Annotated in this window: 78 protein-coding genes, 2 rRNA genes and 1 pseudogene (1 of these 81 cut by a window edge); 33 read left to right on the forward strand and 48 right to left on the reverse strand. The window is 70.5% G+C overall.

The genetic code is table 11. The features are described from left to right. The 5 genes in view from drmD to drmC are tightly spaced (each overlapping or abutting the next) and all read left to right on the forward strand, a layout consistent with a single transcriptional unit that may run on beyond the window. Window positions 1–1,032 carry the end of a DISARM system SNF2-like helicase DrmD gene (gene drmD, locus QWI33_RS27170; protein WP_435367608.1) on the forward strand. Its footprint begins 2,079 nt before the window's first position, so 1,032 of the gene's 3,111 nt are visible here — the last part of the coding sequence; the start codon falls outside the window, past its left edge; it ends in the stop codon at window positions 1,030–1,032. Continuing rightward, window positions 1,029–5,057: an Eco57I restriction-modification methylase domain-containing protein gene (locus tag QWI33_RS27175; protein WP_289959828.1), complete on the forward strand. Its 4,029-nt coding sequence runs from the start codon at window positions 1,029–1,031 to the stop codon at window positions 5,055–5,057. Before drmD ends, QWI33_RS27175 begins: the two co-directional genes overlap by 4 nt. Then, entirely contained in the window at window positions 5,054–8,812 is a 3,759-nt protein-coding gene (gene drmA, locus QWI33_RS27180) for a DISARM system helicase DrmA (RefSeq protein ID WP_289959829.1), read from the forward strand. Before QWI33_RS27175 ends, drmA begins: the two co-directional genes overlap by 4 nt. Next, window positions 8,809–10,836 (forward strand): DUF1998 domain-containing protein, encoded by a 2,028-nt coding sequence (gene drmB, locus QWI33_RS27185; RefSeq protein WP_289959830.1) that lies wholly within the window; start codon window positions 8,809–8,811, stop codon window positions 10,834–10,836. The genes drmA and drmB overlap by 4 nt, the downstream gene beginning before the upstream one ends. Beyond that, complete coding sequence (gene drmC, locus QWI33_RS27190) at window positions 10,820–11,641, forward strand: DISARM system phospholipase D-like protein DrmC (protein WP_289959831.1); 822 nt, start codon at window positions 10,820–10,822, stop codon at window positions 11,639–11,641. The genes drmB and drmC overlap by 17 nt, the downstream gene beginning before the upstream one ends. Window positions 11,642–11,990: 349 nt before the next feature. Here drmC and QWI33_RS27195 read toward each other — a convergent pair whose 3' ends face one another. Both QWI33_RS27195 and QWI33_RS27200 read right to left on the reverse strand, forming a co-directional pair. Next, entirely contained in the window at window positions 11,991–15,254 is a 3,264-nt protein-coding gene (locus tag QWI33_RS27195) for a DEAD/DEAH box helicase (protein ID WP_289959832.1), read from the reverse strand. Between the two features lie 779 nt (window positions 15,255–16,033). Continuing rightward, entirely contained in the window at window positions 16,034–16,549 is a 516-nt protein-coding gene (locus tag QWI33_RS27200; protein ID WP_289959833.1) for a MarR family winged helix-turn-helix transcriptional regulator, read from the reverse strand. Window positions 16,550–16,632: 83 nt separating this feature from the next. On the opposite strand from QWI33_RS27200, the gene QWI33_RS27205 reads away from it, so the two are divergent. Next, a complete protein-coding gene (locus tag QWI33_RS27205) occupies window positions 16,633–17,838 on the forward strand; it encodes an amidohydrolase family protein (protein WP_289959834.1) in 1,206 nt (401 codons plus the stop codon). Between the two features lie 594 nt (window positions 17,839–18,432). On the opposite strand, the gene QWI33_RS27210 is transcribed toward QWI33_RS27205, so the two are convergent. The 6 genes from QWI33_RS27210 to QWI33_RS27235 all read right to left on the reverse strand — a co-directional run bounded on the left by QWI33_RS27210 (window position 18,433) and on the right by QWI33_RS27235 (window position 26,251). After that, window positions 18,433–19,539, reverse strand: coding sequence for an epoxide hydrolase family protein (locus tag QWI33_RS27210; RefSeq protein WP_289959835.1), 1,107 nt, complete (start codon window positions 19,537–19,539; stop codon window positions 18,433–18,435). A gap of 194 nt (window positions 19,540–19,733) precedes the next feature. Beyond that, window positions 19,734–21,842 (reverse strand): catalase, encoded by a 2,109-nt coding sequence (locus QWI33_RS27215; RefSeq protein ID WP_289959836.1) that lies wholly within the window; start codon window positions 21,840–21,842, stop codon window positions 19,734–19,736. A 170-nt stretch (window positions 21,843–22,012) separates the two neighbouring features. After that, entirely contained in the window at window positions 22,013–22,312 is a 300-nt protein-coding gene (locus tag QWI33_RS27220) for a hypothetical protein (protein ID WP_289959837.1), read from the reverse strand. A gap of 73 nt (window positions 22,313–22,385) precedes the next feature. Then, window positions 22,386–23,504 (reverse strand): ARPP-2 domain-containing protein, encoded by a 1,119-nt coding sequence (locus QWI33_RS27225; RefSeq protein WP_289959838.1) that lies wholly within the window; start codon window positions 23,502–23,504, stop codon window positions 22,386–22,388. Then, window positions 23,492–24,946 carry a hypothetical protein gene (locus QWI33_RS27230; protein WP_289959839.1) on the reverse strand — a complete coding sequence of 485 codons (1,455 nt, stop codon included), beginning with the start codon at window positions 24,944–24,946 and terminating at the stop codon, window positions 23,492–23,494. The genes QWI33_RS27225 and QWI33_RS27230 overlap by 13 nt, the downstream gene beginning before the upstream one ends. Before the next feature lie 168 nt (window positions 24,947–25,114). After that, complete coding sequence (locus tag QWI33_RS27235; protein ID WP_289959840.1) at window positions 25,115–26,251, reverse strand: epoxide hydrolase family protein; 1,137 nt, start codon at window positions 26,249–26,251, stop codon at window positions 25,115–25,117. A gap of 204 nt (window positions 26,252–26,455) precedes the next feature. Here QWI33_RS27235 and QWI33_RS27240 point away from each other — a divergent pair, with 204 nt between their 5' ends. The 4 genes from QWI33_RS27240 to QWI33_RS27255 all read left to right on the forward strand — a co-directional run bounded on the left by QWI33_RS27240 (window position 26,456) and on the right by QWI33_RS27255 (window position 30,045). Further along, window positions 26,456–27,292 (forward strand): CPBP family glutamic-type intramembrane protease, encoded by an 837-nt coding sequence (locus QWI33_RS27240; RefSeq protein ID WP_289959841.1) that lies wholly within the window; start codon window positions 26,456–26,458, stop codon window positions 27,290–27,292. Then, window positions 27,289–28,437: a sensor histidine kinase gene (locus tag QWI33_RS27245; RefSeq protein WP_353895564.1), complete on the forward strand. Its 1,149-nt coding sequence runs from the start codon at window positions 27,289–27,291 to the stop codon at window positions 28,435–28,437. Before QWI33_RS27240 ends, QWI33_RS27245 begins: the two co-directional genes overlap by 4 nt. After that, window positions 28,434–29,093 (forward strand): response regulator, encoded by a 660-nt coding sequence (locus tag QWI33_RS27250; protein ID WP_289959842.1) that lies wholly within the window; start codon window positions 28,434–28,436, stop codon window positions 29,091–29,093. Before QWI33_RS27245 ends, QWI33_RS27250 begins: the two co-directional genes overlap by 4 nt. Before the next feature lie 94 nt (window positions 29,094–29,187). Further along, window positions 29,188–30,045 (forward strand): arylamine N-acetyltransferase family protein, encoded by an 858-nt coding sequence (locus QWI33_RS27255; protein WP_289959843.1) that lies wholly within the window; start codon window positions 29,188–29,190, stop codon window positions 30,043–30,045. Between the two features lie 60 nt (window positions 30,046–30,105). Here QWI33_RS27255 and QWI33_RS27260 read toward each other — a convergent pair whose 3' ends face one another. Beyond that, entirely contained in the window at window positions 30,106–30,570 is a 465-nt protein-coding gene (locus QWI33_RS27260; protein ID WP_289959844.1) for an SRPBCC family protein, read from the reverse strand. A gap of 139 nt (window positions 30,571–30,709) precedes the next feature. After that, window positions 30,710–32,092 carry a cellulase family glycosylhydrolase gene (locus tag QWI33_RS27265; protein WP_289959845.1) on the reverse strand — a complete coding sequence of 461 codons (1,383 nt, stop codon included), beginning with the start codon at window positions 32,090–32,092 and terminating at the stop codon, window positions 30,710–30,712. A 121-nt stretch (window positions 32,093–32,213) separates the two neighbouring features. Here QWI33_RS27265 and QWI33_RS27270 point away from each other — a divergent pair, with 121 nt between their 5' ends. Together QWI33_RS27270 and QWI33_RS27275 are read left to right on the forward strand one after the other, a co-directional pair. Then, a complete protein-coding gene (locus tag QWI33_RS27270; protein WP_289959846.1) occupies window positions 32,214–32,612 on the forward strand; it encodes a hypothetical protein in 399 nt (132 codons plus the stop codon). Between the two features lie 99 nt (window positions 32,613–32,711). Then, window positions 32,712–33,386 (forward strand): DUF6766 family protein, encoded by a 675-nt coding sequence (locus QWI33_RS27275; RefSeq protein WP_289959847.1) that lies wholly within the window; start codon window positions 32,712–32,714, stop codon window positions 33,384–33,386. 2 nt (window positions 33,387–33,388) lie between these two features. Here QWI33_RS27275 and QWI33_RS27280 read toward each other — a convergent pair whose 3' ends face one another. After that, window positions 33,389–33,889 carry a DUF4395 domain-containing protein gene (locus QWI33_RS27280; protein WP_289959848.1) on the reverse strand — a complete coding sequence of 167 codons (501 nt, stop codon included), beginning with the start codon at window positions 33,887–33,889 and terminating at the stop codon, window positions 33,389–33,391. A gap of 139 nt (window positions 33,890–34,028) precedes the next feature. Between QWI33_RS27280 and idi the strand changes: the two genes are divergently transcribed. Next, window positions 34,029–34,577: an isopentenyl-diphosphate Delta-isomerase gene (idi, locus tag QWI33_RS27285; protein ID WP_289959849.1), complete on the forward strand. Its 549-nt coding sequence runs from the start codon at window positions 34,029–34,031 to the stop codon at window positions 34,575–34,577. Window positions 34,578–34,609: 32 nt separating this feature from the next. Here idi and QWI33_RS27290 read toward each other — a convergent pair whose 3' ends face one another. From QWI33_RS27290 to QWI33_RS27315, 6 genes are all read right to left on the reverse strand, one after another. Further along, on the reverse strand, window positions 34,610–35,374 hold the full coding sequence (locus QWI33_RS27290) for an enoyl-CoA hydratase-related protein (protein ID WP_289959850.1): 765 nt from the start codon (window positions 35,372–35,374) through the stop codon (window positions 34,610–34,612). Window positions 35,375–35,388: 14 nt separating this feature from the next. Beyond that, window positions 35,389–36,681 (reverse strand): ferredoxin reductase domain-containing protein, encoded by a 1,293-nt coding sequence (locus QWI33_RS27295; protein ID WP_289959851.1) that lies wholly within the window; start codon window positions 36,679–36,681, stop codon window positions 35,389–35,391. Next, window positions 36,678–38,219 (reverse strand): amino acid adenylation domain-containing protein, encoded by a 1,542-nt coding sequence (locus QWI33_RS27300; protein ID WP_289959852.1) that lies wholly within the window; start codon window positions 38,217–38,219, stop codon window positions 36,678–36,680. Before QWI33_RS27300 ends, QWI33_RS27295 begins: the two co-directional genes overlap by 4 nt. A gap of 199 nt (window positions 38,220–38,418) precedes the next feature. After that, window positions 38,419–39,858, reverse strand: a complete 1,440-nt coding sequence (locus QWI33_RS27305; RefSeq protein WP_289959853.1) for an alpha/beta hydrolase family protein — start codon at window positions 39,856–39,858, stop codon at window positions 38,419–38,421. Window positions 39,859–40,098: 240 nt separating this feature from the next. After that, on the reverse strand, window positions 40,099–40,776 hold the full coding sequence (locus QWI33_RS27310; protein WP_289959854.1) for a response regulator: 678 nt from the start codon (window positions 40,774–40,776) through the stop codon (window positions 40,099–40,101). Then, the gene (locus QWI33_RS27315) at window positions 40,773–41,969 is read right to left on the reverse strand and encodes a sensor histidine kinase (protein ID WP_289959855.1); all 1,197 of its coding nucleotides are present in this window, start codon (window positions 41,967–41,969) and stop codon (window positions 40,773–40,775) included. Before QWI33_RS27315 ends, QWI33_RS27310 begins: the two co-directional genes overlap by 4 nt. A gap of 143 nt (window positions 41,970–42,112) precedes the next feature. Here QWI33_RS27315 and QWI33_RS27320 point away from each other — a divergent pair, with 143 nt between their 5' ends. Together QWI33_RS27320 and QWI33_RS27325 are read left to right on the forward strand one after the other, a co-directional pair. Further along, window positions 42,113–43,033, forward strand: a complete 921-nt coding sequence (locus QWI33_RS27320) for an ATP-binding cassette domain-containing protein (RefSeq protein ID WP_289959856.1) — start codon at window positions 42,113–42,115, stop codon at window positions 43,031–43,033. Further along, window positions 43,030–43,833, forward strand: coding sequence for a hypothetical protein (locus QWI33_RS27325; RefSeq protein WP_289959857.1), 804 nt, complete (start codon window positions 43,030–43,032; stop codon window positions 43,831–43,833). The genes QWI33_RS27320 and QWI33_RS27325 overlap by 4 nt, the downstream gene beginning before the upstream one ends. Before the next feature lie 128 nt (window positions 43,834–43,961). Here the strand turns inward: QWI33_RS27325 and QWI33_RS27330 are convergent, their stop codons facing one another. Together QWI33_RS27330 and QWI33_RS27335 are read right to left on the reverse strand one after the other, a co-directional pair. Continuing rightward, the gene (locus tag QWI33_RS27330; RefSeq protein ID WP_289959858.1) at window positions 43,962–45,287 is read right to left on the reverse strand and encodes a PQQ-binding-like beta-propeller repeat protein; all 1,326 of its coding nucleotides are present in this window, start codon (window positions 45,285–45,287) and stop codon (window positions 43,962–43,964) included. A 99-nt stretch (window positions 45,288–45,386) separates the two neighbouring features. Beyond that, window positions 45,387–46,265, reverse strand: coding sequence for an NmrA family NAD(P)-binding protein (locus QWI33_RS27335; RefSeq protein WP_289959859.1), 879 nt, complete (start codon window positions 46,263–46,265; stop codon window positions 45,387–45,389). 80 nt (window positions 46,266–46,345) lie between these two features. Between QWI33_RS27335 and QWI33_RS27340 the strand changes: the two genes are divergently transcribed. Next, window positions 46,346–46,768 (forward strand): winged helix-turn-helix transcriptional regulator, encoded by a 423-nt coding sequence (locus QWI33_RS27340; RefSeq protein WP_435367607.1) that lies wholly within the window; start codon window positions 46,346–46,348, stop codon window positions 46,766–46,768. A gap of 148 nt (window positions 46,769–46,916) precedes the next feature. On the opposite strand, the gene QWI33_RS27345 is transcribed toward QWI33_RS27340, so the two are convergent. The 5 genes from QWI33_RS27345 to QWI33_RS27365 all read right to left on the reverse strand — a co-directional run bounded on the left by QWI33_RS27345 (window position 46,917) and on the right by QWI33_RS27365 (window position 53,052). Then, on the reverse strand, window positions 46,917–48,815 hold the full coding sequence (locus QWI33_RS27345; RefSeq protein ID WP_289959861.1) for a glycoside hydrolase family 127 protein: 1,899 nt from the start codon (window positions 48,813–48,815) through the stop codon (window positions 46,917–46,919). 4 nt (window positions 48,816–48,819) lie between these two features. Then, entirely contained in the window at window positions 48,820–49,632 is an 813-nt protein-coding gene (locus tag QWI33_RS27350; RefSeq protein WP_289959862.1) for a carbohydrate ABC transporter permease, read from the reverse strand. Further along, on the reverse strand, window positions 49,629–50,450 hold the full coding sequence (locus QWI33_RS27355; protein WP_289959863.1) for a carbohydrate ABC transporter permease: 822 nt from the start codon (window positions 50,448–50,450) through the stop codon (window positions 49,629–49,631). The genes QWI33_RS27350 and QWI33_RS27355 overlap by 4 nt, the downstream gene beginning before the upstream one ends. Window positions 50,451–50,729: 279 nt before the next feature. Further along, a complete protein-coding gene (locus QWI33_RS27360; protein ID WP_289959864.1) occupies window positions 50,730–51,977 on the reverse strand; it encodes a sugar ABC transporter substrate-binding protein in 1,248 nt (415 codons plus the stop codon). A 43-nt stretch (window positions 51,978–52,020) separates the two neighbouring features. Further along, window positions 52,021–53,052, reverse strand: coding sequence for a LacI family DNA-binding transcriptional regulator (locus QWI33_RS27365; protein WP_289959865.1), 1,032 nt, complete (start codon window positions 53,050–53,052; stop codon window positions 52,021–52,023). 204 nt (window positions 53,053–53,256) lie between these two features. On the opposite strand from QWI33_RS27365, the gene QWI33_RS27370 reads away from it, so the two are divergent. Next, complete coding sequence (locus tag QWI33_RS27370; RefSeq protein ID WP_289959866.1) at window positions 53,257–54,987, forward strand: carbohydrate-binding protein; 1,731 nt, start codon at window positions 53,257–53,259, stop codon at window positions 54,985–54,987. A gap of 900 nt (window positions 54,988–55,887) precedes the next feature. Here QWI33_RS27370 and QWI33_RS29530 read toward each other — a convergent pair. The 3 genes and pseudogenes from QWI33_RS29530 to QWI33_RS27390 all read right to left on the reverse strand — a co-directional run. After that, window positions 55,888–57,852 (reverse strand): annotated as a pseudogene (locus QWI33_RS29530) (Hsp70 family protein); the annotation flags it as partial. Between the two features lie 197 nt (window positions 57,853–58,049). After that, a complete protein-coding gene (locus QWI33_RS27385) occupies window positions 58,050–58,838 on the reverse strand; it encodes a hypothetical protein (RefSeq protein WP_289959869.1) in 789 nt (262 codons plus the stop codon). 69 nt (window positions 58,839–58,907) lie between these two features. Then, window positions 58,908–60,167 carry a PA2928 family protein gene (locus QWI33_RS27390; protein ID WP_289959870.1) on the reverse strand — a complete coding sequence of 420 codons (1,260 nt, stop codon included), beginning with the start codon at window positions 60,165–60,167 and terminating at the stop codon, window positions 58,908–58,910. 109 nt (window positions 60,168–60,276) lie between these two features. On the opposite strand from QWI33_RS27390, the gene QWI33_RS27395 reads away from it, so the two are divergent. From QWI33_RS27395 to QWI33_RS27410, 4 genes are read left to right on the forward strand one after another with little or no spacing between them, the layout of a single operon-like run. Continuing rightward, window positions 60,277–61,554 (forward strand): hypothetical protein, encoded by a 1,278-nt coding sequence (locus tag QWI33_RS27395; RefSeq protein ID WP_289959871.1) that lies wholly within the window; start codon window positions 60,277–60,279, stop codon window positions 61,552–61,554. Next, window positions 61,551–62,585: a hypothetical protein gene (locus QWI33_RS27400; protein WP_289959872.1), complete on the forward strand. Its 1,035-nt coding sequence runs from the start codon at window positions 61,551–61,553 to the stop codon at window positions 62,583–62,585. The genes QWI33_RS27395 and QWI33_RS27400 overlap by 4 nt, the downstream gene beginning before the upstream one ends. Further along, complete coding sequence (locus QWI33_RS27405; RefSeq protein WP_289959873.1) at window positions 62,582–64,204, forward strand: hypothetical protein; 1,623 nt, start codon at window positions 62,582–62,584, stop codon at window positions 64,202–64,204. Before QWI33_RS27400 ends, QWI33_RS27405 begins: the two co-directional genes overlap by 4 nt. Next, complete coding sequence (locus QWI33_RS27410; RefSeq protein ID WP_289959874.1) at window positions 64,198–65,376, forward strand: CHAT domain-containing protein; 1,179 nt, start codon at window positions 64,198–64,200, stop codon at window positions 65,374–65,376. Before QWI33_RS27405 ends, QWI33_RS27410 begins: the two co-directional genes overlap by 7 nt. 17 nt (window positions 65,377–65,393) lie before the next feature. On the opposite strand, the gene QWI33_RS27415 is transcribed toward QWI33_RS27410, so the two are convergent. The 4 genes from QWI33_RS27415 to QWI33_RS27430 form a co-directional block, all read right to left on the reverse strand. Further along, window positions 65,394–66,083, reverse strand: a complete 690-nt coding sequence (locus tag QWI33_RS27415; RefSeq protein WP_289959875.1) for a hypothetical protein — start codon at window positions 66,081–66,083, stop codon at window positions 65,394–65,396. Beyond that, complete coding sequence (locus tag QWI33_RS27420) at window positions 66,083–66,907, reverse strand: ATP-binding cassette domain-containing protein (protein ID WP_289959876.1); 825 nt, start codon at window positions 66,905–66,907, stop codon at window positions 66,083–66,085. Before QWI33_RS27420 ends, QWI33_RS27415 begins: the two co-directional genes overlap by 1 nt. Further along, window positions 66,904–67,257, reverse strand: coding sequence for a PadR family transcriptional regulator (locus tag QWI33_RS27425; RefSeq protein WP_289959877.1), 354 nt, complete (start codon window positions 67,255–67,257; stop codon window positions 66,904–66,906). The genes QWI33_RS27420 and QWI33_RS27425 overlap by 4 nt, the downstream gene beginning before the upstream one ends. A gap of 139 nt (window positions 67,258–67,396) precedes the next feature. Next, window positions 67,397–67,885, reverse strand: coding sequence for a hemerythrin domain-containing protein (locus QWI33_RS27430; RefSeq protein ID WP_289959878.1), 489 nt, complete (start codon window positions 67,883–67,885; stop codon window positions 67,397–67,399). Window positions 67,886–67,965: 80 nt separating this feature from the next. Here QWI33_RS27430 and QWI33_RS27435 point away from each other — a divergent pair, with 80 nt between their 5' ends. After that, on the forward strand, window positions 67,966–68,577 hold the full coding sequence (locus QWI33_RS27435) for a TIGR03086 family metal-binding protein (RefSeq protein WP_289959879.1): 612 nt from the start codon (window positions 67,966–67,968) through the stop codon (window positions 68,575–68,577). Window positions 68,578–69,016: 439 nt separating this feature from the next. Here the strand turns inward: QWI33_RS27435 and QWI33_RS27440 are convergent, their stop codons facing one another. Genes QWI33_RS27440 through QWI33_RS27475 form a run of 8 tightly spaced genes read right to left on the reverse strand, consistent with a single transcriptional unit; the run spans window position 69,017 to window position 78,384 of the window. Beyond that, window positions 69,017–70,609, reverse strand: coding sequence for a long-chain-fatty-acid--CoA ligase (locus tag QWI33_RS27440; RefSeq protein ID WP_289959880.1), 1,593 nt, complete (start codon window positions 70,607–70,609; stop codon window positions 69,017–69,019). A gap of 51 nt (window positions 70,610–70,660) precedes the next feature. Continuing rightward, window positions 70,661–71,854 (reverse strand): ROK family transcriptional regulator, encoded by a 1,194-nt coding sequence (locus QWI33_RS27445; RefSeq protein ID WP_289959881.1) that lies wholly within the window; start codon window positions 71,852–71,854, stop codon window positions 70,661–70,663. After that, entirely contained in the window at window positions 71,851–72,741 is an 891-nt protein-coding gene (locus QWI33_RS27450; RefSeq protein WP_289959882.1) for a DUF6807 domain-containing protein, read from the reverse strand. Before QWI33_RS27450 ends, QWI33_RS27445 begins: the two co-directional genes overlap by 4 nt. Window positions 72,742–72,756: 15 nt before the next feature. Then, window positions 72,757–73,638 (reverse strand): DUF6807 domain-containing protein, encoded by an 882-nt coding sequence (locus tag QWI33_RS27455; protein WP_289959883.1) that lies wholly within the window; start codon window positions 73,636–73,638, stop codon window positions 72,757–72,759. Next, window positions 73,631–75,151, reverse strand: a complete 1,521-nt coding sequence (locus QWI33_RS27460; RefSeq protein WP_289959884.1) for a glycoside hydrolase family 43 protein — start codon at window positions 75,149–75,151, stop codon at window positions 73,631–73,633. Before QWI33_RS27460 ends, QWI33_RS27455 begins: the two co-directional genes overlap by 8 nt. A 26-nt stretch (window positions 75,152–75,177) precedes the next feature. After that, window positions 75,178–76,095: a carbohydrate ABC transporter permease gene (locus tag QWI33_RS27465; protein ID WP_289959885.1), complete on the reverse strand. Its 918-nt coding sequence runs from the start codon at window positions 76,093–76,095 to the stop codon at window positions 75,178–75,180. A gap of 10 nt (window positions 76,096–76,105) precedes the next feature. Beyond that, complete coding sequence (locus tag QWI33_RS27470) at window positions 76,106–77,020, reverse strand: carbohydrate ABC transporter permease (protein ID WP_353895568.1); 915 nt, start codon at window positions 77,018–77,020, stop codon at window positions 76,106–76,108. Window positions 77,021–77,046: 26 nt separating this feature from the next. After that, complete coding sequence (locus QWI33_RS27475; protein ID WP_289959887.1) at window positions 77,047–78,384, reverse strand: ABC transporter substrate-binding protein; 1,338 nt, start codon at window positions 78,382–78,384, stop codon at window positions 77,047–77,049. Between the two features lie 201 nt (window positions 78,385–78,585). Here QWI33_RS27475 and QWI33_RS27480 point away from each other — a divergent pair, with 201 nt between their 5' ends. Next, complete coding sequence (locus tag QWI33_RS27480; protein WP_289959888.1) at window positions 78,586–79,647, forward strand: pectate lyase family protein; 1,062 nt, start codon at window positions 78,586–78,588, stop codon at window positions 79,645–79,647. Between the two features lie 119 nt (window positions 79,648–79,766). Here the strand turns inward: QWI33_RS27480 and QWI33_RS27485 are convergent, their stop codons facing one another. Continuing rightward, on the reverse strand, window positions 79,767–82,397 hold the full coding sequence (locus tag QWI33_RS27485) for a GNAT family N-acetyltransferase (protein ID WP_289959889.1): 2,631 nt from the start codon (window positions 82,395–82,397) through the stop codon (window positions 79,767–79,769). A gap of 66 nt (window positions 82,398–82,463) precedes the next feature. Here QWI33_RS27485 and QWI33_RS27490 point away from each other — a divergent pair, with 66 nt between their 5' ends. The 3 genes from QWI33_RS27490 to QWI33_RS27500 all read left to right on the forward strand — a co-directional run bounded on the left by QWI33_RS27490 (window position 82,464) and on the right by QWI33_RS27500 (window position 84,360). Continuing rightward, the gene (locus QWI33_RS27490; RefSeq protein WP_289959890.1) at window positions 82,464–83,177 is read left to right on the forward strand and encodes a siderophore-interacting protein; all 714 of its coding nucleotides are present in this window, start codon (window positions 82,464–82,466) and stop codon (window positions 83,175–83,177) included. Window positions 83,178–83,238: 61 nt separating this feature from the next. Further along, window positions 83,239–83,838 carry a hypothetical protein gene (locus QWI33_RS27495; RefSeq protein ID WP_289959891.1) on the forward strand — a complete coding sequence of 200 codons (600 nt, stop codon included), beginning with the start codon at window positions 83,239–83,241 and terminating at the stop codon, window positions 83,836–83,838. Between the two features lie 261 nt (window positions 83,839–84,099). Beyond that, the gene (locus QWI33_RS27500) at window positions 84,100–84,360 is read left to right on the forward strand and encodes a hypothetical protein (protein ID WP_289959892.1); all 261 of its coding nucleotides are present in this window, start codon (window positions 84,100–84,102) and stop codon (window positions 84,358–84,360) included. Here QWI33_RS27500 and QWI33_RS27505 read toward each other — a convergent pair. Then, the gene (locus QWI33_RS27505; protein ID WP_289959893.1) at window positions 84,357–84,713 is read right to left on the reverse strand and encodes a MerR family transcriptional regulator; all 357 of its coding nucleotides are present in this window, start codon (window positions 84,711–84,713) and stop codon (window positions 84,357–84,359) included. The genes QWI33_RS27500 and QWI33_RS27505 overlap by 4 nt on opposite strands. Before the next feature lie 78 nt (window positions 84,714–84,791). Between QWI33_RS27505 and QWI33_RS27510 the strand changes: the two genes are divergently transcribed. Next, window positions 84,792–85,511, forward strand: a complete 720-nt coding sequence (locus tag QWI33_RS27510; RefSeq protein WP_289959894.1) for an SDR family oxidoreductase — start codon at window positions 84,792–84,794, stop codon at window positions 85,509–85,511. A 240-nt stretch (window positions 85,512–85,751) separates the two neighbouring features. On the opposite strand, the gene QWI33_RS27515 is transcribed toward QWI33_RS27510, so the two are convergent. Next, complete coding sequence (locus QWI33_RS27515; RefSeq protein WP_289959895.1) at window positions 85,752–86,528, reverse strand: DUF998 domain-containing protein; 777 nt, start codon at window positions 86,526–86,528, stop codon at window positions 85,752–85,754. Between the two features lie 142 nt (window positions 86,529–86,670). Here QWI33_RS27515 and QWI33_RS27520 point away from each other — a divergent pair, with 142 nt between their 5' ends. The 5 genes from QWI33_RS27520 to QWI33_RS27540 all read left to right on the forward strand — a co-directional run bounded on the left by QWI33_RS27520 (window position 86,671) and on the right by QWI33_RS27540 (window position 93,485). Beyond that, window positions 86,671–88,017 (forward strand): sensor histidine kinase, encoded by a 1,347-nt coding sequence (locus tag QWI33_RS27520; RefSeq protein ID WP_289959896.1) that lies wholly within the window; start codon window positions 86,671–86,673, stop codon window positions 88,015–88,017. Continuing rightward, entirely contained in the window at window positions 88,014–88,688 is a 675-nt protein-coding gene (locus QWI33_RS27525) for a response regulator (RefSeq protein WP_289959897.1), read from the forward strand. The genes QWI33_RS27520 and QWI33_RS27525 overlap by 4 nt, the downstream gene beginning before the upstream one ends. A 189-nt stretch (window positions 88,689–88,877) precedes the next feature. Next, window positions 88,878–91,070 (forward strand): MMPL family transporter, encoded by a 2,193-nt coding sequence (locus QWI33_RS27530; protein WP_289959898.1) that lies wholly within the window; start codon window positions 88,878–88,880, stop codon window positions 91,068–91,070. 147 nt (window positions 91,071–91,217) lie between these two features. Continuing rightward, a complete protein-coding gene (locus QWI33_RS27535) occupies window positions 91,218–92,042 on the forward strand; it encodes an NmrA family NAD(P)-binding protein (RefSeq protein ID WP_289959899.1) in 825 nt (274 codons plus the stop codon). 285 nt (window positions 92,043–92,327) lie between these two features. Beyond that, window positions 92,328–93,485: a S1 family peptidase gene (locus QWI33_RS27540; protein ID WP_289959900.1), complete on the forward strand. Its 1,158-nt coding sequence runs from the start codon at window positions 92,328–92,330 to the stop codon at window positions 93,483–93,485. Here the strand turns inward: QWI33_RS27540 and QWI33_RS27545 are convergent. The 4 genes from QWI33_RS27545 to QWI33_RS27560 all read right to left on the reverse strand — a co-directional run bounded on the left by QWI33_RS27545 (window position 93,482) and on the right by QWI33_RS27560 (window position 98,987). Continuing rightward, on the reverse strand, window positions 93,482–94,402 hold the full coding sequence (locus QWI33_RS27545) for a DMT family transporter (protein ID WP_289959901.1): 921 nt from the start codon (window positions 94,400–94,402) through the stop codon (window positions 93,482–93,484). The two genes, QWI33_RS27540 and QWI33_RS27545, sit on opposite strands and share 4 nt — an antisense overlap. A 123-nt stretch (window positions 94,403–94,525) precedes the next feature. After that, window positions 94,526–95,653 carry a DNA glycosylase AlkZ-like family protein gene (locus QWI33_RS27550; RefSeq protein WP_289959902.1) on the reverse strand — a complete coding sequence of 376 codons (1,128 nt, stop codon included), beginning with the start codon at window positions 95,651–95,653 and terminating at the stop codon, window positions 94,526–94,528. A gap of 468 nt (window positions 95,654–96,121) precedes the next feature. Further along, window positions 96,122–97,666: a gamma-glutamyltransferase family protein gene (locus QWI33_RS27555; RefSeq protein ID WP_289959903.1), complete on the reverse strand. Its 1,545-nt coding sequence runs from the start codon at window positions 97,664–97,666 to the stop codon at window positions 96,122–96,124. Window positions 97,667–97,805: 139 nt separating this feature from the next. Further along, entirely contained in the window at window positions 97,806–98,987 is a 1,182-nt protein-coding gene (locus QWI33_RS27560; RefSeq protein WP_289959904.1) for a tetratricopeptide repeat protein, read from the reverse strand. A gap of 225 nt (window positions 98,988–99,212) precedes the next feature. On the opposite strand from QWI33_RS27560, the gene QWI33_RS27565 reads away from it, so the two are divergent. Then, window positions 99,213–100,349, forward strand: coding sequence for a hypothetical protein (locus QWI33_RS27565; protein ID WP_289959905.1), 1,137 nt, complete (start codon window positions 99,213–99,215; stop codon window positions 100,347–100,349). A gap of 124 nt (window positions 100,350–100,473) precedes the next feature. On the opposite strand, the gene rrf is transcribed toward QWI33_RS27565, so the two are convergent. Together rrf and QWI33_RS27575 are read right to left on the reverse strand one after the other, a co-directional pair. After that, window positions 100,474–100,590: ribosomal RNA gene (gene rrf, locus QWI33_RS27570) — 5S ribosomal RNA — on the reverse strand. Window positions 100,591–100,736: 146 nt separating this feature from the next. After that, window positions 100,737–101,089: ribosomal RNA gene (locus QWI33_RS27575) — 23S ribosomal RNA — on the reverse strand; the annotation flags it as partial.

Here is a 101,089-nt window from a genome sequence, read left to right on the forward strand (position 1 = left end):
AAGACCCAGGCGGCGATGCACTGGACCCCCGCGAATGCCCGCCGCGTCGTCGACACCGCACTCGAACTGAGCGGGCAGCCCGCGCTGCTCCCGGTCGAGGACACCTCACGCGACGAGGCCACCGACGCGGACGGCCTGTTCCGGATTCCGAAGCTCGACGCCTCCTGGCAGCCGGCCCTCGCCGGGCTCGCCACCCGCCTCGCCCCGGACTCTCCCAGGCCGGTCACCTTCGACGCGAAGGCCGCCGCCGGGCGCCCCGACCTCGTCTACCTGCATCTCGGGCACGCCCTCATGCAGCGCACCACCCGCTTCCTGCGCGCCGAGCTCTTCGGCGGCGACTCGCTCCTGCACCGCGCCACCGCTACAGTCGTCGACGACCTCGACGAATCCTGTGTCGCCGCGATGGGCCGCCTGGTGCTGGTCGGACGCGGCGGCCTGCGCCTGCACGAAGAGGTGTTCCTCACCGGCCTGCGCCTCAACGGGCGGCCCCTGGCTGCCGCGAAGACCGAGCAGGCGGTCGACCAAGCGCTGGACCGCGAACAGATGAGCCTGGCCGACCCCGAGGTCCTGGCAGCACTGGCCGCGAACTGGAACGCGGACGGCTCACTGCTCTACACCCGGCTCATCGAGGCGATGAACGCCAAGGCCGACAAGCGCAAAGAACTGGTCCAAGCCGACCTCGACCGACGCCAGAGCGCCGACCTCGACCGCTCCGAGGAGATCTTCAAGGCGTTCCGGGCCAACCTGCGCGAATCGGTCGACCGGCTCCGCAAGGCCCTGATTGAGCAATCCGAAAGCCTGTTCGGTATCAACTACCGCGGTGAAGCCGACCTCGCCAAGGAGCAGGAGAAGCAGCTCCGCGATGACCTGCGCGCCATGGAAGACCGCCTGCTGGACCTCGACCGGCAGAAAGACCTCGAACGCGCCGCGATCGAAGCCCGCTACACCGATGTCCGACCGCACCTGACCGGGGCCGCCGTGATCTTCGCGCTCACCCCCGCCGACGCTGAGCAATGGAAGGCCCGCCGGTGAAGCACCTGAAGCCGATCAAACCCGAGGACCTGCACCGCGCCTGGCTCGACCTGGTCGAGACCGACGGACCGTTCCTGTCCCTGCCCGTCCTCAAGCGCGTCTGGCCCGCCGGCATGGCCGCGCTGGAACCCGAACCGCGCGCGGTGCTGCGGGCGGCGCTCCCCGCTTTCGAGAAGGCCTGGGACGAGCTGGACCGCGTTCGCGACGAGACTGCTCTCGACCGCTATCGCGAAGCCCGGGACACCTGGGTCGAGACGGTCTTGCGCGACGTCTTCGGTTGGGGCGCTTCCTATGTCACCGGCGACGCGCCCGCACTGGCCGGGATTTCGGTCCAGGCCCCGAACCGGTCCGTGACCGTGACCCCGAGCGGCGCGCTCGTGCGCGGCGAGAAGATCGGCGCGCTCACGCTCGTATGCGAGAACGCCGCGTCCCTCCACGACGCACTCGCCGACGGCTGGAACTCCAGCCCGATCGACCGGATGAGCGAGCTCCTGCGCGCCTCGGGCGTGCCCGTCGGCGTCGTCACGGACGGGCGCTGGTGGGCCATCGTCAGCGCCCAGCCCGAACTCAGCACCGCCTCCGGCGTCACCGACGCTCACCTGTGGATCGAGGAGCCCGGGGCGCTCTTCGCCTTCGCGCAGCTGCTGAGCCGCAAGCACCTCATCGGCGGCAAGGAATCCGACCGGCTCGGCAAGCTCTTCGTCGACTCAGTCGCCGACGCCGCCGACATCACCGACGCCCTCGGCGTCCAAGTCCGCCGCGCCGTCGAACTCCTCGTGCAGTCATTCTCCGAATCAGCGCTGCGCGCTGCCGCGAACGGCGAGCCAGATCCCTTGCCGGAGAACCGAGACGAGGTCTACCAGGCCGCCGTAACCGTCATGATGCGCGTGGTCTTCCTGCTCTTCGCCGAAGAACGCGGCCTCCTGCCCGAGAACGAACTCTTCGCGGCCGGTTACGGACTCGCCGACCGGTACGACCTGCTCGACCAGCGCTCCCGAGACGAAGGCATCGGCGCACTCGGCGGCACGTACATCAGCTGGTACCGGCTCCTGGCCGCTTCGCGGGCGCTGTACGAGGGCGCGATCTTCGACGGCAAGGCGCTCCCCGCCTACGGCGGCTCCCTCTTCGACCCGGACCGGACCCGGTTCCTCACCGAAGCGGGAGCGGACGGCCTGGCGGTTAAGGTCTCCGACCGGGTCATGCTCGAAGTCCTCCGGGCCGTCCAGGTCCCCGAGATTAAGGGCGAAGCCCTGCGGATCTCCTTCCGCGAGATCGACGTCGAGCAGATCGGCTACATCTACGAGGGGCTGCTCGGCTACTCCGCCGCCGATGTCGAAGAGGTCATGGTCGGCCTCATCGGCAAAGCCGGGGCCGAACCGGAAATCCCGCTCAGTGTCCTCGAAGGGCTCGCCGCAAAACACTTGGACGTGGGCAAACTCGCCGCTGCGATCATCAAGTGGTCCAAGGAGCACCAGAAGGCTGCCGAGCCCCCGTCCGCGAGTGCCCTCGCGAAGGCCTTTCAGACCGGGGCCGAGGATGTTGAGACTGCGATCCGGGCCGTCACGATGGACCCGGAGCTTCAGGAGCGGTTGCGGCCCTTCATCGGCATCATCCGCCGCGACCTGCGCGGCTGGCCGCTGGCGGTCATGCCTGGCGGTGTGATGGTGGTCGAGACCCCTTCGCGGGCCAACGCTGGGGCGCACTACACCCCGAAGGACCTCGCCGAAGAGGTCGTCACCCACGCGCTGGAACCCTTGGTGTACAAACCGGGTCCGCACCAGACCGACGACCGGAAGCAGTGGGTCCTGCTGCACCCGGACGAGATCCTGGAACTGAAGGTTGCCGACATCGCTTGCGGCTCAGGCGCATTCTTGGTCGCGGCCGCCCGGTATCTGGCCGGGAAGCTGGTCGAGGCCTGGCAGGAAAACGGCATGGCCTACGGATCGGGTCGCGAGGTCGAGACCCGAGCAATCCGCATGGTCGTCGCGCGGTGCCTGTACGGGGCCGACATCAACGAGCTGGCCGTGGAGATGTGCAAGCTCTCGCTGTGGCTGGTCTCGCTCGACCCGGACCTCCCGTTCTCGTTCGTCGACGACAAGATCTTCTGCGGCAACTCCCTGCTGGGCATCATCGACCGCAGGCAGATCGAGTCCTTCAACATCAACCCCGAGACCGCCGCGCCCACGACGCTCTTCGACCTTGATGCAGGCACGAACCTGGTGCAGCGCATCGACATCAGGGACACCTTGAACAAGGTCATCGCCTTGCGCCGAAACCTTGCCAGCGAAGTCGACAACACCGACCCGCAACGCTCGGTCGCTGCCAAGCGCCAACAGGTGGAGCGGCAGCAGGAGCTGACCCAGAAGGCGACCGACATCGCAGACGGCGTGATCGCCGCCGGGCTGCGCCTCGGCGGGAAACCGGGCAAGAAGCTCAAGGAAGCGTACGAAGACCTCCGCGTCGCGATCGGGCTGGCTTACCCGAACAAGGGCGAACCGAACCGCGAAATGCTCGACGGGATCCTCAAGGCGGGTTTGACACCAACTGTCAGAACGGACTACGAGCGTTGGAAGCCGCTCCATTGGGTACTCGCCGCTCCGGATGTGATCGTTGACCACGGCGGCTTCGATGCCGTTGTCGGGAATCCGCCATTCCTTGGCGGCAAGAAAGTCACTGGCGCGACAGGCACGAATATTCGAGACTGGTTCGTGAACAGGCTGGCAGGAGCTCAAAAGGGCAACGCCGACCTTGTCGCCTACTTCTTCTTGCGCGCCAAGGAGCTCCTGACCCCAACCGGCAACCTCGGGCTGATCGCCACCAACACCATCGCCCAGGGCGACACGCGGGAGGTCGGCCTCGACCGTCTCGAAGCTGGCGGCTTCACCATTACTCAGTCGATTCAGAGTCAACCGTGGCCGGTCAAGACCGCGAACCTTGAGTACGCAGCGGTTTGGGGCTCATTCGGACCAGTTTCGGACGACGTCAATCGCATTGCAGACGGTGAGAACGCCAAGTGGATCATTACAATGCTAGACCCTGCGAGAGGCCCGGAGAGGATGCCTGCCCGACTGGCAGAAAACACCAACACAGCGTTCATTGGACTGAATGTTAACTGTGTCGATGAGTTTTCCATGACACCGTCGCACGCAAACGAAATCCTAGCGGACAATCCGAACCTGAAATCGGTCATCAAACCTTACCTCGACGGAGAGAATCTTAATCAGACCCCAGGTTCCAAAGCGACCCGTCGAATCGTGGACTTCACTGGGAAATCCGAATCTGAAATTGCCGCGTTTGGCGCCGCGTATGACTGGGTCAACGATCGAGTCAAACCGGCCCGCGCCCGTCTAACAAACAAGCCAAAACTCCAGAAATACTGGTGGCTATACGAGCGAGAGGCTATTTCACTTCGCAAGGCGGTCAAGAACCTCGACGAGGTCTTGGCTATCGCTCTGGTAAGCAAGACCGTCATGCCGCTGCGGGTTCCTACAGGACAGGTCTTCAGCCACATGCTCGGTGTTTTTGCCACCGACTCGTACTCCGACCAGGCCGTGCTCTCGTCCAGCCTGCACCAGCTCTGGGCCATCAAGTACGCCTCATCCATGCGCACAGATGTCCGCTACACCCCCTCGGATGTCTTCCTGCCCTTCCCTCTGCCACCGCACAGCGAAGCGCTCGATGAGGTCGGCAGAATCCTCGACACCGAGCGCCGTGAGATCATGCTCCGCCGCGATCTCGGCCTCACGAAGCTCTACAACCTCGTCAACGACCCAACCGCCACCACCGATCCCGACATCACTCGCCTTCGGGAAATCCACGTCGAGCTCGACCTGGCCGTGCTCGCGGCCTACGGCTGGGACATCCCCCCTGACCACGGCTTCCACGAATACCGGCGCATGACCCGGTTCACACTCTCGCGCGAAGCCCGGGTCGAAGTTTTTGACAGACTCCTCAAGGAGAATCACCGCAGGGCCGCCTTGCAGGGCGAAGCTCCTGAGGTCGAGGCCGAGGAGGATGACGAGTGAGCGACATCGAACGTGTACCGGTGGACCCGGTGGGCGACGGCCGTTCTACGTACCTGGTCAAGCACTCCCCCGACGGCACTTCCTGGACCGCGCGGGAGAACCTGTCCGACGTCATCGAACGTGAACTGCTCGGCCCGGCAGGCGGCCCGGAGGAAGTCCTCGAAGGCAGCCCTGACGCGGCCTATCTTGTGGGCCGGATCGCCCCGGCGAAGATCAAGTCCGGCACTGAGCCGCTGACCAGTGCCGACGAGGACGAACCCGTCCTCGATCTCGGCGAAGCGGCGGACACCGAGATCAGCCGCGGCGTGCCGATGTCGAGTGTGGACGAAACCTCCGCCGAGTCCGACGAAGACAACGTCGACGACATCCCGCAGCAGCGCGGCCTGATGATCCCCGCCTCGATGGGCTTGCGTTTCCAGGTGCCGAACGACTTGGAGCGCTTCGAGGTCCGCGCAACCTGGGGCGTCTATAACGTCTACAAAGGCGAAGACGGGGAGGAAGGCACCAAGTCGAAGCGCCGCCGCTACAAGCGCGAGGACTTCAACATTCCAAAGGAGGTCCGCCTCGCCGACCTCACCCCCGGCGAGACCAGGGAATACCACCTGCGTGATACCACCGTGGTCCGCGTCGACCGCTACGACGATCCCACCCACGGCCGCGTGCTGATCGAACTCGCGCTCTGCAACGACCGCGAGACCCCGCGGCAGATCCCGGTCAATGCCTGGATGTACCAGACGAAACTGGAGGTCTCTGCGGACGGCGAAGCGGTGTTCCTGCCGGTCCGCGACCTGGTGGCCGACGGCGGATGGTCGCCGGACGAGGACGAGGAGATCCGCCGGCTCGACCTCCAGTACCGCAACCGGCTCGAGTTCGCCCAGGGCCGCACGTGTTCGGCGGACTGGGAGACCGACTGGGACAAGGCTCCCGAGGACGATCCCGCGAAGCGCCGCGCCAAGCGCGTGTGGACGACTTGGTTGCCCGTCAGCGAGACTCCGCAGACCGCCGCGCAGGAGGTCCCCGGCGTGCTGCTGGACATGACGAAACTCGCCGGGGCGGAGTCGGCCGTGCTGGAGTCCGGGTTGCGCCCGATCGTCGCCGGATACGACGCCTGGCTTAAGAAACGCGTCACCCAGGCCGAAGAGCTGCCCGCGCATCTGCGCGATGAGGCCCTGCGGGCCGTCGAGGACGCCCGCATGGTCTATGACCGGCTCGCGGACGGCCTGGACTTCCTGCTCGCAGACGCCGACGCGCAGCGCTGCTTCAAGTTCATGAACGAGGTCATGTCCGCCCAGCGCATCCAGACCCAGGTCGCTGCGATCCGCACCGCCGACACCTCGGTGTCGATGGAGGAGGCGCGCGAACGTGTCCTCGCCGGGAACCACCCCCACCACTGGCGCACGTTCCAGCTGGCGTTCATCCTGACGCAGATCCGCATGATGACCGACCCGGCCTGGAAGTACCGGTCGGGGAGCCTCGCGCGGGCGCAACTGCTGTTCTTCCCCACCGGCGGTGGCAAGACCGAGGCCTATCTCGGTCTGGCGGCGTTCACGTTCGCGATCCGGCGGCTGCAAGGCAAGGTCGAAAGCGAGTCCGGTCCTCTCGACGGGAACGCCGGGGTCGCCGTGATCATGCGGTACACGCTGCGGCTGCTCACCTCGCAGCAGTTCCAGCGCGCGACCGCGCTCATGTGCGCGGCCGAGACCGTGCGCATCGCCGACACAGCCACTTGGGGTGACGAGCCGTTCCGGATCGGCCTGTGGGTCGGTACCAGCGTGAGCCCCAAGCGGTTCGACGAGGCCAACGACGAGATCAAGAAGGCCCACAAGAACAAGAGCGCCGCGCACCGGCTGACGGTGCTCCAGATCCAGCGCTGCCCGTGGTGCGGCGAGGCGATCAACCTGCGCGACATCAAACCTGACCCGGTCGAGCGGCGGGTGCGGGTCTACTGCGGCGACGAGCTCGCCGAGTGCCCGTTCGCTGAAGGCGGCGACGCCGCCGAGGGCCTACCGGTGCTCACTGTGGACGAGGAGATCTACCGGCTGGCGCCGGCGTTCGTGATCGCCACGGTCGACAAGTTCGCCCGCCTGGCCCGCGAGGGCGAGGCCGCGTCTTTGTTCGGGTACGTCTCGAAGTACTGCGACCGGCACGGCTACGTGCACCCGGACTACGCGAATTGCGACATTGTGGATGGCGGGCAGCATCCGCGCAAGGACGGTCGTCCCGCCGCGCGGGTGCGGCCGGTCGGGCGGCTGCGCCCGCCGGATCTGATCATCCAGGACGAACTGCACCTGATCACCGGTTCGCTCGGGACCACCGTGGGGCTCTTCGAGACCGTAGTGGACACGGCCGCATCCTGGACGACTGCGGACGGCTCGCCGGTGCGGCCGATGCTGGTGGCCTCGACCGCGACCGCCCGGAATGCCACGGACCAGGTGAAGGCGCTCTACGGGCGGGACACGATGATCTTCCCGCCGCAGGTGATCGACGCCGGGGACACGTACTTCTCCGAGGAGCTGCCCGTCACCAAGGCCACGCCGGGCCGCCGGTACGTCGGAGTGTCGGCGACCGGGGTCCGGCTCACCAGCGCGGAGATCCGAGTCGCCGAAATCCTCATGGCCTCCGGGCAGTTGCTGATCAACACGGGGAAGGCGAACGAGGCCGACCCGTACATGACGCTCGTCGGATATTTCAGCGCCACAAGGGAACTCGCCGGCATGGCGCGGTTCCTCGGGGACGACATCCAGACGCTGCTCCAGAAAGGCCGGGAGTGGTCGAAGCTGCCGCGCCGCGGCGGCAGCGCGTTCGGGCACCTGAACACTGCCGAGCTCACCTCGCGCATCTCCAGCGCCGAGATCGGGGCCTCGCTGGACCAGATGGCGGTGCCGTTCGATCCCGCCTTCGACTCCACGGCGGCGAAACGGGCACTGGCTGAGGCTGCTGAGCACGGCGAGGCGGCGTCCAAGCGCGACCGGCTGCCGCTCGACACGGTGCTTGCTACGTCGATGCTGCAGGTCGGTGTGGACGTGACGCGGCTCGGACTCATGATGGTGGTGGGCCAGCCGAAGAACACTGCGGAGTACATCCAGGCGTCCTCGCGCGTCGGCCGTGACGCCAAGCGACCCGGTCTCGTTGTGGCACTGGGCAACTGGGCCCGACCGCGGGACTTGACGCATTTCGAGACGTTCCGGCACTACCACGAGACGTTCTACGCGCAGGTCGAGGCGCTGTCGGTGACGCCGTTCTCGCAGACCTCGCTCGACCGCGGACTCGACGGAGTTCTCGTCAGTGCTGCTCGTGTGCTCCAGGCCGACCGGGCCCAAGGGCTCTCGCCGGAGCGGGAGGCACGGCGCATCGAGCAGGAGTACGCGTTCGCGCAGGGTCTCATCGGCCTCGTGTGCGAGCGGGTGGCCCGGGCCAGCGACAACGAGACCGCCAAGCGGGCGCGCACCCGCTTGGAGAACCGTCTCGACCAGTGGGTGCGGCGCAACAAACAGGTGGGGAAGCAGCGCCAGACGCTGGTGTACGACCGGGTGACGGACGATTCCCGGTTCGGCGCGTTGATGATCAGCCCCGAGAACGCCCGCTCGATGGCCAGTCGGAGCGACATCGGGCCGTTCAAGGTGCCGAACTCGATGCGCGAGGTCCAGCCTGAGATCAACCTGCTCGTGAGCCCGATCGCGGCGAACCTGTTCGATCACGGCGAGGACGAACCGGAGTGGGAGACCCAGCGCGCCAAGAAAGGTGCCTCGTCATGACCGACACGCAACCGAGGTTCGCCAAGGCGCCGAAGGTGCTCGATCCGCTCGGCGATGCCGACACCGAGCGGGAGGCCGGCCGGAAGCGGAACTACGCGAAGGTCGGGTCCGGGCGGCCCTCGTCCCTGATCTACACGTACGGGCCGGGCGCGGTGATGGACCTGCCGCAGTTCACGATCATGCCCTCGGGACTCGACGACTGGGACCGCATCTGGGCCAGGCGCGACGGCGCGCCTCCGGTCATCGAAGCGCCGCAGCTCCGTCAGGTGGTCGCGAAGCTGTTGAACTCCAAGCACATCGAGCTGCGGCCGTTCCCGTGGCAGGCGGTCGCGTTCACCGGGTCGGAAGACGGCCGGGACCTTGGCGTGCCCTCCCGGGTGTTCCCGCAGTGGCTGCGCTGCACCGGATGCGACAACCTGGGCCTGATCAGCCAGTTCTCGTACGCCAACGTCAAGCGCTACCGGCCCGACCAGGCCCGGTTCACGCACGAGAAGTGCTACGGCCGCCCCGACCGACCCCGCAGCAAGCCCAGCGCGCAGACGGCAGTGCCCGCGCGCTACCTGCTCGCCTGCCCGGACGGGCACCTCGACGAGTTCCCGTACGACTGGTGGGTGCACGGCGGCGCCGCGTGCGCTTCGGGGATCGACCACCCGCAACTGCGGATGACCGACCGAACCGCGGGCAAGGGCGCGGCGGCCACGATCACCTGCACGCAGTGCGACAAGAAGCGGCCGATGAACGAGGCGCAGGGCGAGGCCGGCGCCGCGAAACTGCCGTACTGCCGGGGCAGGCACCCGCACCTGGGAACGTTCGAGAGCGGCGGCTGCGGCAATCCGGCCAAGCTGATGCTGATCGGCGCCTCGAACCTGTGGTTCGGCTCCACGCAGTCGGTGATCGTCATGCCCCAGTCCGAGGCGGACCGGACCGACAGCCTGGCCGTGCGGCTGCGGGGCACCCACGGCGAGGACCTCGCCGAGGTGCGCGGCAACGCGAAGCTGATCCGGATGATCCTCAAGTCCCAGGTCGAACTCGAAGGGGTCGATGACGCGACGCTGCTGGCCGCTGTCGAGGAGGCGCTGGCGCCTGAGGCCCCCGAGGAGGACCAGGAGGAGCGCATCCGCACCTGGGACCCGGTGGACCTGCTCGTCCCCGAATGGGTCTACCTCCAAAAGGACCCGCTCGGTCCCCGCCAAGAGGACCCCGCGAGCGGGCTCACACTCTCCAAGCGGGACTGGGAGAGCACGTGGCGCGGAGGAAGCGTCAGTCGGGTGCTGGCCGTCGAGAGCCTGCGGAAGGTCAACGCGCTGCTCGGCTTCACCCGGATCGACGACATGGACCGGGTCGGCGACCTGCCGCGGCGGCTCGTGCCGCTCACCCGAGACCGTCCGGAATGGACTGTCGCGACCGAGGATCGCGGCGAAGGGATCTTCCTCCAGTTCGACGAGGCCCGCATCGCCGCATGGGAGAGCGTCGTCGAAGACAGCCCGCTGTGGCAGGCGCACGTCGAGGCCCACGACAGGAACTTCACGAACCGCTTCTCGGAGACCGCCGAGCGGGTCAAGCCGAGCACCCGCATGCGGCCGCCCCGCTACTGGCTGCTGCACACCTTCGCGCACGTGCTCATCCGGCAGTTCGCGCTTACGTGCGGATATTCGGCGGCGAGCCTGAGCGAGCGTCTGTACGCATGGAAGGAGAGCGAGGAGCGGCCCGCCGCGGCCGGACTCGCCATCCTCACCACCGCCTCCGACTCAGACGGCACCCTCGGCGGTCTGGTCCAGCTGAGTGAACCGGAACGGCTGCGGCAGATCATCGAGCGTGCCCTCTACCGGGCCCGGCGCTGCTCCTCCGACCCGATGTGCGCGACGCGCACGCCGAGCGGAAACGAGGACTTCCTCCACGGCGCGGCCTGCCACTGCTGCGTCATGGCCTCGGAGACCTCCTGTGAACGGGCGAACCGCTTCCTGGACCGGCGGTTCCTCGTCGAGCTGCCCGGAGGGCATGGGCCCCTTGCTTTCTTCACATGACGACCGGGACGCCGCCGCCGCACTGGGCGCCACCCTAAGCGGCGGCGAGGCGGGGGCGATCGCCGAGCGGCTGGCCGACGGCCAGCCCCTCCACGCCGCGCTCAGGGTTCTGTCGGTGCAGCGGCGCGCGCTCGTCGGCCCGCTCGCGGAGCGCATAGGCACCGACCGGCTGGTTCCGCTGCTGCACGCGGTCAGCTCCGCCCGCGCACAGGCAGGGCGACTCGAAGCGGTGTGGACCATGCCGGGACCGCTCGCGCAGACTGGTCCGCTGACCGCTTCGATCGTCCACCACGTCCAGGGAGCGCGGCAGTCGGTCACCTGCTCCACGTTCAACTTCCAGCGCTCCTCGGGGCTGTGGGCGGCGCTGCGCGCGGCGGCCCAGCGGCCCGGCGTCAACGTGCGCGTCTACCTCGACGCCGCGGCCGCCCAGGGAGGCCGGGGCACGCCGACCGCGGAGGAGGTCGCCGCGCACCTAGATCCCGAGATCGTGCTGCGCACCAAGGACTTCGACGGGGCAAAGGTCCGCAACCACGCCAAGTTCGTGATCGTCGACCACCGGTTCGTCCTGGTCACCAGTGCGAACCTGTCCTGGAGCGCCGAGTTCGCGAACATCGAACTCGGCATCCGCGCTGACGACGCCTCGCTGGCAGAGTCGATCGAACGCGAACTCCTCAACGTCGAAGACCGGCTCTACGAACGAGTTGCCGCCCGCTTATCGCGCTTCGCCCTGCGCTCGTGGTGTCTTCGGTGGGCAGCGGGCGCGGCGCCGGACACCTCGGCAAGGACCCCGCCTTGGTCCACATAGAAGACGTTCGGGTTGCGGTTGTGCGGGCCCCACCCGGAGCCACCTCGTACGAGCACGAACACGCCGACGCGCTGGTGCCGACCTTTGAACCAGGTGTCCTGATCCCAGGTGACGCCGTCCCAGACGATCAACGCCTTCGACCCGGTCCTCGCCCGCTGGTATATGACTCGTACGAACGCCAGGTAACCTCGCCTACGGGAGTCTTCCGACTTGATCCATTCCCACTGGGCAGCAAGGTCTTCGTCACACTTGCGACTGCTCGCCTTGGTGAGCAGCACGATGAGCAGCACGATCCCGGCAATGACGGCGAGGCAGACGAGGAGGGGCAGGAGACCCACGACGGTGTCGGTCATTTAGGGTCTCCGAGGGCGGCGGCGAGTTCGGCGAAGTTGGGGAGTTTCGACCAGGTCTCGTGGTTGCCGATGACGTAGAGCCGCCGCTTCGCGCGGCTGACGGCCACGTTGACGAAGTTCGGCTTCTCGGCAGCGAAGCTGCCTGCGCGGGGCTTCGCAGGGTCACCGCCGAGCACCAGGACCACGATGTCGGCCTGCTTACCTTGTGCGGTGTGGACGGTGCCCGCACCGGCGAGGTCGCGGTAGCGGTTCCCCTTCAACTGGGCTGCGACTTCGCGGAACGGGGTGATGACCATGACCTCACTCATGTCGAACCCGTTGGTGCGCAAGTGGGTGAGGAGCCCGTCGAGTCGGCGGCCTTCGGCGGGGATCCAGTGGCCCTGGTTGCCGTCGGGCCGCACGTCGAGCCACATGCTGCGGGTCAGGATCGTGCCGGTCCCCTTGAACATCAGGGCGTCACGATCGGGGGTGTCGTTGATCATCAGGCCGTCGTATGCGATCCGGTTCGAGACCGAGAACATCGGTTCGTCGCAGCGGCGGTGCACGGTGAGCGGGGACCCGACCCACAGCGGTTCGCCGTCAGGGCCCGGCAGGGCGGTCCCGAACCTGGTGTGAGCGTCGGCGAGACTCTGCACCGAGGTCCAACCAGGGAGCCAGTGGTCGCTCAGACCGTAATGTTCGCGCAGCGACTGCTGGATCGTGTGCGGCAGGGTGAACACCGGTTCGAGCTGGAGCGGGTCGCCCACGGCCATCACATGCTTGGAACGCCAGATCGCTCCGACGGCCGCTTGCGGGGTCGCCTGCCCGGCCTCGTCGATAAACAGCCAGCCCAGGTCGCCCTCGGCCAGACCGGGGAACTGCCGAGCGACCGAGGCGAAGGTCGTCGACACGACCGGGACCGCCATGAACAGCAGCTGCCATGCAGCCAAACGGGTCTCGTGGGCCAAGCCAGCGGGCACGGAGCCGTTCACGACATCGACGGCGATGCCGAGTCCGCGCCGGAAGCGGGCAGCGTTGTGCTCGATGAACGCCCGGTGCAGCCGCAGGGCTTCGAGGAACAGTTCGGATCGCGCGGAGTTGAACTCCTCGTCGCACCACGGCGCGCACAACTCGCGAGCGCGCCGGTCCTCCCCCAGGTCCGGAAACGCCGGGCCGAAACGCTTCTTCGCCCTCCGCATTGAAGCCTCATGCTTTTCCAGGGCAGCACTGGCCCTGCGCTGACCCACCTCTGCAACGGACAGGTCCGTGGAGGCGGCGGCCACAGCTTGCTCGGCGGCCTTGACCTCGGCCTCGATCTCCTGAGAACGGTCCCAGGCGTCGTTCGCCGCGGCGACGTACTGCCGCGCGCGTCGCCGCCACTGGCGAAGTTCCCCGCCGCCCCTGAGCAGGGCGAGCAAGAATCCAGGGCGCTGGCGGCCCCATTCGTCGCGGGTCGCACGCGCCTGCTCGAGGTCGGTGGACGCCTCTTCGAGCCGATCGCGTGCCGCTTGGAGCTCGGCCTGCTCCCGTTTGTGCGCGTGCTCGGCCCTGGCGACCGCCGCATCGGCCACGGCGGCGGCTTCGTATTCTGCACGGTTCCGCCAAGCGCGGTAGGTCTTCTCCCGGTCGGCCGCCATCGCAAGAACCTTGCCCTCGGCGGCTTTGAACCGCTTCCGGGCTTCGGCCCAGGTGCGTTCGGGCCGGCAGTCCTTGAGGTGTGCGAGCATGCCGGGGCGAGGTTCGTCCCGGCCATCGCCTTCCTTGAGCCCGAACCAGAACGCGGAAGCGAACCGGTATCGGTTCGTCGAGTTGCCCAGGACGGCGGCCATGAGCGACCAGGCCGGTTCCCACTCCCTTTCGCTCTTGTCAAGTCGGGAGGCGTTGAGGACGGTCCGGCCGATCTCGGTGAAGTAGTCAATGTCCCCGCGCCAGCGCTCGTCAATCTCATCCCGGTGCGGGGTCTCGGCGGTGACATTCTGGACTGCTCCGTTGTTGGACGAGGCGACGACGACCTCGTACCCGCATAGCTCCGGTCGCAGCTGCGGGACCCGGAATCGCCTCTCGCCGTTAGTGAACTGGAGTTCGGCGGTGAAGCCGTCCTCGGGACGGGCGAGGTCGGCGAGGTGGCGGGCGCGCTCGGTGACGAGCGCGGCGAACATGTCGCGCAGGAGCGTGGTCTTGCCGGTGCCAGGCGGGCCGTTAACGCCGGTGATCTCGCCGCGGGCGGTCGCTTCGCCGACGGCGTTGTTCACCGCGAGCTGCTGTCCGAGCGCAAGTGAATGTGCGGGCGGCGACGGCCAGCGCCCGAGCGGGATCCGGGAAGGGCGCGTCGCCTCGTACACGGTGTGGAGGTCGTCGCGCACATCAATGCGGCCGCTCGCTGTCGCCTCGCGGAGGTAGGTGTCGAGCGCTTCCTGGAGGTGTCCAGTGCTCACCTGCCCACTGATTCTGGACAGGTCCTCTGCGATGAAGCTGTTGAGGAAGTCAGAACTTGACGCCTCCTCTTCGCGAGGACGGACGACTCTGCAGGCGATCCGAATTGCGGGGTCTTCTTGCGGCAGTACCCCAGCGATGCCGGTGAGGGCGAGGAGGACGGCCCTGACCTCGTCGAGCAGGGCATGGTCCATCGGTGGGGTGCGCGATGCCGCCCCGGATGCCTCCTCCGGTTCTGAGCGGCCGAGTATCACTTCGACTTGATCCTTGACGGTCTTGAACACTTCGACGCCGTCGATCCCCAGCAGCAGCCCGGAGCACTGGCTCAGCAGATCGGTGAGCAATTGATCGCGGCGTCGGCGGCGTTCGAAGATGAGGTCGAAAAGCTCGCTGAAATTCGACTGTGCGAAAGAGAGCCCATCGCTCCACCCCGGTCGCAGCCCCTGCAGCTGGTGTACCCGCCCGAGCCCCCAAGCGCTGGAGGACAGCACCGCCGTGTCCGGCCGGAGCCGTCCGTTCGCATCGAGCTCGAATCCGGCGAGCGCAGCCTGCCCGCGGCCCCGCTCATCGTAGGCATCGTCCGTCCGGCCGCAGTAGCGGCTGAGCACGTCGAAGGTCGCGTCGAGCGAGAAGACCCCGCAGTAGACCGTGTACCGCCACTGTTCGCCCTTGCCGAGGCGCTCGCGGCGTCCGGCCGGCTGATTCCCCTCCCACGGCAGCGACTCCCCCTCGACCACGTCGTAGACCCACTGCCGCGGATCCCGCCGAGGGATGCGCTGCGGTTCGAAGATCTCGACATCGCGCCAGTAGTGGACGATGTCGGCACGGGAGTCACGAGAGCGGCGCACGGGAGGCATCACCTGTAAGAGGAGAGGGGGGCGAATCGTGACAATGAGTGTACCGAACGCGAGCGCATGCTGCCCTCGCGTGAACACGGGCCGGCACCATCCCGTGTTTACTTCAGCACGGACCGCCTGACACCAGCGGAAGCCACCGATTCAGCAGCTCGAGAACCGATCAGGTTCGCATCCTGCGACTGACAGTCACAACCATGGTGGCCTCATGTCTCATTGAGACCTATTCGCGCGGAAGGGCCCCTCAGCCCCAAGGCCGAGAACGAATCCCATCGCTCCCTGCAGCGGTCATCGCGCAGGAACAGCGCGTTGTCAGCCAGGCGTACGACTACTTCGAGAGCGCCGCGCAACTGGCAGGTCGCACCACGTTCGCCGCAGCAGTTCCAGTTCGCTCAAGGTCCGAACTTCAGCCTTCAAGGCCGGCTGTCTGGATTCGGTCCCGTCTTCGAGACTGGCGATGAACTGCCGAACGGGGGACAGTTCATGCTGACCGCCGTCCACTTCTACGGAAGTTTCGGCACGGTACTCCCCCATGACTTCGATTGGGCCGACAATCCCGACCTACCCGTGTTCGGCCGCGTGTGAAGTCGTTTTCGTGGGCGCTACCGCCAATAGGCGACCATGCACGGCAATAAACTGGGGAAACAAGTTCCCATAGGCCTCGATGATCCCTGCAGATTCATAGAGAAGGCCCGGACCGAATGGTCCGGGCCTTCTTCGTTGCTTTGCCGACCTGGCTGCGAGTCGAGCATCGCGGCGATGCCGGCATTCGCTCACTTGTCCCGGGTGCCGATGGCCAGCATGGACCGCAGCGCATGGTCCAGTTGCGCAAGTTCGTGCTCGGGCATCTTCGCGGTGAGCTGACCGATGCGGTGGGCGACGGCGGTCGCGGCCGCGTCGGCCGCTTCCCTGCCGGCCTCGGTGAGCGTGACGAGGAAGCTGCGGCGGTCGCCTGGGACGGGGGTGCGCTCGACGAGTCCGGCGGCTTCGAGGCGGTCGAGGCGCTTGGTCATGCCGGCGCGGGACATCAGCAGTTCCGCCGACAGCGCGGAGGGAGTGAGGGCGTACGGCTCTCCGCTGCGCCGCAAGGTGGTCAAGACGTCGTACTCGGGCTGCTGGAGACCGTGTTCGGCCATCGCCGCCTCGCCCACCGGCATGACGACGTGCTGGAAGACGAAGGCCATCCGCATCATCGGGCCCATGTGCTCCAGGTCGAGGTCGGGTCGCTCGCTCTTCCAAGCCGTCAAGATCCCGTCGATGTGGTCCTCGCCCGTGTTCGCTTCGTTCATCCTCTCATTCTATTCGCCCGAAGATAGTTTGCTAGCGTACTATCAACAAGCGAAATAGTCTCATAGAATTTAAGGGGCAGTTCATGCGCACGCTGATTCAGAACGCACGGATTTTCAACGGCCGCAACGTTTCACCCTCGTCCGAGATCCTCATCGACGGCGACCGCATCGCCGAACCCGATGGGAGGAGCGTCGACGAGACGATCGACGCCACCGGCAAGACACTCCTTCCCGGGCTCATCGACGCCCACACCCACGCCGTGGGCGATGACCTCGCACTGGCGCTGGCGTTCGGCGTCACCACCGAACTCGACATGTTCAGCCTCCCCGTCACGCACGCCCGGCTGCGTGCACTCGCGGCCCAGCGCGACGACGTCGCCGACCTGCGCAGCGCAGGGCTCCTGGCCACCCCGCCCGGAGGGCATCCCCTCCAGATCGCCACGCCGGAGGCCATGGCCTTCTACGGGGAGAGCGCCGACGCGTTCAAGCCGATCCGATCCGCCGACGAAGCCGAGGCATTCGTCAAGGCGCGCTTGGATGAAGGCGCCGACTACATCAAGATCGTCATCGACGACGGCACTCATTCAGGCCTGGACCTGCCCGTCCTCTCCCCCCGAATCGCCTCGGCGCTCGCCCGCGAGGCCCACGCCGCCAATCTGATCGCCATCGCGCACGTGTGGACGAGCGCCGACACGCGGATGGCGCTCGATGCCGGGGTCGACGGGCTGGCACATGTCTTCACCGACCTCGCCGCCGACGACCCGGCCATGGCCGACCTCACCGCGCGCATCGCCGACAGCGGCGTGTTCGTCGTGAGCACCTTGGCGTACATCGAAGGTGTCACCGGGGGCGGCACCGGGCGCGAGCTAGTCGAGGACGATCGTGTCGAGCCGCGCCTGCCCGAGCACCTCCGCACCGCGCTCGCCGGAGGCGACGGCAAGGTGCAGAGCGAAGCCTCGGCGAACGCCGCCGCCGCGATCGCGAGCCTCCACCGCGCACGGGTGCCGATCCTGGCCGGTACCGACGCGACTCCGTTCGGACCCGCACACGGGGCGAGCATGCTTCGCGAACTGCTGCTGTTGTGCGAGGCGGGGCTGACCCCTGCCGAGTCACTGGCGGCGGCCACGAGCACGCCGGCTCGGCACTTCGGCCTCGAGGACCGGGGCCGGATCGAACCGGGACTGCGCGCCGACCTGGTCCTGGTCGAAGGCGATCCGACCAGGGACGTGCGGGACGCGCGTTCCATCGAGCGGGTCTGGCGCAGGGGCGTGGAGAAGCGCATCGCCTGAACGCCTCACCGGACGGGCCCTCGGGTCGGTGGCTGGGTGTAACACTCGCTGCGTGGTTCGCAGAGCCGACTCGTACTGGCCGCGCTCGAACTCGAACGGGCCGAGGCTGCCCAGGTCCCAGGCGGGTCGATGTCCGTTCCGGAACGCGCGCCAGGTCACTGTCGCGGCGGAGACGAGAACCTCCGCGTACAAGGGCCAGCACCCCCAATCACCGCAATCGCATCCGAGCAGCACCGTGTCGCGGTCCCCGGCCCCGGGCAGCGCCGGTGCTCCGAGGAAGTGCCGACTCGGCCAACGGACGGCGTCGAGGTGTGTGAGGCCGCCGTAGGCCCCGGCGAGGTGCTCCTGTCCATCGGCCCTGGCCGACCGGAGTTCGGCTCGCCGGGCGTGCTCTTCAAGGGCCACGCCATCGACCATGATCAGACACGGCCCATCGCTGTGAGCAATGGTGAATTCGACGCGATTCATACCGGCATCGTATGGAACACGCGGGGAGCCCTCAATGAGGCCTGCTAACGGGGATAGGCCCGGATCCGAGGATCCGGGCCTATCCCTTTGTTCGCGAGGACCTTCGACGAACCGCGGATCCGCTGTTCAGCCCAGTTCGGTGAAGAAGTCGCGGAGGTCGCCGGCGAGCACGTCCGGTACCTGGTGGGCGGCGTAGTGACCACCGGTGTCGTGCGTCCGCCATTGCGTGATGTTGGTGTAGTCGCGTTCGGCGAAGCGGCGAATGGACTGGAAGTCTCCGGCGAAACTGGAGTTGGCGACCGGGAAGTCCGCCGGCGTGCTGTCGATCGGGTGGTGCTTGTTCTCGAAGTAGAAGCGCATCGACGAGGCGATGGTGTCGTTGAGCCAGTGCACGATGACGTTGTCGATGACGAACCGGTCGTCGATCTCGTCTCCGAACAGCTGGTCCATCCAGGCGAGGAGGCCTCGGGGCGAGTCGGCCAAGGCGTGGGCGAGCGTCTGCGGCTGCTGGGAATGAAGCTGGTCGTAGGAGCTCTTGTTCTCGTAGAACCACTGCAGCACCTGCAGCGCACCCATCTCCTCCTCGGTCATGCCCTCCATCTCGGACGGGTCGCCGGAGGGGAACGAGAAGATCTGGTCGACATGGACGCCGATGACGTGCTCGCCGTCGATCCTGCCCAGCTCCGGGGCGATGAACGCGCCAGCGTCGTTGCCGTGTGCGCCGTACCGCTCGTAGCCGAGCCGCGCCATGAGCGTCGCGAACGCCTTCGCCGTGCGGGCGGCGCCCCAGCCGGCCTCCGTGGTCGGGCCGGAGAAGCCGAACCCCGGGAGCGAGGGGATGACCAGATGGAACGAGGGGCCTTCGCCCGGCCGAGTGAGCGGCTCGATCAGGTCGACGAACTCCATGATCGTTCCGGGCCAGCCGTGGATCAGCAGCAGCGGCACCGCGGCGGGGTCGGGTGACTCGATGTGGAGGAAGTGCAGGCGCTGGCCGTCGATCTCGGTGACGAACTGCGGGTACCCGTTGAGTCGCGATTCGGTTTCGCGCCAGTCGTACCGCTGGAGCCAGTAGTCGGTCAGGTGGTCGACGCGGTCGACGCTCACGCCGTATGCGTCGCCGGCGCCGGGGATCTCCTGGGCCCGGCGGGCTCGCGACAGGCGAGTGTGGAGGTAGTCGAGTTCGGACTGCGGAATCTCGATCGTGAAGGGCTGGATCGCCTCGTGCTGGGCCACTGCCGTCTTCCTCTCGCTTGTTCGGGAGCCGGTGCTCCTGCGCTGACTTCAGCATATCAGAACGGAATGATCTATTCCAGTAGTGGGGTGGAGAATTTTCGTGGCCCGGAGGTGCCGCGGTGAGTTCGTCCACCTGGTCGACTCGACGATCGAGGCCCCCTCACACAGTGGCGGGCCTCGATCGTCGGTCCCGGTCAGGCGGCGACGTCGTCGGTCTTGCGTGCCCAGGCGCGGTGCTTGCCGATCGCGTCCGCGAAGGCGTCGAGGAAGCCCGAGGGCAGGTCGCCGCCATGCGCGGCCGTGGTCACGACGCCCTTGTCCTCCATCGGATCGGCGCCCTCGGCGTAGTCCGCGTCGATGCGGGCGGCGCGCAGCACGTCGAGTCCCGCGCCGAATCCGGCGACGGCTTTGCCGTGTTTGAAAGCCTCGGTCACGAAGTGAAGGGCCCGGCCGTCCCGCGCGAGCGCGGCGGCGCTGTCGGGCCCGCTGGGGACGGCGACCGCGTCGTACAGGACCGAGGCGACCGTCGGCAGCGCCTTGTCGACCTCCACGGATCCGCCGTCGGCGCCGCGGAGCGTCCCGTCTGTGAGGCCCACGACCTCCGGGATCGCGCCGCGAGCGCGCAGGTCCTCCACGAGGCGGGCGACGCCCGCCGCGTCGACGCCGTCGGCGGCGAGGACCGCGACCTTGCGGGTGGCGACACCGGTGACCGGGTCGGTCAGCTGCGAGAGCGCCGGTGAGGTGCGGCCGTGGTTGGGACGCCCGGCCTCGGTCGGCGCGGGCACGCCGATGCCCGCGGCCACCCGCGTCGCCAGGTCCAGGTCGACGTGGCGCAGGTGGTCGACGACGCGGGCGCGGATGTCGCGGTCGTGGACCTTGCCGAGCTCGAAGCGGAATGCGGCCACGATGTGCTCGGCCTCGACCTCGGTCATGGAGTTCCAGAACAGCGTCGCCTGGCTGTAGAAGTCCTTGAAGCTCTCCGAGCGCTTGCGGATCTTGGCCCCCTCGACCTTCTCGGTGTAGTGCGTGAACGCGCCGGGGCAGCCGGGCATCGGGGCGTTCACGCTGATCGAGTTCTTGTTGTACGAGGTCGCCGAGGTGTGGATCCGGTGCTGGCCGTAGCCGTCGCGCTGGTCGTTGTGGACCTCGGCCACGGGCCGGTTGACCGGGATCTGCGAGAAGTTCGGGCCGCCCAACCGGATGAGCTGGGTGTCCAGGTAGGAGAAGTTGCGGGCCTGGAGCAGCGGGTCGTTCGTGAAGTCGATGCCGGGCACCACGTTCGCGGTGTGGAAGGCGACCTGCTCGGTCTCGGCGAAGAAGTTGTCCGGGTTGCGGTTGAGGGTCATCTTCCCGACCGGGCGCACCGGCACCTGCTCCTCGGGGATGAGCTTGGTGGCGTCGAGGAGGTCGAAGTCGAACGCGTGCTCGTCCTCCTCGGGCACGAGCTGCACGCCCAGCTCCCACTCGGGGAAGTTCCCGGACTCGATGGCGTCCCACAGGTCGCGGCGGTTGAAGTCGGGGTCGGCCCCGGCGACCTTCTGCACCTCGTCCCATACCAGCGAGTGCGTGCCGAGCGTGGGCTTCCAGTGGAATTTGACGAAGGTGCCGCGCCCGTTCGCGTCGACGAGGCGGAACGTGTGGACGCCGAAGCCCTGCATCATCCGGTAGGAGCGCGGCAGGGCCCGGTCGGACATGAGCCACATGATCGCGTGGAGCGTCTCAGGCTGGAGCGACACGAAGTCCCACAGGGTGTCGTGCGCGGAGGCGGCCTGCGGGATCTCGTTCCTCGGCTCGGGCTTGACCGCGTGGACGAAGTCGGGGAACTTCGCCCCGTCCTGGATGAAGAAGACCGGGAAGTTGTTGCCCACCAGGTCGTAGTTGCCCTCGCCGGTGTAGAACTTGACGGCGAACCCGCGCACGTCGCGGACGGTGTCGGACGAGCCGCGGGAGCCGGCGACCGTGGAGAAGCGCAGGAACACCGGCGTGGTCTCGGCCGGGTCGGTCAGGAACCGGGCAGTCGTGTACTCGGCCAGCCAGTCGTCGTAGGCCTGGAAGAGGCCGTAGGCGCCGGCCCCGCGGGCGTGGACGACGCGTTCGGGGATGCGCTCGTGGTCGAAGTGGGTGATCTTCTCCCTGACGTGGAAGTCCTCCATCAGGGTGGGGCCGCGCTCTCCTGCGGTGAGCGAGTCGTCGGTGTGGTCGACGCGGACGCCCTGCTGTGTGGTCAGCGCCTGGTCGTCGTCGACGACCCGATCACGGTCGAGCTGCTCGTCCTTGCGGTCGCGTGCGGCATCGTGCCCCATGGCGGGCCTCCCTCGTTGTGGTCCGAAATGGGGCAATACCCCCCTGCCATAGTCGGCCAAACGAAGTCCGCCCGGGCGGTTTCGCCGAGGCTGCCGGGAACGGATCGGACGGCCGTACATCGGCCCCCGAGCGGTTCCGGTGGCTGCCCCGGCGCGTTGCCGCCGGTGCGTCAATCCAAGTCGGGGTAGCCCCACTCCAGGTCGATGCGGGCATGGGGAGCGATGGCGTGGAGCGAGGTTTCGATGTCGCTCTCGAATTGCGTGCTCCACGTGCCGAAACCGCGGACGATGATCGGGTGGGGCGCGCTGCGCGCGCCGACGGAGGGCGGTTCGTGGCGGACGCGGACCACCATCCACGAATCGATCCCGTGGTCCTTCAAAACGAGGTTCACCGCCGCTCCGATGCGGTCGGCTTCGTCTGGGGACTCCAGGTTGTCCACGTTGAGCTGCAGATGAATGTTCACTGACATGGGCGTCATCCTAAGAGCCCCTTGCACGTGAGCACTTGGAGCCGGGGTGCCGGCTCCGCTGTGTGCGCGGCGCTCAGGGGGTGCGCTTCTTGGCTCGGAAGTGGTCGATCACGTCCTGGCGGAGGAGAGTGCCGTAGCCGGCTGCGTCGATGCGGGCTATCAGGGCGGGGAGTACGAGGCCCATGGCGGCGGCGGTGGCTTCCAGGTTCCAGTCGTGGTCCGAGAGGGTTCGCAGGAGGCGGCCTCGGCGGGACTGGGTCTCGGAGAGGCGGAAGGTGCGCAGGTAGGCGAGTCGGCCTTCGTCGTCGGTGATGGCCTCGCCCACGTGGGTCTCGCGGCCGGGTATGAAGTGCGGGCGGAACCTGCGGAGCGTGTACCGGTCCATCTGGTAGTCCGCGGTGAAGACGTACTCGGCGTCGAGGAGGCCGGCGGCCATGACGTGCTGGTGGAAGTCGGCCCACTCCTGGAGCGCGGCGTCCATGGCGGTGCGCAGGTCGGCGATGGTGTCGATGGTGCTCGCATCGAGGTGGGGGCGGAAGTCCGGGCTTGCGTCGTAGAGGTGGGCGTATCGCCAGATGAGCTCGCCGAACCCGTCTTCGATGAGGGTGGGGTGCAGGGCCCGGTAGTCGTCCGGGTGCGGGGTCACGATGGCCGAGGCGAGCGCGTCGGCGACGTAGACGAGCACGCCGCACTGTCCAGGGTGGAGTTCGAAGATGCGGAGGGCGTCGGCGAGCCCTTCGACGTCGAAGCCGCTGTACCGGGGGTCGTCTTGGCGCGGCAGGCCGCGGCGGAAGGCGCGGGTCGACCATTCCTGCCAGGCGATCGAAGGGACCCGGAACGTGAGCGGCAGGAACGCTTCCAGCGCAGTCTGGTGCGGGACGAAGTGCACTCGGGTGCGGCGCTCGAGTTTCGTCGCAGGTCGCCGGGACTTGCGCACTGTCCTGGCGGGCATGCGCAGTGCGGTGCCGAGTGCGGGCACGGCGGTGCCGTCGTCGGTCCACTCGGCGGTCAGGCCGTGCGGCGTATAGCAGCAGTACGGCTCGTACGCATCGAACGAGTCGTCGACCGGGAACCCGCTGGGGTGCAGTCGCAGCGACGTGATCGGCTCGTCGCGGACGAGCGGCACGAGCCGAATGCCGCCCCACACTTGGTCGGGGCGGATCTGGAGGCCGTCGAAGGTCAAGCGGTGCAAGGCGTCTCCTCGGCGAGCCAGTGTTCCACCCGCGCATCGATGTAGGCCCGCAGTGCAGCGATCCCGGTGCGGCCGGTGGCGAAGTGGGCGAAGGCGACGAGCTCGGGCAGGTCCTCGGCGTCGCGGATGCCGACGGTGGGGGTGGTCGGCGAGAGGCGGCGCACTTGCAATCCGGCGGCGTCGAACACCGGGTTCAGATGGGCCACAGCGGTCTTCCCCGCGGGATCGAGCCGCTCCTGCCAGACGCGCAGCACTTCGGCCGCCATGCCGACCGGTGCGTTGTCCCACCCGTCCGAGACCACGACCAGCAGGTCCGGTCGGGTTTCGAGCCCGTCGAGGAGGCGCTCGCCGAGCGCGGTGACGCCGCGGGCGCGGACCATGAGCGGGTCCTCGCCGCCTGACAACCACAAGGGACGGTAATCGGCGGCGAGTTCGCGGAGCAGGAAGTGCGCGGCCAGCGCGACGACGAGGGGTCGGCGCCGCTTCTCGCTCGAGCCGCTCGCCGAGTAGCTGTCGTCGAGCACGGCCGAGACCCGCCCCCAGGTGCCGGCCCGCAGTCCGGCCACGCGCAAGGCCGCCGCGCGGAGTGCGTCGGTCAGTTCCAGGCGCCGCTGCTCGCGCTCCTCCACCGGCAGTGCCAACACGTAAGCGGCGAGGCGGGTCAGCGGCATTCGCGACAGGTCCGCGACGTCGGCGGCCACGCCGAGCGCGCCCGCCCGGGTGGCCGAGCGCTGCAGCCGCAGCCGCTCGTTGCGGGTGAGCTGCGGGGCGATCTTCTCGAGGAATTCGGCGCGGGTGATGCGGTGGCCGGCGGCGAAGCCTTCGGCCACGGTGTAGGGAAGGTCGAACACGGCCCGCCGGTCGAAGTGGGCCCGCCGCCAGGTCTCGAACAGCGGGGTGCGGAAGCGTCCCGCCGCATGCCAGTTGAAGAGGAACGCGTCCAGTTCTTCGCCCGGCAGGTCATCGGTCTTCAGGTGCGCGTGGCGCACTGCGCCGAGGAATGCGGACCGGTACTTGACGGCCTCGAACGCCGGGTCGGGTCGCGCGGTGAGCCATTCGCGCATGATCGCGCGGGTCCGGCGGTTGTTGACGCGGGCCTTTCGCAGGGCCGTGAACAGGTGGTAGACCCGGTGGGTCGGGAGCCCGGTGAGGGCCTTGGCGATCAGGCGGCCTTCGACGGACCGCTGCGCGGGGCTCGCGTCGCGGCCGGTCTGCAGGAGCCGCAGGATGATCGCGGCGGCGTTGCGGTCGTTGACGCCGAGCGTGAGCGTGGCCGCGTACAGGTCCCGGTAGTTGACGAGCATGTACTCGTGCAGGAACTCCATGGACCACTGCTGCGCGTCGGCGTCGGAGTGGAACTCGCGCTGGCCGGTGGAGGCGATCGCGGCGTTGACGAACAGGAGCACGTCCTCCGCGGCGGCGCGGTCGGCGAGGAGTTCCATGGGGGTGTCCGGGGGTTCGAGGGGTGGGGGCGCCGACCGGGGAATGAGAGGCACGAAGGCGAAATGACGCTTAAGAAACGGATCCGGGAGTCGCACCCGAGTCCCGCGGTCGGCAATGCTCACCTTACTGGCGGCTCCCCATGCGTCGCCATCGAATAGGAGCCCGTCTCAGTGGTTTCGCAAGGGGCCGAAGCACTTTCTGAGGTCGTTGACGAGGAGGTCGGGGGCTTCCATCGCCGCGAAGTGGCCGCCTCGGTCGAACTCGGACCAGTGCACGATGCGGTGGCGGCGTTCCAGGAGGCGCCGGATCGCCGGGTCGTTGGGGAACACGGCCACGCCGGTCGGAACGCCGGAGGGGCCGCCTTCGTCCGGTTCGTCGCGCACGGCCCGGTACTGGTGGGCCGAGCTCGCGCCGGTTCCGGTGAGCCAGTAGAGGGTCACGTTGGTGAGGAGCTGGTCGACGTCGACGGCCTGTTCCGGGAGTTCGGCCGCCGGGTCCGTCCAGTCCTTGAACTTGTCCGCGATCCAGGCGAGCTGGCCGACGGGAGAGTCGTTGAGCGCGTAGGCGAGCGTCTGCGGTTTGGTCGACTGGAGGTCGGCGTAGCCGGTGCCGTGGCGGACCAGGTCCCGCACGCTCTCCAGGCGGGCAAGTTCGGCGTCGTCGAGGTCGGGGTCGTCGACCGTGGGGAGTTCGAGGCCGCCGTTGATGTGGACGCCGACGACCCGGTCGGGCGCGAGGCGGCCGATGGCCGGGGAGACCTTCGAGCCGGTGTCGCCGCCGTGCGCGCCGAAGCGGTCGTATCCGAGCCGGTCCATCAGTGTGAGCCAGGCGCGGGCGATGCGGGCGTGGTCCCAGTCGGGTGCGGACAGCGGTGTGGAGAAGCCGAAGCCGGGCAGTGAGGGGGCCACGACGTGGAAGGCGTCGGCGGGATCGCCGCCGTGGGCGCGGGGATCGGTCAGGGGCCCGAGGATGCGCGTGAACTCGACGATCGAGCCGGGCCAGCCGTGCGTGATCACGAGCGGCAGCGCATCGGGTTCGGGTGACCGCACGTGGAGGAAGTGCACGCGCTGCCCGTCGATCTCCGTGAGGCCTTGCGGGTAGGCGTTCAGTGCCGCTTCGTGGACCCGCCAGTCGTAGTCGTGCAGCCAGTAGTCGGCGAGGCGGCGCAGGTAGAGGACGGGGACGCCGGAGGCCCAGCCCGGCTCGGGGCTCGCGGCGGGCCAGCGTGTGAGGCGCAGCCGTTCGCGAAGGTCGTCGAGCGCCGCCTGGGGGACGTTGATCTGGAAGTCGGCTATCGGGTCCATGGCGTTCCTTCCGGTGGTCGTTCTCGGGTTCCATGCAATCAGAGCCGCCGCGGGGTCGCCACCGGATTCGGCAAGTGAAAGGGTTTGTCCCCCATGGGAGCTACGCGGAAGTGTCCACTGCACGGGGACGGCGCCGGGGGCTGCGGTCCGTAGCGTTCACCGCAGCCGCGGCGCCCCCGCCGCGGTGTTGCGGAAGGAATCGTCATGAGACTCGTCTGGCAGCTGCTCGCCGTCGGCGCGGTCACCTTCATCGGTGGCCAGGCCGTCGTCGTCCTCGAAGGGCGGCCGTGGCTGGTGCTGATCGTCGGCCTCGTCACGAGCGCGGTCGCGGTGCTCGTCTACCGGTGGGTGGTGCGGCGCACCGAACGCCGCGCGGTCGTCGAGTTGGCGGGGCCGGGTGCGTTCGGTGCGGTCGGGCTGGGGACGGTGCTCGGCGTCGCCATGTTCGGGGCCGTGATCGCGAACATCGCGCTCCTCGGTAACTACACAGTGGACGGTATCGGGTCGCCTGCCGGGGCGATGGGGCTGATCGGCTTCATGGCCGCGGCCGCCGTCACGGAGGAACTGCTCTTCCGGGGGGTGCTGCTCCGCATCGTCGAAGGGCGCTTCGGCACGTGGATCGCCCTGGCGTCCACGAGCATCGTGTTCGGACTCATACACCTGGTGAACCCGCACGCCACCCTGTGGGGCGCGACCGCCATCGCGATCGAGGCCGGCGGGATGCTCGGCGCCGCCTATATCGCCACTCGCAGCCTGTGGCTGCCGATCGGGCTCCACTTCGGATGGAACGTCGCCGCGTCCGCGCTCTTCAGCACCGAGGTCTCCGGCAACGGCACCCCGCAGGGCCTGCTCGACGCCGCCACCTCTGGTCCGACCCTGGTCAGCGGCGGCTCGTTCGGCCCTGAAGGCAGCGTCTACGCGGTGGGCTTCGGCACCCTCCTGATGGTCGTGTTCCTCTGGATCGCCAAGCGGCGCGGCCGCATCGTGCCGATGCGCCGACGCGCCGAGCGGGCCGGCGCCGCGGCTACACTGCCCCGGTGATGGATCTCCGGCGGATCCCGGAGCAGTGGCGGCGAGTCGACGTCACGATTCGGGACCTCCCCTTGGGGCTGATGTTCGCCGCCACGTCGTTCCTGCCCCTCCTGCGCGGCCATGAGACGCAGCTCGGCGACCTCCCCGGGCGGCCGCTGGACGCGTTCGGCCTCGGCGTCCTCGCGCTCGAATGCCTCCCGCTCGCCGTGCGGCGGCGCCGGCCCGGCGTGTGCCTGGCGCTGGTGTCGCTCGGGTTCGTCCTGGCCTCGCTCGGCCGCTACCACCTGGTGGCGAGCACGGCGCTGGCCATCGCCCTGCTGAGTTCCGGCGCCCACCTGGAGCGGTACCGGAAGACGGCCATGGTCCTCCTCTCGATCGCCTACGGCGGCTTGGCAATCGGGCTGGTCCGGCTCGGGTCGGCCGAAGGGGTGGGCGGATTCGCGACGTTCTACCTGCTGCTGGCCGCCTGCTGGGGCGCGGGGGCCTGGCTGCGGGCCACCCGGGCGGCCGAGGCCGAGAAGCGCCGCCGCGTCGCCGAGACGACGCGCGCCGCCGAGCGGACCCATATCGCCCGCGAACTGCACGACGTCGTCGCCCACCATGTGACGGCGATGGTCGTGCAGGCCGAGGCCGCCCGGTACCTCACGGGTGCGCCCGACCGCCTCGACCAGGCGCTGCAGGCCGTGGGCGACACGGGCCGGCGCGCCACCACCGATCTGCGGCACCTGCTCGACCTGCTTGATCCTGAACACGGCGCGGATCCCAAGACGCCGGCGGTCGGCCGCCTCCTCACCCTCGTGGAGCAGACCCGCCTGGCCGGGCAGCCGGTGGCGTTCACCGAGGAGGGCACGCCCGCGAGCGACACCGGCAGCGCCGACCTGGTGGCCTACCGGGTCGTCCAGGAAGCCCTCACCAACGCCGTCAAGCACGCCCGCAGCAGCCCCACCGCAGTGCGGGTGCACCACCGCGCCGGCGACATCACCGTGGAGGTCAGCACCGAAGGGGCCACCGCGTCGAACCTGGCGGGGAGCGGGCGCGGCCTCGCCGGTCTGCGCGAGCGCGTCGACCTCCTCGGCGGCGACTTCGACGCGGGCCCGCGGGCGGGCGGCGGATTCACCGTGCGGGCGCGCATCCCCGCAGGGAACCCGTCGTGACCGCCCCGATCAGGGTCCTGGTCTGCGACGACCAGATGCTCATCCGCACCGGCCTGGTCACGATCATCGACGCGCAGCCCGATCTCGAGGTCGCGGGCGAGTGCGGCGACGGCCGGGCCGCGGTCGACCTGGCCGAGCGCCTGCGCCCGGACGTCGTGCTCATGGACGTGCGCATGCCGGTGCTCGACGGCATCGAGGCCACCCGCCGGATCGCGGGCGCGACGGTGGACGACCCGGTCAAGGTCCTGGTGCTCACCACGTTCAACCTCGACCGGTACGTGTACGAGGCGCTGCGGGCCGGTGCGAGCGGGTTCCTCCTCAAGGACGCGCCGCCTTCGCAACTGCTGCAAGGGATCCGCACGGTCGCGACCGGCGCGGCGCTGCTCGATCCGGGCGTGACGCGCGCCCTCGTCGGCAGGTACGCCGCGCGCATCCGGCCCGCCGACGACACGCCGCCCGGCAATCCGCTCACCCCGAGGGAACTGGAGGTCCTGCGCCTCATCGCGGACGGCCGCTCCAACCGCGAGATCGCCGCGGCCCTGGTCATCAGCCCCGAGACCGTGAAGACGTTCGTCTCGCGCATCCTGACCAAGCTGGGCCTGCGCGACCGCGTCCAAGCCGTCGTCTACGCCCACCGGCACGGCCTGGTCTCTTGACCCGGACGGCCGAGGGGCGGGCGCGAGAAGTGACGTGCGGCCCGGGCGGCATCCGAGCGGAATAGGGACGCGCGGCGGGAGTGTTGCCCCGCATATGTGGAACAGCGAGGATCTCGATCTCGACGCCTATCTCGGCTTCCTGGGCTACGAGGGCGACCGCACGCCGACCCTGGAAACGCTTCGGGCCCTGCAGCGCGCGCATGTGCTCCACGTCCGATGGGACACGCTCGACGGCTTCCTGTACCAGAAGGTCCGGCTCGACCTTCCTTCGTTGCAGGACAAGCTGATACGCCGCGGCCGGGGCGGCTACTGCTACGAGCATGTGACGCTCTTCGCCGCGGCCCTGGAGCGGCTCGGGTTCGACTTCACCGCCGTATCGGCCCGGGTGCAGCTGGGCGCGGCCCCGCAGCAGCCGCGCCCGGCGACGCACGCGATGCTCCTCGTGGACCTGGACGGCGCGCGCTGGCTGAGCGACGTCGGTTTCGGCGCCAGCCCTTTGGAACCCATCGAGCTGGCCGACGGCGCGATGAGCGAGGCGGGGCCGTGGCCGTACCTGCTGCGGTGGCAGGAGATCACCCACGGGTCGCCCGGCTGGGCCGTGCACCAGCTCGGCGACGGCACGGCCGGGCGGGAAGGCTGGGAACTGCGGCAGGTCTTCACCGAGCATCCGCAGTACCCCGTCGACTTCGCGGTCGGCAACCACTTCGTGGCCTCGAACGACCGCTCCCCGTTCGTCATCCGCCCGTTCGTCCAGCGGATGCGCACCGACCGGCTCGACACCCTCGACGCGCTCACCTGGACGACCGAGCTGCCCGGCGGCACCGCGGACAAGGAGTCGGTCCCGCCGCAGGACGTCCCGAAGCTCCTCGGCGACGTCTTCGGCATCCGCGTGGACGCCGAGGAGTCCGAGCTGCTGGTGCGCCGGCTGACCGAGCTGTCCGAACAGGACTGAACGCGAACGGCGGGGTGCGGCAAGGCTTCGTCCTTGCCGCACCCCGCCGTTCGTGCGTCGTTAGATGGTGCCGGGCGGGTCGATGTCGCCCCGCCAGCCCCCGGTCTCGGCGCCGCGCTCCTCGATGAACTCCTTGAAGCGCTTCATGTCGCCCTTGACCTTGCGGTCGATGATGCCGAGCTTGTCGGCGGCCTCTTCGACGAACCCCTCAGGGTCGATGTCCATCTGGGCCGTGACCCGGGTGGTGGCGTCGTCGAGGCGGTGGAACGTGATCACGCCGGCGTGCGTGGGCCCGTTGATCGACCGCCAGGCCACCCGTTCGTCCGGGTGCTGCTCGGTGATGGTCGCGTCGAACTCGCGGGTGGCGCCGCCGACCTTCGTCACCCAGTGCGTGTGGGTGTCGTCGAGCTGGCGGACGTTCTCGACCCCGTCCATGAAGTTGGGGAACGACTCGAACTGCGTCCACTGGTTGTAGGCCCGCGAGACGGGGACGTGCACGTCGACTGATTCGGTGATGGTGCTCAAGGCATTGCTCCTTCGTCGGTCGCGGCGAGCGTCTTCGCTGCACCTGTCCTCTGGCGGATACCCGTGACGGCCGACCCGACACATGGCGACGCGCGAGCGGGCGGCCCGGACCACCGGGTCCGGGCCGCCTCGCATCGGTTCAGTCGATGTTCTCGATCACGAAGGGCGCGTGCCCGCGCACATAGTCGTCCCACCCTCCCGTGACCGGCGCTCCCGAGGAGAGCAGGTTGGTGGAGTCGGTGCCGACGTCGAGTTTCCAAGCGGTCCACGAGATCCCGTTGGCCGCCATCCAGTCGGTCCAGCGCTGCGCCTCGTCGAGGCAGACCCGGCCGTCGAGGCCGCCGTCCGCGGCGCTGGCGCCCCATTCGGTGACGAAGAGGGCGATACCGGCGTCCATCGCGCGGTCGGCGGTGTCACGCAGCCAGCCGGTGTGGGTGCACGAGTAGAAGTGCAGCGTGTACATCAGGTTGGTGCCCGCGACGGGGCTGGCCGCCGCGTCGTCGACGTCCTGGGACCAGCTGGGGGTGCCGAGGACGACGACGTTGTCCGGGTCGTGCTCGCGGATCGCGGCGAGGACGGCCTGGTGGTAGGGCTTAATGGTGCCTGTCCAGGAGACCTGGAGGGGCTCGTTGTAGGGCTCCCAGATGATGTTCGGCAGGTGCCCGTAGCGCTCGGCGAGGTCGCTGAAGAACGCGACGGCCTCGGCCTGGTGCAGGTGCGCTTCATGCGCGTGGAAGTCGACGATCACGTAGACGCCGGCGGTGGCCGCATTGTCGATCACCTTCTCCACTTCGGACTTCCACCGGTTCGGGTCGTCGAGGTAGGCGCCTTCGGGCTCGACGCCCATGGCGACGCGGAAGACCTCGAGGTTCCAGTTGTCGCGCATCCATTCGAGCCCCTGCAGGTTCTGCGCGTACGGCTGGGTCTGCCAGTGCAGCCACATGCTCGAGACGCCTTGGAGCTGCACGGGGGCGTTCTGCGCGTCGCACATCCGGGTGCCGCAGACGTGGAGCTTGCCGTGCTCCTCGACGGGGGTGCCGTCGGGGGCGGGCTCGGTCGGCTCGGTCTCGGTGGGCTCGGGTTCGGTGGTCTGCTCGCCGCCGCCTTCGCCGCAGAGGACGCCGTTGACTTCGGCGGCCTCGATGTCGCCGGGCGGGCCGGAGGCGGTGAAGCCGAAGACCTCGCGGGTCTGGCCGGCGGCGATGCTGCCGTTCCAGCCGGCGTCGGACGCGGTGAAGTGGGACCCGCTCAGGGTCTGGCCGGTGACGTTCCAGGCGCTGATGCCGGAGACAGCGCTGGTGAAGTCCCATTCGACGGTCCAGTCGCTGAGCGGCTGGTCGGTGGTGATGCTGATGTTCGCCTGGAAGCCCGAGCCCCAGCTGCTGACGACGTTGTAGTCGACCTCGCATCCCGCGGCGGCGTTCGCGCCCTGGGACGCGACGATGGTGATCGCGCCGGCGCTGAGTGCCGCCGCGGCCGCGCCGATGATCGCGACGAGTTTTCGCCTTCGATGTGGTTGCATGTCTGCCTCTCCTCGGGACCGCTCCCATTATTCATATCGGAGTCTGTCAATGTCTTCGCGTGGCGTCAAGGGGGACTCCTGCCCCGGTTTGCCCGGGACTCGCAAAGGGAACAACTGGGGGATGCTTCGGAAGACGCTGGCCACCGCCTGTGGCCTGGCACTGCTCTCGGGAGCCTCGGCCTGCGGCATCGACCAGCGCGAGTCCGGGGCTTCCGTCGCTGCAGCGGCGTTCTCGGACGCGGTCGCGGGCGGTGACGCCGCCGCGGCGTGCGCCGCGCTCGCCCCCGAGACCGCGGCATCGGTGGCCGCCTCGGAGGGCGAGCCCTGCGAGGCCTCCCTGGACGTGCGGGCGCTGCCGAGCGGCGCGGTCGACGAGGTGCAGGTGTGGGGCGACCGCGCCCAGGTCCGCACCGGTGCCGACGTGCTGTTCCTCGTCGAACTCGAGGACGGCTGGAAGGTGGTCGCCGCCGGCTGCGAACCGCAGGGCGAGCGCCCCTACCGGTGCGAGGTGGGCGGCTGATGGACCGGCGGTGGCTGTTCTGGACGTACCTGGTCGTGATCTTCGGCGGGCTCGCGTACGTGATCGCCGTGGGCCTGATGCGCCTGTGAGGAGGAGAGGATGAAGCGCTTCCTGCGGGATAACGGCCTGAGCCTGGGCTTCGGCGCCATGTTCCTCGCCGCGCTGGTCGGCCAGGCGTTCGCCGGGCAGTCCGACTTCAACCACCGGCAGCTCGCCCAGGGCGGCCGGGAGCTCTCGCTGCTCCAGTACGTGGTCTCGAGCGACTTCGCCGTGAACGTCGCGGAGAACTGGCAGTCGGAGTACCTGCAGTTCTTCCTGTACGTGTTCGCGACCGTCTGGCTCGTGCAGCGCGGCTCGCCCGAGTCCAAGCCGGTGGGCGAGGTCGGCCTCGAATCCGACAAGGAGCAGAAGGTCGGGCGCTACGCGGACGAGGACTCGCCGCAGTGGGCCAAGGCGGGCGGGTGGCGCACCACCCTGTTCTCGCGCTCGCTCGGCATCGCGATGGCCGTGATCTTCCTGCTCTCGTGGTTCGCGCAGTCCGTGAGCGGCCTCAGCGTGTACAACGCCGAGCAGATCGCCGAACTGCAGGACCCCGTCACTTGGGCGGGCTACGTCGGCTCAGGCGAGTTCTGGAACCGGACGCTGCAGAACTGGCAGTCCGAGCTCCTCGCGGTGGGCTCGCTGGCCGTGCTCAGCGTGTACCTGCGCCAGCGCGGCTCACCCGAGTCGAAGCCCGTGGGCACCTCGCACGAGACGACCGAGACCTCGGGCTGAGGTCAGACGCGTTCGAGGGCGGCGTCGGTGCGGGCCGTGATGTCGTTGCAGGCCTCGCAGACGGTGTCGGGGATGAGGCCCGCGCGGGTGAGCAGGGCGAAGATCTTGCAGCCCAGGCAGAACGCGAAGAACGCCTCGAGGGCGGCGGCCACCGTGAGGGCGGCGAGGACGATCCAGCCGGCCGCGTCCAGGTCGAAGACGAGGAGCAGCAGCGCCGAGGCCACCGAGAAGGCCGCGCCGATGCCCTGCGCGAAGCGCTTGGGCGGGCCGGGGACGGGTTTGGGGGCGGCGGGGAGCCGGGGCGTGACGACCCGGGTCACGAACTGGCCGAGGACGCTCAGGGTGGGGCCGGTCGCGACGCGGGCGATGAAGCCGAGCGCGATGACCGCGACCAGCCATTCGAGCTGGAAGGCGAGCGCGGCGGCGCTCATGGCGACCACGCCGCCGGCGACGAGGCGGGCGGAGACCTCGTTCACGGGGTTGGGGAAGCTGAACAGGCGCATGCGGCGGGTCCTTCGGCGGGCTCGAAATCGGGGCAAGGCGGCCAATGCTAGCGCCGTCAAGCGGGCGTGGCCATTTTGGCGGAGGCGGCGCCTGCGGCGGCGCGATACGATCGGTGCCCGATCGACTACGGGGGCGTGTGTGGGGGAAGCGACGGAGATGGTCGTGCTGCTCGGCGAGGACGGCACACCGACGGGGACCGAACGCAAGGACCGGGTGCACGGCGCCGAGACGCCGCTGCATCTCGCGTTCTCCTGCTACGGGTTCGACGCCGAGGGGCGGCTGCTGGCGACCCGCCGCGCCGACGGGAAGCGGGCGTTCCCGGGGGTGTGGACGAACACGTGCTGCGGGCATCCGGGACCCGGGGAGTTCATGGAGGCCGCGGTCGACCGGCGCATGCGCTCCGAACTGGGCGTCCAGGTCCGGGACCTGGTGTGCGCACTGCCCACGTTCCGGTACCGGGCCGAGTCCGACGGGGTGGTCGAGAACGAGATCTGCCCGGTCTACCTCGGCCGGATCGACGGCGATCCCGCACCCGACGCCGCGGAGGTCGGCGACTTCGAGTGGATCGATTGGCCCGCGTACGTCGCCCGCGCCCTGCGGCCGGACTCGGACCTCTCGCCCTGGTCGCGCCTCCAAGTGGCGCAACTGGAGCGGTGGGGATCGGTGGAGCGGCTGCTGCACGGCTGAGGGGCACCGCGCTCGCGGCGCCCCTCGAGCGGTCACTTGCCGGTGAAGACCGCCTTCCGCTTCTCCTTGAACGCCCGCATGCCCTCCTTCTGGTCCTCGGTCGCGAAGAGGGCGTGGAAGACCCGGCGCTCGTACCGGATGCCGTCGCTCAGGCCGGTCTCGAGGGCGCGGTCGACGCAGTCGCGGGCGGCCGTCACCGCCAGCTTGCCGAACCCGGCGATCTGCTCGGCGACCTCGCCCGCCTCGTCGGCGAGCCGGTCGGCGGGGACCACGCGGGAGACCAGGCCGATCCGCTCGGCCTCGGACGCGTCGATGAGCCGGCCGGTGAGGATCATGTCCATCGCCTTGGCCTTGCCGACGAGCCGCGTGAGCCGCTGCGTGCCGCCGATGCCGGGGATGACGCCGAGGGTGATCTCGGGCTGCCCGAACTTCGCGTTGTCGGCCGCGATGATCATGTCGCACATCATCGCGAGCTCGCAGCCGCCGCCGAGCGCGTACCCGGCGACCGCGGCGAGCTTCGGGGTCCGCAGGGCCGCGAAGGCCTCCCAGCCCGCGAAGTAGTCCTCCGCCAGCATGTCCGCCGCCGACTTCCCCGACATCTCGGTGATGTCGGCGCCGGCCGCGAAGGCCCGCTCGGAGCCGGTGATCACGAAGCAGCCGACGCCCGGATCGGCGTCGAGCGGCGTGAGCGCCTCGACCAGCTCGGTCATCAGCGCGGCGTCGAGGGCGTTCAGGACCTCCGGCCGGTGCAGGCGCACCCGCACCACCCGGCCGATGCGTTCGATCTTCAGTCGCATGTCGTCTTCCTTTCTCAGGAGTCCCAGATGGCGCCGTACGCCGGGATGCCCCGGCGTTCGAGGCCGTGGACGACCTGCCAGGTGAGCTTCTTGTTGGAGATGCAGATGACCGCCTCGGCGCCGAAGTCGCGGTAGGCGGCCACGGCGAGACCGACCATGTCCGGCTTGCCGCGCTGCGCGGTGTCCCAGATCCGCGCGTCCGGCTGGACCGCGAGGATCTCGTCCACCAGCTCGTCGCCGAACGTGTCCCGCGGCGAGCGCGTCGACCACACCAGGAGCGCCGGCACCTCCTGCGCCAGCAGGTGCGGCAGGCACGGGCCGATCCCGCTGCCGGTGGCGACGTACACGACCTTCCGGAACAGCACCTCGATGTTCGCGACGCCCGCGACCGTGATGCCCTTGACCCACACGTGGCCGGGCATGTCGTCGATGAACCGGCCCGTCCAGTCGCCCGCGCGGGAGATCGTCAGCCGGAAGCCGTGCTCGTCGGGCGAGGGGATGTTCGCGAACGAGTGCCACTCCCGCAGCGGCGAGCGGCTGATCGCCGTCGAGGACCCCGCGAAGGGCTTGCGGCCGTGCGTGAACCGGGCGATCGCCACATGCGAGGACGGACGCTTCACGTCCACCGGGACGCGGCGCAGGCGCGTCCACGGCGCGACGATGGCGATAGTGAGCACCACCAGCACCCAGAACTCCAGTACCGCGAGCACCGGCTCGCCGCTGTGACCGATCTGGAGCATCGTCATCCACCACAGGAGGACCAGCGACAGCCAGCCGCCGAAGCGGTGCGTGAGCTCGAACCGGTCGTGGTGCTTCGCCCGCAGCTTCGGGATCGTCGTCCACAGCATCGCGCCGAAGATCCCGACGAGCGCGTACGCGAGCATGAGCACGTCCGCAGGCGCACGTTCCACTGTGGCCAGGACGACGAACGCGGCGAACCACGTCGAGCCCGCGAGCGCGCCGCCCACGTGCAGGCCGCCGAAGTGGTACACCTTCGCCAGCGTCCAGCGCACCCGAAGGGGCCATGTGACCGGCGCGGCGGTCGCCATCTTGAAGAGCAGGTTGATGAGGCGCTGGCGGCGGATGAGCACCGCCAGGGCGAAGTTGCACAGCGCTGCGCGCGAGGCGAACTCGGCGGTGACGCCGTCGGGCACCGCCATGATGAGGACCGCGAGGTTCACCACGACCACTCCGGCGGCGAGCCGGTTGAAGTGCATGAGCAGCGGGTGCTTGAAGGCGCGCCGCGCGAGCGGGAGGAGCGGCGGGAGGTCGACGTCGTCGCTGACCTCGGACTTGAGCTGCGTCATGCCGTGGCCTCCCGTCCGAGGCGGGCGAGCCGCAGGAGGCGCGTCTTGTCGATCTTGCCGCGGTCGGTGAGAGGGAGCGCTTCCAGAATATGGATGGATTCGGGGACGCAGTAGTACGGCAGCGCCTCCGCGACGGTCTTGCGCGCGAGTGCCGGGTCGACCTGGGCGGGCTGGACGAACGAGGCCAGTGTGCGGTCGTCGAGCTTGACGGTGGCGGCCCGGACGCAGCCGGGGACGCCTTCCAGCACGGCGGACACGGCGTCGAGTTCGACGCGGAAGCCGCGGACCTTGACCTGGTCGTCGGTGCGCCCGAAGTGCTCGAGTTCGCCGTCGCGCGTCCACCGTCCCAGGTCGCGGGTGCGGAACATCGTGCGCCCGCCGCCGAGGAACGGGTCGGGCGCGTACCGCTCGGCGTTCAGCCCGGGGTTGGCGAGGTAGCCGGCGGAGACGCCGTCGCCGCCCGCCCACATCTCCCCCACTTCCCCTATGGGGCAGGGGTTGCGGTGCTCGTCGAGGATGTAGACGGTGTTGTTGGGCGTGGGCCTGCCGATGGTGAGCCGCAGGCCGGGGCGGTGGCGCTGCATCGTGTTCACGATGGTGGTCTCCGTCGGGCCGCAGCCGTTGTAGAAGGCGCTGCGCGCGGCCCACCGGTCGGCGAGGGCGCCGGGGCACGGCTCGCCGGCGACGGCCACGGTCCGGAGGTGCTCGCACGCTTCGGGTTCGATGCGGGAGAGGATCGTGGGGGTCGCGATCAGGACGTTCACCCGGCGGGCGGTCGCGGCGATGTCGTCGCCGCGGATGAGGAGCGTGCCGCCGTGCGAGAGGCAGCCGAGGATCTCCCATGCGGCCATGTCGAAGGCGATGTTGAGGATCTGGCCGACGGTAGTGCCGGGCCGGATGCCGAGGTCGCCGGGTTCGGTGAGCAGCAGGTTCGCGAGGTTCGCGTGCGTCACCGCGACCCCGTTGGGGGTGCCGGTGGTGCCCGAGGTGAACAGGATGTAGCAGGCCCGCGAGGGGTCGTGGGCGATGCGCGGGGCGGGGGCGTCGGGCGCTTCGGCGCGGGCCCGGTCGATGTCGATGCCGAGGACGCCGGGCGGGAGTTCCACGGGCGCATCGGATTGCGTGAGCACGATCGTGCAGTCCGCGGTGGCGAGGATGTGCCGGAGTGCCGGGTTCCGGACCATCTTGGCGTCTTGCGGGACGTAGGCCGCGCCGGCCTTCAGGATCGCGAGGATGCCGATGATCATCGGTATCCCGCGGCGGACGACGAGCGCGACGCGGTCGCCGGGGCTGACGCCGCGATGGATGAGGAGGGCGGCGAGCCGGTTGGCCTGCCGTTCCAGCTCGCCGTAGGTGATGCGCTCGCCGCCGTGCTCGGCGGCCGTCAGCGAGGGCCTCGCGGCCGCGTGCCGTTCGATCATCTCGTGGATCGCGACTCGGGGAACGGCCCGGGCGGGCCCCCAGCCGAACCGGCGGAACAGGCGCGCGTCCCGTTCGTCCAATGCAGACGGTTGGTCGCGGCCGCTCGCTCGTTTCACGTAGTCGATTCGTTGCGTTCTGTAGTCGACTGTAGGCATGGTTCACCCGCCGTTTCGGTGCGTTGTGCTTGAATCCCAACCCTTTCGGATCGTGCGCGCACTCAGTGTGGTAGCGCTCACACGAGAGATAGTATAGATTTCAATCAATATCAAGTCAATGCTTCCCAAGCCGGGCGGGCCGGTGCCGCCGCCGGTCCCGCTAATGAACCGCGAGGTCACCGTGGTGCGCTAGGGCCGCAAGAAGATCGATGGATTCGCCGCGGAGGGTGGCGTCGAGGAAGTCCGTGGTCGCGTCGGCGGTGGCGCGGAGTCCTTCGGTGCGGCCGATGGTGCCCACGGCCGACGGGACGGGCGGGAAGTAGAGGGCCGCGTCGGTGAAGGAGAAGTGGCCGGATTCGGGCAGCTCGAGACGGTAGGTCTCGTTGGCGCCCAACGCGAGGGCGGCATCGAGGGTCGGCAGGTAGTCGGGGTTCCGGGCGGCGGAGACGGGGCTGGTGACCGACAGGACCGGCTGCGTGAAGGGCCCGGGCGGGAGGGTCGGCTCCAGGCCGCCGTCGATGTGGACGGCCGCGTCGAAACGGGGGTCGGCGGCCAGTGCCGCGAGGGCCGCGGCGCCGCCGCGGGAGTGGCCGGCGACGGCGGCGCGGCCGGTGTCGATGCGGGCGGCGAGGTCGCCCGGCAGGCTGTCGAGCCGGGTGAGGACGAAGCTGAGGTCGGCGCTGCGGGTCTCGATGTTGGCCCGGTTGATCGCGGCGATCTCGGCCTCGTCGGCAGTGGTGAGGGCGTTGCGCGAGTAGACCGGCTCACCATCTACATAGGTCATGGCGGCGTCGTGGGGGTGGTCGACGGTGGCGACGATGTAGCCGCGGCTCGCCCATGCCTCGGCGAGGACGGTGTTGGCGGTGCGGGTCGCGCTCAGGCCCGGGGAGAACACGATGACCGGGTACCGCTCCGACCCGGCGGCGACCGGCGCGTCGAAGACGGCGTGCGAGGGGGCCGCGGCGGCGTCCGCGAGGAGGAATCCGGGGATGCCGAAGCACTCGGCCGAGGCCTGCGTGATCGCCTGGGACTCTTCGAGCGTGGGCCTGCCGCCGATGGCGCGCTCGGCGCCCGCCGCGGCGTCGGCGGGGTACCAGAGCTGGACGACGACCGTGCGGTGGTCGTCCGGGTCCGCGGTGAACGGCTCGGCGCGGGTCTCGTCGGTCCACTCGAAGACGGCCGCGCCGACCTCGTACTCCCCCGTCGGCTCGGGGTAGACCGGGATCGGCAGCGCCCAGGTCGCCACGGGAGTGGCGGCGAGGGCGAGCAGGCACGCAGTCGTGGCCGGTATCGCGATCCACCGGCGCATCCGGCCGCGCCGCCGCCGCGCTGCCGCGACGGCCAGGACCAGCGCGGAGACCGCCAGGACCGGGACCATCTGCCAGCGCAGCCCGGTCAGCAGGAGGCCGACGCCCGCGACGGCGACCGCCGCCGCGCCCGAGTACAGGACCGGCCTGCGGGTGCGCGGCGGGAGCCAGCGCGCGAGCACGACCGCGACCGCGCCGAGCACGGCCAGGATCTCCAAGGGGGACATGCTCAGTCCCGGGACCGGTCCGGTCATCGGCTTGCCGCGGTGCAGTTCACCGGTGAATGCTGACACCCGGCAGGGCCCCGGGGCTTCGGCCGTTCGGCCGGGTTCGGTCCCGGACCTCGGTCCTTCGGCCGATCCGGGTCGGGCGGCGGCGAACGGCGCCGCGTCATCGCGCCCGGGCGTGACCTGCGGATCAGGGAGCGGCGGTATCCGAGTCCATTCGCTCGCTCGCCAGGCGGGGGGAGCGGCCGCGTACGACACCGGTATGCAGCCGCCCCGACAACGCAGCGCTGATTCGCAGGACAGGCCCTATGGCAGCGGGTCGCCGGGCCGGACCAGGCCGGCCTGGTAGGCGATGACGACGAGCTGGGCGCGGTCGCGGACGCCGAGCTTCGTCATGGCCCGGTTGACGTGGGTCTTCGCCGTGAGCGGCGAGAGGTAGAGCTTCGCGGCGATGTCGTCGTTGGAGAGCCCGTGCGCGGCGAGCGCGAGGACCTCGCGTTCGCGTTCGGTCAGGGCCGCAAGGGGTTCGGGGCTCGGCAGGGGGCCGGGCCCGTTCTGGGAGAGGAAGCGGCCGATCATGCTGCGGGTCGCCTTGGGCGACAGGAGCGCCTCGCCGCCGGCGACGACCCGGATGGCGCGCACGAGGTCGGCCGGCTCGACGCCCTTGCCGAGGAACCCGCTCGCCCCGGCGCGCAGCGCGAGGACCACGTTGTCGTCGTTCTCGAACGTGGTGAGGACGAGGATGCGCACGCCCGCGAGGTCCTCGTCCGCCGCGATCCGCTTCGTGGCCTCGATCCCGTCGACCTCGGGCATGCGGATGTCCATGAGGACCACGTCGGCCCGCTCGGAGCGGGCGAGTTCGACCGCCTCGCGGCCGTTGCGGGCCTCCCCCACGACCTCCAGATCGGGCTCGGAGCCGATGATGAGGGCGAAGCCCGCGCGGATGAGCGCCTGGTCGTCGGCCAGCAGGACTCGGATGGTCACGGCGTCTCCTTCGCGGTGGCGGGCAGCGCGGCGCGGACGGCGAAGCGTCCCCCCGCCGCTTCGGCGGTGACCGTGCCGCCCGTGGCGGCGGCCCGTTCGCGCATCCCGACGAGACCGTACCCGGAGCCGCCCGGCAAGGCGTCCTCGGCGATCGCGTTGTCCACCTCGATCCGGACCGCGTCCGGCGCGTACGTGATCGCCAGGCTCGCCCGGCCGGTGCCGTACTTGTGGGCGTTCGTCAGCGACTCCTGCACGATCCGGTACGCCGCCAGGTCGACCACCGCGGGCAGGTCCCGCGCCGCACCGATCTGGCGGTGCTCGACCTGCAGGCCCGACGCGGCGAAGGAGTCGAGCAGATCGGCGAGGCGGGCCAGGCCGCGGGTCGGCTCGGTGGACTCGTCGAGCCCGCCGCCGTCGTCGCCGCGGAGCACGCCGACGACCGAGCCGAGCTCCTGCATCACCGTGTCCGCCGCCCGCCGGATGTGCGCCAGCGCGGGCCCGACCGCCTCCGGCCGGGTCCGGAGCACGTGCGCGGCCGCCCCGGCCTGCACATTGATCACCGCGATGTGGTGGGCCACAACGTCATGGAGCTCCCGGGCGATGCGCAGCCGCTCCTCGGCGACGCGGCGGCGGGCCTCCTCCTCACGCGTCTCCTCGGCACGGCGGGCGCGCTCCTCGACCTCGTCGATGTAGGCGCGGCGGCTGCGGGTGGCGTCGCCGATCGCCACCATCGCGATCGACCAGGCCGCGACGCCGAAGGCGTCCGGCGCGATCCAGCCGCTGCCGCCGAACAGGCCTGCGGCGACGAACATGGCCGCGATGCAGGCGCCCGCGACGAGCCACGCCCGGCCCCGGTTCGTGCGCCGCGCGAACGTGTAGGCCACGATCAGCCAGGTCACGATCAGCAGCGGGTGCCGGTAGCCGGTGGCGGCCATGATCCCGATCGAGACCGCCGTGTCGAGGATGAGCAGCCGCTCAGGCCAGCGCCGGCGCATCGCGAGCGCGAACAGCGCCGTCGCGGCAGCGACGACGTGCACCGCCGCCGCGAAATCGACCCTTTCGATGGGCGGGCCGTGGTCCTCGTCGCCGCGGAAGTACCCGAGGAAGAACAGCCCGACGAACGCGACCGCGACGACCGCGTCGATGAGCGCCGCGTGCCTGCGGGTCCACGCCCGGACCTTCCCCCATGCCATGCCGAAATCGTACGCGCGAGCGAGTTCCCAGGTCATCGTCCATGCGCAGTAGCCGTGCGCGCCGCGGCTACCGCAACCGCGGTAGTGCACCCGCCCGCGGCTGGACGACGACGACTACCGGCGCCCGATCAGAGACTTGAGGCATGATCGAAGTACACGACCTCACCAAGCGCTACGGCGACAAGACCGCCGTCGACGGCCTCAGCTTCCACGTCAAACCGGGCATCGTGACCGGCTTCCTCGGACCGAACGGCTCAGGCAAGTCCACGACCATGCGCATGATCCTCGGCCTCGACCGGCCGACCTCCGGCACCGCCACCGTGAACGGCCGCCCCTACGCCGAGCACCCCGACCCGATGTTCCAGGCCGGCGCCCTGCTCGACGCGAAGGCCGTCCACACCGGCCGCACCGCCTACCACCACCTGCTCGCCCTCGCCGCCACCACCGGCGTTCCGAAGTCCCGTGTGGACGAAGTGATCGACATCGTCGGCCTGCACGAAGTGGCCCGCAAGCGGGTCGGCGGGTTCTCCCTGGGCATGGGCCAGCGCCTGGGCATCGCCTCAGCGCTCCTCGGCGACCCCGAAGTCGTCATCCTCGACGAGCCGACCAACGGCCTCGACCCCGAAGGCGTGCTGTGGATCCGCAACCTGATGCGCGGCCTCGCCGAGCAGGGCCGCACCGTCTTCGTCTCCTCGCACCTGATGAGCGAGATGGCGCTGACCGCCGAGCACCTCATCGTGATCGGCAAGGGCCGCTTGATCGCTGACGTCTCGGTGAGCGGATTCATCGAGAGCGCGTCCAACGAGAGCGTCCGAGTGCGCTCCCCGCACGCGAGCGCCCTGCATGACCTCATCGCCGGCCCCGGGACCAAGGTGCTCAGCATCGACCGCGGCCTGTTCGAGGTCACGGGCCTGACCGCCGAGGAGATCGGCGACCGCGCCGCGGCGGCCGGGATCCCGGTCCACGAACTCACCGTCATCCGCCCGTCCCTCGAGGAGGCGTTCATGGAACTCACCAAGGACGCCGTCGAATACCAGTCCGCCATGATCGGAGCAACCCGATGACCACTGCAATCGCCGCCCTCCCCCGCAAGCGCGTCAGCCTCCCGCGGGTCGTGAAGAGCGAATGGATCAAGTTCTGGTCGGTGCGCTCGACCTTCATCACCCTGAGCATCGCGGTCCTGCTGCTCATCGGCTTCGGGCTCCTCGCCTCGTCCCTGTACGGCGACGGCAGCGACCCCGGCGGCCCTCCCGGCAACGAGCCGACCGACCCGATCGGCGCGAGCTTCACCGGCACGAACTTCGCGCTGCTGGCGTTCGGGGCGCTCGGCGTCCTGTTCACCGCCGGCGAGTACAGCACCGGGATGATCCGCTCCTCGATGGCGGCCGTGCCGAAGCGGCTGCCGGTGCTGTGGGCCAAGGTCGCGGTGTTCGCCGCGGTGGTGTTCGTCGTGGCGCTGGCCGCTTCGGCGGTCGTCTTCACTGCGGGCCAGGCACTCATCGGCGACGGCGGCGCGTCGTGGTCCGACCCGGGCGTGGCACGCGCGGTCATCGGCACTGCGGGCCTGCTCACCGGTTCGGGGCTACTCGGGCTCGGGCTCGGCGCGCTGCTGCGCTCCACGCCCGGCGCGATCACGACGCTGTTCGGTGTGATGTTCCTGCTGGCCATGGTGGCCGCGCTGCTGGTCCCGGAGAGCTGGAGCGACGTCGTGCAGTACCTGCCTTCTGAGGCGGGCGACGCGTTCACCGCGGTGACACAGGAACCGGACGCGCTCTCGCCGCCGGCGGGACTGGCCGTGTTCGGCGGCTACATCGCCGCCACGCTCGGCGCGGCCGCCTGGCGCATCAGGCGCTCCGACGTCTGACCCTCCACCACCGGGAAACCGGCGGCCCGGACCGATCGGTCCGGGCCGCCGCCGCGCGCGGGACGGCCGCGGCAGGCCGGACGCCCCCGCCTCCGGTTCGGAGGGCGGGGGCGTCCGGTCGTCTCGCGTCAGGCCGTGGCGGGGAACGCCGCGACGCCGCCGCTCGCTTCGTCGGCCGCGATCCCGACGTACTCGTTCACGAGGTACGGGGCGGCACCGGGGGCGACCTCCAGGTCCGCGCCGGTGCGCGCGTCGAGCACGACCGGCCCGTTCTCGGTGAGGCCGTAGACGGCTCCGTGCCAGACGGTGGTGACCATCGGCGCGATCCTGGAGCCCGCCTCGTCCGGCAGGGACCACAGCCACTCGCCGGTGGCGGCGTCGAACGCCCCGGCCCAGTCCTCGCCGCGGCGGAAGCAGGTCGTCGTCTCGGCGCCGTCGTACAGGCAGTCGATGAGCGCGTAGTCGCCGACGCCGGAGTCCACGACCGTTCCGGTCGCGGCGTCGACGATGTTGAAGACGTCCTCGGTGTAGCTCAAGGTCTCGTCCTTGATGCTCACGAAGAACTTCGGGCCGGCGGGCTTGAGGCCGTGGCCGTCGTAGTCCATGTTGCCCTGCCATTTCGGCTCGCCGTCCTTGACGGAGAGGCCGGCGATGCCCTCCTCGATGCCCGTGCTGCCCTGGACCGGCCAGCCGACGAGCGTGTCGCCGGCGACGACGTCGACGCCGAAGTCCCTCGTCCACACCGCCTCCCGGGTGGCGAGGTCGATGCCGATGGTCTGGCTGCCCCCTCCGGAGACCTCGACCGCCACGACACCCTCGGAGTGCGCCAGGGCGACGGCGTTGACCGAGTTGTAGGAGTCGTCGGCCCAGTCGGCCAGGTCGATCGTGGCGGTGAACGCCGGCTCGAACGTGGCGGCGTCGACGGCGATCAGCTCCAGCGCCCGGCCCGGCGCCTCCGTCCCGGCCGCTTCTCGGTCGACGACGAACGGCACGAGCACCATTGCGGTGCCGTCGACCTCGGCGACCAGGGGCGCCTCGGTCGGGTTCGATCCGACGAAGACGCCGATGCCCGGCTGGTTGGCGGCTGCGAGCTCGGGTTCGACCGTGGTGAGGACCTCGCCGGTGATCGCGTCGACCACCTGCAGCCGGTTCACCGACGCGACGAACGCGGTGGTGCCGCTGAGCGCCACGGGCAGCGGCAGGATGTTCGTGCCGCCGATGCTCACCTTGCTGTCACTGGCCTCAGCGGGCATGGCGGCGGGCGCCGCGGCGTCGAACTTGGTGGGCGGGTCGAAGGCGGGCAGCTCCGGCGCCGGGGCCGACTCGGTCGGCTCCTCCGCGCCGGCCTCGTCGGTCACGCCGTCGTCGCCGGGGTTCGCCTCGCCGCACGCACTGATGAGGAGCAACGCGGCGGCCATCGCGGCACCGAGTCCTGCACGTACCTGAATTCCCATGTCACGCCTTTTGGTCGTCCGGCCCTGCATCCGCGCCGGGTCATCGCGCGCCAGTGCAGGCGCGGGCCGCAACCGCTGGCACCGACCGAGTCCCCGGTCTCAGTCGCCCGCTCCGACGGCGGCCACGATGCGGTCGAGGACCGGTCGGGCCCCGGTGGGCAGGAGGCCCGTGAGGTCGGTGCGCGTCGCTTCGGACCAGCCGGCCTTGATGTTCGAGGCGATGGAGAGGGTGTGGTGGATCTGGTACGGCAGGAGTCCGCTGCCCTGCAGCCCTTCCCTAGTGTCCGAAAGGGACATCGAGTGGTAGCCGACCGGCCTGCCGAGCGCCTCGGCCACCGCCGCTGCGATCTCCGCGCCGCCGACCGCGGCGGGGCCTTCGAGCTCGTAGGTCCGCCCCGCGTGGCGGCTCCGCTTCCCTGCCGCCAGGTCCCGTTCGGTCTCGGCCGCAACGCGGACCGCGACGTCCGCCAGGTCCTCCCTCGCGACGACCGAGACCCGGCCCTCGCCGAACGGGGCGGCGAGCACGCCGGTCTCGGCCGCCATGGCCGCTCCGGCAGCCGCCAGGCCGGCCGCGATCTCGGGGTAGAGGCCGTTGCGCAGGACCGTGACGTCGAACGGGGCCTCCGCGAGACGCGCCTCGGTCCAGCGGTGCGGCAGCGCGATCGTCATGCGCTCGCCCGAAGACGCCAGGCTGGTGTAGATCACGTGCTTCACGCCCGCGGCGGCGGCGGCGTCGATCACGGCCCCGTGGCGGGCCAGGACCACGTCGTCCTCGGCGTACCCGGCCGAGACGAACACCAGGACGTCGACGTCCTCGAAGCCCTCCGCGAGGGAGTCGGGCTCGTCGAAGTCGATGCGGCGCGCGGTGGCGCCGTCGCCCGCGCGGGTCCCGCCCGCCACGTCGATGTCGTCGATCGCTTTGAGGCCGTTGAGGATGAGGCCGCCGAGGCCGCCGCTCACGCCGGTCACGAGAATCATCGGGGTGCTCCTTGCGTTGTAAGGTTCGATTGCAGCCCGAGACTCGCACGCGGCTGCGGACTCCGAAAGGAGGCACTTCTGTGTCAGCCACGAACACGGCGGTAACTCCCCCGGTCGCAGCCCTTATTCCCGAGGGCCCGTGTGGGGATGACGACTGCGGCATCAGGGACGTGCTCGACCGGCTCGGCGACAAGTGGACCGTGCTGGTCGTCGTCGAGCTCGCGAAGGGCGTGCGCCGCTTCCGCGAACTGGAGCGGGCGATTCCCGGGATCTCGCAGCGCATGCTGACGCTGACGACGAAGCGGCTGTGGCGCGACGGCCTCGTGGAGCGCACAGTGCATCCGACGATCCCGCCGCAGGTCGAGTACCGGCTCACCCCGGTGGGCCGGAGCCTCTCCGACATGGTCGACGTCCTGGCCGACTGGTCTCGCGAGCACAAGGACGCCATCGCGACCGCACGAGCCGACTGGGACGCGGCGCAGGAGCCGCCGCACCGCACCTGACCGATCGCACCGCCGGCCAGGGGCCGCCGCGCCGTCCTGAACGGTCGCCGCGGCCGCGCCGGAACCGGTCGGCTTCGGGCACTCCCCGGCTCGCCGACGAACATGAAGCGGCCCTTGACCGCAAGGTGATCGGTCAAGGGCCGCAAGGTCACACGGTGGGGAGGAAGACCCGCATCGCGGTGCTGCCCCGCTGGGCCCAGCGGTGGTACGGGATGAGGCCGAGTTCCAGCGTCGCCGCGGCGTCGAACCGTCTCGGGTTCGGCCCGTAGGGCAGTGCGCCGGGTGTGCTCGCCGCGGCGGCCGCGGTCGCCTGCACGACCGCGCCTTCCCGCTCGGCGCGCGGGGGGATCGACGGGTCCACCCGGAGGGTTTCGATGACCGCCGCGTCGGGGAGGTCGATCGACTCGGCGCACAGCACGAGCGGGCCGCGTTCGACGGCGACGCAGCCCCGTACCGCGTCGATGCGCTCGTCAGGCCAGGTGAACCGGGGTTCCACCGGGAGTCGCAGCACGATGACCGCGCCCTGCCGCAGCGGGTCCTGCGGGCTCGCCCAGCCCGGCCCCACGGCTTGCGCCCCCGTGTCGGTCGCCAGCCTCGCCCCGTCCGCCCAGTGCGGGACCCGCAGCCGCAGCGTTACCGGGCGCTCAGGGGCCTCCAGCACTTCGATGCGGATCGTGCCCTCGTGCGGGTATTCGGTCGTCACCCGCAGCGCCAGTTCCTCGCCGTCGCCGATCGCGATGCGCAGGTCGCCGCTCGCGTACTGGAGCAGCGAGACCTGTTCGCCCTCGACCGAAGCGGCGTAGGCCTGCCAGCTCGCCAGCGTCCTGGCCAGGTTGGTCGGGCAGCACGAGACGTCGAACCAGGGGGCGCGCACGCCGCCCTCGGCCCGCGGGTTGACCTCGTCCGGGCGCACCTCCGCCGCAGCGCTGCGCTGGTGGAGCGGGTTGGCGTAGAAGAAGGACTTCCCGTCCTCGGCCGGCGAGGCGGCGATGACGTTGTAGAAGGTGCGTTCCATCAGGTCGGCGTACTCGACCGCACCGGTCGCCAGGTAGAGCCGCCACGACACCATGTTCGAGGCGATCCCGGCGCACGTCTCGCAGTAGGCGCGGTCCGGCGGGAGCTCCCAGTCCTCGCCGAAGCCCTCGTCCTGGTGGCGCGAGCCCATGCCGCCCGTGAGGTACGTGCGGCGCTCGACGCTCCTCCCCCATTGGCGCTCAACGGCATTGAGCAGGTCGGTATCACCGGTGTCGACCGCGACGTCGACCGCCCCGGCCGCCAGGTACAGCGCCCGCACCGCGTGCCCGCGCCAGGCGTCGGCCTCGCGCACCGGCAGGTCGTCCTGGAAGTAGGCGGCGTCCAGCAGCGTCACGGGCTTGAGGGTGCCGCGGCCGCGCCGTTCGATGAAGCGCCGCGCCTGCTCGGTGTAGCGCGGCTCCCGCAGCGCCCGGCCCAGTTCCGCAAGGCCCACTTCGATCTCGGGGTGCCCGCAGATGCCGTCCCGGCCGTCCGCGCCGAACGTGCGGCACACCTCGTCGGCGGCCTGCCGGGCGATCTCGACCAGCTTGTCCTCTCCCACGGTGCGCAGGCGCGCGACCGCGGCCTGCAGCAGGTGGCCGGTGCAGTACAGCTCGTGCCCCGAAGAGAGGTCCGAGTACCGGTCCGCTTGGCCCGCATGGCCGTAGCAGGTGTTGAGATAGCCGTCCGCGTCCTGGGCGGCGGCCACCCGCTCGGTCAGGGCCGTCAGCGTCTCCTCGGCCCAGGTCGCGCCGGTGCGGCCGTACTCCCAGGCCAGGGCCTCCATGAGCTTGTAGATCTCGGAGTCGGAGAACTGCCAGCCGGGGCGCTCCCCGCCCGTGTCCCCACTGGCGACGCGGTCGAAGTTCGCGATCCAGCCGAGTCGTTCCATCCACTCCAGGCAGTGCCGGAGGGTGGCGGCGGTGTTGGCGGCCTGGAGGCCGCCCCAGAACCCGCCATCGAGGTGGAACTCGCCGACGCCGAGGCCGCGCGAGCGGCCCGGGGCGTCGACCGGCACGGTGTGGTCTCGCACTGGTTCAGTCCTTCACGGCCCCGGCGGTCACGCCGGCGGCCACATATCGTTGGGCGACGACCAGGAGGATCGCCGCGGGGAGCGACGCGACGACGGCGGTGGCCATGATCGCGTTCCACTGCGTGGTGTTGTTGCCGATGTACTGGTAGATCCCGAGGGTGATCGGCACGTATTCGCTGGCGCGGCTGAGGGTCGAGGCGAAGATGAAGTCCGACCAGGCCCACAGGAACGCGAAGAGCGCGACGGTGAGCGTCGAGTTGCGGCTCACCGGGAGCACGATCTTGGTGAACGTGCCCCAGGCGCCGGCGCCGTCGACGCGGGCGGCCTGGATGAGCTCCTTGGGGATGCCCGCCATGAACGTCGTGTACAGCAGCACGCCGAAGGGGACGGCGATGGTCGAGTCGGCGATGATGAGGCCCCACACCGTGTTCAGCATGCCCAGGCGCACGTAGATCGCGTAGAACCCCATGGCCATGACGACCGCGGGGACCATCTGCGCCACCAGGAGCAGGAAGTTGAGCGCCCGCCCGCCGCGCAGGTTGAGGATCGCGAGCGCGTACCCGGCCGGTGCGGCGATGACCACGGTGAGCAGGACGCAGCCGGCGCCGATGGCGAGGCTGGTGCCGAGCGCCGGGAGCTGCTGGGCCAGTGCGGACTCGAAACCTTCGAGCGTGGGGTGCGCGGGGAACCAGTTGGTCTGGCGCAGTTCGTTGGTGGGGGTGAGCGAGACGTTCACCATCCAGTAGACGGGGAACAGCATGACGGCGGTGAAGACGACGCCGAGGCCGGTCTTCCACCAGGACCGCGTGGTGGTCATCGCTGGGCTCCGTTCCGCTGGACGCGCAGGTGGACGAAGCCGAAGACCAGCGCGATGACGATGAGCAGGTTGCCGATCGCGGCGGCGGGCGAGAAGTCGGGCTGCCCGGTGCCGAAGGCTTCGCGGTAGGACCACACCGCGAGGGTGAGCGAGGAGTCGCCGGGCCCGCCGGTGGTCATGATCCAGATGACGTCGACGACCTTGAGCGTGTAGATGAACCCCAGGAGCAGCGTGATCGCGGAGACGGGGCGCAGGAGCGGCAGCGTGATGTGCCAGAACTGCTCGCGGGCGTTCGCGCCGTCCAGGGACGCGGCCTCGTAGGTCTCCGGCGGGATCTGCTGGAGTCCTGAGTAGAGGATCACCAGGTTGAACGGGATGCCCAGCCAGATGTTGGCGATGATGACGGCCGTGAGCGCGGTGTCGGGCGAGGTGAGCCAGTTGACCTGCTCGCCGCCGAACGCCTCGATCACGGAGTTCACGATGCCGTTCTCGCTGTTGAGCATCCACGCCCACGTGGAGGACGAGACGATGAGCGGCAGCAGCCACGGCACGAGGAACAGGGCGCGGAGCACGCCCGAGAGCCGGAAGTTGTTGCGGAAGAACACCGCGAGTGCGAGCCCGATCGCGTACTGGAAGGCGATCGAGACGACGGTGAACAGGGCGGTGTTCAGCACGGCGGTGCCGAAGGAGCCCGAGCCGAAGACCTCCGCGTACTTGGCGAAGCCCACGAACTCGGGGTCGCCCTGCACGAAGGCGCGCACCGTGTAGTCGTGGACGCTCAGCTCCACGTTGCGCCACAGCGGGTACGCGTAGAACACGAGCAGGTAGGCGAGGAGCGGCGCGGCGAAGCCGAGGGCGGTCCAGCGCGAGGCGCCGCCGAGGCGCTTGCGGCGGGCGGCCGGGCCGGGTGCGGCGGGCCGGGGGGCCCCCCCCCCCGGGGGGGGGGCCCCCCCCCGGGGGGGGGCCGCGGGGGGGGCGCGGGGGGGGGGGGGGGGGGGGGCGGGGGGGGGGGGGGGGGGGGGGGGGGGCCCCCCCGCCCGGGGGCCGCCCCCACGCCCGGTCGTGGTGACCGAGGTCGAGGTCATGGCAACTCCGTCTTACTCGGTGGCGGCAGCCGCGTCGGCCTGCGCCTGGGCCAGGGCGTCGGCCGGAGAGGCCGAGCCGGAGAGGGCGTTCTGGACGGCGGTCCAGAGCGCTTCGGAGATCTTCGGGTAGTCGGTGCCGAGGTTGTCGCTGGTGCGGCCCTTGGCGCCGCGGACGGCGTCGACCCACGGCTGGAGCTCGGGCTGGGCCTCCAGGAGCGCGGTCTGGCCGTCGGCGGTCGGCGGGATGTAGTACGCGAAGGTCGTGGCGGTCTCGACGAACCCTTCAGGAGTGGTCATGCACTCGATGATCTGGCGGGTGACGTCGTACCGCTCGGTGTCGGACTGGACGGGGGCGAGGGCGAACTCACCGCCCGTGGGGGCGGGCGCGGTGCCGCCGTTCTGGCCGGGCAGCGGGATGACGCCGGTGTTGAAGCCGGCTTCGGCGGCGCTGTTGACCTGCCAGGTGCCGTTGACGGCGAAGCCGTACTCGCCCGTCAGGAACTCCTCCCAGGTGGTGTTCTGGGAGTTGGTGATGACCGAGTCGGGCGCGTATCCCGATTCGAGCCAGCCGGTCCACAGCTCGAGGGCCGCAACGGCTTCGGGCGAGTCGAGCTGGCGGAGGTCGGCCCCGGCGCCCCAGAACCAGGGCAGGAACTGGAAGGAGCCCTCTTCGGTGCCGATGCCGGCGAAGGTGATCCCCTTGGCGCCGTTACCGGTAACCTTCGCGAGCGCGTCGGTGAGGGTGGCCCAGTCGGTGACGGCGGCCGGGTCCACGCCGGCGGCGGTGAGCACGTCCTCGTTGTAGTAGAGCGCGAGCGTGTTGGCGCCCACGGGGATGCCGTAGGTCGCGTCGTCGACCACGCCGGCGGCGAGGAGGTTCTCGTCGACGCCGGAGACGTCGAGGCCGAGTTCGTCCATGGTGGTGAGCATCCCGGTGTCGGCGAGGGTGGAGACGGCCGGGTTGTCGAGCAGGATGACGTCCGGGCTGGTGCCCTCCTGGGCCGCGAGCAGCGCCTGGTTGGTGAGCGCGGTGGTGTCGAACGGCGTGCGCTCGATCGTCACTCCGGCGGCGTCGCCGCAGGCGGCGACGCGCTTGGCCCAGTCGGAGCCCTCGGCGTGCTGGGGGTACGGGTCCCACCAGGTGTACGTGTCGGCGTCCTGGTCGGTGGTGCCGCCGGACGAGCAGGCGGTGGCGAAGGCCAGGGCGGCGCAGGCGACGCCTGCGGCCGCGGCCTTGAAGAGGGGTCGGGTGGTTCGCATTTCGGTGTTCCTCCTTGAACGGGTTACTGCATTGAGGGATGGGTTACTGCCGGGACGCCGGGCCCGGGGCCGCGGTGCTGCCCCGGTCGACGAGTTCTGGGTGGACGAACCGCACGACGTACGGGTCGCCTTCGGGGACCTGGTTCTCGATGCGGCGCACGAGCTGGCGCACGGCCATGCTGCCCAACCGGTCCGGGGCGCTCTCGATCGAGGAGTAGGGCAGGGAGAAGGTGCGCGCGAACTCGTCGGAGTAGCGGCCGATGACGGAGAGGTCGGCGGGGCTCTCGACGTCGCGCGAGCGCAGCACGGTGGGGAGCGCGGCGGCGGCGGCCTCGTTGTTGAGGAGCAGGCCCGTGGCGCCGGGGTGGGCGTCGAGGAGGGCGTGCAGGTCGCGGCCGATGTCGGGCTGGGTGGCGGCGCCGAACACGGTGTGGAGGGTGATGCCCTTGGCGGCGGCGGCCTGGACGGCGGCGTTCTGGAGGCGCCAGACGTAGGCGCCGCCGCGTTCGACGACGTGCTCGGGCTGGGAGACGAGGATGAGTTCGCGGTGGCCGAGGCGGGCGAGGTGGTCGACCATGGCGCGTCCGGCCTCTTCGAAGTCGAGGTCGAAGACGTCGACGCCGGTGCAGTCGCGCGGGAGGCCGACGAGCGCGCCGGGCTGGGCGGCGGCGCGGAGCACGGGGAGGCGGTCGTCGTCCTCGGCGACGTTGAGGAGCACGACGCCGTCGACCATGCGGGAGTCGGTGATGCGCTTGAGCGCGCCGGGCCCGTCCGAGTCGGAGCTGAGCAGGATGTCGTAGCCGAGGTCGCGGGCGGTGTCGGTGACGCCTTGGAGGTACTGGAGCATCGCGGGCGCGAACTCGTCGGGGAGGAACTGGGCGAGGAGCCCGATGACGTTGGAGCGGGAGGTGGCGAGGGCCCGGGCGCCGGCGTTGGGGGTGTAGCCGAGGTCCAGGGCGGCCTGGCGGACGCGCATCCGCACCTCGTCCGAGACGGCGCGCTTGCCGGTGAGCGCGTACGACGCGGTCGAGCGGGCCACGCCCGCGGCGCGGGCGACGTCGCCGATGTTGACCATGCTGTCCTCCTCCGAACCGGTTCGAATCGTCGAACCGGTTCGGAGCTTAACCCCGTGATGCGTCTGACGCAAGTGCCCCCTGGGAACGTTTCCCATGTATATGCCTTTGTTACATCGAAGATCTTGTATCGAACAGAGTTCGAAACTAGCGTCAGACCTCCATTGATGTGTCGAACCGGTTCGACCTATCGACGAGGAGCACTCATGCGATCCACCCTCAGATTTCCCCGGCTCCGCCGGGCCGCGACGCGGGCGGGCGTCATCGCCGCCGCCGTCGCCGCGGTCATAGCCGGAAGCTCGGTCCCGGCCGAGGCCGCCGGACTCACCCTCACCGTGGACGTGGGCAGCGTCGTGCGCCCGGCCACGCAGGTCGCCTCGGGCGGCCTCTACGGCGTCGGCTCGGACGCGCAGCCGACCACCGCGATGCTGCTGCCGCTCAACCCGACCAGCTTCACGCAGCCCGCGCCGGGCACCACGCACCTGGGCAACGGCGCGACCGAGCCGTGCTGCGACTCGCTCGACGTGGGCGACAACCTCATCCGGGCCGGCGCGCAGCAGTTCATCCGCATGCCCGACATCTACCCGACCTTCCCGTACCAGTGGCAGGGCTGGGGCGACTGGGAGTCGAAGGTCCGCAAGCAGGTCCAGGACCGGCTCGCCGAGACCGGCATGACGAACATCCACGGCTGGGAGCTGTGGAACGAGCCGGACTGGACCTGGAACACCGGCCAGGCCGGCTCGTTCAACGAGGGCTGGGCGCGCACGTACAAGCTCGTGGACTCGCTCGACCCGGTGACGCCGATCGTGGGCCCGAGCGACTCGTACTACAACCACGACCGGATGGTCTCGTTCCTGACGCACGCGAAGGCCACGAACACCGTGCCGGACGTGATCGTGTGGCACGAGCTGGGCGACATGGACTGGAACAGCTTCGACGACCACGTCGCCGACTACCGGGCCATCGAGGACTCGCTGGGGATCGCGGACCGGCCGATCGCGATCAATGAGTACAACAGCTTGAACCAGATGGACATCCCGTCGGTCGCCCTCCACTGGATGGCGGTGCTGGAGCGGCACGGCGCGCGCGAGGCGCACCGCGCGTACTGGTTCGAGGCGGGCACGTTCGACGGCCTGTTCACGCTGCAGAACCAGCCGACCGCCTCGTACTGGCTGTACCGCTGGTACGGCGCCATGACCGGCAACATCGTGCGGACCACGCCCCACTCGTGGCTGGACGGCGTGGCCTCCTACGACTCGTCCCGCAAGATCGTGAACACGGTCTTCGGCGGCGACTCCGGGAACAACACCGTGCGCGTCACCGGACTGGGCGCGTTCGGGTCGCAGGTGCGGGTGCAGCTGCTCTCGACGCCGGGATCGGGCCGCCACACCGCGGTCGCGTCGCCCACGACCGTCTCGACCACGACGATGACCGTGTCGAACGGCGCGATCTCGGTGCCCGTGAACAACATGAGCGCCGAGGCGGCCTACCAGCTGGTGGTCACCCCGGTGAACGGCCCGACCACCTCCTGGCAGCAGGTGTACGAGGCCGAGAACCAGACCGTGGTGAACGCGCAGACGCGCGGTGCGAGCGGCGCGTCGAACGGCTACTACGTGGGCGGCATCGACAACAACACGGACATGCGCTCGGACTCCTTCGTGGACTTCTCGGTGAACGTGCCGCAGGCCCGCAGCTACACGATGACCATCCGGTACGCCAACGGGACGGGAGCGGTCTCGACCCACGGCCTGGCCTACAACGGCGGCGGGTTCTCCACAGTGTCCTATCCGGCGACCGCGGGCTGGGCCCAGTTCGGCACGGTGCAGGTCACGGTGAACCTGAAGGCGGGCTACAACATGATCCGCCTGGCGAAGGGCGCGCCGAACTTCAACGGCGGGACCGGCTACGCCGAGCTCGACAGCATCACGCTGACCTAGCGGCCTGACGTGAGCGGGGGCCGGGCTCGCGCCCGGCCCCTTTAACATGTCCGGGACGGTGAAGACCATCGCGTTGTTCCCGCCGGTGAGGACCACGAGGAGGTCGCCCCAGAGGGAGGCGTGCTCGGCGAGGTCGGCGCCGACGTCCGCCGCCGCCGAGGTCTCGCCGGTCGCCATGTCCAGCACGGAGACCTCCCAGCCGCCCATGTGGGAGCCGTCCATCACCGCGCGGCCGCCCTGGACCGCCAGGGCGGAGACGAACAGCTCGCCTTCCACGATCTGGCCGCCGTCGAAGTCCAGGACCCGGGCGGTGCTCACCGTGTCGAAGGTCTGGTCGCCGAGGATGAGCGCGTTCGGGGAGGTGTACCAGTGCCCTTCGTCGGACCAGTCCAGCACGGCCTCCCAGACCTGCTCGCCCGTGGCGGTGTCGTAGGCGACGGTCTTATCGGCGTCGGTGTGGTCGAGGGCGACGCACACCAGATGGGGCCCGCAGGCTTTGACCTGCTGGACGCTGAGGTTGACGTCGAACGGGATGCTCCAGGCCGCGCCGATCTCGCCGGTCCCGCCGCTCCCCGCCGCGATGAAGTCGTCGAGCGAGTAGGCGTTCAGGGTGTCGCGCCCGGGGGAGGTCTCCTCGTTGGCGCGGCCGATCACGTAGCCGTCGAATACGGTCCAGAAGTCATCGTCGATCGGGAGCGCCCCTTCGGCGGTCTGGTCGCCGCTGGCGGCGTCGCGCACGATCGCCGTCCCCTCCTCCGGGTTCAGGTCCACGACCTGGCCGGCGGCGATGAGGTTGTCGTAGAGCGAGTGCGAGTTCGGGGGGACCGCGCCGACCGGGTCCTCCGCGCCCTCGTCCCAGACGGTCGCGGCACGGATGCGGTAGTCGTCGATGGTGTACAGGCTCTCGGGGCCCTTTTCGCGCCACACCTCCTCGCCCGTAGTGAGGTCGATGCGGATGGCGGCATTGTCCTCGAAGCCGTCGCGCTGCTCCACGAGGACGTCGGTGCCGTAGAAGGCGACGTCGTTGCGGTACTCCCAGGGCTGCTTCCACAGCAGTTCGCCGGTGTCGAGCCGGGCGACGGCGCGCATGGTCATGCCTTCGTCGGTGGCGGAGTAGAGGGCGTCCAAGACGAGCAGGTCGCCGACGATCGTCATGTGGAGCTCGGTCGGTTCCAGCTCGTATTCGTTCGTCCACAGTGAATCACCTTGGGCGTCGACGGCGTAGACGGTGGTGAACCCGGTGGTGACCTCGGCGATGACGGCGATGTTCTCGCCGGCGGCCACGGTGGCGGCGCCGGTGGTGCCGAGCTGCTGCTGGTAGACGGAGGCGAGTTCGGGGCCGTTCTCGCCCAGATTCTCGACGCCGTCGATGAGGCTGTCGGTGAGGTCGCCGGCGGTGCCGTCCCAGTCGAGCTGGGAGATGACGACGGCCACGATCGCGATGGTCGCGATCGCACTGGCCACCATGCCCAACACGTGCCGGCGGAACGGCCGCGGTATCGCGCGGGCCGGGGGCGGCCAGTTGAGGGTGACGGGCTGGGTGAGCGGCGGTGTCCCGGTCGCGCGCGGGGGGAGCGTGCCGCCCGGCGGGGTGGCGGCCGGGCCCGGTGGCGTGGGGGCGAGGCCCGGGGGCGTCGCGGGCGAGGGGCGTCCGCCCGGGTCCGGCGCCGGGGTCGGGGCCCCGACCACCGGGTACGGCGCGTAGTGCAGCGGTCCGGGTGCCCCCGCGGGCGGGGTCGCGGGCGGGCTCGAGACCGCCTCGATCTGGTCGGTGACGCTGAACCGCAAGGCGCCGAAGGCGACCGGGAGTTCGGGCTGCTCGGGGACGGCGGGGGCGACGCCGAGGCGGGCGTGGAGGCGGGTGGCGACGAGGGGCATGCGGCTGGAGCCGCCGACGAGGAGGAGCGCGGTGAGTTCGCCGGCGGCGAGTCCGGCGCGTTCGACGGTGCGGCGGGTCTCGTCGATGGCGCGGGAGACGAGCGGGTCGGCGAGGGACTGGAGTTCGTCGCGGGTGAGGTGCAGGCCCATCGGGTTGTGGCCGGGGAGGGCGACGGGGGCGGTGGAGGTGCGCGAGAGCATCTCTTTCGCGGCGCGCACCTCGCCCCAGAAGGCGAGGCGGTCGCGCAGGTCGGCGGTGGTCTGGGGATCCGAGAGCCGCTGCCACAGTTCGGGGTCGCGTCCGGCGACGATGCGGCCGAGGTGGGCGGCGAGGGCCATGTCGACGTCGAGGCCGCCGAGGTCGTCGAGGCCGCCGACGGCGAGGGTGCGGAAGCGTCCGGTGTCGTCGTCCTCGCGGCGGACCACGGCCACGTCGAAGGTGCCGCCGCCGAAGTCGAAGATGGCGACGGCGCCGCCGCGCGGGATGTCCTGGCCGAGGATCTCGGCGCAGTAGGTGGCGGCGGCGATGGGTTCGGCGAGGAGGCGGACGCGGCCGAACCCGGCGAGGACGGCGGCGCGTTCGAGGACGGCGCGGCGGACCGGGCCCCAGTCGGCGGGGTAGGTCAGGACGGTCTCGGTGGGGCGCTGCCCGGTGGAGGCGGCGGCTTCGGCGACGCGGCGCAGGCCGGTGGCGAGGAGTTCTTCGACCGGGACTTCGCGGTCGCCGAGGAGGACGGCGCCGTCGTCGATGCGGCGCTTGGGGTGCGGTTCGAAGCGCGCGGGTTCGGAGGCGGCGAGCCGCTGGGCGTCGCGGCCGGTGTGGAGTTCCCCGCTGGTGTCGAGGTAGACGCCGGAGGGGAGCAGCGGCGAGCCGTCGAAGAGCAGGGAGCGGGGTTCGGCGCCTTCGCGGCCGACCACGGCGACGGTGTGGGTGGTGCCGAGGTCGACGGCGAGCCATACGGGGGTCTGCAAGCTGGTCCTGTTCATGGGCGGTGAGTCGGGGGGTGGAGGGACCGGCGATCCGTCGCGAGGATATCGCGGTGCCGGACCCTCGGTCTACTGTGTCACCACCATCCGACGGCGGCGGGGAACGGGGCGTCACGCGGGGGCCCGGGGCCGGGGGTCGTTCGAGGCCCCGGTGCGGGCCGGCGCGGTCGTCCGCGCCGGCCCGGCCGCGGGGGCCCTCACGGGTTGAGCGAGGTGAGGACCACCAGTTCGGTCTCGTCGTGCGGGAGGTACCGGACCCGCACGACCATGCCCGGCTGGAGCTGCGGCAGCGCGCTCGCGTCGACGGGCTTGCGCTGGTCGAGGTCGAACGCGGTCTGGTCGGCGCGGGTGACGCGGAACTTGATGTCCATGACGGCGCGGTCGCCCTGGATCTCGCCGGTCGGGTTGAGCGCCAGCACGACCGCTTTCGCTTCGACGCCCTGCTCGGAGATCTGGAGCTGGCGGGGGGTGACGAGGCCCTTGGCGACGCGCACGCGGTCGAGCACGGCCTGCAGCTCCTGCTGCGGGGCGTCGGCGGCGATGGCGATGATCCCGTCGGTGCTGCCGGGCCGGTAGCGGACGGGCAGGACCGCGCCGGGGACGACTGCGGCGAGTTCGGTGATGTCGATGATCGCCTTGGCGACGCCGCGGAACGACTGGCCGTCCATGGTGTCGACGTCGAACAGGATCTCCAGCTGCGGCTGGTCGTTGATGCTCAGGCCGGTGCGGGAGGCGGAGACGATGGTGCCCATGGCGATCGGGGCGCCTTCGAAGCCTTTCGCGCCGAGCCCGCGCATCTCGCGGATCGCGCCGTCGGCCATGCGGGAGATGGAGAAGAAGGGGAGCGTGGCGAGGAGGACGATCGGTCCGGCCATCCAGCCGTTGGCCCAGGCGGCGGGGCCCTCGCTGGTGAGGCCGGTGTAGACGAACACGGCGGTGAGTGCGGCGCCGACGATGAGGCCGATGACGGCGATGGTCTTGAACATGAGGTGTTCCTTTCGGGTTGTTCGGTTCAGTCTCTGGTGGTTCCTGCGCCTACCGGTCACAGGTTTCGGTCAGTCGCGGCCGATCTCGACGCGTTCGATGGAGCCTTCGGGGGCGACGATCACGAGGTCGCCGAGCCAGTAGGAGCCTTCGGGTGCGGCGATCACGGCGGTGTGGCCGGAGGGGCCGGTCAGGGCGCGGCCGAGGCGGCTGCCGGTGTCGAGCGAGGCGGTGACCTGGCCGGTGGCGAGGTCGACGACGTGGAGCGCGAACGCGTCCACGGCGGGTTCGGGCTGGTGCTCGACGAGGACGTGCCCGGAGGCGGCCCCGGCGGCGGTGGTGCCGAGGCCGGTCCACAGCTCCTGGCCGGCGGCGGCCGCGTCCTCCATGAACTCCTCGATGAGCGCGTCCACGTCGATCTCCACGGTGAACTGGGAGACGAGGGCGGTCTGGTCGAGGACGATCCCGGCGCCGTAGAACACGCGGGTGCCCAGGGCGCGTTCGCCTTCGGAGTCGCTGAGGACGAGGCCGCCGCCGAGGGCGTTGTCGGCGACCGGCTCGATCCGCACCGTGGCCTCGCCGTCGGCGAGGAGCGCTTCGGTGCTGGTCATGCCGCCGATGTCGGGGACGGTCCCTTCGGCGAAGAGCAGGCCGGACCAGGTGGCGGTGGTGCCCGCGTCGGCCGGGGTCGCTTCGAGCGCGTCGAGGGCGATGGTGTGGACGCCCCCGTTCACGTCGAGCGCGACGACGGCGCCGAGCGCGGGGTCGAAGCCGTAGGCCGCACCCGAGACCGACTGGGAGCCTTCGAGACCGGGCACGTCGCCGGGAGCGGTGACGAGATCGCCGTCGGCGAGGTCGAGGATCATCAGCCCGTCGTCCGAGGCGAGGTACGCGTAGTGCTCCCCCGCCGCGACCACGGCCGTCTTCCAGGCCGGTTCCTCAGCGAGCCGCACGTCCCACGCGGTGTCGCCGGTCGCCAGGTCGACCGCGGCGATCCGCACCTCGAACATCTCGTGCTCGAACGAGGTGATCAGGTCCCCGGACCCGTTGCGGTCGTACGGGACGAGCGCGAGGTCGGCGCCGGCGTAGTGCGCGAAGCCGATCCCGGACTGGATCGCGACGTCCGGTTCGGGCGCGGTGAGGTACTCGCCGCCGATCGCCACGGCCCCGATCAGCAACCCGGGCACCCAGATCAGCGCGAACGCCCCGAGCAGCCCCCGGCGTCGCGGCTTCGGCGTCAGCGGGTGGCTCGGGGTGCCGTACGGGGAGTGCACGGCCTGCTGGTGGGCGGGGAACGGCCGGGCCGACGAGTATCCGGGGACGTGGCTCATGACGGGTCTCCTTGAACGCTGTGGGCTCCAGCGTCCCCCCGGTTCGGCCCCTACCGATCACAACTTCGGCGGCGCCCGCGAAGGGCCGGACCCGACTACACTTCGCGTCATGGTGCAGAGCATCGCGGCCGGGGCGGCCGTGCCCCGGGGCATGCTCATCGCCGACGCCTGGGCCCAGCTCGGCGACGGCGTCGCGCCCCTGAGCAACCCGTCGGGCCGCCCGCTCGCGCGCACCGTGAAACTCCTCCTCGACCCGCTCGTGCTGCGCCCCACCATGAATCCGCGGTTCGCCGGCGGCATGGTCGGCGTCGAGCACGTCGACGAGCTGCGCCGCGTCCTGCTCGAGGCGGGCCCGGCCCTGGCCGCGACCGCGGCCTGGTTCCAGCTGCTGAAGCAGGCCCGGCGGCGCGCGGGCGTCACCGAGGGCAACCCGCAGGACCTCTACTTCCAGCGCTGCTTCGAACTCGCGCACGAGCACGGCGACCCGCGCGCCGTCCCGGACGCGGAGGCGATCGCGGCCGAGACCGTCGCCGAAGTGCGGGCCGAGCGCGGCGAGGTCACCGTGGACCGGCTGCGCCGCTTCATGACCGACCCCGACCAGGTGGTTCGTCTCGCCGGGCTCCTCCAGCACGCCTGGGCGGACCGGCCCGCCCCCGGCCCCGCCCCGCGGGACGGGCTCACCGCGTTCCTCGACACCTGCGCGACCGAGCCCGACGAGCGCGCCTGGAAGGCCCTGGCGGCGAACGGGACCGGCACCGCCGAAGCGGCCGAACTCGACCGGCCGCGCGTCGCCCGCGACTACGGGCTCACCGAGAAGGACCGGCCCGCGCCCCCGGCACTGGGCGACCGCGCCTCCAAGCGGCGGCTCCCGCCCCCGTTCGACCGGTCCATCATGGAGCGACTGTTCGCGGCGTTCACCGCCGTGTTCCAGCGCGCCTCCATGGCCGACATCCCCACGATGGTCGTCGGCGAGATCCACCGCTCGGCCTCCGCCTGGCAGCTCGCCGAGGAACCCAGCCGCGTCGCCATGGCGCTCGGACGCGACGCCAGCAACGGCATCGACTACTGGGTCGACCCGCCCCTGACCTCGGACGCCAACGGGCGCCTGCAGGCCCGCTACGCCCGCGAGGCGTACGTCCACGCCGTCCACCGACTCGCCGACCCCGAATCGGCGAACGTCCCCGACGACCTCAAGCACGAGATCGTGTACGTCCAGGGCCCCTACCTCCGGCGACTGTGGGCGCGCCTGCACGGGCGCGAACTGCGCGGCGAGACCACCGCCGCCGCCGACGTGTGGGACCTCCTCGACGGCGTCTTCCGGTCCGTCCTCCTCGACCAGCGCGACCGGCTCAGGCGCCTCCTCGAACGCGACGGAGGCCCGGCATGACCGAGTTCGCGGTCGGCCGCGTCCGCGCCGTCGTCATCGTCGGCGCCTGGCGAACGAACCCGCCCGGCGTCGTCCGCCCCCACCCCGAGCGCACCGCCCTCCTCGAAGCGCGCGGCGCCCTCCTCTACTGGGACGTCCTGGACCGCCGCGACCATCCCGCCGCCGAGATCCACGACAGCGACCTGGCCGCCGACTGGCTCTGGGAAATCTACGGACCCGACGCCGCGAGCGCGATCCTCAACGGCGACGACACGATCACCACCGAATGGGACTCACCGGTCCTCGACGCCGCCCGGCGCCTCGCCCACCTGCGGTGGGCCGAAGCGTGGTGGCCGTCCTCGCACGCCGCCGCGATCCCCGCACTCGACACCGGGCTCCTGCGGGCCGAGACCGCCTGGCGCACCGCCGCCGTCGAACACCTCCTCGACGACGACGAAGCGGTCGAACGCGCGCTCGCCGACGCCGACGTGGCGGCGGCGCAAGCCCACGGCGCCACCGAACTCACGGCCGCGCTCGAAGCACTCGCCGAGGACTACGGCATCGAACTGCGCCGCGAACCCGCGCAGCTCCGCCGCGAGGACTGGGCGCTCGCCGCGAGCGGCACCCCCGCCGTCGACTTCGCGCTCGCCAGCGGCGGCGGACCCGTCGCCTGGGAGCGGGTCCCCCAAGGCCTGGTCGACGCCGCCGCCGGGGCGACCTGGACCCTCACGCAGCGCGAAGGCGGCCTGGCCGTCCACGTCACCGTCCCGGCCGCACCCGAAGCCCGCGACCTGCGCCTGGCCGCCGCCATCGGCAACGTCGACGTCCCGCTGCGGCTCGACCCCGCCACCGGGGACTTCACCGGCGAAGCCGAAGCGCCGCAAGCGTTCCTCATGCTCCCCGCCGCCCAACGCAACCTCTGGGTCTACTCCCCCGACTTCGTGAGCGAACCGGTCGACGCCGAGGAGGCGCCGCACCGGGCCGCGATCATCGAATACGCCCGCGAACGCCGCACCGACCCGAACGCCAGCCTCGCCGAGCGCGCCGCATGACCGACGACGACCTGATCGGCCTCCACGGCAAGGAAAGCTCAGGCCCGCGCTGGGCCCCGATGCGCGACATCAACAACGCCGCCGCCCGCCTCGTGGCCGAAGGCCGCCCCACCGAGGCGACCGCGAAGTTCGAAGAGGCCTACCGGCTCACCCTCGTACCGGACATCGACGCCGCCGGACTCGACGCCCGCGCCCGAGTCCTGGGCAACCTCGCCTCCCTCGCCGAGCACCGCGGCGACACCGACGAAGCCCTCCGCCTCGCCGAGGAGGCACTCCTCGCCTGCGAACGCGCTGAACGGGAAGCGGGCGACCGGTACGGCACCGTCGCCGTCCGCACCTCCGTCCTCATCCACCGCGCCCAGACGTTCCAGCTCCTGGGCCGCTACGACGACGCGCTCACCGACCTCGACACCGCACTCCTCCTCATCGACACCGCCGACGACGACCACAACAACCGGCTGCTGGCCTTCACCGTCCACAACACCCGCACCGTGCAACTCATCTACCTCGAACAGCTCGAAGCGGCCGAGGCCGCCGCCCGCCACGCCCTCGCACTGGCCACCGCCCACGACCCCCGCCTCGCCGCCCACCCCTACTCGAACCTCGCCCTCATCGCGCAATCCCACAACGAGCACGACGCCGCCATGACCTACCTGCGCCTGGCCGAGCAGATCCACACCGCGGCAGGCAACACCACCGAAGCCGCGCTGGTCGTCGCCAACCAGGGCCGCGTCGCCGCCCGCCGCGGCGACACCGACACCGCCGTGCGACTCCTCGCCGCCGCCGAACAGGCGCTCCTCGACGGCGAGCAGCCGCTGCGAGCCGCGGAGATCCGCCTCGGACGCGCGCACGCCGCGTTCCAGATCGGCGACACCGACCTGGCGGGCTCCCTGCTCCCGCAAGCGACCGAGACGTTCCGCGGCGCAGGGCACGTGGTGATGCTCGCCGAAGCCCTCGGCCTCCAGGGCGACATGCTCGCGGCCGAAGGCGACCTCTACGCGGCCGAGAACGCCTACCTCGAAGCACGCGCGCTCTACCAGGAGACCGGTGCGCGCTACCACCTCGCGCGAGTCGACATGCGGCGCGCCATCGCCCTCTCGGACCTGGCCGAGCGCGCGACCGAACCCCACGAGCAGCTGGACTTGATGCAGAAGGCGCTCTACCTCTCCCTGCCCTCCGCGCTCGCCACCGACGCGATCCGCCACACGTACGCGCCCGGCACGGCCCGGGAGCAGTGGGCCGCCACGGTCGCGATCCCGGCCATGGCGCACGCGCTGCACCTGGCGATGGCCCTGCAGGACGGGGCGCTGATCTCCGAACTCCTCGAGCACATGAGCGGCACGATGTCGCTGCACGCGCCGAGCCCGGCCGCCGCGTTCACGACCGGTATCGACGCGTTCGAGCCCCCGATGCCCACCGCGGCGACCGAGGAGCTCTCGTTCGCCGCGTCGGCGTTCGTCACCGGCGTCTCGGCGGGCTTCCCGACACCGCGGTTCGCCCTGCCACCCCGGATGCGCGTCAACCCGAACCGGCCGTCCGCCCTGGAGCCGTGGATCGCCGCAGCCGAGCAGTGGTACGGGTTCGCGATCCGCTCCGACCAGGTGGTCGACGCATGGTGACGCCCACGGTCCAGCTCAAGCTCGTCGACACCGACCACCTGTTCTACACATGGCGCTGGGAGCACGAGCTCGGCGCGATCCAGAACATCGTGGTCCCCGGCGAGACCGTCTGGCCGGTCCTGGACGAACTCGCGGCCTCGCTCCCGACCCCGCTTCCCGGCGAGACCGTCGAACAGGCGCTGGAACGCTCACTGAACGGCCCGCTCACCGACCCCGAGCGCGAGTTCGAACTCGCGTGGTCACTCGCCCGGGCGCTCATCCCGCACAAACTGGCGATGGAGCTGAACGCCTACCTCGAGCAGGGCATCCGCCCTCACGTGCGCATCCAGCCCTCCCACGCCACGGCCCAAGTCCCTTGGGAGGCACTGCGAGTCGACGACCGCGAGCGGTTCGTGACCAACGCCGACATGTCGGTCCTGCCCCCCGCGACCGTGCGCAACGCTCACGAACGTCGAATCAGCCCATGGAACCCGGACGGCCGCGTCGCCGCCGTGCTCGACCCGAAGATCCCCGGCGCGACAGCGGCTCTCGGCTCAGTGCTGGGCCCGGAAGGCGGCGCGCTCGCCGAGCAGCTCGGCCTGGAGAACACCGCATTCCGCAGGTCGGACCAGACCCGCGACACCCTCGAACCCGCGCTCGCCGAAGCCTCCCGTTTCCTCTATGTAGGACACGTGACCACCTCGGCCCACGGCCTCGACGCCCGTCTCCATTTGAGCTGCGGCCCAGGCACGACCGGTCGCGCGGCGGTCGTCGCGGGCCACCGCCCGCTCACCGCCGCGGACATCGTGCTCGGCCACCGCCCCGAGTCGCCCGGCGCCTGGCGCATGCCGAACCGGGTCGCGCTCATCGCGTGCGAAAGCGGCGGCGAAGCCCGCTTCGCCGAACCGGTCGGCCTCGTCGCCGCCGCCCTCCACACTGGAGCGCAGTACGTGACCGCGACCCGCTGGACGCTCCCCACGGACGCCGGCCTGCGGCGCTTCGCCCCCCGGGCTACACCCGAGACCACGGTGATCCCCGAAGTCGTCCTCGCCGTCGACCGGGCCCACCGGTCCCCCGACCCGGTCGCCGCTTTGAGCGCCTGGCAGCGGGCCCATGCGGCTGAATGGGAGTCCCACGGCCGCCTTGAAGACTCCCCGATCATCTGGGCGGCCTTCGGCACTACCTTCGGCTGACGGCCGCGCCGTACTCGTCAGGCTGCCGTCGCGGGGACGGGCTCGGGCGGGGTGCTCGGCCGCAACCGGACGACCGCCGCAGCCCAAGCGCCGCAGGCGCACAGCGCGAACGCCGCGGCGAAGTGCAGCAGGCCCCGGTGCAGGAACTCCTCGCCCGTCGCATCGACCGCGTACGTGGTCAGCTCGCGGGTCGACCACAGCGGCAGGACCTTCGCGAGCGTCCCTTCAGGATCGGCGAGCATCTGGGTGGCCATGACGGCCAGCAGCGCCAGTGCGCCCTCGAGTTCGCGCGGGAGCGCGAGGCTCACGACCGCGCCCAGGGGCGCGGCGACGAGCACCGTCGTCCCCAGGAGCAGCGCGACCGCCCAGAGCCGCTCGACGTCCTGCGCCACCGCGACGAGGACGAGGTAGGCGCCGGCGATGGTGAAGCCGGTGCCGAGGAGGGCGAGCTGCCTGCCGAGGAGCAGGGCCGTGGGCGAGGCGCCGACGACGGCGAGCCGCCGGTCGAGGTGGCGGGAGCCGACATGGGAGAACAGGGCGAGCGTCGCCACCGCCCAGCCGACGCCGAGGGCGAGGAAGCGCACGGCCTGGCCCGGTTCGTCGCTCCTGGCGGCGTAGAACGCCAGGGGCAGGGCGATGACGAGCAGGAGCGCCGCGCGGCGGCGGGTGAGTTCGCGCAGGCTGATCCCTGCGATGGCGAGCAGCATCAGCGGTCCTCCGCGCCTTGGAGTTCGAGCAGGTGGTCGACCTTGTCGAGGTCGTGGAGCAGGTGCGTGACGACGAGGACGCCGGCGCCCGCGTCGCGCCACGCGTACACCTGGGCCCACAGGTCCAGATAGGAGTCCTGATCGAAGCCCTGGTAGGGCTCGTCGAGCAGGATCAGGTCGGGCCGGCTGAGCTCGCCCAGGACGACGTTGAGCTTCTGCTGGGTGCCGCCGGAGAGCTGGGACGCGACGACGCCGGGCCGGGGCCGCCAACCGAGTCCGGCGGCGAGGTGCGCGCCGGTGGCGACGGCTTTGCGGGCGCCCATGCGGTGCACCGCGCCGAAGAGGCGGAAGTGCTCGTCGGCGGTGAGGTAGGGGGCGACGCCGTGCTGCTGCGGGGCGTAGCCGATGCGGGCGGTGCGTTCGACGACGCCGCTGGTGGCCTTGGTGGTTCCTGCGCAGATGTCGAGCAGGGTGGATTTGCCGGCGCCGTTCGCGCCGGTCACGGCCGCCACTTCGCCCGCGTGCAGGGTCAGGTCGACGCCGCGGAGGACCTCGCGGCGGCGGTACCGCTTCGTCACGCCGGCCAGGCGCAGGACGACCGGCCCCCTGGCCCTGGCGAGCGGCGCGCGCAAGGGCGCGGGCCGGGCGGCGCGGGCCACCGCGGCCGCATACGCCGCCGCGGGTCCGAAGAGCTGCGCGGGGTGGCGGCCCGCCGCGATCGCCTCGGCGCGGCTGTCCTCCGAGAGCCGTTGCGCCTCAGCGGGATCGACGCCTTGCTCGAGGAGTACGCGGGTGAAGGAGTCGTGCCATTCGTCGCCGGTCACGAGGCCTCCACCTCGGCCAGGTCGACGCGGTCGGCGATGCGGTCCATGGCCTGGCGGAACTCGCGCCAGACGGCGACCCGCTCGTCGGCCGCGGCCCGGCCTTCGGCGGTGAGCCGGTAGTACTTGCGCCGCGGTCCAACCGTGGAGGACACCCAGTCCGCCTGGACCAGGCCCTGCTTCTCCAGTCGCAGCAGCGAGGGGTACAGCGTCCCGCCGGGGATCTCACCGAAACCCGACTCGGCGAGCCGCTGCGCGAGCCCGAGCCCGTAGTCGCGGCGCTCACCCAACAGGCACAACAGGCAGAGGTCGAGAAATCCGTGCAGCCATTGCTGCCTCATCGCATCCAGCATGCTAAGTAGCCTAACTGACTACCACTAGATAGAGAGACTGGGTACCAAATTTCCGCGTCCCCGCACTCTCCGAAACTCACTCGCACAGCACGGCAAAGCCGGTCGACCCGCAAGCGGATCGACCGGCCCACATGGAAGTTCAGACGAGATCGCCGAGCAGCTGCGCCGGCTCGCCCTCGATGGCGAGCGCGTCGAGGATGACGAGCAGCTGACTCTCCTCGTACCGGAAGTGGGTCTCCATGACCGCGCTGATGCCGTCGAGGTGGCGGTGGAGCTCGTCGGGGCCGGCGCCGGAGTCCATTGCGGCGGTGAGCTGGCCGATGAGGTGCTCGAGCATGTTGTGGTCGGTCATGAGATTGGCGATCACGGGCTTGAGCCCGGGGTGCTCGGCGATGACCTGCGGGAAGAGACCGCCGTCCTCGCTGCGGTGGTGGCCGCTGAGGGCCGAGCAGAAGCCGCGGCAGAACAGGAGGAGGTCCTGCCCGTCTGTTTCTTCGAATTCACCGTCGATGGAGCGGCGGGCGAGGTCGAGCGCCTTGCGCAGGCGCTGGTGGACATTGCGAAGCTGGGTGCTGAACGCGACCAGGCGGTCGGTGTCGGAACTGATTGAGGTGTCTCCTTCGATCACGGCGACCCGCCCGGGGGCGAAAGCGCCGCGAGCGATATTACCCGCGCAGGCCCGGGCGCGGGCCGCCTATGATCCGGATCATGACCGACCTCCTCTCCTTTCACCGCCGCACGATGACCATCGCGGCGGCAATCGTCGAACAGGTCCGCGACGACCAGCTCCACTCGGAAACCCCTTGCGCTGGTTGGGATCTCTCGCAGCTGCTCGCCCACATGACCGGGCAGAACCACGGCTTCGCCTCGGCAGCCCGGGGCGAGGCGTTCGATCCGGCCACCTGGGCCGACAGGCCCGTGTCGGCCGCCCCGGGCGATACCTTCGCGGCGTCGGCCGCCGAGGTGGTCGACGCCTTCGCCTCGGAGGGAGCGCTCGAGCGCGACTGGCCGATCCTCGTCGGCGCCGACCAGTCCGTCCAGGTCGCCGGCAAGCAGGCCCTCGGCTTCCATTTCATCGACTACGTCGTGCACGGCTGGGATGTGGCCGTGTCGATCGGGCTCACGCCCGAGTTCGACGACGACCTCCTCGATGCGGTGCTGCTGCTGGCCGCGGAGGTACCGCTTGAGGGCCCCACCCGCAACGGCCCGTTCGCGCCGTTCGCCCCGGCCGTCCCCATCGATGCGGGCCAAGGCGACCTGAGTCGCCTCCTTGCCATCCTCGGTCGCGACCCCGAATGGAAGCCCCGACCGAACCGATAGCCCGACCCCGGCTCGAACCCTGGTTCTCCCCAGCGCAGCGGAAGTTATCCACAGGCGGAAAACTCACTGTTGCCGCTCCGCCGCACCCCGTGACAGTGTTGATGCATGCGTCTGAACAGCGGCAACACCGCACTCACCACCACCATCCACAAGGTCGTGTCCAGGAAGGACGTGCTCGCGCGAAAAGTTATCCACAGGCAGAAACTTTCTGTTGCGGGCCAACTACAACACGTGTCAGCCTTGATACAAAAAAGCCATCTGGCCTTGCGGGATGGCGGCGATAGAGGGAATTCGCGAACGCCACCATACCGAGACCGCGCGCGGGAACCCACCCGCGCGCGGTCCCCGCACACGGGCCACACCTCCTCCACGGAGGAACACCAGCGGGCGGCCGGACACACCAAACCGGCCGCCCGCATTTTCTGATTTCCGTGGACTCTTAACCGTGGAGGCGCTGGAGCTCCCGTTTGAGGATCTTCCCGCTAGGCCCTAGCGGCAGCGCCTCGACCACATGGACGACCCGGGGGTACTTGTAAGCGGCGATCTTCGCCTTCACATACGCGACCAGCTCGGCCGGGTCCGGGTCGGCGCCTTCGGCCGGCACGATCGCGGCATGGACCTCCTGGCCCTGCTCGGCATGCGGCACACCGAAGACCGCCGCGAGCGACACGGCGGGGTGACGGGAGAGCACCGCCTCGACCTCGGTCGGATAGACGTTGTAGCCGTTGCGGATGATCATGTCCTTCTTGCGATCGACGATCCGGATCACGCCGCCTTCATCCACAGTGCCCAGATCGCCGGTGCGGAACCAGCCGTCGACCACGGCCAGGGCCGTGGCATCGGGGCGGCCGAGGTAGCCCTTCATGAGGTTGTGGCCGCGCACCACGATCTCGCCCAAGGACTCGGGAGGCAGCAGCTCGATGCGGTCGTCGATCTCCGGGTCCGCGACCGCCACGTCGACACCCCAGATCGCCTTGCCGACCGTGCCGGGCCGGATCGGTTCGGACACCAGGTTGAAGCTGCACACCGGCGAGGTCTCGGTCAGGCCGTAGCCTTCGTGGACCTGCGCGCCGTATGCGGCTTCGAATGCCTCCAGCAGGGCCGTCGGCAAGGGCGCGCCGCCTGAGATCGCGTACCGCAGCGGCGGGCGGTCGGCGGATCGGCCCGCGGCCGCGACCATTGCGGCGTAGTTCGTGGGCACGCCCGCGAACACCGTGGCCCGATGCCGGACCAGGAGCGCCAGGGCCTCGTCGGGGTCGAACTTCGGCAGCAGGATGATCGCCGCGCCCCGCCGGAAGCCGGCGTTGAGCACCACCGTCTGGCCGAAGGTGTGGAAGAACGGCAGCCCGCCGTAGAGCACGTCATCGGGCCGGTACTCCCAAGTGTCGATGAGGCAGGTGTGGACCTGCTCGACCACCGCGAGGTGCGAGCCGACCGCGCCTTTGGGGGTGCCCGTGGTGCCCGAGGTGTACAGGATCGTGGCGGCGGCGAGCGGGTGCACTGCCGCATAGCGTTCGATCGGTTCGGCTGCGGCGGCCTCGTCTTCCAGTCGCGCAACGGGTTCGCCGCCCGACTCGAGACCCGCCGGGGCGAGGACCGTGAGCAGCGGGACCCTCGCCAGCGCGGCTGCGGGGGCGGCTTCGCCGAGGAACGGGGCGGCGGCTACGACCAGGTCGATGTCGGCGTCCTCCAGGACGAACCGGATCTCCTCTGTCTTGAACAGCAGGTGCACGGGGACGGCGACGGCGCCGAGTGCGAGGACCGCGTAGTAGACGCGGGGGAAGTCCGGCACGTTGGGGACGATCATCGCGACCCGTGAGCCGGGGCCGATGCCGCGGGCGGCGAGGGCGCCGGCGTAGGCGCGGGTCTGGTCCCAGAGGGTCCCGTAGGAGATGGTCTGGTCCATGAAGTGCAGGGCCGGGGCTTCGGGGCGGCGGCGGGCGGATTCGGCGAGGATGGCGGCGATCGAGAGGGTCCCGTGGCCGGGGCCGTCGATGGCGTCGTCGTGCGGTCCGTTGGGCTGGTGCGTCATTGCACGTCTCCTTCGTTCAACGCTCATCCTGCCCTGTTCGGGCGGGTGGTGTCATCGTCCTGAGGCGAGCCATGCCGTGGGGTCTTGGCGGATGCGGTCGACGACTGCCATTGCGGCGCCGATCGCGGCGGCGTCGGGGCCGAGTGTCGCGGGGCGGACGGTGATGGGGGCCCAGCGGGCGGAGAGGACGCGCTGGTTGATCTCGGTTTGGACGCCGGCGATGAGCCAGGAGGAGAGGAGGGCGTAGCTGCCGCCGAGGAGGACGGTGTCGATGTCGAGGAGGTTGAGGACGTTGGCGATGGCGATGCCGAGGGCGGTGGCGGCGGTGTCGAGGGCGGCGATGGTTTCGGGGCGGCCGGCGTCGGCCCAGGTGAGGAGGGTGGCGTCGGGGGTGAGGCCGTGGGGGAGGGTTTCGCCGTCGAGGAGGGCGGCGAGGCCGGCGTAGGTCTGGAGGCAGCCGTGTGAGCCGCAGCGGCATGGTTTGCCGTGGGGGTTGACGGTGAGGTGGCCGAGTTCGCCGCCCCAGCCGTGGGAGCCGCGCAGGAGGCGGCGGTCGAGGATGATGCCGGCGCCGATGTCGAGTCCGCCTGAGACGTAGAGGAAGTGGTCGGGGGTGGCGCGGTGGAGTTCGCCGCGGGCGGCGAGGTTCGCTTCGTTGTCCACGTTGGTGTGGACGTCGAGGTGGCGGAGGTGGTGGGCGAGGAGTGCGCCTGCGTCGACGTCGTGCCAGCCGAGGGAGGGGGCGGTGCGGACGAGCCCAGCGTCGGTGGGGCCGGGGACGGCGAGGGTGGCGGTGATGACGGTGAGGCCTTCGGCGGCGGCGGCTTCGGCGGCTTCGGTCGCCATGCGGCCCAGGCGTTCGAGTACGGCCGGGGCGGCGGTGTCGTCGATGGGGGCGAAGGCGAGGTGGCGCACGGTGCCGCTGAGGTCGACGACGCATGCGGCGAGGCCGTCGGTGCGGATGTCGAGGCCGAGTCCGGCGGGGCCGGTGCGGGAGAGGGTGAGCCCCATGCGGGGTCGGCCGGCTCGGCCGTCCGGGGTCGCGCCGGTTTCGGTGACGAGGTTTCCGGCGATGAGTTCTTCGACGATGCGGGTGATCGTGGGGCGGGTGAGGCCGGTGGCGGCGGCGAGTTCGGTGCGTGAGACGGGGGTTTCGGCGGCGAGGACGTGCCGGAATACGAGTTCGAGGTTCAGTGCGCGCAGGCGTTCTTGCCGGGCGGGGTCGTTGGAGCGGGCGGCGTTCATGCCGGGGGCCGCGCTGCGTCGGCGAGCGCTGCGGCCGCGTCTTGGGTGAGGTTGCCGTCTGCCACGACGGCGAGGATATGCCGTTCGATGTGCTGGCCGGGTTCCAGGACTAGTGGACGGTCCCATGTGAGCGATGAGCCGACGCCGAGGTAGTCGCGGGCGCGTACGAACCAGCGGTCCTGGGCGGTGGTCGCGTCGGCGGGTGCGAACAGCATCGTCCACGGCGCACTCGGACTGTGGCCGGAGACGGTGATCCAGGGGGCGGTGGTGCCGTGTACGGCGCGCACGCCGGTCCCGGCGGGGCTCTGCACCCGCACTTGTCCGTTGACGGCGGGTCCGCGCCAGAAGAACCCGCCGTATCCGGCGCCGGCGCGCCCGAGGGAGGCGGGGCTGCGGATCGGCAGCGGCCGGTCGGTGGCGTTCGTGAGCCGGGTCTGGACGGAGAGCGTCCACGCGTCCGAGGTCAGTGGGGCGCAGGCGATCGCGCGCCGCTCGCTGAGGAGGGCCGCGCCTTGCCCGTCGACCCAGTGCAGGGTGTGGGCCAGTTCGGATTCGGTGTGGCGCAGCCAGCGCCGGTGGTGTTGTGCGCCGTGGTCGTCGAGCCAGGCGGGGCCGTGTCCGGCGACGAAGGTGCGGCCGCCCCAGAAGTTGCGGCCGCCGATGTCGGGTGCGGCGATGCTGATGCCGAGCTGGTGGGTGTGAGAGTGGGGGCGGGCGTCGGTGACGGTGGTGCCGGCGAGGGTGCGGACGGGGTGGAGGTAGGGGCGGGGTGCGGTGGAGGCGGGCAGGTCGGAGCGCCATACGTAGTCGGCGACGTCGTGGCCGTGGACTTGGAGTCGCAGGGGCTGGTCGGCGTGGAGTGCGCGGGCAGTGCCGGAGTGCTCCATTGCGGCTCCAATCACTTAGGCCTCGCGGGGTGCGGGGCTTGCCGCGGCGGCTTCGACCAGGGCTTTGATGGCTTGTGGGCTGAGGTCGCCGTCCGCGATTACCGTGATGATACGACGCGTGGGGCCGTTGCCGGGGGCGGCGGTGAGGGGCTTGGTCCAGGCGAGGGCGGGGCCGGCGCCGAGGTAGTCGTCGCCGCGGACGAACCATGGTTCGCGTTCGGTCTCCGGGTTGATGAGGATCAGGGTCCAGGGTGCGGGGCCGCTGTTGCGGAGTGCGAGCCAGGGGACGGTCGAGCCGTGGAGGTGTGCGATGCCGTTGCGGTCTGGGCCGAGGATGGTGGTGTCGCCGTTGCCGAGGGGGGCGCGCCAGAAGAATCCGCCGTATCCGGCTCCGGTGCGGCCCTTGGCTCCTGGGCTGGAGAAGTCGAGTGGTGCAGCGGTCAGGTTGCGGAGGGTGTAGCGGAAGTCGAGGGCCCAGGCGTGGTGGTCGAGGGGTCGGGCGGTGATGCGGCGGTGTTCGTGCAGGAGGGTGGTCTGGTCGGGGCCGATCCAGTGGAGTTCGTGGGTGAGGTCGGTGTCGGTGCGGGTCTCCCACCGGTGGTGGCGTTGTGTGCCGTGGTTGGGGAGGAGCGTTGAGCCTTGGTCGCGGACGTAGGTTCGGCCGCCCCAGAAGTTGGCGCCGCCGGCATCGGGGACGGCGAGGCCGGCGCCGAGGTGGTGGCGGTGGTCGGGGGGCATCGCCTCGGTCACGGTGGTGCCGGTGAGGGTGCGCACGGGGTGGAGGAACGGTCTGGGTGACAGGGTGTTCGGGAGGTGCGGGCGCCAGACGTATTCGGCGACGGTGCGTCCGCCGAGGATGAGGGGGACGGTCTGGCTGAGGGTGAGCGGGTCATGCATGGGTGTCCGTGGCGGTGATGCGCACGGCGTCGAACGTGGCGGTGCCGTGGCCGGTGGCGAAGAGGCCGAGTGCGGCGCCGACCCAGCGTCCTTCGGTGGCTTGGAACGGTTCGCCGACGGGTTGCGGGGTTTCACCGGGCAGGTGGGCGAAGAACTGGCAGCGGCCGGTCGCGTCGACTTCGACGCCGACGATGACCGCAGTGGCGTCCTTGATCGGTAGGGGGCTGCCGTTGTCGCGCGGCGGTTCGCCGCCGGAGGCGGTGCGGCAGGTGACGGTGGTGGTGTCGTTGGTGCGTGCCAGGCCGATACAGGCGTAGTCGTCGCCGACGACGGCGAGGCCTGCGGTCGTGCCGGGCGCGGCGTCGTCGAGGCGCATGGTGGTTTCGGCTCGGCAGCCGCCGTCGGGGAGGCGCTGGCCGAGGAGGTTGGGCAGGTGCCGGAGGTCGGGGTCGTCGGTGGGGACGCAGGTGAGTGTGAGGCCGGCGGGGTCGGTGGCGGCCCAGTCGGGTTCGGGGTTGGCCTGCCAGGCCCATTGGGGGCCGATGCCGGTGGTGAAGTCGTCGGAGGCGGCGGGTGCGGCGGGCGGTTGGCCTTGCACGGGCTTGGGGTGCAGGGTGACGGGTTGGCCGTTGTCGCCGATGACGGGCCAGCCGTCGTCGTTCCAGCGCATGGGTTGGAGGTGGACGACGCGTCCGAAGACGCCCTTGTCCTGGAAGTGCAGGAACCAGTCGTCACCGTCCTGTGTGGTCACCCATGCGCCCTGGTGGGGGCCGTTGATGTCGGTGTCGCCCTGTTCGAGGACGATGCGCTCCTCGTACGGCCCGAAGGGGTCGCGGGATCGGAACGCGGACTGCCAGCCGTCTGTGACGCCGCCGGCGGGGGCGAAGATCCAGTACCAGCCGTCGCGTTCGTAGAACTTGGGGCCTTCGAGGGTGCGGTATCCGGGCAGCTCGTCGCCGTCGATCACCACTTCGCCTGCATCGAGCAGCGCGGTCGCGTCCTCGCTCATGCGGTGCACGGTGAGTCGGTTGTTGACGCCCGCGCGGCTCTTGGCCCAGCCGTGCACCAGGTATGCGGAGCCGTCGGACGCCCAGAGGGGGCAGGGGTCGATGAGGCCCTTGCCGCCCTTGAGGAGGTGCGGGGTGGTCCACTCCCCCGCCGGGTCTTCGGCGCTGGTGGTGAACAGTCCCCGGTCGGGGTCGGGGTAGACGATCCAGTACCGGCCGGCGTGGTGGCGCAGGGCCGGGGCCCAGACGCCGCCGCCGCGCTGCGGGGTGCGGAAGTCGGCTTCGGGTACGAGCCGGTCGAGGGCGTGGCCGATGATCGTCCAGTTCACGAGGTCGCGGCTGTGGAGGATCGGCAGGCCCGGTACGCGGTGGAAGCTGGAGGCGACCAGGTAGAAGTCGCCGCCGACGCGGATCGCGTCGGGGTCGGACCAGTCGGCGCGCAGGACCGGGTTGCGGTAGGTGCCGTCGCCGTTGTCGGAGGTGAACCTCGAAAGGAAATGGCGCAAGGTGTTCCCGTTCGTCGTGGGGGCCGCTATTTGAGGCCGGTGGTGGCGATGCCTTTGACCAGGTATTTCTGTCCTGCGATGAAGAACCCGATGATGGGTGCGAGGGAGAGCACCGACATCGCGAACATCTGGCCCCACTGGGATTGGCCTTCGGAGTCGATGAACTGGCGCAGCGCGAGCGGCACGGTGTACAGCTCCGGGTCGGTGAGGTACAGCAGCGGCCCGAAGAACTCGTTCCACACGGAGATGAACGTGAAGATCGCGGTGGTGGCGAACGCGGGGCGGCACAGCGGCAGGATGATGCTCCAGAAGGTGCGGAACGGGCCGCAGCCGTCGATGCGGGCGGCGTCGTCGAGCTCCTGCGGGAGCGAGCGCATGAACTGCACCATCAGGAAGATGTAGAACGCGTTGGTGGCCAGGAAGTTCGGCACCAGGAGCGGGTAGTACGTGTTGAGCCACCCGAGTTTCGCGAACAGGATGTACTGCGGGATGAGCAGCACGTGCCCGGGCAGCATCATGGTGCCGAGCATGAGCGCGAAGAAGAGCTTGCGTCCGGTGAAGTTGAGCCGCGCGAACCCGTACGCCGCGAGGGAGCAGGAGAACAGGTTCCCGATGATGCTGAGCACGACGATGATGATGGAGTTCGAGAAGTAGATCCCGAAGTCGTATTCGAGCGCGTTCCAGCCCTCGGTGTAGTTCGACGGGCTCCATTCGGTCGGCCACAGCGAGAGGTCCTCGAAGATGAGGCCGTTCGGTTTGAGCGAGCTGGAGACGAGCCACAGCAGCGGGTACATCATGACCAGGCCGATGGCGCAGAGGATCACGTGTCGGGAGAAGCGGCTCTTGCGGGTGCTGCCGAACCGCTCGATGAGCGCGTCGGCGTCCTCATTGGGCTTGGCGGCACTGCGCTTGGCGGCCCGCGGGGTCTGCATGGTCTGGGACATGGGTGGGACCTCAGCTGTCGTAGTTGACCCAGTACTTGGCGGTGAAGAAGGTGATCGCGGTGAACACGGCGATGATCACGAGCAGCGTCCAGGCCATCGCCGAGGCGTAGCCCATGTTGAACTGGCCGAAGCCCTGCTGGTAGAGGTACAGGTTGTAGAACAATGTGGAGTTCGCCGGTCCGCCGCCGCCGTTGTTCATGACGAAGCCCTGCGTGAACGTCTGGAACGAGGCGATGAGCGACTGGATCAGGTTGAAGAAGATGATCGGGCTCAGCAGCGGCAGGGTGATGGAGCGGAACCGCCGCCATTTGGAGGCGCCGTCGACGGCGGCGGCCTCGTAGTACATGACGGGGATCTGCCGCAGTCCGGCCAGGAAGATCACCATGGGCGAACCGAACGTCCAGATGTGCAGGATGATCAGCGTCGTGAGCGCGTAGTCGGGGTCGGAGGTCCAGGAGATCGCGTCGATCCCGAACCAGCCGAGGAAGGCGTTCACGATCCCGTCGAGCCCGAACACGTAGCGCCACAGGAGGACGACGGCGACGCTCGCGCCGAGGAGCGAGGGCAGGTAGAACACGGCCCGGTACCAGGGCAGGCCCCGGATGCCGCGGTTGAGGATCATCGCCACGCCCAGCGCGGCCGCGAGCGAGAGCGGCACGGACACGAACGTGTACACGAACGTGACCTTGAGGGATTTGAGCAGCACGGGGTCGCGGAACATCTCCGCGAAGTTCTCCAACCCGATCCACTTCGGAGCGTTCAGCAGGTTGTAGTCGGTGAACGCGAGGTAGAGCGACGCGAAGAACGGGACGATCGTGAAGAGCATCCCGATGAACCAGGGCAGCAGGAACAGGTAGCCGGCGCGGTCCTTGCGCACCCTCCTCCGCCGCGGCTGCGGCGGAGGAGGGGCGACCGCCCCCGGCATGACGGCGGTCTCGGTCGGCGTGGCGGTCACCCTTCGATCGCCGCCGTCGCCTCGGCGATGAACTGGGCGGCCCCGTCGGCGGGCGACTGGCGGCCGAACTCGACCTCGACGGCGATGACGTCGAGGAAGTCGGCGATCGCGCTGCCGCCCGGCGGGTACGTGTAGGAGCGCGGCAGGTCCTCCGCCTGCAGGCCCATGAGGTACTCGGTGGCGGCCAGGTCGTCCGGCTCCAGGGAGCCCTTGATCTCCTCGGCCACGGCCGCACTCGCGGGCACGCCGCGGGTGGTGCCGGTCGCGAGCGAGGCCTCCGGGTCGTTCGTGAGGAAGTCGAGGAGCTTCACGGCCTCCTTCGGGTGCTTCGAGGCCGCGGCCACCGACCACAGGTGCGGGCAGTCAACCGATTGCCCGCGCCGGACCGCCTGCGTCTCACCGGGAATGCGCAGCAGCGCGAGGTTCCCGCCGCACGCCTCGTTGTACCCCAGGAAGTTGTTCGTCGGGATGATCTGGGACGCGAGCTTGCCCTGCGCGATGTACGACTGGTCGGCCCCGCCGCCGATCTCCTCGAAGAAGCCCGCCGGCGGGTACGCGCCCGAGCGGCGCATTCCGTCGGCCAGCTCGAACCAGGCCTGCATGGTGCCCGCGGAGACGCCGAGCCTCCCGTCCTCCGTGAAGAGGTCCTCGCCCTGCTGGCGGACCCAGACCACGAGGTTCTGGAGCGTCTGCACGTCGTACCCGGTGCCGTAGACCTCCTGGCCGGAGGCGTCGCTGACCGCCTGCGCGAACGCCGCCAGGTCGTCCCAACTCCACGTGTTCCCGTCGGGGACCGCCACGTCGTACTGCTCGGCGAAGTCCTTGCGGATGACGAACCCGACCGCGTTGAGCCCGGCCGGCACCCCGAAGACGCTGCCGTCCACTTCGGCCAGGTTGGCCGCGTTCTCGCTGAGGCCGCTCAGGTCGATGTCGTCGGCGTACTCGTTGAGGTCCAGGAGCGCGCCCCGGTCGGCGTACTCGCGCAGCGAGTCCATGCGCATCGCCATGAGGTCCGGCGCGTCGTTCGCGGCGAACCGGGTCGCGAGCTTGTCCTGGTAGGGGCCCGAGTCCTGGTACTCGACCTTGATCGTGATGCCCGGGTTCGCCTCGGTGAAGATGTCGAGGGCGGCCTGGGTCTTCTCGGCCCGGGTGGCGTCGCCCCACCAGACCATGTTGAGGGTGACGCCGTCACCGCTCTCGTCACCGCCGCCGCCGCCGAAGCCGCGCCCGCAGGCGGCGAGCCCGGGGACGGCGGCCAGGCCGAGGCCGGAGAGCTTGAACAGGTTGCGGCGGTTGAACTCCGAACCGGAGGCGGGGGGTCGTTCAGTGGTCACGCTGGAGGTCCCTTCACGCGGACGAGGGGTCGGGCCATCGATCAGACTCGATGAGTGGGACTCAGGCTAGGACCGCGGATCAGGTTATGTCAAGTCATGAAAAAAATTAGATGGAAGTTTCGGCAACCCATTGACGTAAATCGATGACCATGCTTAGGCTGGGCCGAGCAGACGCCCACCCTCCACCGATAGGAGCGTCACATGAACCCTTCAGCGACAGGGCATCCGACCCGCCGGAGGCTGCGCCGCGCCCTGGTCGCGGCCACCGCCGCGGCGGGCCTGGTCCTCGCCGGACTCACCGCCGCCACCGCCCTCCCGGGCGCCGAGGCCGTCCCGCCCAGCCGCCCCGGACACGGCTGGTCCGACACCGCCGACGGCTTCGCGTCCCTCCCGGGACTGGGACGCGGGCCCACCACCGGCGGCGCCGCCGGCGAGACGGTCACCGTCGACACGATGGAGGCCCTGCACCGCTACGTCACCGCCGCCGAGCCCTACGTCATCCAGGTCGCCGGCGCGATCGACATCAACCCCAAGGGCACCGAGCTCAAGGTCGCCTCGAACAAGACGATCATCGGCATCGGCACCGAGGGCGAGATCGTCGGCGGCGGCTTCTTCCTCGGCACCGGCGTCCACAATGTCATCATCCGCAACCTCACCATCCGCGACACCCTCATGCCCGAGGACGACCCCGACGACAAGGAGTTCGACTACGACGCCATCCAGCTCGACACGGCCGACCACATCTGGATCGACCACAACACCCTCACCCGCATGAACGACGGCCTCCTCGACAGCCGCAAGGACACCACGTTCCTCACCGTCTCCTGGAACCGGTTCTTCGACAACAACAAGACCTTCGGCATCGGCTGGACGCCCAACGTGACCTCGCAGATCACGATCCACCACAACTGGTTCAAGAACACCGTGCAGCGCAACCCCAGCGCCGACAACATCGCGAACCTGCACATGTACAACAACTACCTGCAGAACGCCTCGGCGTACGGCAACTACGTCCGCGGCGCCACCAGCGCGGTGATCGAGAACAGCTACTACGAGGGCACGCACAACCCGTACTACACGGTCGCGGGAGAGCTGGTCCAGCGCGGCAACATCACCGTCGACTGCACCTGGGACGACGTGATCCGCGAGCAGGGCGACGCGTTCGACCCGCACGACTTCTACGACTACCGGGCCGACCCTGCCGCCGCCGTGCCGGCCCTCCTCAGCGAATTCAGCGGACCGCAGCCCGAGATTGGGACCTGAGCTGCGGGGGTGCTCCTAGATGGACACTGTCGTTGGATTCGGGCGGCGGCCCCCGGTGCTGTGCACCGGCGTCGGGGGCCGCCGCCCACTGCTGCGCCGCGCGAGCTGGTGCCCGCGGCTCAGGGCAGGAGGTGCGCGGGCGCGTCCTCGCGGCGGAAGAACGCGAGCCGGCCGGTCTTGTCCGGCAGCTGCACTTCGGGTCCGAAGGTGAAGCCGGTGCGGCGCAGGCGGGCCGCGGCCTGCTCGTTGCGGGTGTCGGGTTCGACGACGACCCTTCGGTGCTTCGGGTCGGCGAAGAAGAACGCGACGAGCACGCCCATGAGGACGCCGGTGAAGCCGACCTGGGCCCGGTCCCCGGCGGCGGCGACCAGCAGGTGGGCGCCGATGTCGCCGGGTTCGACCTCGTAGCATTCGCCCACGGGGTCGGCGCCGGGGTCGTAGGTCTGGAGGAGCGCGATCGGTTCGCGGTCGCGCAGGACGAGGTAGGCGTGGTGCGTGGCGAGCGCGTCGAGGTACTCGTAGATCTCGAGCACGTACTCGCGCGAGTGCTCGGTCATGCCCCAGAACTTCGCCCGCTCCTGGGTGACCCAGCCGTAGATGAGGTCGAGGTCCTCGGCCGGGCTGACGGGCACGATGGACACGGTGCCGAAGCCCTCCAATGCCTGCTCGAACACGGTCGGACGGTCGATCATGCGGTACTCCTCGCGCAGTTGCGGCCAATCGGTGACGACGGGGACGAGTTCGCCGTCCCGCCAGAGCGGGAACTGGTCGCGCAGGTGCGGACCGGGCGCCCCCGACGTTCCGAAGGGGACGATCCAGCGGCTGTGCTCGCGGTCGGCGAGGTCCCAGGCCCAGCGGGCGGCGGGGCCGCGGGCGAAGTCCTCGGTGATCCCGGGTGCGCCCGAGGTGGACAGGACGCAGTCGGCGTCGCCTGACATGCCGGTGATCGCCTCGGGCGGGTCGACGTCCCGCCAGGGGACGAGCCGGTGGACCTCGCCCCAGGTCGTGTCCGGTTGCGCCGCAGCCGCGTCGAGCGCGTCGCGCAGTGCCGCGTCGCGCTGCTCGAGCGTGACGAGGTCGCCGTTGAGCAGGTGTTCCAGGGCGAATCCGATGCGCACTTCGAGGACGAGCCACGGCGCGAAGACCTCGGGGTAGCGGGAGGGGGCGCTGAGCGGTGCGAAGACGGGCAGTGCGGCGAGGCCTCTGACGAACGCGGCCCGGAACGCGGCGAAGGCGGCGGCGTCGGCGCTGTCGGCGTCCATGCGGCGGTCCCAGGCGAGCAGGCGCTTGCGCAGGAGTGCGGCGGGCCCGCCGAGGTCGGAGTCGGGAAGGTCGAGGCCGGGGAGGAGGTCGAGGAGTGCGGCGGCGGTGGGCAGGTAGGTGTCGGTGTGGACGGCGGCCATGTCGGCGGCGGTCCAGTCATCGCGCCCGGCGAGGAGTTCGGTGATCCGTTCGACGCGGTGCGGGGAGCAGAACTCGACGCCGAGGTCGCCGGAGACGCCGCGGTCGTTGGCCATGGCGGCGAAGCCGTGGACGGCCTTGGCGGCCATGGGCTTCCAGCCGTGCCAGGCGTATCGCGGCTCCCAGGCGGGGACGGGGCGGACGAGGTTCTCGCGGTCGCGCTCGGGGACCCGCCCGGCGACGCGGTGGAGGAGGCCGCCGGCGGTGTCGGCGGCCATGACCACGTTCACCGGCAGGACCCAGCCGTCGAGGGCGGCGTCGACGTCGGCGACCGCGGCGGCCCGCAGGAGTTTCGGCAGGGCCGCGAATCCGAGCTCGGGATCGGCGTGCAGGGGACTGCGCAGGCTCAGCGCCGCACCGCCCGCAGCGGCGTCGGCGTCGGTGATGACCGACCCGCGCCGGGTGGTGATCACCTCGACCGGGGCCGGGTCGCCCCCGGCGACCTCGATGGTCTCGGTCCACGACTGCGCCGGCTCCCACCCGTCCGGCCCGAGCGCCTCGATGCCGCCGTCGCCGGTGCGGCGCAGCCGCTCGTGGAAGAGGTCCTGCGTGTCGGCCATGGCGTTGGTGATGCCCCAGGCCACGGTGCCGGTGTGCCCGAAGTGCGCGATGCCGGGGATGCCGGGCATCGCCAGGCCGACCACGTCGAACCCGTCAGTGCCGCCTGCGGTGCAGGCGAGGCGGATCTGCTGGTAGGTGCCGGGCAGTTGCAGGAAGCGGTGCGGGTCCCCGGCGACGATCGCGGCCCCGGAGGCGGTGAGGGCGCCGTCGACGATCCACCCGTTCGACCCGGTCGGGGCGGGGCCGTCCATGGCGAACCGCCCGACCGCGTCCTCGCCCAGGTGCTCGATGACGCGCTCGCGCCAGAGCTTCGCGGGGAACCCGGACCCGAACAGCAGGTGCTCGGCGTGCCAGACCGCGAGCGGTGTCCACGGCTCCCAAGGCTCAGGGGCCCTTCGGAACTCGGGTGCGGCGGCAGCCGCCGCGGGGAGGGCGGCGTTGGCGCCGGCGACGTAGGCGCGGACCCAGTCGGCGGTCTCCCGGTCGAGGTGGTCGAACGCGGCACGGGCGGCGCCGACGATGCCGGTCTGCCGGGCGAGGCGGTCCCAGGGCAGCCACTCGGCGCCGAAGACCGCGGCCGAGGTCCCGGTGGCGCGGCGCAGCAGGGTCTCCAACTGCCAGGCCCGGTCGGCGGCGGCGTTGTGGCCCTGGGCGAAGGCGAGCGACTGGGGGTCGGCCGCGCGCAGATGAGGGACGCCCCAGGCGTCCCGATAGCACACGAAGCTCATAGTTAGGTTAGTCTAACCTAAGCGTAAGACCATTCATTTTCACTGGGACGCGAGAAGGGATCGGGCATGGGCCACGGCTGGGAGGGCGCGGTACTGAAACTGCTGCGCGCCAAGGACTTCACGTTCACCGTCACCGGCGCGACGCAGATCACCGAGCACTACCGCCGGCTCACCTTCACCGACGGCGGGCTCCTCGCGGAACTGCCCCTGCACCCCACGATGTGGGTCCGCCTCTGGTTCGACAACGACGGCAAACCCCACCAGCGCGGCTACACCATCGTCGACCCCGATGCCGGGAACGGCACCTTCGCCATCGAGTTCGCCCTGCACGACGGCATCGCGAGCGACTGGTCGCAGCAGGTCGAACCGGGCGGCACCATCCAGGCCACGGTCTACGGCACCGGCTTCGAACCCCTCGACCCCGCACCCGAGCGCCTCCTCATCGTCGGCGACGCCGCCTCGCTCCCGGCCGTGAACTCCCTGCTCGACGCCTTCCCCGAGACCCCCGCGACCATCTGGTTCGAGACCGCCTCCGACGACGACCTCCCGCACCGGACCTCCGGCCACCACGACCTCAGGCTCGTCCCCCGCACCGGCGACGGCGACGCCCTGGTCGCCCAGGTCCGCAAGGAACTCCCCGAGCTCGCCGCGGACACGGCGACGGCGTACTGCTGGATCGCCACCGAAGCCAAGTCCACCCGAGCCCTGACCGCCCTCGCCCGCAAGGAGGTCGGCTTCCCGAAGGGCCGCATGCACGCCATGGCCTACTGGCGGCAGTGAGCCCCGGCGGCCCACCGCGCTGCGATACCCCCCGCTCGGGGGAGGCGGCTCCCTTCGGCAGGTGAGGCGCGGGCATGCCGCCATCGGCTTGGATCGAGGCATGGATTCCACGGTTACGCCGCTGCACGGCAAGAAGATCAAGATCCTCGGCTGGTCGGTCGCGCTGTCGTGCCTCGGCTTCGCGCTGTTCAATCTCTGGTTCGAGGCCTCGGACAGGTTCGACACCGGCTCGTACGCCGAATACGCGACCGGCATCGCCGTCATGAACTGGCTCGTCATCGCAGTGAAGCTCGCGGGCGCTGCCGTGGCACTCCTGGCTTCGGCCTCCCGCCCGCGATTGCTGCGTCCGTTCCTGACCTCGAGCCTCGTATGGGGCGCGTTCGCCACCCTCGGTGTGTACGCCGCGGGGAGCATGGCGCAAGCGGTGGTGCTGGCAGTGACCGACGCTCAGCGGATCGAGGTCTCGGGCATCGCCTACGTGCTGTGCTTCGCCTTGGGGGCCTCGGCATTCGGAACGCTGGCGATATCGCATTCGCGGAGGTTCCACACAGGGCGGGCGCCCATCGTGATCGGCGTCATCGGAGCGCCGCTGCTCCTCGGCCTGCTGCTGGTCGCCGTGCCGCAAACGCTGGCCGCGCTGGGGATCATGCCGTCGATCTGAAGGCCCGCAGAGGGACCGGATCAGGCGATGCGGCTGGCCTTGATCGCGGAGGTGAAGGCGGTCCAAGAGGAGGAGCTCAGCGTGAGGCCGATGCCCGCGCGATCAGGCGACCGGGCAGCGGAGCGTCCGCGATGTAGGACGGCTGCGGGCTTTCCGATGTGCGGACCGGAAATCCGACCGGTTGAAGCGCTGGCCCGAAAGCGTGGACCGTGTCCATTACGGTGGGTGTGGCAGCAGTGGTTCGAGGCGAGGGGACGGCGCATGGCGAGCACCGCGGAGATCAAGTCGCAGATCCAGGGCGCGATCGAGCAGGTCCAGGAGGCGATGGGCGCGCTCGGCGGCGCCCAGACCCTGACGGACGACGCGATCGGCGCGGGCACCGCCGCCACCCGGGACACCGGCAGCGCGATGCCGGGCGAGGCCCTCTCCCAATGGCAGCAGGCGAAGGAGAAGCTCGAAGAGGCGCTCACCCTGTACCAGGGCGGCGCCGACACGTTCGAGCAGTACGCGAACTCGATCTAGCCGGAGCGCTCCGGGCCGTCGCCGATGAACGCGAGGACCGACGCGAACCGCTCCCTGGTCGCGGCGATCGCACGGTACTCGGCTTCGATGCGGGCGTGCTCCTCGTAGATGACGGCCCGCTGCTCGGGGGTGACCTCTTCGGCGCCGGTGCATCTGCGGAGCTTCGCGATCGCCCTGCTGGGGAAGCCGTTCCGCAGGAGGGCGCGGATCCAGCGGACCTGGTCGACGGCGTCCGGGGCGTAGACCCGCTGGCCGCTCGCGGTCCGTTCGGGCCGCAGGAGCCCCTGCTCCTCGTAATACCTGATGGCGCGCACGGTCGCGCCCGTCGCTTCGGCCAGTTCCCCGATGCGCATCCGCGCCTCCCCGATCGATGTGGTGTCCGACACTGCCGCTTGCCCCTGACGCCGGCGTGAGGTCATAGCGTCGACCGCATGGAAATCCAAGGATCAATCGCAATCGTCACCGGCGCCAACCGCGGCCTGGGCCGCCGTTTCGCGCAGCAACTCCTAGAACGCGGCGCGGCCAAGGTCTATGCCGGAGCGCGCCGCATCGCATCCGTCGACCTGCCCGGCGTCGTGCCCCTGCAACTCGACATCACCGACCCCGCATCGGTCGCGGCCGCCGCGAAGACCGCCGCCGACGCGACGATCCTCATCAACAACGCGGGGATCGCCACGTTCGCGAACCTCGTCGAAGGCGACGAGGACGCGATCCGGCGGGAGATGGAGACGAACTTCTTCGGCACGCTCAACATGGTGCGGGCCTTCGCCCCGGTCCTCGGCGCGAACGGCGGCGGCGCGGTCCTCAACATCCTCTCGGTGCTGTCGTGGCGCGCGTTCGGCGTCGGGAACGCCTACGCCGCAGCGAAAGCCGCATCGTGGAGCCTCACCAACGGCGCCCGGCTCGAACTCGCCGCACAGGGCACGCAGGTCATCGGCCTGCACGTCGCCGGCATCGACACCGACATGCTCGCCGCCGTCGAGGCCGAGAAGAGCGACCCCGCCGACATCGCCCGCGCCGGACTCGACGGCATCGCCTCCGGCGCCCTGGAAGTCCTGGCCGACCGGAACGCCGTGGAGCTCAAGGCGATCCTGAGCGCCGACCCGGGCGTCATCTACCCGGAACTGGCCCGAAGCGGCGCCGCGCACTGACGCCGGGAACAGCCGGGGTCCGCCCCCCTCGGGCGGACCCCGGCCCCGCACTCCTCCACGACGACCGCGACACTCGTCAGAACCAGCTGCCGAACGACGGCCCCGGCGGGGCCTCGCCCTCCCGGCGGAACAGTTCGCCCTCCCGCCACACCCGGACCGGCCCGTGCCGGCGCAGCTCGCCGCACTTCCCGACCGACATCCGCGCCCGCCCCAACCGGGCCCGCAACCGCCCGAACCCGGTCATGACCGCGACCCCGCCAGCGCGGGCGCCGCCTCACGGACCTGGCCGGACTCCCGCGAAGCCCCCGCGAACCGGTCGGCACCGACCGGAGCCGTTGCGGGCGTTGCCGTCCGGGCCACCGCGCCGGACGGGACCGCCGCGCCCGCCGGGACCATCGCCCGGATCGAGTTCGCGACGAGCATCCACACCAGCGCCGAGAGCACGACCAGCAGCACCCGCTGCCCGAGCCCGCGCCACTCCCCGCCGTTGAGGAACCCGGGCAGGAACGTGTTCGCCGTCGTCGTCAGGAACGTCAGCGCCGCCAGGCCCGTCACCCACCACGTGCCCCGCCGCACCCACTCCGGTACCTCGGCGTCCCGCATCCGCAGCGCGCACAATGCGGCGACCACGGTGAGCAGCACGAACGCCGCACCAGCGGTGTACCGGTGGATCTGCGCCCACCATGTGAGCCCCGATTCGGGTGTGCCGGTGCGGAAGACCGCGGCGCACAGCAGCATCACCGAGGTGGCGCCGAGGAGGAAGCGGATGCGGCCGTCGCGGGCGAGGCCGACCCCGCGCCCGGCGAGGATCGCGCACGCCAGCGCGAGCGCCAGCACCGAGGCGGGGAACAGGACGATCCCGGGCCAGGTCACGGCGTAGCTCGAGACCGGGGTGGCCACCGGGTCCACCGCGTCCGACTGGGTCAGGTGCATGACGGCGAAGCCGGTCTGGCTGGCGGCGACGGCGGCCATGGCGGTGACCCCGGCTGCGCGCGAATGGAGCAGGTTGTGGTTCATGCGGCGAACGGTAGGGGCGTGGACGTGCGGTTTCCTCGGTCCGCGGCGTGGAATCGGGTCTCATACCGTGGGGTGAGACGCGCGCCGGGGACCCTTACCTGAGAGTGAGGCGGGCAGGCCGCGGGCGGCATAGGTTGGTGGCGTGAAGTTCCGATCGAAGTCCGAGCCGGCCCCGTTCAGCGCCATCCGCGTCGTGGTCGGCTATCTCATCGCCGCCGGGCCGGTCGGTTCGGGGACGTGGCGCTGGCGGTTCCCGACGACGCTGGCGCTCGTCGGCCCCGGGTCGGTCCCGTTCGCCCTCGTCCTGCTCTTCGGCCAGTACGCGATGTTCCGCGAGGACTACATGATCGCGTGGGGCGCGCTGCCGGCGTTCGCGACGGCCGCGGCGGTCGTCCTCGCCCGCTTCCGGCCCGTCGAGGCCTGGCTGCTGGTCATGGCGTCGCTACTGGCGACGCTGTTCGGCGCGGACTTCATCGGCTGGCTCCCGTGGCCGTTGACGTCGCCGAACCTGTTCGCGCTCATGGTGGTCCTGTTCGCGCTGGCGCGCGACCGGCACCCGTGGTACGGGGTGGGGGCGTGGGTCTCGTACTTCCTGGTGGGTGCGGGCGCGATCTGGATGTCGAACTCGCGGTTGGTGACGATCGTGTCCGATCCGGTGTGGAATCCGACGCCGACGCCGGCCACGGACAGCCTGCTCCTGGGTTCGCTGTTCGGGGCGGTGTCGTTCCTGATCGGGTTGACGGTGCGGATCTCGCGGCAGGGCCGGGCGCGGGTGGCCGAGGAGGAGCAGGTCGCGGAGGCCGAGCGGCATCAGCGGCGGTTGCTGGAGGAGCGGACGCGGATCGCGCGGGAGCTGCATGACATCGTGGCGCACCACATGTCGGTGATCACGGTGCAGTCGTCGACGGCGGAGTACCGGCTCGCGGACCTCAGTGAGGAGGCGAAGGCGGAGTTCCGGTCGATCAGCGGTCAGGCGCGGGAGTCGCTGGCGGAGATGCGGCGGCTGCTGGGGGTGCTGCGCAGTGAGGACGAGGCGGGGGCGCGGGCGCCGCAGCCGGGTCCGGAGGCGCTGCGGGGTCTGGCGGAGGCGGTGGACCGGGCGGGGACGCCGGTGTCCCTGCGTGTCGGGGAGTTGCCGGAGGGGCTGCCGGAGACGGTGGCGCTCACGGTGTTCCGGGTGGTGCAGGAGGCGTTGAGCAATGTGGTGCGGCACGCGCCGGGTGCGGTGACGGAGGTGGAGGTCGCGGTCGCCGACGGGTGGGTCGCGGTGGCGGTGGTGAACGGTCCGGCGCCGGTGCGGGCGGCGGGCCGGGAGCAGTCCGCGGGCGGGGTGGAGCCGGATTCGCAGGGGCTGGGTCTGGTGGGGATGCGCGAGCGCGTGTCGCTGGAGGGTGGCACGCTGGAGACCGGGCCGACCGATGAGGGCGGGTTCCGGGTGCGTGCGGTGCTGCCGGTCGAGGACCGTTCGAGTGTTGAGGAGTCCCTGTGACGATCAAGGTGCTGATCGCCGACGATCAGGCGATGGTCCGTGCGGGGTTCGCGGCGCTGTTGAACGCGCAGGAGGACATCGAGGTGGTGGGGGACGCCGAGGACGGTGTGGGGGCGGTGACGGAGACGACGCGGCTGCGTCCGGGCGTGGTCCTCATGGACGTCCGCATGCCCACTATGGACGGTTTGGAGGCGGCGAAGCGGATCCTCTCCTTCCCTGAGGAGCGGCGCCCGCGCGTGCTCATGCTCACCACGTTCGACCTCGACGACTACGTGTACGAGGCGCTTCGCATGGGCGCCAGCGGGTTCCTGCTGAAGGACGCGCCGCCCGGCGACCTCATCGCGGCCGTGCGGATCGTCGCGGCGGGCGATGCGCTGCTCGCGCCGTCCGTGACGCGGCGGCTCATCGAGCAGAGCTTCAAGGCGAAGCCGGCGCTCAGGCGGTCGGCGCGGCTGGACGCGCTCACGCCCCGCGAGGAGGAGGTGCTGCGGTTGATCGCGCGCGGCCTGTCGAATCCGGAGATCGCCGGGGCCCTGTTCGTGTCCGAGCAGACGGTGAAGACCCATGTGGGCAAGGTCTTCAGCAAGCTGGGGCTGCGCGACCGCGCCCAGGCGGTCGTCTGCGCCTACGAGACCGGCCTGATCACCGCGGGCGATCCCCGGGAGCATTAGCGCTGCTCCAGTGGGCCTCACCGGCAATGGTGGGGCCTGCTGCAGTGCCCCGGAGCATCGATCGGACTAGCGTCGATGGCGGGCCCGCCGCTCGGCGGGCCCGCCATCCCAGTTCCCGCGGCATGCGGCGCCCAGGCCCGCATGGCGATCCGCCCTGCCCGGAAGCGGGCATCCAGAGATCGGCCATCCATGAGCACCCGAACCGCACCCCCGCCGACCGGCTCGACGAAGCGGTCGCCCACCGTCCGCATCGCCTCGTGGAGCGCCGCCAACCCGTGGAAGGCGATCCTCGCCTGGACGGTGTTCGTCGCCGTGTGCTTCGGCGCGGGCACCGCCGCAGGCACCAACCAGGTCGCGTTCTCCGACTACTGGATCGGCGAGGCCGGCGACGCCGAGACCATCGCCCTGGAGCACGGCCTCGACGCGCCCGCCGTCGAGCAGATCCTCATCTCCTCCCCCGACGGCGCGTTCGACCCCGAGGCCGCCGCGGCGGCCGCCGCCGACCTGCGCACCCGCATGGGCGCCCTCGCCGAGGTCGCCGAGGTCACCGAGCCGGTCACCGCCGACAGCGGCGACGCCCTCATGCTCGCCGTCACCATGTCCATGCCCGCGCACGAAGCCGCCGACCACGTCGACCCGCTGCTGGAGACCACTGCGGCCGTGCAGGAGGCGCACCCCGGCCTGGACTTCGCGCAGACCGGCGGCAAGTCGATGTCCAACGAGCTCAACGACCAGCTCGGCACCCAGCTCGGCCAGGTCGAGCGGTTCACGCTGCCGATCACGCTGCTCATCCTGTTCATCGTGTTCGGGTCGCTCCTGCTGGCGGGCGTGCCGCTGCTGCTGGCGATCTCCTCGATCGTCGCCGCACTCGGCGTGTACGCGTTGAGCTCCCACTTCTTCCCGGACGCGGGCGGCGCGGTGACCAGCGTCCTCGCCATGATCGGCATGGCCGTCGGCGTCGACTACTCGCTGTTCTACCTCAAACGCGTCCGCGAGGAACGTCAGCGATCGGGCGGCACGGCCGACCTCGCCCGCGCCGTCGAACTGGCCGCAGAGACCGCCGGGCGCACCATCGTGACCTCCGGCATCGCCGTGATCGTCTCCCTCGCCGGCCTCTACCTGGTCGACGACGTCATCTTCTCCTCGATCGCCACGGCCTGCATCATCGTCGTCGCCATCGCCATGATCAGCTCGCTCACCGTCCTGCCCGCGCTGCTGGCCAAGACCGGCCGGCGCATCGACGGCGGAAAGCTCCTGCGCCGCAAGGCGACCGCGGGCCGCGGTGAAGGCCGCGCCTGGTCGGCACTGCTGCGCCCGTCCCTGCGCCACCCCGTCGCCACCGCCGTCATCGGCCTGGTCGTCATCGGCGGCCTCGCGCTCCCGGCACTGGCCATGACGACAAGCGTCGAAGGCCGGGAGTCCTTCCCCAAGTCGCTCGACTCGATCGCGGCCTACGACGCGCTCGTCGCCGAGTTCCCGGCCGCCGGACTCGCCCACTCCATCGTCGCCGAGGTCGATCCCGCCGAAGCCGACGCGCTCGCCGCGGCCGCCGCCGACCTCGAGCAGCGCACCCGCGGCGACGCCCTCTTCGCCCCCACCGACGCGCCCCGCCTCCGCGTCGCCGACGACGGCACCGCGATCCGCCTCGACCTGCCGATCCCCTACGCCACCAGCGACCCCCGCGCCGCCGAGTCCCTCGCGCTGCTCCGCGAGGACCTCGTGCCGGCCACCATCGGCCAGATCCCCGGCGTCGAGTACGCCGTCTCCGGCGAGCCCGCCTACGCGAACGACTACGCCGACCACCAGTCCTCGCGGCTGGCGCTCGTCGTCGGGTTCGTCCTCACCGCCACCTTCATCACGATGCTCATCGCCTTCCGGTCACTGGCGTTCGCGCTCCTGAGCATGGTGCTCAACCTCCTGTCGACCCTCGCCGCCTGGGGCGCGCTCGTCCTGGTCTTCCAGCACACCTGGGCCGAAGGGCTCCTCAACTTCGACTCCGCCGGGTTCATCGGCTCGCGCACCCCGCTCCTGGTATTCACCATCCTCTTCGGACTCTCACTGGACTACCAGCTGTTCGTCATGAGCCGCATCAAGGAGGCCGCGCTCGGCGGCGCGGCCCCGCGAGAGGCGATCAGCCAGGGCATCCGGTCCTCGGCGAGCGTCGTCACCAGCGCGGCCGTGATCATGATGTCGGTGTTCGTGGCCTTCGCCTTCATCGACCGCATCGAGATGAAGCAGCTCGGGTTCGCCCTCGCCCTGGGCGTCCTGCTGGACGCCGTGATCGTGCGGGTCATGCTCCTGCCCGCGCTCATGGCGATGATCGACCGCGCGGGCTGGTGGCCCGCACGATGGCGCCCGACGACGCCGGTCGCCGCTCCGTAGCGGCTCTGAGGGGCGGCGGCGGCCGCCCCTCAGCCTCGTTGAGCTGGGGAAACAGAAAAACTCCACCCCTTACTGGAATAGATCGTTCCGCTCTGCTACTATTGGAACATGACATTCCGTTCCGGAGTTTCGAAGAAGGAGAACCCCATGCGCATCCTCGTCACCGGCGCCACCGGCACCGTCGGCCGCAACGTCATCGAGCAGCTCACCGCCCTGGACGCCACCGTCCAGCTCCGCGCCCTCACCCGCAACCCCGACGCGGTCCTCCCCGCAGGCGTCGAAGTCGCCGTCGGCGACCTCGCCTCGCCCGAGACGCTCACCGACGCCTTCAAAGACGTCGACGCCGTCCACTTCATCAACTTCGCCGGCGAAGGCTACGGCGCACTGCCCGACCCCGCCGGGCTCGTCGCCCTCGCCGAGAGCGCCGGCGTCCGCCGCGCCACCGTCCTCGGCGGCGTCGCGACCGGCCCGCTCGAACAGGCCCTCGCCGCCAGCGCGATCGAGACGACCTACCTGCACCCCGTCGAGTTCATGTCGAATGCGGCCATGTGGTGGTCCGCGGTGATCAAGGCCGGCGAGGCGATCCGCGAGCCCTTCGGGGACCGCCTCAGCGCGATGGTCCACCCGGCCGACATCGGCTCGGTCGCGGCGACGGTGCTGCTCGACGGCGGGTACGACGAGCAGTCGCTGGTCATCACCGGCCCCGAGGTGCTGACGATGCAGGAGAAGGTGCGGGTGCTCGGCGAGGCGGTCGGCCGCGAGATCGAGTTCGTGGAGCTCACCGTGGACGAGGCGCACGCGAAGTGGCGCGGCGAGGGCATGCCCGAGGGCGTCATCGCGTTCCTCACCGAGGCGCTGGGCAACACGCCCGAGGAGGGCAAGACCGTGGCGGACACCGTCGAGCGGGTGACCGGTCGCCCGGCGCGGACGTTCGTCGAGTGGGCGGGTGCGAACGCCGACGCGTTCCGCTAGACGCGACAACCGAAGGGGCGCATCCGATCGCGGATGCGCCCCTTTTCGTCGGTAATTCTGGGAATTCACAGTGTATTTGACATTCCCGAAACAACACACCACTTAGGTTGATATTCACTGAATTACTCGCATCTTTCACTTTTTCCCGTTTGGCCCTAGTCTCCTTGTATGGCACGGCTCACCATCATCTCGGCCGCGTCCGCAACCAGCGGACGTCGCCGGCCGGCCATGGCGGTCGCCTCCCCGTCGACCGCCGATGCCCCCCACCCGAAAGGCATGCATCACATGAACCGCCAACGCGCGCTTGCAGTCACCGCTGCCGGTGCCATCGCCACCGCTCTCACCCTGGCCGCCGGGGCCGCACCCGCCTCGGCCGAAATCCTCGACGCCAAGGCCGAAGAGGCCCGCGCCGACCTCACCGGCAACGTCTCCCAAGGCGTGATCGACGGCCTCCAGGACGCCTTCGGGCTCACCGAAGCCGAGGCCTACGACCGCCTCGCGGTCGAGGACGTCGCCGCCGACCTCCTCGGCGAGGTCCCCGCCGACCTGGACGAGTCCTATGCAGGCCTGTGGGTCTCGGAGGACGCCGACCAGATCTTCGTCGCCACCACCGACGCCGCCGAGACCACCGGACTGCGCGCCGAAGGCGCCACCCCGGTCCTCGTCGAACACGACCTCGCCACCCTCGAGGACGCCGCGAGCGCCCTCGCCGCCATCGACATCGACGGCTACTACGGCAACTACGTCGACGTCGTCGCCAACACCCTGGTCGTCGAGGCCGCCGACGCGGCCACCGCCGCGGACGCGATCGAGGCCGCCGGCATCGACCCGGCGCTCGCCACCGTCGACGCCGGTGCCGAAGCGCCCCAGACGTACTTCGTGCGCGGCGGCGACGCCTACAACATCGAGAACTCGTGGCGCTGCTCCGTGGGCTTCGCGGTCCGCCAGGGCTCGACCCCCGGGTTCGTCACCGCCGGCCACTGCGGCGCAGCGGGCGACTCGGTCACCGGCGGCGAGGCCGCTCCCGGCACCTTCCGCAACTCGGTGTTCCCGTCCGCCGACCGCGCCTGGGTCGCCGTCGGCTCCGGCGAGGCCCTGTACGACGACGTGAACATGTACTCCGGCACCCGTGACGTCGCCAACGCGACCACCGCCGCCGTCGGCGCCTCCATCTGCCGCTCCGGTTCGACCACCGGCTGGCACTGCGGGACCGTCCAGGCCTTCAACCAGACCGTGAACTACGCCGAAGGCGCCGTCTACGGCATGACCCGCACCAACGTGTGCGCCGAGCCCGGCGACTCCGGCGGCTCGTTCATCTCCGGCAACAGCGCGCAGGGCATGACCTCCGGCGGCTCGGGCAACTGCCGCACCGGCGGCACGACCTACTTCCAGCCCATCGGCCCGGCCCTCAGCGCCTGGGGCCTGACCCTCGTCACCAGCTAGACTCCGCGATCACCTCGGGGGCCTTCCGGAAGGGAGGCCCCCTGTTCGTCGCCCCCGCGCAGTGCGCCCACATAGACGCCGGCGATGATGAGCGGCGCCCCGACCAGGAGCGAGACCGTCAGCGGCTCGTCGTCCAGCCACGCCGAGACACCGATCGCGACCAGCGGGATCACCACGAACACGTACGCCGCGCGCGACGCGCCCCACCGCTGGATCACCATCAGGTACAGCACGAACGTCAGCACCGAACCCGCCACCACCACGTACGCCAGCGCCCACCGCGTGGCGGTGAGCTCCGGCAGCACCCACCGGTCCCCGGCTGCGAACGACCCGGCGAACAGCAGCACCGCCGCGGCCGCCATGCCCACGGCGTTCATCGTCACCGGGTGGACCTTCGGCAGGCGCTTCACCAGGACGGCCGACTCTGCGAACGCCAGCACCGCGCCCAACGCCGCGAGCAGGACCGGTACGGGCACGTCCGCGCGCAGCGGCGCCTGCGACACGACCGCGACTCCTGCGGCGGCGACGAGCGTCCCGACCAGCGCGGCCCCGCGGAACCGCTCCTGGCCCTGGGCGACCGCCAGGAGCAGCGCGGCGAGCGGCGCGAGTGCCAGCAGGGTCTGGCCGAGGCCCGCGTGGATGTAGACGAGGGCGTAGTAGGCGAGGGAGAACGACACCCCGAAGTTGAGGACCCCGAACAGGACCGTCCCGGCGAGGGCCTTCCCGCGCGGGAACCGCAGCCGCATCACGGCCATGATCGCGAGCAGCAGGAGCGCGGCGGCACCGAACCGCAGGAACGCGCCCCACAGGGGGTCGAGTTCCCGGTTGCTGAATCTGATGCCCACGGCGTTCCCGCCGGCGAGGAGGGTCGCACCGGCGAAGGCCGCGAGCGCGGCCCGGTCGCGAATGGGCTGCATGGCTCCCACGATAGGCCCGATTGTGCAGGTCAGGCAGCGAACGGGGATCGTTTCGGGCCTTGGTCAGCGCACGAAGGGCTGCGCTCCGGGGTCGTGTCGGGCCGGGATCGTTTCGGGCCGCGGTCAGAGGGCGAGGGGCTGCACCTCGGCCTTCCACCGGACCTCGGCGTTCACCCACGACGCGACCCGGTCGACGGCGGCGTGCAGGTGCTCCCGGTCGGCGCGGGCGTCGTCCCACTGCACGGCCTCCACCATGAGCTCGCCGTTGCTGCGGCGCAGCGCGACCCGGCCCGGCAGGTCGTCGCCGGCGAAGATCGGCAGGCAGTAGTAGCCGAAGGTCCGCTGCGGCTCGGGCACGTAGATCTCGATCTTCCAGCCGTGTCCCCACAGGCGCTCCATGCGCTCGCGCAGCCACACCAGCTGGTCGAACATCGACACCGCGACCGCCCGCTCCGCGCCGGGCAGGCGCGTGCGGCGCACCTGCGGGTCGATCCAGGTGCGGCCTCTCCAGCCTTCGACGGCGACCTGCTCGACCTCCAGGTCGTTGAGCACCCGCTCGGTGTCGGCGATCTTGAGGCGGAAGTAGTCGGCGATGTCCTTGCTCGTGCCCACGCCGAGGTTGCGCAGGGCCGTGGACACCATGTAGCGCAGGCACGCCTCGTCGTCGGCGTCCCACAGGTGCTCGGCGGGGATGGCGCGCTCAGCGAGCTGGTAGACGCGCTTGAAGCCGATCCGGTGCGTGCAGGCGACCTCGCCGAACCAGAGCAGCCGCTCGACGGCGTGCTTGTGGTCGGTGCGGAAGTTCCAGCTGTCGCCCATGTTGCTGACCCCTTGGCCGCGGTGCATCGCGCCGGAGGGGAAGTCGGAGACGGTGATCGCGCCGCGGTCGCGCAGGAGCGCCAGCACTTCGGCTTCGGCGACGGCCAGCGAGTCGTCCTGGTAGCGCTCGCGCCAGTTCCGGCGGCGGCGGGCGAGGTAGGGCCAGGCGGAGACGGGCAGCAGCGACATGGCGTGCGCCCAGTACTCGAACGCGACGGGACTGCGGCGCCGCTCGAGGCTGCGCACGGCCTCGTCCACGTCGAGGTTCCGGGCCAGGAGCGTGAGCTCGTGCGCGCGGCGCACCGCGGAGATCGTGTCGAGCTGGATGCACCCGAGCCGCTCCAGCACCGTCTTGAAGCGGGTCGCCTTGGGCCGCAACTGCGCGGCGATCGCGATCCGACGGGCATCGGCAAGCCGCAACGACTCAGGCACAGGTCCGGTCCTTCCAACAACGACAGCGGTCATCCCAGACCGTACAACCGCCCACCGACAATTCCGAAAACCCGAGCCCCGTCCCGCCAAGCCCCGTCCCGCCGAGCACCCAGCACCCAGCACCCAGCACCCAGCACCCAGCACCCAGCACCCAGCACCCAGCACCCAGCACCCAGCACCCAGCACCCAGCACCCAGCACCCAGCACCCAGCACCCAGCACCCAGCACCCAGCACCCAGCACCCAGCACCCAGCACCCAGCACCTGGAGTATGCCCGTGATCTGCACCAACGCCCAGGTGTCGCACCCATGTGGGAGTGTGGTCTTTTTCGGTTGGTCGGAGGCGGATGCGGGTGGGAATGGGCCTGCCCTATGCCGGCCCCGGCCCAAGCCCCGCCGGGACCGAAACAGCCACCGCCCCAGCCCCGTTCACAAGGCGACGCACCAGCCCCCGAATCGCCACCCCGCCCTAGTTCGGCGCGACCGCCACCGTCCCCGTCTCCGCGCGCGGGTCCGCCGCGCCTTCGGCCCGGCCGTCCTCGTCGACCTCGATCAGGTGCGCGTGCCCGAAGCCGCTCCCGGCCTCCGCGTCCCGCACCACGAAACCGCGCTCGCCCAGCCCCTGGGACCAAGCCTCGGGCCGGCCGGCCTCCAGGTCGACGTCGATCTCGTGCTCGCCGGTCCACGTCCCGAACCCGGTCTCGCCCGGGTGCAGCCGCCACCGCGCCGCACCCACCGCCGACTCGACCGACTCGCCGCCGTGCAGCACCCGCGCGATCAGCTGCGCCACGATCTGCGGCTGCGAATCGCCGCCCATCGACCCCGCCACCAGCCGCAGCGACCCGTCGGCCCGCGTCACCAGCGCCGGCACCAGCGTGTGCGGCGGCCGCTTCCCCGGCCGGAGCTCGGCCGGGTGCCCCGGCTCCAGGCTGAACCCGGTCCCCCGGTTCTGCAGCCCGATCCCCGTCCGCGGCTCGAACAGCCACGTACCGAACCCGGCCGCGTTCGACTGGATGTACGAGACGCCCATCCCGTTCCCGTCGAGCACCGCCATGTACGTAGTCCCGCCGGCCCCCTGCCGCACCGGCACCTCGGCCTTCCGGTCCGCACTGATGCGCGCCGCCCGCTCCCCCGCAGCCGCCAGCAGATCCGAGACGTCGGCGCCCTCGAACAACCGCTCCGGCCGGTCGTACCCCGCCTGCCGCGAGGCTTCCACCAGGTAATGCGCCCACAACGGGTCGCCCGCGTCCCCCGGCAGTTCCAGCCGGTCCGCGATCGCCAGCGCGAGCAGCAGTAGGTACCCCTGCGAGTTCGGCCCCGCCGACCACACCCGGTGCCCGAACGCCTCGACGCTCAGCGGCTCCTCCCAGTTCGCTTGGGACGCAGCAAGATCGTCCTCGCTGAACAGCCCTTCCCCGAGCTCGATGAGCCCCTGCCCGAAGTCGCCCAGGTAGAACCCGTCCCGGCCGCCCTCGGCGACCGCGCGCAGCGCCGCAGCGGTCCGCTCGCGCCGCGCCGTCGCCCCCGCCTCCAGGCCGACCAGGTCCTCGGCGCCCGCGACACCCGCGAGGTTCGCGCCCGCCTTGGCGAGCATCGCCGTCGCAGGCCAACCGCCCGATGCCAGCGCGATCGCCGGCGCCAGCAGCTGCGGCATCGGCAGCGACCCGTGCCGCTCGTGCAGTGCGAACCAGCCGTCCACGCAGCCGGGCACGGTCGCCGACCGCAGGTCGTTCCGGAACGGCATCGCCGCGTGCCCCTCGGCGCGCAGCCCTTCCGGGTCGGCGCCGGAACCGGCCCGCCCCGAGGCGTTCAATGACGTGGGCGCCGGCTGGCCCGGCACATGGACCAGTGCGAACAGGTCGCCGCCGAGCCCGCACAGGTGCGGGGCCACCACGGTCAGGGCCGCGCCCGCCGCGATCGCGGCATCGGCGGCGTTGCCGCCGCTCTCGAGCACCTCGCGTCCGATTCCGCTGACGAGCGGATCGACCGAACACACCACACCCTGATCGACCACGGGTCCTCCTTTTGCGCATCCGACGGGCCGCGCAGCGGCCCGTCCGGGGGAACGACGCGCGTCGAACCGCAGGTCCGCGCGCTTGCAACGCCCCGAAGCCTACCTTGCCGGTCGGCAAGTAGAAACTCACTGGGAGCGGTCAGACCTCCCGGTCGGCCCCGAACGGTCGCCGCCCCGAGATCTGCGCCGCTCGCCAGTACCACTCCAGGTACCCGCCGATGATCAAAGCAAGCATCCCCAAGTGCTGCAACGCACTCAGCTCGCCCCACAGCACCAGACCCATCACCCCGAGCACCAGCAGGGTCCGCGCCAGCGCCCCCGCGAACTGCCCGCGCCGGCCCTTCCCCACCAGGTCGCGGCGGCACGCCGCAGGCAGCGCCCGCAACGACCAAAACCAAGAGACCCAGTAGAGCAGCACCAGCACGCCCGCGACCGCACCCGCCTCGACCCACGGCGTCGGGAAGATCCAGTCGATGACGTTGAGCAGCAACGCCCCCCGCAGCACCCGCTCATACCAGCGCCATGACCAGTGCCGCAGCGCCGTCTCGTACAGGCGCTCCTCGACGTCGATCCCCGGCACGTCGACAGCCTCGCCCTCGGGCACCGGCGCCTGCGCCCGCGCCTCGGCCGCCCGCAGGTTCTCCCAAGCGGTCCGCAGCCCGGCGCTCAACCGTCCGCGGGTCTGCAGTATCACGGCCAGGTCGTCCCGCACCGATACGTCGTCCGGATCGAGCTCCAGCGCCCGCGCGAAATGCGCATGGGCCCGCTTGAGCCGCAGATGGTGCTCGTAGATCCGCCCCGCGGTGTGCTGCACCCACACGTCGTCGGGCGAGCGCTCCAGCGCCTGCTCCACCAGCTCCCGCGTCTTCGCGAACTCCTGGTCCCCGTACTGGTGCCAGGCCAGCTGCATGTAGTACCGGCCGTTGTCCGGCGTCAGCTCGACCGCCCGCCACATCGACGCCGTGCCCTCGTCGACCCGGCCCAGCTCGAACAGGATGTTCGCATGCAGCCAGTGCGCGTCCGCGTTCGAAGGCTCCTCCTCAACCGCCCGCACCGCCCACCCGAGCGCGTCCTCCTGCCGGTCGCCCAGATGCAGGCACCACGCCAGGAGCAGCTGCGAGACCGAGCCGGGCCCGTACTTCCCGATGCCCTGCTCCAGGACCTCGGCGGCCTCCCCGTACTCATCGCGGTCGATCAGTTCCCGGGCCCGGCCCTCCACGGCACCGGAGATGAACCCGGGCCAGGTCTTGTTCACCGCCTGGAGCACTCGCCCGCGGGCACGCGGTGACGGGATCGCGTTCGGTTCGGCGGCATCGCTCATTCCCGACTCCAGATCGCTCGGGGCACTGTGACCAGGGCGGGAGACGCATCGACGGCGGAACCCCCGGGCCTGCGCCGGACTCCAACCGCGTGCCGGTGCTCACGACAGGTGCTTTTGTCTCTCGACGCCCTTAGCATAGAGGTGGACCGCGTCCACTTGTACGGCCAAGTCTCTTGTACCGTGGAGTGACTGCGGTGGGGACGAGAGGAAAGATCGGAACTGGTCATGGAAGAGCCGACACAGCCTGCTGACTCAGCCGGGCCGATCTCGTCGACGGTGCACCGCTGGCGGCGCCTGGCGGTCCGGCACGACCTCGAGTGGAGCGAACTCCTGCTCATCGCGTTGAACCTGTACGGGTTGCGCGGCAACAACTCTGAAGGCATGCGACTGCGCCTGAACTCCGAAGACGAAGAGTTCATGCTGGTCCTGCCCGCTGACCGCGCGACTTCGCCGTTCAGCCTCCGCGCCCACGTCGACCCCTCCTCGCCGCAGCACGGGCTGAGCGAGCTCTGCGTCGACGGCACTCCGGTCGCCGAGATCATCGAAGCCGAACCCGGCGAAGAGGTCCGCGGCTACCTGCGCGCGGACGGCACCGCCGCGACCCTGCTCCTGCAGGCCGCCGCGGACACGCCCGAACTCGTGAAGTGCTACCGGGACCTGTTGCAGGCCCTGGCCTCCGACCTGGCCGACGACGGCGAGCCGCACCTCTTCGACGAGGTCACGCTCTCCGCCGGCGGCTTCCACGACGAAGCACTCGTCGTCGAGCACCTCATCGCGGTTCGCGAAGCGATGACCGCCGAGGGGCTCCCGGAGACGACGACGCTCGGCGTCCTCACCCCGGCGCTGCGCAGCGAGAGCGCCTTCACGGAACTGGCCGCGAAAGTGGGCCCCGTCCTGCTCTTCCTGACCACCGAGAGCTTCCAGGACGACAGTCCCGCATCGGAAGCCGAACCCTCGGTCCCTGAGGACGCCGCAGCCGCGGACCCCCTGGTCCCGGTCACGAGCCGCCAGTCGGAACGCCTCTCTGAGATCCTCGCCGCGGCCCGCGAAGCCGGGCACCGGACCTCCTTCACGTACACCGTCGGCAGCGAACCGCTCGACGAGATGCGCGCCTGGCTCCTGCCGCTCGCCGAGCAGACCACCATGTGGCCCTCGCTCACGATCCTCCCGGCCGAATCACCCGTGGACGACTCGCAGCACGTGGCCGCGCCCGACGAACGCCTCGACTTCTTCCTCGAGGCCCGGCGCCTCCTCGAGCAGATCTTCGCCCCGACCCAGCTCCGCCCGCAACCGTGGCGCTGCTACCGGGGCCTCTGGTACCGCCAGCACGCCGGCGAACACCTCGAGGGCCCGTACGTCTAGACGCACAACAGGAATGGCCGCAACCAATAGGTTGCGGCCATTGCCGTATTCGCGTTCGCCCTTCAAGTTCAAGGCACAAAAAAGCGCCCCACCGCGATGCGGTGAGGCGCTTTTATAAGTAGATGTTTGGCGGTGTCCTGCTCTCCCACACCCTCTCGAGTGCAGTACCATCGGCGCTGGAAGCCGTAACGACCGGGTTCGGAATGGGACCGGGTGTGTCACTTCCGCTCTCACCACCAAACAAACCCTTGAGGGCACTTGTTCAGCGATCAAGCTGACCATCCACCCCGTAACAGGGTTTCATGGCCGGCGATCGAGCCAACAAGTGTTGTCTCAGAATCGCATAGTGTGCGTGAATGTCTCGAACGTTTCTATCAAGACCGAAGATATGTTAAGTTCTCGGCGGTTAGTACCCGTCCACTCCACGCCTTGCGACGCTTCCATGTCGAGCCTATCAACCCCGTCATCTACAGGGCGCCTCACCAGGATTAACCTGACAGAGATCTCATCTCGAAGCACGCTTCCCGCTTAGATGCTTTCAGCGGTTATCGCTCCCGAACGTAGCCAACCAGCCATGCCCCTGGCGGGACAACTGGCACACCAGCGGTTCGTCCATCCCGGTCCTCTCGTACTAGGGACAGCCCTTCATCAAATCTCTTACGCGCGCGGCGGATAGGGACCGAACTGTCTCACGACGTTCTAAACCCAGCTCGCGTGCCGCTTTAATGGGCGAACAGCCC

The sequence above is a fragment of the Glycomyces tritici genome (assembly GCF_030403505.1).

Excerpts from the sequence above, each read along its gene's own strand:
- QWI33_RS27545 (WP_289959901.1), bottom strand. The coding sequence starts at position 94,402 with ATGCAGCCCATTCGCGACCGGGCCGCGCTCGCGGCCTTCGCCGGTGCG.
- QWI33_RS27435 (WP_289959879.1), top strand. The coding sequence starts at position 67,966 with ATGACCGACCTCCTCTCCTTTCACCGCCGCACGATGACCATCGCGGCG.
- QWI33_RS27325 (WP_289959857.1), top strand. The coding sequence starts at position 43,030 with ATGACCACTGCAATCGCCGCCCTCCCCCGCAAGCGCGTCAGCCTCCCG.
- QWI33_RS27290 (WP_289959850.1), bottom strand. The coding sequence starts at position 35,374 with ATGCGACTGAAGATCGAACGCATCGGCCGGGTGGTGCGGGTGCGCCTG.
- QWI33_RS27445 (WP_289959881.1), bottom strand. The coding sequence starts at position 71,854 with ATGAACGCCGCCCGCTCCAACGACCCCGCCCGGCAAGAACGCCTGCGC.
- QWI33_RS27265 (WP_289959845.1), bottom strand. The coding sequence starts at position 32,092 with ATGCAACCACATCGAAGGCGAAAACTCGTCGCGATCATCGGCGCGGCC.
- QWI33_RS27480 (WP_289959888.1), top strand. The coding sequence starts at position 78,586 with ATGAACCCTTCAGCGACAGGGCATCCGACCCGCCGGAGGCTGCGCCGC.
- QWI33_RS27535 (WP_289959899.1), top strand. The coding sequence starts at position 91,218 with ATGCGCATCCTCGTCACCGGCGCCACCGGCACCGTCGGCCGCAACGTC.
- QWI33_RS27215 (WP_289959836.1), bottom strand. The coding sequence starts at position 21,842 with ATGGGGCACGATGCCGCACGCGACCGCAAGGACGAGCAGCTCGACCGT.
- QWI33_RS27275 (WP_289959847.1), top strand. The coding sequence starts at position 32,712 with ATGAAGCGCTTCCTGCGGGATAACGGCCTGAGCCTGGGCTTCGGCGCC.
- QWI33_RS27385 (WP_289959869.1), bottom strand. The coding sequence starts at position 58,838 with ATGTTCAAGACCATCGCCGTCATCGGCCTCATCGTCGGCGCCGCACTC.
- QWI33_RS27440 (WP_289959880.1), bottom strand. The coding sequence starts at position 70,609 with ATGACGCACCAGCCCAACGGACCGCACGACGACGCCATCGACGGCCCC.
- QWI33_RS27350 (WP_289959862.1), bottom strand. The coding sequence starts at position 49,632 with ATGACCACCACGCGGTCCTGGTGGAAGACCGGCCTCGGCGTCGTCTTC.
- QWI33_RS27395 (WP_289959871.1), top strand. The coding sequence starts at position 60,277 with ATGGTGCAGAGCATCGCGGCCGGGGCGGCCGTGCCCCGGGGCATGCTC.
- QWI33_RS27510 (WP_289959894.1), top strand. The coding sequence starts at position 84,792 with ATGGAAATCCAAGGATCAATCGCAATCGTCACCGGCGCCAACCGCGGC.
- QWI33_RS27505 (WP_289959893.1), bottom strand. The coding sequence starts at position 84,713 with ATGCGCATCGGGGAACTGGCCGAAGCGACGGGCGCGACCGTGCGCGCC.
- QWI33_RS27400 (WP_289959872.1), top strand. The coding sequence starts at position 61,551 with ATGACCGAGTTCGCGGTCGGCCGCGTCCGCGCCGTCGTCATCGTCGGC.
- QWI33_RS27405 (WP_289959873.1), top strand. The coding sequence starts at position 62,582 with ATGACCGACGACGACCTGATCGGCCTCCACGGCAAGGAAAGCTCAGGC.
- QWI33_RS27365 (WP_289959865.1), bottom strand. The coding sequence starts at position 53,052 with ATGGTCAACATCGGCGACGTCGCCCGCGCCGCGGGCGTGGCCCGCTCG.
- QWI33_RS27200 (WP_289959833.1), bottom strand. The coding sequence starts at position 16,549 with ATGAACGAAGCGAACACGGGCGAGGACCACATCGACGGGATCTTGACG.
- QWI33_RS27240 (WP_289959841.1), top strand. The coding sequence starts at position 26,456 with ATGAGACTCGTCTGGCAGCTGCTCGCCGTCGGCGCGGTCACCTTCATC.
- QWI33_RS27530 (WP_289959898.1), top strand. The coding sequence starts at position 88,878 with ATGAGCACCCGAACCGCACCCCCGCCGACCGGCTCGACGAAGCGGTCG.
- QWI33_RS27280 (WP_289959848.1), bottom strand. The coding sequence starts at position 33,889 with ATGCGCCTGTTCAGCTTCCCCAACCCCGTGAACGAGGTCTCCGCCCGC.
- QWI33_RS27565 (WP_289959905.1), top strand. The coding sequence starts at position 99,213 with ATGGAAGAGCCGACACAGCCTGCTGACTCAGCCGGGCCGATCTCGTCG.
- QWI33_RS27490 (WP_289959890.1), top strand. The coding sequence starts at position 82,464 with ATGGGCCACGGCTGGGAGGGCGCGGTACTGAAACTGCTGCGCGCCAAG.
- QWI33_RS27485 (WP_289959889.1), bottom strand. The coding sequence starts at position 82,397 with ATGAGCTTCGTGTGCTATCGGGACGCCTGGGGCGTCCCTCATCTGCGC.
- QWI33_RS27220 (WP_289959837.1), bottom strand. The coding sequence starts at position 22,312 with ATGTCAGTGAACATTCATCTGCAGCTCAACGTGGACAACCTGGAGTCC.
- QWI33_RS27540 (WP_289959900.1), top strand. The coding sequence starts at position 92,328 with ATGAACCGCCAACGCGCGCTTGCAGTCACCGCTGCCGGTGCCATCGCC.
- QWI33_RS27370 (WP_289959866.1), top strand. The coding sequence starts at position 53,257 with ATGCGATCCACCCTCAGATTTCCCCGGCTCCGCCGGGCCGCGACGCGG.
- QWI33_RS27360 (WP_289959864.1), bottom strand. The coding sequence starts at position 51,977 with ATGCGAACCACCCGACCCCTCTTCAAGGCCGCGGCCGCAGGCGTCGCC.
- QWI33_RS27270 (WP_289959846.1), top strand. The coding sequence starts at position 32,214 with ATGCTTCGGAAGACGCTGGCCACCGCCTGTGGCCTGGCACTGCTCTCG.
- QWI33_RS27560 (WP_289959904.1), bottom strand. The coding sequence starts at position 98,987 with ATGAGCGATGCCGCCGAACCGAACGCGATCCCGTCACCGCGTGCCCGC.
- QWI33_RS27465 (WP_289959885.1), bottom strand. The coding sequence starts at position 76,095 with ATGTCCCAGACCATGCAGACCCCGCGGGCCGCCAAGCGCAGTGCCGCC.
- QWI33_RS27230 (WP_289959839.1), bottom strand. The coding sequence starts at position 24,946 with ATGGAACTCCTCGCCGACCGCGCCGCCGCGGAGGACGTGCTCCTGTTC.
- QWI33_RS27295 (WP_289959851.1), bottom strand. The coding sequence starts at position 36,681 with ATGACGCAGCTCAAGTCCGAGGTCAGCGACGACGTCGACCTCCCGCCG.
- QWI33_RS27455 (WP_289959883.1), bottom strand. The coding sequence starts at position 73,638 with ATGCATGACCCGCTCACCCTCAGCCAGACCGTCCCCCTCATCCTCGGC.
- QWI33_RS27390 (WP_289959870.1), bottom strand. The coding sequence starts at position 60,167 with ATGAGCCACGTCCCCGGATACTCGTCGGCCCGGCCGTTCCCCGCCCAC.
- QWI33_RS27515 (WP_289959895.1), bottom strand. The coding sequence starts at position 86,528 with ATGAACCACAACCTGCTCCATTCGCGCGCAGCCGGGGTCACCGCCATG.
- QWI33_RS27470 (WP_353895568.1), bottom strand. The coding sequence starts at position 77,020 with ATGCCGGGGGCGGTCGCCCCTCCTCCGCCGCAGCCGCGGCGGAGGAGG.
- QWI33_RS27315 (WP_289959855.1), bottom strand. The coding sequence starts at position 41,969 with ATGGCATGGGGGAAGGTCCGGGCGTGGACCCGCAGGCACGCGGCGCTC.
- QWI33_RS27205 (WP_289959834.1), top strand. The coding sequence starts at position 16,633 with ATGCGCACGCTGATTCAGAACGCACGGATTTTCAACGGCCGCAACGTT.
- QWI33_RS27320 (WP_289959856.1), top strand. The coding sequence starts at position 42,113 with ATGATCGAAGTACACGACCTCACCAAGCGCTACGGCGACAAGACCGCC.
- QWI33_RS27235 (WP_289959840.1), bottom strand. The coding sequence starts at position 26,251 with ATGGACCCGATAGCCGACTTCCAGATCAACGTCCCCCAGGCGGCGCTC.
- QWI33_RS27415 (WP_289959875.1), bottom strand. The coding sequence starts at position 66,083 with ATGCTGCTCGCCATCGCAGGGATCAGCCTGCGCGAACTCACCCGCCGC.
- QWI33_RS27425 (WP_289959877.1), bottom strand. The coding sequence starts at position 67,257 with ATGCTGGATGCGATGAGGCAGCAATGGCTGCACGGATTTCTCGACCTC.
- QWI33_RS27500 (WP_289959892.1), top strand. The coding sequence starts at position 84,100 with ATGGCGAGCACCGCGGAGATCAAGTCGCAGATCCAGGGCGCGATCGAG.
- QWI33_RS27330 (WP_289959858.1), bottom strand. The coding sequence starts at position 45,287 with ATGGGAATTCAGGTACGTGCAGGACTCGGTGCCGCGATGGCCGCCGCG.
- QWI33_RS27335 (WP_289959859.1), bottom strand. The coding sequence starts at position 46,265 with ATGATTCTCGTGACCGGCGTGAGCGGCGGCCTCGGCGGCCTCATCCTC.
- QWI33_RS27410 (WP_289959874.1), top strand. The coding sequence starts at position 64,198 with ATGGTGACGCCCACGGTCCAGCTCAAGCTCGTCGACACCGACCACCTG.
- QWI33_RS27450 (WP_289959882.1), bottom strand. The coding sequence starts at position 72,741 with ATGGAGCACTCCGGCACTGCCCGCGCACTCCACGCCGACCAGCCCCTG.
- QWI33_RS27255 (WP_289959843.1), top strand. The coding sequence starts at position 29,188 with ATGTGGAACAGCGAGGATCTCGATCTCGACGCCTATCTCGGCTTCCTG.
- drmB (WP_289959830.1), top strand. The coding sequence starts at position 8,809 with ATGACCGACACGCAACCGAGGTTCGCCAAGGCGCCGAAGGTGCTCGAT.